Source organism: Paenibacillus sp. XY044 (genome assembly GCF_002257645.1).
Taxonomy (GTDB): Bacteria; Bacillota; Bacilli; order Paenibacillales; family Paenibacillaceae; genus Paenibacillus_AQ.
This window is the reverse complement of record NZ_NQMO01000007.1, coordinates 1-115,343: the sequence shown is the minus strand read 5'-3', so window position 1 is coordinate 115,343 and position 115,343 is coordinate 1. Positions and strand designations below refer to the sequence as shown.

Genomic DNA, 115,343 nt, shown 5'->3' with positions numbered 1-115,343 from the left:
TGGTGGGCTTGCGTGCTTGCTGTTTTTATTGTATTTTTCTTTACCTATTTTTTAATCCGGTTAATATACCGTCCATTGATCAAGCTGGTGCGTTCTTTCCGCCGCATGCAGCAAAACGAGCTGGAACCGATCTTGATCGACCGCAGGAAGGATGAGTTCGGCTATTTATACCAGGCTTTTAACGATACGGTGAAATCTTTGAAAACACTGATTGAGGAAAATTATGAGCAGCAAATTCGTAATCAGCGTTCGGAACTGAAAAGATTGCAATCGCAAATTAATCCTCATTTTTTATATAATTGCTTTTTCGTGCTTTGCCGCTTGATTAAATCCGATAGCCAGAAGGAAAAAGCCTACCAGTTTTGTTTATACATCGGGCAATATTTTCAGTTCATTACTCGTCATAATGATGACGACATCCCGCTGGAGATGGAGCTTGAGCATTCCCGCACTTATGTGGAGATGCAGACGATCTGTTACGGGGATCGAATACAAGTGCTGTTTGACGTCGAAGCCCAGCCGATTGAAGTTCCCCGATTGATTCTGCAGCCTATTATTGAGAATGCTTATAAGTACGCCCTCGGCAATATGCTGGGCACGGGCGAGCTATGGGTGCACAGCAAGCTGCGAAATGATGATTTTTACATTTATGTAGAAGATAATGGCGAGTTCATTACGGACGAGGAGATCGAAGCGCTTAGCAAGAGGCTGCGTTATTCAACGAACCAGATTGAGGAGACAACCGGCCTGCTTAATGTTCATCGTAGAATTCAGCTTCGTTATGGAGAAGAGTTTGGGATTACCGTATCACGCTCTGAGCTTGGCGGGCTTCAAGCTATTATTAAACTGAGCATGAGCTAAGGAGGAGTCGCCATGTACAGGCTTTTAATCGTAGATGATCTGCCGATTATTGTTGACGGTCTTCTGGAGTTGTTCGAGAAGACGGAGCATTTGGAGCTTGAAATCATGAAGGCCTATTCCGGCGATGAGGCATTGGAGGTGCTGTCTCATCACCGGATGGATATTGTGATTTCGGATATTAAGATGTCTGGCATAGAGGGCATTGAGCTTCTACAGGAAATAAAATCGCAGTGGCCGAAGTGCAAAGTTATTTTATTGACAGGGTACAATGATTTTCACTATGCGAAGAGTGCTCTTACGTTTGGGGCTTTTGATTATTTGCTGAAAGTAGAGAGCGACGAGAAGATCATTCATACCGTTGAACGGGCGATAGAGGAAATTGAAGAGGAACAGGATCAGGCGCAAATGATCTTGCGGGCCCAGTCCAAAATGAGAAAAGCGCTGCCCTCCTTGCAGAAGGAATATATTTGGGGCTTATTTCAAGGCAAGATGATGACGGAGCAGCAGCTTCGGGACGCTTTTGGAGAAATTGACATTCCGCTCGACGCATCGCTGCCGGTCTATTTACTGATTGGCCGTATCGATGCCTGGAAGGAAATGTTTACGGCGCCGGATAAGGCTTTGCTCGCTTACGCTCTTCAAAATATCGCCGATGAGTATTTATCCGCCCATTTGCGCTGCTTCTCAGTCGTATTTGATATGAACAAAATAGTATGGATCTTTCAGCCCAAAGCCAGTTCGGAGCTAGCGGCGGATGCCGGTACGGTGGAATGGACTCGGGCATACCGCTATGTGAGCGGCAATTTGGAGATGATACAGGCTACCAGCAAAAGGTTGCTGAACCTCTCCTTATCTTTTTTAATTGGCAGCGAGGCTGTCCCATGGAATCGGCTGTCGGATCGTTTTCATGCGATGAAATACGGTCTTATGCAAGGCCATGGCTTGTTCCATGAAATCATCATGACAGATCAAGATATTCAGAAGTCCGAAGAAAAAGAGAAGGCAAAAAGCTATCATGACGGCATTTTCCACGCTCGCGTACAGCTGCTGATGAGCTGTCTTGAAAATAATCACCGGGAGCAGTTCAATAAACTGTTTGTTGAATTGACAGACAGTTGGAAAAATCAGGATACCCCGGATGGGCGCAAGGTTGAGCTGTACCATTCCCTATCTGCGGTATTCCTGGCGCATTTGCACAAAAATAAAGAGATGCGAGATTACATAAATACCCAGATTAATTTGGATTTGCTGTTCCGCCAGGAGAAAACCGCTTCATGGACGGAGCTCATTCCATACTATTGGCAAATTACAGACTGCTTTTTTGAATGGAATGCGATTAGAGGAACAGAGCTGCCTGCGGAGGTCGTCCATAAAGTGCATCGCTATATAGAGGAGCATATTGCGGATGATATATCCCTAACCGCGCTTGGTGATTATGTCAGCTTGAATCCATCCTATTTATCAAGGCTTTACAAGCAGATCACGGGCATTGGACTGTCTAAATACGTAAATGATTACCGCAATGTCATTGCAAAGGACATGCTGCTCAATACATCTATGAAGGTCAATGAAATTGCCGTCAAGCTCGGCTACAATTCAGCGCTTGCCTTTATCCGCTTCTTTAAGAAGCAAAATGATATGACACCTCAGGATTTTCGTACGGCCCGCGCCGAAACGATGCAGCAAGGTCAATAAATGTATATGCAATGTAATCAATGATCTCTTTTGGTGCGCGGAGTCACCCCTTACAATGAAATCATGATCGATTCCATTGTATATTCAAGGGGGAAGAACATTGAAAGCATTAACGGCTGTACTATTAGGCGCAGGCAGTAGAGGAAGATACATCTATGGACCGTATGCGGAAAAATTTCCGAATGAGCTGAAGTTTGTTGCAGTTGCCGAGCCGGATGATGAACGCAGACAACATTTTGCAGAGATTCACCAAATCGCTGAAGAGCATGTTTATCATTCATGGGAAAAAGCATTCGAGCAGGGAAAAATAGCCGACGTGATGATCATCTGCACGCTTGATCGGATGCATTATATACCGGCATTGAAAGCGCTGGAGCTCGGTTATCATGTCATTCTGGAGAAACCGATGTCACCGAATGTGCGGGAATGCATAGAACTGGAGCAAGCTTCCCTTAAGCATAAGCGTTTGCTGGCGGTCACGCATGTGCTTCGTTATTCCCCGTTCTGGTCGGGCATCAAGAAATGCATCGAGGATGGGGAGCTGGGGGCAATCGGCACCATTCAGATGACAGAGAACGTAGGCTATCGCCATATGGTTCATAGCTACGTACGCGGCAATTGGCGCAATTCCGAGGAAACAAGCCCAATGATTTTGGCCAAATCCTGCCATGACCTGGACCTCATTTCCTGGCTGATGGATGAGCCGTGCACAGCGGTCAGCTCCTTTGGCTCATTGCTTCATTTTAAAGCCGAGAACGCGCCGGAGGGTGCAGCCGACCGCTGCATTGATGGTTGCGAAGCAGAGAGGGAATGTGCCTTTTCAGCGATTAAAATGTATTTGGAGCAGCCTGCCGATCATTGGGCGCGCTATATGACGCACGATTTATCACAGGAAGGCATTATCCGGGCGCTCAAGGAAGGACCGTTCGGCCGCTGCGTCTATCGCTGCGATAACAATGTTGTCGACCATCAGGTCGTCAATATGGAATTTGACAGCGGTGCCAACGCTAGCTTTATTATGTCGGGATTAACCAAGAGCGCGACTCGCCGTGTGCAGATTATGGGCACGCAGGGAGAGATCATTGGCGACATGGATAAGGGCTCATTTACGCTGTACCGCTATACGACGGGAGAAGAGATTGAAATTAAATGCAGCGTGCAGGGAGACGGTCACGGCGGAGGTGATGAGCGCATGCTGAGCTCCTTCCTCCAAAATGTACATAATTTCGACCGCAGCTTGTCTCAAGGCCTTACATCGGCTACAGCTTCCTTGCAAAGCCATTTGATGGCCTTCGCTTCCGAACAATCTCGATTGCAGCAGGGCAGAAGCATAAAGCTGACAGAGATGTATCAGAAGGAAGAAGCGGGCGTTTGATTGTTGAAATCTGGGAGACGATGTGGGAAAGCCCAATATTGAACAGAATCACTCGCTGCGAAGTAAAAATGGCGGATATCCGCGGCGTCCGGGCTTGGGAAGTGCGTGTCCCGGATGCCGCACAAGTTCGCGAGTAAAGAAGGAAATGGGGAATGAGAATTTTAATTTTTTTGAAAGCGATTTCAATGTGGGGCTTGTGCCGGATTTCGTGAAAGGGGGGATTCATTCGTTTGACGAGATGATATATGGCTTTTCCATCAAACCAAACCATGCATGGAGGGACAAATGAAGAAAACAAAAATGAAAGCCCTTTCAGTACTGCTAGCCGCTGCCGTCATGCTGACGCCTGCCGTTCAACCGACAGCCGCGCTCGCGAAGCCCGAAGCACAAGACATAATGAATGTTTCCGCTGTCGAGCCAAATGACCTGCCGCCCCAAGTGGGAGGAGAACATGGCGAAAAGCCTTCAAACGTCACCGATGCCGTCGTATACGGCCAGGATTCCGGCACGCCCCCAAACGGGCCCCAGGAGGATGAAGCCGCCAACCTGATGGCGGCTTCATCCACGTTCAGCGGAACCAATTTGGCTCTGAACAAACCGGTTTTCGCTTCCGGCAACGAAGTCGACTATTTGAATCCTGAGCTTGCTGTGGACGGGAAAGGAAACACCAGATGGTCTTCCGCAATAGAAGATGACCAGTGGTTTTACGTTGATCTTGGCGAGCCGCAGGATATCGACCGCGTCGTGATTCGCTGGCAAACCCCTGCCGACACTTACAAAATCCTCGTGTCGGTCGACGGTGAGAATTGGGAGAACGTCAGGGATAACGATGGCATTATAAAATGCAAAGGCGGTGTCGAAACGATCGACTTCTCTGTGCGCGAGGCAAGGTACGTAAAATTCCAGGGTGTCAAACGGGCGCCTGTCGAAGGCACGCTGTACGGATATTCTTTTTATGAGTTCGAAGTCTACCAATTGCATGATTTGCAAACGATTATCGACAATGTCTCTGCGGCATTGAAGGTCCAGCCTGGACAAACGAAACTCGACTGGTCGGCGGTGGACGTGCCCGAGGGTTATCAAGTCAGCCTATATGGAAGCGACCGCCAGCCTGTCATCGACCAGGAAGGCCAAATCCGTACGCCGCTGGTGGATGCCAAAGTCAATCTCATCGTACAAGTGGAAGATAAGAACGACCCGAACCGGAAGCTGATTTCAGGGAACATTCCCGTTGTGGTGCCGGGACAGCATAAGCAAACTCCGGACCGGAACGCCGAACCGGACGTCATCCCGTCCCTGCAGGAATGGTACGGGGATACCGGCAAGTTTACGCTGAAAAACTCATCGCGCATCGTCGTGAATCCGCAAGACGAATCCGCTTTGCGGAATGCGGCCGAGCTGACCCGCCAGGACTTGCTGGATTTGACCGGATCTGATCTCAAGATTGTGACCGGCAAACCGAAGGCTGGCGATTTGTACTTGTCCATTGATCAATCCCTGACACGGCTCGGCGAAGAAGGCAACCGGTTCAAAGTCGGCGATTACGTTTCGATCGCTTCCGTGTCCGCCAAGGGAGCGTTTTACGGCACGAGAACCGCTCTGCAAATAATCAAGCAGCATCCGGACCGGACCATTCCGAAAGGCGAAGCCATGGATTATCCGAAATACGCGGAGCGCGGATTGATGATCGATGTCGCGCGCAAGTTTTATACGATCGATTTTCTCCGAAATTACGTGAAATTGTTGTCCTGGTACAAAATGAACACGTTCCAAATCCATTTGAACGATGACGTCGGCACACCGTTTGCGGACGGCACGACGGCCGCTTTCCGTCTCGAAAGCACCACCTATCCAGGGCTGGCGAGTCCGAACGGCCATTATACGAAGCAGGAATTTAAGGATCTGCAGCTGCTGGGCATGGAATACGGCATAAACATCATTCCGGAGATCGATACGCCGGGGCATTCCCGAGCATTCACTTCCTACAATCCGGCGCTTGGAAATGACCGGGGGCTCGATATAACCAAACCGGAAACTGTTCAGTTCGTTAAATCTTTATGGGATGAATATGTGGACGGGAATGATCCGACGTTCATCGGTCCGGACGTCAACATCGGCACAGACGAATACGGCGGAAATACCGAAGTGTTCCGCGGATATATGGATTCCCTGATCAAGCATATCAACAGCAAAGGCAAACATCCGCATTTGTGGGGCGAACTTACTCAACATAACGGCACGACACCGATCAGTACCGACGCTACCATGAACATATGGCATGAACCTTATGGTTCTCCGCAGCAGGCAGTGGATCTCGGCTATGACGTCATCAACACCCAAAACGTATTCCTGTATATTGTCCCTACTCTATACGGCGACTATTTGAATTCCCAATTCATCTACAATGAGTGGGAGCCGGTTAAGTGGGAAACGACGACACTTCCTTACGGCCATCCGCGCGTCAAAGGCGGCATGTTCTGCTTATGGAATGACGTGTCCGAAGCCAACGGCCTGTCGATGGACGATTCGCATGAACGTTTGCTTCCGGGAATTCAAGCGGTCTCGGAAAAAATGTGGACCGGAACGAGGGATGACCGATCCTATGAGAAATTCGAGCAGCGGGCGAAGGCAATCGCCGATGCGCCAAACGCCGACATGTCCCATAAAATCACCGTAAGCAACAATGAAAACAAAGTCATTTCGTATCTTTTTGAAGACAAATTCAAGGACGAATCCGGCAACCGCTTTGACGGCAAGGGCGTGAACGTCAATATGACAGAAGGAAAATACGGCAATGGTGTTCGACTGAATGGCGGGAAAAGCTATATCCAAACGCCAATCGATGCCTTGGGTTTCGGCTGGACGGTTTCGATGTGGATCAAACCCGACAAAAACAACCCCGATAACGCTATATTAATGGAATCTCCGGCTGGAACGCTAAAATTGAAGCAAGGCAGCAGCGGCAAGCTTGGTTTCACGAAGGAGCATTACGACAGTATGTTTAACTACTCGGTTCCGGAAGGCAAGTGGACGCATATCACGCTGAAGGGCGACAAAAAAGGCGTGACACTGTTCGTTAATTTGGACGAATACGTGGAAAGGCTGGAGGAACAATATCCGAAATTAAATACCCTTGTGCTGCCGACCCTCCGGATCGGAAGCGAAACGAATGCGTTTAAGGGCGTGTTGGATAGCGTCATGATCTACAACAAACCGATCGAACTGCTCAGTGGCGAGAATTTGGCGCTCCATCAGGTTACGGAGTCATCTGAACTCGAATTCCCGTATTACTCTTCCGAAAAGGCGGTTGACGGGGATATGTCTCCACTCTCCAGATGGTCGAGCGCTTACGTAGATGACGCTTGGTTTATCGTCGATCTGGGCGCGCCAAAAGACGTCGGCAAAGTCATCATCAAGTGGCAAGGAGCCTACGCCGAAAAATACCAGCTGCTCGTATCCACGGACAAAACGAATTGGACTAATGTGTCCGGCAGTGACGGAGTAATCACCTCTAAGGGCAATCTTCTGGATATCATTACGTTCGATCCGGAGCAGGCACGATATATCAAATTCCAGGGCGTGAAACGCGCCACCGTATTCGGAAACTCCTTCTTTGAATTCGAAGTGTACGGACCCGATCATATTCAGGAGTACAAGCAGCTGATTGCGCAGATGGACGATCTTCTGAAGCGAACGGACAACGGAACGATGCGTAAACTGCTGCTGCAGGTGCTGAATCGTTATCCATACGATGCGACGGCCGACCTGGGGCCTTTGCGAGATTTGGTGAACGGCATTTGAATGTGAATTTGTGAGCAATCGAACAAAAAAGCTTGGTCATTTGACCAAGCTTTTTATTTTCTGGTATTTGAAGACGTCCCGGTTTGGCCGAGGTAGTGGCTGGTTTTCAAAACCTGCGTTGAAGAACGTGACACCGGAGGCTCATCCGGAATTTCCGGATTTAACAAAACATCTCTTGTCTACGCCCGGAATCGGATCGCCCAGAATGGCGTCTGTGCAGGCAACTCCGTTTTCCTGAACGGAATAATTAAATGATCCGTCCGCGCCGTAAGCGACAACGGCTTTACCTGAATGAATAATGAGTTGCGCTGTGGCTTATCAGATCATCTTCTTAGAGAAGGTCTGATTTTCTGGCTTCTTTTTATTTTAGAGTAACTTTTTTTATGGTTGGGGGACTGGAACTATTTACTGTTTCCAAGAAGTATGCCGCTTTGGAATGGGGGTTATAACCAACAAACGTCGGATTCTCCTCAAGTCCTGTCTGCTCTGAAGCTATAGACTCCGATTTCCCAGTAGGATACAAACTCCACAGCCCAGTGCTCAGGTCTTGAACAAATACAGTATCTCCTACGATCTGCGTATTCCAGCCGCTGGCCTCCTGACCAGAAGCCTGCTTGAAGAGAAGCTGGTGTTCTGTTAGTGCTTTTCCTGTACTCATACTATATAAAACATGGAACTTTTGCTTCTGCGTAGGATCTGGATGTGCAACGTTGGCAGGTGTAATCTCTTCGTAAGTGTAGGAGTTCCATATATTCAGTAGTCCTTGCTTATCGATACGAAGCTGCTTATCAATATTTAATCCTGGTACCTTAATAGAGGTTTTACTATAAAGATTTACGATACGGATAAAATAATCCTCAGCCATCGTTCGCTGTCCAGCGTACTTTATTGCAATGTATGGGTAAGCTGAAAAATCCCAATCGACTATGTTCACATGTTCATAGGTACTATCCTTTAGTTGAGCATTGTATTTTACGACAGGATTACCGGAAGATGTACAGAGTGTAAATAGATCCCCATTTTGAACCATAATGCGCTCATTTACACCTTTAGCCGGTGCTACCCACTCTACCTTACCCTGCTCTGGAACCGTTATTTTATATTCAGATTTGCTGATCTCGTCTCCATCCTCATTGTAAACATGTTTTTCAATTCGTTTGTGGGAACCTGCTGTCAAAATAACGACTTTCGTTGGGTTATTCATTACGTGCATATCCAGGATTTTTTGGTTTGGGCTCAGCACCTTCGATAGTTTCCCCTGGCGGATATCCAGTAACTGGGCCATAGTGGTACCCTCAACTACACTTTTGTTTGTGTTAATTTGTAGAACTGATGTGCTGTGTTCGGTAAACTCAGTGGTCAAATTGTTTGATGTAGCCAGGGATACGTTGGGTATTACTATAGAACTTGCCGCAAAAACCAAAGCAGCGGTAATTTTAATGATATTTAATTTCATAGATATGCCTCCTCGTTTTATATAACGTAAAAAAGATAGTATAGTTACATACACGGCTCTTAGACACAGGAATGGAAAGGAGCCGTTGTCTCTCGACAACGGCTCCTTTTTCATGAAACTCAATGTATATCAGATCTTAAAAAGATTCCGTAGTTAAGTATTAACTGCTTTGTTTTATCACCAATTTGATATTTTTCTCGAGCTATCTCCGTCTCATCAAAAAATGTTTGTTTTTCTACTCGTACAAAAACGCCGTGTTTTGTATAAATTTCTCCTAATCCGTTGAGATTAGATTCCGATTCTATGCTATTTGAATCTGTATTGTTAACTGATGACTCTTCTGTGACACTTAAGTTTTTGGTATCAGTACTATTAGCTAATGACTCTTCTGGAACACTTATTTTTGAACTTGAGGGAATATCACTACTAGGCACGGCTAATAAATTTGCAGTTAGCGCTGCTCCTGATATTAGTGCTACTGATAAGGTTGTAAAAACTAATTTCCTAAACATGTTTATCTCCACCTTTCAATAATAATTATTTCCAAATGCCATCTTAAAATACTTAAGAGATCCGTGCGGCTCCTTCAGTTCGTTCGTCGTCTTCTCTATACAGAAGATGACGAGTTAGGATATTCAGCGTTATCAAGCTAACGGGCAGATTACGTTAAAGATGTGGTTGTTGTTAATGGGCAAGTTATTTACAATTTATAGTAATATTGAGGTGGGTAAAAAGCGATAGCTCCAGGTGCAAATCTTATAATAATCTAATCAACGAGGATCGCTCAGCACTTTGATATACTCACTAGTAGTTTTGCACACTTTAGGAGGAATACACTTATGAGAGTGTGGAAAATGCCAAAGGAGAACGAAACAATGAAAAAGTACATACTCTTCGATCATGATGGTGTTCTAGTTGATACTGAATTCTGGTATTACAAAGCGGGAGAACGCGCTCTGGCTGACATTGGATTTACCTTGGATAAAGATCAGTACCTCCGTGACATGACCCAGTCATTGGGCACTTGGTCCCAAGCTAGGGCGGCAGGTATTGATGAACAGACCATCAGCAAGCAGCGTGAGGTCCGCAACGTCTATTATCAGGAATATCTAAGAACAGAGGCCATAGAGATTGAAGGTGTAGTTAAAACTCTAGCCGAACTGTCAAAGTACGTCCGCATGGCCATCGTGACGACTGCAAAACGTGCGGATTTTCAACTTATTCATGAAAAGCGCCAAATTATACAATTCATGGAATTCGTCCTTGTTCGCGAAGACTACGAGCACACCAAGCCGCACCCGGAACCATACATGACCGGCCTAAAGCGCTTCGGAGCTACCAAAGAAGAGACCCTGGTTGTAGAGGATTCAAACAGAGGGTTGAACTCAGCCGTGGCGGCTGGTATCGACTGTGCTATTGTCCATAACGACTTCACCAAAACACATGACTTCTCACAGGCCAGCTATCGAATCAAGACTCTGATTGAACTAAAGGACATTATCCTGAATGTAACTTGATTTGGTCGTCAGATCGCAGAAAAGAGACGATGTGAAAGCCTGTCGTGTCAATACCCGACGACAAGAACATATTTCGTTGGCTGAAAAAGACAAGAATATATATGGTTGGCCGTAATTGTTATCAATTAAGAGGTTGGCGCTTAAAACGTTACTACTTTTTCGGGTTAATTAAGCTAACGGGCAGGATAGATGAGCGTTTATCTTGAATTTATTAAAAATCAGGAATCGGAAAACACTATTTAGTGAGGTGAAAATATGAATAGCGAAGTGATATTGCGAGACGTGAATAAAGATGACTTGCCGATATTTTTTGAGCATCAATTGGACAAAACTTCTAACTATATGGCAGCCTTTACTGCCAAAGATCCAACGGACAAGATTGCCTTTATGTCTCACTGGCAAAAGATATTAGACGACGATCGGATTATAAAAAAGACCGTACTCTTTAACGATCAAGTGGCGGGGCATGTTTCGAGTTTTGAACAGTTCGGTGAACCAGAAGTCAGCTACTGGATCGGACGAGAGTATTGGGGAAGAGGTATTGCAACTAGATCACTTTCTCAACTTCTTGACTATGTAAACGTTCGTCCCTTATTTGCTCGTGCAGTGAAAGATAATACAGCTTCTATTCGGGTATTGGAAAAATGCGGGTTTAAGATTTGTGGTGAAGACAAGGGTTTTTCCAATGCACGTGCTGAGGAAGTCGAAGAATATGTTTTAAAGCTGCTTTCTTAGGTAGAATAGCAGTCTCAATATTTCTCAGCTAACGGGAAACCTTTTCCCATGACTTCTTCTAGGCCGTCCTGACTGGACGGTCTTTTTTTGTTTTAACGAGTCATTCGAATATTTTGGGCCAAAATATTAATCTCTTTACTTAAACGATGACCGAGGCGTATAATCCGTTAAGACATCGGAGTGGAAAGAGGGAAATTGATTATGAACAACGGGTTGGTCAATGCTATTATCGCGTATATCATGTGGGGGGTTCTCCCGCTTTATTGGAAGTTGTTTAACGATGTGCCGGCAGGCGAGATTCTGTCGCATCGGGTTGTCTGGTCGTTCGTCTTTATGGGTATTTTCGTCGCAGTCCAGCGTCGCTGGGGTGACATGAAGCGGATTGCGGCTAGCCGCTCGCTCCTGCTGTCGCTCACCGCTAGCGGACTGCTGATCGCTGCGAATTGGCTCATCTTCATCTGGGCAGTCAACAACGACCATGTCGTCGAGACAAGTCTCGGCTATTATTTGAACCCGTTGCTGAACGTGCTGCTTGCGGTTGTCTTCCTTCGTGAGAAGCCAAACCGTGGCCAATGGATCGCGATTGCCATCGCTGGCGCCGCGGTGCTCATCATCGCCATCGACTACGGACGGTTCCCATGGATCGCAATCTCACTGGCCGCGACGTTTGGCTTGTACGGCCTCGCGAAGAAGAAGATCGGACAAGACGCTTCTGTAGGCTTGCTGTCGGAGACGGCCGTAGTACTGCCCGTTGCGCTCGGCTACTGGATCTATTTGGCCGCCGTGGGAAAGACGACGGCATGGACGCTACCTGTGTCCACATTCGTCGAACTGCTTCTTTCCGGCGTGGTAACAGCGCTACCGCTGCTTTTCTTTGCACGAGCGGCGGCCCGGATGGCGCTAACCACGCTCGGCTTCGTACAATACATTGGGCCTACGATCATGCTGTTACTGAGCGTATTCGTGTTCAAAGAATCGGTCTCGCCGGTTCTTCTCATCGGTTTCGCGCTTATCTGGACAGCGCTTGTCGTATACGCTGCGGCATCGGTTCGCGGCACGAAACTTACGAAGGCGCGCTGACGGCAAACTCGTCCGCCGGGATAGTTAAATTAACACTTGAAACAGATGCTGGCGCTGATCGGCAGCTAATAGTCATATCCAGCCCATTGAGCGTATAATGGAACTGGAAGGTTATTCACAGTTAAGAACAGGGCGAGGATAATTATGACAAAGTGGACTATGAAGTCCTTATCAGTACTGGTAATTTTTACTTTGTTGAATCAGTTCATTTTCTCATGTATCTACCTATCCGACCAATTATATAAATTCTCGTATCCATGGGGCGATGTGTATTGGATTGGTACAGGATTAATTGGAATTATAATTGGCATAATTGGTGTTATTAGCCTCGGGAGTCGGATGCTTTTTTCTATCATTTCAATACTTGAAATCCTTTGGGGGGTTGGACTCTTAGCTTTACTTTTTTTAGCTTTAGGAATCACTTCAATGTAATTTGTAGGCTACGCTAATGGGAAACGATAGCTCAAAACAACACACACCAGCCGGTATGTAACCGGCTGGTGTATTTATTGAACTAAGGGGGCAGGATACTTAAAGATCGTACACGGTGAACCGTACCACAAGTAACGGCGGGAATGTTGGCTTACTCTATCACGAGCTTAAAATGTTGCTCGAGGAGGATGAAGGTGAGGTTCCTCCGATCTCTACTCAGGTTGGTTTTTTGTGACTTGCTTTAAAGAAATTATCTAGGAAAAGATGGGATGATTGGTCAAGTTGTAAGACGACAAGAACATTAAGGGGCTTTCCGTTCGATGATCCACTGGAAGCATAGAGACAAATAAACCGCAGAACATCCGTAATGGGATGGTCTGCGGTTCTTTTTTTCCAGCAGCGGAGGATGACGAAGCATTTCGAGAGAAGCAGTAGCGATCCCCTAAGAGCTGTACGCTCCCCGAATTTCTACCTTGCACAAATATTCTGGAAATTTGGGGCATCGGCGATCGTAGGAAACTTTCGTACTCGCAGCGCCTCCCATGGACAAGAGGGTATCTTTAGGGTCAATGGACCTGGGCAATCAGCGCTCAAGCCGGCATAATGCATGGGTCAGCTATGTGTATGCTGCCGAAAGACCTCCATCATAAAGGAGAACATTTACGTGGAAACGAAGATGTTAGGCGGCTCATGTAACGATGACAGCGAGCGGAATCCATTTATGTTTGCGCCGCCGGAAACTGCAATAGGGTTGCCGATCGATCCGCCGGATAAGAAGGAGGGGATGGGATAAATATGATGTCCGGGGTCAACGAATGGGTTCAAGAGCACGAGGATGAAAGCGAGGTGAATGCTTATTGGTTTGGTTGTACCGTCATTATACACGGAAAATTCAAATGCGCCTGACGATTTATTTCCTGCTGCTATTACTGCCGCTCGTCATTGTAAGTCTATATGTCAATTTCCGGTCTCAGGCTATTCTGCTCAAGGAGGCGGAGGAACGGACAAGAGGCGCGCTGACTTCATCGATGGATTATATCGATCTATCGCTGCAAAGTGTGGAGGAGCTCTCCACCTTAGTGTCCACAGACGACCGTATGCTAAAGCTGATCGATGACGTTGGACCGAAGCTTAATGCCCAGTCGTACGTCAATTTTGCCGATCTGTTGAAACAGCTGTCCGGGCTGACTTCAGTCAATCATCTGATATCTCATGTTTCTCTATTCCATGCCCCTTCGCATATGCTGCTGTCGACAACCCAGGGAGGAAAGCGAATCGAGAGTACGCAGCAGCGTCAGGAGCTTAACGAGATCGCAGAGACCAAAGGGACCGGAATCGTCTACATGACACCGGATTATCCCTTCCCCGAAGGACAGACGCTCGGTTCCGTAGCAGGAACAGACAGTGTATCGCTCGTGCGGACCATGGACCTGAACAATTCGGATCGCGCACCCAATCTGCTTTTGATCAGCTTGAACAAGGCTCGACTGCTCGATTTGATCCGATCGCTACTCCCTTCGTCCAGCGCCCGGATCGATCTGTACACCGATGAAGGCAAGCTAGTAACCACCACCGGGGACCAAGACAAGGAACTTATGAGTATATCCACTGCCCAGCCTGGGGAATTCATGGTTCGGGTCACTTCCCGTTACTCCCAATGGTCGCTTGTGCTCGTTCAGCCAAAGGCAGAGCTCTACAAGGAAACGAACGTGACGAGGCTCTTTACGTACATCATTATCGCTGTGAGCGTGGTGCTAGCGATTCTGATTTCGTGGGGAGTTTACAGCGGAATCGCCTCGCCGATTCAGCGGCTGATGAGAGGGATGAAATCGGTCGGAAGCGGCAATTTCAGCATACGGCTGGAGGAGGACCGAGTGGATGAACTCGGATATTTGACGCATTCCTTTAATCGGATGGTCGAGGAGCAGCAGGATTTGATCAAGAACTATTATGAGCAGAAGCTTAGGTTCGCTCATACAGAGCTGAAATTTCTGCAATCGCAGATTAATCCGCATTTTCTATATAACACGCTGGATTCCATCTATTGGACTGCCAAAAACTACGATGCCGACGAAATTACGGAGATGGTTCTCAACCTCTCCAGCTTTTTCAGACTCAGTCTCGGCAAAGGAAAGGAAACGTTCACCGTCGAGGAGACCATTACCCACCTTCATTACTATATCCGGGTTCAGCAGATTCGTTTTATGGATTCGTTCACGGTCCGCTATGAGCTGCAGGAGGAGACGCGCCACATTCCGTTATTGAAGCTGGTGCTGCAGCCGCTGGTGGAGAATGCGATTGTACATGGACTGGAAGCTTGCCATGAAGGGGAACTTATCGTTGCAAGCTTCCTCCAAGGTGATCATCTCGTCCTTGAGATCCGCGACAACGGCAAAGGAATCCCGGCGGAAAGGCTCTGTTATATCCGTAGCGAACTGGAGCGGCTATCTGCATCTGAATCCGGTCCTTTCTCTTATCTGGAGCATGGAGCGAAGGACCTGTATGGATTGCGGAATGTGCACTCACGTATCCGCATCTGGTATGGCTCCGGGGCAGAGATGACGATTGAGAGCAGGCAAGGCTCCGGGACTACAGCTGCTCTCTTGCTGCCGCTCGATCGGTGTCAGGATGAATACAAGCCGAACACGACGATAACAACTGCACAACAAGGAGTGGATACCCATTGAACTTATTGATCGCGGAAGACGAAGACCGGCTGCGGAGCAGCCTCGCTTACAATATTCCATGGGAAGAGCATGGAATAGAAGTGGTGGGTCTGGCTGAGAACGGGCTGCGCGCCCTTGAGCTGTTCGAACACCAGAAGCCGGACATTGTTCTCATGGACATTCAAATGCCCGAAATGGACGGCATTTCACTGATTCGGGAAATCCAACACAAGGATGCCATGGTTAAGCTTATTATTTTAAGCGGTCATGATAATTTCGAATATGCGCAGATCGCTCTGGAACATGGGGTTGTTAAATATTTGCTCAAGCCTGCAGGGGAGGACGAAATCGTAAATGCGGTTCTGGAAGCCGCAGACCAGCTACGGGTCGAACTAGAGCGGCTTAATCATCAGATAAAGCTGGAGGAGCGATGGCAGCAGCATTTGCCTTATCTGAGAGAGAGATTCATGCAGCATTGGATGAGCGGTAAATACGACCCGCAGCAAGTACTGGAGATCAGTCATGATCTGGGAATCGAATTGGGTAACGATTGGCAGTACACCCTTGTCGTTCTGGATCTCGACGACCCGGCGCCAACGGAAGCTGCACCCGGTGATAGGGATCGGAGAAAGCTGATGTTCTCCCTGAACCGGCTCGCAACTGAACTCCTATATCCCGTCCCTGCGTGGATTGTTATGGATACGAATGAACGCACAGTCATCCTCTTCCATGCACTTGCCGGAGAAGATAAGAACCGGGAACTGCTCACTGTCAACACAATTGTCGATCGCCTCCTCTCAAGGCTGAAGGAAGTGCTGAAAGTACCTGTTAACGGAGGAATCAGCGGGTCCACCGGCGGTCGGGAGGATGTCAGCAAGCTGTATTTGCAAGCGGTGAAGGCGCTTCAGAGCCGGATGCTGTACGGGGCGGGGATTGCGATACCCTACCGGGAAGAGCAGGGGGCGGCATGTCCTGAGCTGGAGGTGCACCCGCATCTGGAGAAGAAGCTTGAAATTGCACTGGAAACGGGTGATGAAAGAAAAGCCCGAGCAATCGTGGACGAAATGTGGGATACAAATCTCGGCCAAGCGGAGTCGCTGGAGGAGGCGCGCGAATATGTGCTCTATTGGAGCGGCTTGCTGATCCGTATGATGCAAAAAATGGGATGGAGCGTCAAGGAAGTCACAGGGGACGACTATGCTCTGTTTCAGAACTTGCGCTTGCTGTCGACGAAAGAGCAGGTCCGCGGCTGGATCTTCCGTACGGTCGAAGGAATCGTAGCCCAGGTGGAGCGGCAGCGGAAAGCCGTCAGTCACCAAACGGTCAAGCGGATTCTGAACATGGTCGAGGCCGAGATCGATCGGGAAATTACGCTGCATACGGTAGCGAGCCGGATGTATGTCAACTCTTCCTATTTAAGCAGGTTGTTCAAGCAGGAGACAGGGAAGGCGTTCTCTGCCTATGTCGTGGAACGGAGAATGGAACTGGCGAAAGCCACGCTGCAAAAAGGCGCCCGGGTGTACGATGCCGCGCGAACCGTAGGGTACCGTGATGTGAGCTACTTTACCAAGGTGTTTCGCAAGTATTGGGGAGTGACGCCTAGTGAGATCAAATAAACGGGAATGAACATGAGATTACCGAAAAAAGTAATCGCTTTCATCTACCGACCGATGAGTGATGCGCTTACACTAATATCAAATTCTCCCTTCGCGGGCGAAGAGGAATAAGAAGGAGGTGGGTCTCTATGGTCTTACGGGCATCCCCCGAACCGAAGGACAAGACCGGCAAATTCAAGAAGGCTGCCACCGACATCCGCAAAGATTGGGATCTCTATCTGGCCTTACTGCCGGGAATCGCATTTTTGCTACTGTTCAAGTACACGCCGATGTACGGCATCATCATTGCGTTCAAGGACTTCAATATTTTTGAAGGCATGGCAGCAAGCCAGTGGGTCGGATTACATCATTTCGAGAAGCTGTTCGTTTCCGAAAGCTTTCTGCAGGTGTTCCGCAATACCCTGATCATTTCGGTGTACAAAATCGTGTTTCTGTTCCCTCTGCCGATCATCATCGCCATCCTGCTGAACGAGATCAGAAATATGATTTTCAAGCGTTCCATTCAGACATTCATCTACCTTCCACATTTTTTGTCTTGGGTCATTGTGAGCGGATTGTTCATCGACCTGCTCTCCGTCAATGGCGGGATGGTCAACCAATGGATCACGGCGCTTGGCGGGCAGCCTATTAAATTTTTGCTGGACAGCAGCGTATTTCGCTCCGTAATTGTTGCATCAGCAGGCTGGAAGGAAACGGGATGGAGCACAATCGTCTATTTGGCAGCGCTGACAAGCATCGATCCCCAGCTGTATGAGGCGGCGAAGATGGATGGTGCCGGCAAATGGAAAATGACGCTGCATATTACGCTGCCCGGTCTGGTTCCGATCATTCTGCTTATGTTCATTTTGCGGCTCGGTTCCGTGCTAGAGGCCGGAACGGAGCAGGTGCTCGTCATGTATAACCCCAGCGTCTACAACGTCGCCGACATTATCGGCACCTATGTGTACCGGATCGGGCTGGGCGAGCAGGATTACAGCTTCTCTACGGCAGTCGGGCTGTTCGAATCGGTGATCGCTTTTATTCTTATCATAACCGGTAACTTCCTGAGTCGAAAATTTTTGCAGCGCGGCATTTGGTAGAAAGGGGCTGACCATCCTGTTATGAAATCCGTTTCCGTCAAGCCTGAGCCGCAACCCGTTCCAACCCGCCGGCGAGGCATTCGGTTATCGCTGTCCGAGCGCATCTTTCATGTGCTTAACATCACTTTTTTCGTACTTCTTGCGGTGACTACCGTTGTGCCGTTTTTGAACCTGATCGCCAAGTCACTTAGCAGTGAAGCCGCCGTTGTATCAGGGATGGTAGGGCTACTGCCGGTGGACATTCAGTTTGGCACATACCGTTATGTGCTGACGCAGAGCAGCTTTCTTGGCTCCCTGCGCGTTTCGGTTACCGTGACGGTGCTGGGTACGCTGCTGGCGCTGGCTATGACAACATTGGCTGCATATCCGCTATCCAAGAAGCGGCTTCGCGGAAGGAAATTTTTCATTCTGATGTATATTTTCACGATGTTGTTTTCAGGCGGACTAATCCCCACCTACCTGCTGATGCAGAACTTGCACCTAATCGACAAGCTGCCGGTACTGTTCCTGCCGGGCATGATCAGCGTATACAACATGCTTATTATTAAAAATTACTTTGAAGGTCTTCCGGACAGCCTGGAGGAATCTGCGAAGCTGGACGGAGCCAGCAATCTATCCATTCTGTGGAAAATTACGCTGCCGCTCTCACTGCCAGTGCTCGCGACCATTGCCCTGTTCTACGCCGTCGCCTTCTGGAACGATTATTTCGCTTCACTGATCTACATTAACTCACCTGAGAACAAACCGCTCCAGTTGTACTTGAAAGAGCTGTTCGTTACGTCCAGCGATACGTTTTTGCAATCGGGCAACATGGCTGACAAAGCTATGAACAGTTCGCCACAGGCGATTCAGGCAGCTTCGATCATACTCGCAACAGTACCGATTCTTCTCGTGTACCCTTTCCTGCAAAAGTATTTTGTAAAGGGTGTTCTTATTGGCTCCGTCAAAGAATAGCCACATGAATCAGGCAGGACGTAACTCCAATGAGGGGGTGATTAGGCTGCGCTGAAGGCTGTCTAAAGTGATGCATCAGCCGGATGGATGAAAGTGAGCGTATAAATTGAAATCAGCTATTGGAACATGTACAAGGAAAGTCTCTAAATATAGAGGAGGGGTTATCGTGAATCGTAAGAAATTATGGAAAATATCAGCCGTGACTCTCATTGCAGCGTCTATTATCGTCAGCGGTTGTTCAAAGTCCGGGCCGACCCAATCGAATAATGCGGGAGAAAAGCAAGGAAATGGGGATAAGCCTCAGCTGCGCGAGTTAATGCAGTACAGCCGCTTCGAACCCAATACCGACCCCGTCGCCAAATATTTGAAAGAAAAGACCGGCTACGATGTCAAGTACGATATGCTGCCGGTAGAGAATGCCGATGAGAAGCTGAACTTACTGATGGCCAACAAGGAGCCTTACGACTTCATGAAGCTAACCCCAAACCAGTTCGCCAAGCTGTCTTCCTCGGGTGCGCTGGAGCCGCTGGACGACCTTTTGGATAAGTATGGAAGCAACTTGAAAAAGGTGATCAGTCAAGCTTCCTGGGATGGAGCCAAAATCGACGGACATACCTATGCGATTCCGGAAGGAAGCTCTGGCGTTAACACAGGTACGGCTCTCGTGTACCGACAGGACTGGCTGGATGAGCTTGGATTGAAAGAGCCTACGACGCGTGACGAGCTGTATAACGTATTAAAGGCGGTCAAAGAGAAGAAGAACGTCATTCCGTTTGCGGGCGGGAAAGATCCCTTTCAAGCAGAAGTAGCCTCTACCTTCGGCTGGATGTATGGCCCGTCGACGTACTGGAAGGAATCGAACGGTGAAATCGTCCATTATGTGGATGATCCTACAACAAAGGAGTATTTGGCGTTCATGAACAAGCTGTACAATGAGGGCCTGATCGACCCCGAATGGGCTATCAACCAATCCAATACGGTGATCGAGAAATTTACCAGCGGCAAAGCATTCATGTACCGCGCCGGATGGTTTGACGCTGAGAATATCAATTTGGCTCTGGAGAAGAACAATCCGGATGGCAAGATCGCCATTCTCCCTTACATGAAGGGAGACGATGGTAAAGCCGCCCAAGTCGGCACAGGAGGCATTTCATATTTTGTAGCGATTCCGAAGTGGTCGACTAACAAGGATGAGGCGATGAAGTATCTGGATTTGAAGATGGACGAGGAAATCTTCAAGGGCAATGCGCTCGGCATCGAAGGAACTCATTATAAAGTGGAAGACGGCAAGTATTATCCTATTCTGCCTAAGTTTAACGAGGAATGGAATAATGGCAGCACCTTCCTGACCGGAGTGGATGAAACCAATTATCCAACCTATTGGGAAGCCCGCGTCAGAAAGAACAAATACGTTCAGACTTATTATGAAACCTATCAGAAGAACGCGAAGGACATCCTTTTCGGGGACGCCCTGATCACCGCGCCACCGATTCCGGAAGTATCGAAAAACGTTCAAAAGCTGCAAAAGCTGGCGGAGGATACGTTCATAAAGTACATTACCGGGGCCGAGCCGTTGTCGGGCTACGACAAGTTCGTGGAGCAGTGGAAAGCCGATGGGGGCAGCGAGATGATCAAAGCGGCCAACGAGTGGTATCAATCGAGCAAGAAATAGCTGGAGTTAGTAACTAGTAACCGTTCAGATACGCATAAAGAAGCTGCATCCGTTGCCATGGCGGATGCAGCTTTTACTTTAAAGATATCCGAAAGTATAAACGGTTTGGGCTAGCTACCGCAACTGGCATGCTGTTGGCTATGACTCAAGGGTATAGCCGAGCGTCGGAAAAATTTCAGTTGATTGGTTAGGATAGAAGCAAAGCAGTATGTCGCATAATTGAGCCACTTTGTTATATTGAGGATATATATTGACTATCTCTTGTAACAAATATTAATAGCATTTTATTTTATTGATTGTCACAAATGCAGGGCTTCGAGTGTTTAAATTTATCAAAGGCCTTGAGAAGTAAAGAAAGGAGGGCATATGGAAAACAGTATACGCAATAATGCTGCAAATATTGAAGAATGGATACTTTGGGTTAAAGCTGGGAACATGGATGCTTTTAGGCATGTAATTGAAATCTATCAGCTTCCTTTGTATCGCTATATCTACAATTTAATTCGGAACCGGGAGGAAGCAGAGGATGCTGTACAAGATGTTTTTTTGCAAGTGATCAAGAATATTGATAAATATACTCGGAAGGTCTCATTTACCTCATGGTTGTATAAGATTGCCTACAATCATTGCTTAAATTTAATCCGAAAGCGTAAAGGTTTGATGTCTAGGTTGCATCTGTTCCGTCTTGAAGCAGTTACAACTGACTACGATACCTCATTGAGGGTAGATGAACTGCTACGAGGATTGTCGATGGAAGAGAGACAGATTATGCTTTTACGCGTCGTAGAAGAGTTGACATTTGAAGAGATCTCCGTGATCCTCGAGTGCAAGGTAGCGACAGTGCGAAAACGTTACGAGCGAACGAGATATAAGATGCAACGCAATTACGTGCATGAGGAGGGAAAAAATTATGGGCAGGAATCGTGGACGTCTATATCACCGGAACGATAATGATTTGGAGGAGCTCTTGGCAGCTTATCGCAATATCCCTTCTCCAGTGCGTTCGAGTAGTGAAGTAACAACAAATGTGGTAAACCGATTACTTAACGAGAGAGAAGAGTCTCGCTATAGCAGACGTGTGCCGTACAACATATTACGGAAAAACATGGCTACTCGCGTGGCTATGATGCTCTTTGTATTTGTGCTGGTCGGAGGAACCTGTTATGCAGCTTATTCCGAATATGTACTATCTCTACATAATAAGTCAGGTGATACAGTGTTTCAGATAGCTCCAACAGATATACCATCGACGCCTATAGAGGAGATAAAGATATTAAATGATATACGTGAGAGATTGAAAGATGGGGAACAAGCGACCGTTTTTGTTGGGAAAGATGCGATTCAAGAACAGCAGGGTGAAGTTTTGCCACAGAAAGGATCTCATTATTCCATTATAGTTAAACCTCTTAAGTTTGATTCTCCTGAGCAAATGAATGATTATTTACTGGAACGTGGAATCGAAATCAATATTCCGTTATCTAAATGGATGGGCTGGAGTCTTAGTCGGACTGAACTACAAAATGATATCTTAAACACTAGTTCAAAGGAGAAAGTGTGGAACTTTGCTACGGATGAACAGACTGGAAATAAATACAAATATGCAATAGGACCAAGCGGAACGGAGCCTCAAATGTTAAGTTGGTTCTATAGCAAGCTGAATCAAGAAATGAAGCTCAATGTATCCCTAAGTATCCCAATAATGCCAATTTTTTATGATAGCCAGCCTTCCTCGGACTCAATACTCTCTATTAAAGGAGTCGATGCTTATTTTTATCGGGATCCCAATGGAAGTGAAAAGTCTATAAATTGGTCGGAGAAAGTGGCCGATGGTAATTATCGGAGTTACGCAGTAGTTACTAATACCGCTGATGATGATAATTTACGCAAATTTGCAGAAGCAGTTATCTCCAATATGAAATAACGTTTGTTCATCTATCCCATACCTGCGCAACTGAACGCTATAGCTATAGAGCCAAGAGGCGGCCAGCCAAAACGATTGGACTAAGTTGTCCAGTATCAAAAGAAACAAGTAAAAGACCAAAAATTTTATGGAGTATGGAACATAATTGTAAGACGACAAGAACATATCGCTTAATAGCCGCGTAGCTGCGGCTTTTTTTGTTTTAACGATATATGTTCTTTATAAAACCCGACAACAAGAACATATATCGTTTGCCGTCAATGATAAGAATGATCAACTTCGAGGACCCCTCATCGTAAAGCTTAACGGAGTTTCGATTCCGATGTTACAAATCAGAGCCATACATCGTTATATGTGCAAAATGAAAAAGGGAGTTGAAGAACAATGAATGATTTGACATGAATCCATTCGGAGGCGGCTTTGCAGGGCTTACCTTGTTTACTGAGATCATCTTGAATACACAAGAAAACATCTTCAAAAAAATAGGAGGGTTATCAGAAATGGCAAATGTTTTATTCGTTAAAGCTAACAATCGGGATCAATCCATCAGCTTAAAGCTGTACGACGCTTTCGTAAATGCGTACCGGTCGAAAAATCCGAATGACAGTATTACGGAATTAGACCTTTTCGAAGCGGAGCTGCCTTACTATAACGGCGAAATGTATTCGGGCATTATCAAGCTTGCCAACAGTGCTGAACTTACGGCCGAGGAACAAAAAGCAGTCAATATCGCTAATCGCTACACAGAACAATTTCTTGCAGCTGATAAAGTCGTAATTGCGTTCCCGCTTTGGAATTTTACGATTCCGGCTCAATTGCTGACCTACCTGTCTTATCTTAGCCAACCGCGAAAAACATTCAAATATACAGCACAAGGTCCGGTAGGATTGCAAAGCGCAAAGAAAGTGGTACTTCTTAACGCACGAGGCAGCGTTTACTCCGAAGGCCCGCTGGCTCAAAAGGAGATGTCTGTAAATTACGTGAAAAGCATGCTTGGTTTTTGGGGAATCACAACGATTGAAACGGTCATCGTAGAAGGCCACAATCAATTCCAAGACCGCGCACAGCAAATCATTGAAACTGGCTTAGCTCAAGCAGCAAAAGTAGCATCCGGATTCTAATAAGTATAGTAAAGGATGGGAAATAAATGATCTTAGTTACAGGTGCCACAGGCTCGGTAGGCCGTGAAGTAGTACGGTTGCTGCATAAGGACGGTTATAGGTTACGGGCCCTCAGCCGCTATCCGGAGAAGTCGAATTTTCCTGTAGGGGTTGAGGGGGTGGCCGGAGATCTCATGAAGCCGGAGTCACTTTCAGCGGCTTTAGATGGCGTGGAGAAAGTATTCTGGATGTTACCGCTAGCCGCCGACTTTAACTTCCCTCGGATCGCCAGGCAGTGCGGGGTTCGGCATATCGTATTGCTCTCAGCGGCAACTGTCGAAATTGGAGTAGAAAACGCCATTGCGCGACTCCACTTCAATGCCGAGCAGGCAGTCCGGGAGTCGGGCACGTCCTGGACATTCCTGCGGCCCAACGGCTTCATGACCGATGCGTTCCGATGGAAAGATTCAATCAGGTCCGAAGGGGTTGTCCGGGTGCCGTTTGGAGACCTCAGCATACCAATCATCGATTCACGGGACACTGCCGCCGTCGCCGCGAAAGCTCTAAGCTCAGACGGACATGAAGGGAAGATTCATACGTTAACCGGACCCGAATCGCTAACTCGTAGACAACAAGTGCGTATACTTGGCGAAGTATTGGGGCGAGATATCGAGTTTCAATCGATCCCTGACGATATCGCACGCGAACACTTACTTCGACATATGCCTGCGGAAATGGTTGAAGCTCTCTTTGATCTGTCTAAACAGGGTCAAAAATTCTCTAAAGTGCTTCCTAAAGTGGAAGAAGTAACCGGCCGGGCACCTCGTACCTTCAAACAGTGGGTGACCGATCATTCCGACGCTTTCCTGTAAGGCTTTGCGAGCAATTATTTCCGATTCAATTATGGAAGGGTTTGCTGGTTGATGAAATGCTATCGCGTCAAGGGGTGCCGGGCGTTTACAGTATTGGTGACTGTGCGAGAATCGTCGATCTGACCACCGGCAAGACGGATCAGATGACCTGCAAAGAAGGCGTCATACAGGCGGATCAACTGAGTAGCCGATCCCGAGGGCCACCTCGCACCGGTTCACAAATAGCTGAAGAAGGAATTTTTCTACATCGGCCTGTGCGAAAGTCGCGGATTGGTGTGGGGACGCAAATGGGGACTTAATATATTTGTAAATGGAAAGCCTGTGTGGAGATTCAAGAATCTTGCATGGGATGCGGGCAGTAAGCTACGATAAAACAAAGAGAACAAAATTGCATAAATACTGACATTCCGGAAAAGGTGAGAAATCGTATGGAGGAAATGTACGATCAATATAGAGCGCTTCTGTTCAAACTGGCGTATCAAATGACAGGTTCTATAGCAGATGCTGAGGATGCGGTGCAGGACGTATTTTTTAAGGCGTGCGACATACATCCCGAGAAATTGAAGGAGCCGAAAGCGTATTTGTGCAAAATGGTAACTAATCGCTGTCTCGATCTGCAGAAGTCGGCGAGGAGGAAGAGGGAAGTATACGTCGGTCCTTGGCTTCCCGAACCGATTCGGACACCGGAGGAGGATTTGCAGGAGAAGTTCGTCCGCCGCGATTTGCTGTCGTACGCCATGCTCGTACTACTCGAACGGTTGACCCCGACAGAGCGGGCGGTTTTCGTCTTGCGTGAAGCCCTGGGATTCGATTATCCCGAAATAGCCGAACTGCTCGGCAAGCGAGAAACGAATTGCCGCATGCTGATGAGCCGGGCAAGAAGCAAGTTGGGAATATCCGAGGAAGAACCGATTGCCGCCGAAGCAGTCGAATTGGATTGGGTTAGCCGGTTCCTCACATCCCTTGAGCAAGGTAACGTCGATCATGTCCTGTCCCTGCTGAGTGAAGATGTCATCCTCTTTACCGACGGAGGTGGAAAGGTAGTCGCGGCTACGTCTCCGATACAAACGCGCGATCAAGTGGCTCTTATCCTAGCCGGCGCGCTCCATGGTCTAAAGTCTCAGGGTAGCCTTCACTCCGAGTTTGCCCCTTTGAACGGTGAGACCGGTATCGTACTACGTTCGGGGGACAAAACCGTAGCCGTTATATTTTTACAACACCGACGCGGAAAGTTTGACAGAATCTACGTCGTAAGAAACCCGGATAAGCTTACTCGCGTTTAGCCGGGAAAGAAAGGTGAGGCCAAGACGGTTTGGGAACGTGGACTATGGAACCAAGAGGAAGGCGGGCATCTTTCCTTTTAAAAGGGTTTCTCAACAATAAAGAGCCTCAGGAATGGGGCTCTTTTCTATGCTAAAATTGTTCATTCATGTAAGACGTTCTGAAGAAAAACTTGCAGAAGTCTGTATTTACAAAATGCGGACCCTAACATATGGATTTGGTTTGAATGACAGACTCATTCTTTAAAAAAGGGCGTAATCCCTCTTGAATATAGGTTCTCCACTAACTTGAAAAATTCTTCTGACGATAAATCCTTTTGACGCTGGAGCCAAAGACGAAATAAAGAAAGGGAAGTTGTCAGGTGAAACTCAATGAAGTATGGCGTTAAGGGATGGTTTTGCGGAACGTTTAATTCTAATTGACCCAAAGTGATTTCTTTTTTTAAGCGTTTTAAAAAACGGGTACTTCCATAATCACCCAATAGGGCATTAAGAACCAGGAGATGTTCTCTTTTGTCCAGACAATAGAGCGTATCTTGAAACGTATGCATTGACAGCTCTTTATTCGCCAATTCATTTCTGATGTCATTCAATAAGTCATTTTCAACAGAGTCTAACAATTCGTAAATGTCAGTAAAGTATTGATAAAAGGTGCTGCGGTTATATCCTGACTTATTCGCAATTTCCTGAACCGAAATTCTCTCAATCGGCTTTTGGCTATATAACTCACAAAAAACTTCTATAAACTTCTGTCTTGTTTTCTCCGTTATTTGGGGTTGCTTTTTCATGTTTCCCTCCTACTATCGATAAGAATATCATCCGACAAATCATAAAAAACTGATGGTTGATCAAGGAATAATAAAGATTTATGATCACATCATACAACATGTTGTCTGATAATCAATAGGAAATGTTAATAAGTAGGGGTGATTTTAATGTCAGCAAATCCAGATAGAATTTTAATTTTTGGTGCAGGTGTCATCGGGAGTATGTACGCAATTAAGCTTATTGAAGCAGGGTTTGACGTTACTCTGTTTGCACATTCTAATAGATTTAAATCATTAAGAGAAAATGGCCTGCAATATAAAGAAAAAGGTACAGTTAGATCGATACAAGTGAATGTCATTGATACGCTCGAAAATGACGATGTATACGATTATATTTTCGTTACCGTTCGTTATGATCGGTCCGAATCAGCGTTATTAGCGCTAAAAGATAATCAAAGCAAAAATATAGTTACGATGACTAGTAATTCAATTGGATTTTCTTCGTGGTTGGATATCGTAGGGGATAGACTTTTACCAGCTTTTCCCGGCTTCGGCGGACAGATTAAAGATGGAGTATTGCATGCTCGATTTCTACCAAAGATTATAGCGGCAACTGCATTTGGAGAAATTAATGGGGTAGCGACAGAACGCATAGAAAACCTCGCAAAATTATTTAAAACAGCAAAGCTTCCCTACGTTATTAAAAAGGATATGAAAGCGTATCTAATCACACATTCCGTATCAGACATTGCCATGTTGAGCGTTTTGCATTCTGAGAATAAGATAATTGACAAAAAAACAGCCAGAACCAGTAAGACGGCACGCAAAATAACAGTCACTTTAAAAGCGTATCTCAGGGCAATACAAAAAGCTGGCGTTTCCATTGATCCACCCATGCTTAAAATGGTGCTTAAATTTCCAAACTTATTTTTGGATCTATTCTTTATGACATGGCTACGAACTAAAATGGTTAGGGATATGATGTTGCCGGATTATGCGAATAATGCTAACAATGAGATTGTGCAGCTGAGCAATGATTTAATGAAATTTTTAAGTCAAAATGATATCAAATCGGAAATACATGCTCAGTAATTTTTTTTGTTAAAATATTGATGTAGTTTTTAGCATTTTATATTACGTTGCTTAGCCATGTTGAAAGAAGAACCGAGTGCATAAGCTGATTGCCCGCATAAACGGAGTTACAAATCTAAACTGGCTGGTTCAAGCATTAAGCTAGTTTTGACAGGAAATGAAGAATTTGACCAATAGAAATAAACATTAAAAGGGAGTTTTTTTATGAATAAATTCATTGAAATCATTAAAGGGGTTTATCCTGACCTATACATTGAAGACTATTATCTAAATGACATTGGACAAAACAATGATGTGTTAATTGTTAATAAATCTTTGGTATTTAGATTTCCGAAATATAAAAACGGAATAATTCAATTAAGAAGAGAGACGGAAATTTTGAAATCCAATTTATCAGTCTTTTGAAGAGTTAGAACCAGGTAAGGTATTCACTGGCTATAAACTAATAGATGGTGTTCCTTTGTGGAAGGAAAGTTTAGCAGGTGTTAAGAGTGTTGAATTGGTTAAAGGGTTGGCAAAACAACTTGTTTTTTTTCTTGTAGGACTCCATTCTATTTCAGGAGAAAAAGTAAGTCGAGATTTGAATCTAAATGTTCGTAATCCTCGTGAAGAGATGTATAACCTGTATGATAAGATTCAATATAAATTATTTCCTTCTATCAGAAAAGACGCTCAAAAGGAAATATCACAATCTTTTGAAACGTTTCTAAAAGGGGAAGCACTCTCAAATTTAGGTATTACACTTTTACACGGAGATTTCGGAGCATCTAACATCTTATGGAATCCAGAAACAAGCATGATTTCAGGGATAATAGATTTTGGTGGTTCTGGTTTAGGAGACCCAGCGTATGACTTTGCTGGAATATTTTCCAGCTACGGTGAAGATTTTTTCAATATGTGCATTAACCTATATCCCAACGGAACTGAAATTTTTGAGCGTGTGAAATTTTATAAAAGTACATTTGCATTGCAAGAAGCACTACATGGTTTTGAGAATAACGATAGGCAAGCCTTTGAAAATGGAATTAAAGATTATAGATAGATGTCTTGTTCCACTAACGGGGAACTATAGCTCAAAATGCATGACGGCAGCCGGCCAAGAAGCGCGGCTGCCGTTATTCATTCAACTAAAGGGCAGGATAGCACAACAGAGGATAGTATCTGATGTCAGCTACGATGCAACTTAAAAAGCTTTATTCGATCCCTTGTTCAATACCAACCACACGTTCTTTTCGACCGTTTAAAAACACTTTGATTTGGGTCGGATCTAATTCGTCATCACGAAAACTGATCAGAACATTTTCCCTTTTTGAAGAAGAACTCTCAGTATACTTCACTTCGATATTGTTAGCTTTATACTCAATGGTAATCGCTGAAGGAAGCCTCCAATTTCGAATTTGAAGGGTATGTACCCTTCCATTCATATGTGTGTCGATAGAAGAAATTGCCGTACCTTTTGTAAACGCAATTCCACCGAAAGTCCCCTCGCCAATTCGTATCGTGTAGGGAACTTCCTTGTCGCCTAATGAGGTACTTTTGAACTCTGTAACAATACGAAGGCTGTTCATGGCATTTGTAAAATTATCTCCCAGTTTAGCAGGCTTATTCATGTCTCCTGTGGCCCAATATAGGATCAAAACATTGCGCTTTTCGTAAATTCGTGGGTAAAGCATATTATATTTTTCAATTTGTTTGTGGAAGTCCGCTATTCCTTTTTTGCGTTGCTGCTCGGATTCAAAAATATAAACTGAAGCGTCTTCCTGAGGGGCGGTTTGCTCCCGTGTACTGCCAACAGCATATTCATGTGGCTCCTCGCCAGCCAAGACCCAATCGTGCTGAGATGGTTGGGTTAAAAATTTGATTCCTTTGACTTTCATGACATCCTCTACACTTGTTACATCGTAATTCAGTTTGACTCTTGTATGTAAGTCGTTTGCAGGATCGGGAACGTTATTCGAATTCATTGCACATGCAACTGTGAAAGAAAGTATTGTTATAGCAAGAATCTTTTTTGCGATCTTCATACTAGGGCTCCTTAATGTAAATTGGATACAATCTAAACGCATTAAACAAATCAATGGTTGCATGTGCTTCTTCATTCCCTGTATATCTTTCGCTACGCTAACGGGAAACGATAGCTCAATGAAGACAAGTAAAGGCAGCCGACCAAAAAGCCGGCTGCCTTTACCTCAATAAATGGGGTAGTATAGTGGAATAAACTAATATGATTAGTCATGGAGCTAATGTACATTACTCGCGTTGCGACTGAAACATTCGTATTCGCCGTAACGTTCTTAAGTTTGAGGTGATCATTTATGATCAAACGGGTGTTAATTTTAGCAGCTGCATTGGTTTTGCTATCGGGTTGCAGTGAGAAGTCGGGCGGATCTAGCGACAATACGACCAATCCTTCTGCTGCATCTTCATCGGGGGAGATGGTTTCACCGCCAGCAAACCCAAAAGCGTTCCCCGCTGTGTCTGACCCTTATGGTGCTGATCAAGCAGCCGCGAATGGAGACATCGTGAACGTTCACGGGAAGATATACAATCTCGACAAGTGGAAGCTGTTTCTGGAGAATCTCGACATGGGTGTGCCAAATCAGGTACGTATTACGCAATACACGGATGAAGGTGACCCGATCTTTTATGAGCTGGTCTATGATGGGGCTGAGGCGATTGCTTATACGTATGACAACTCGAGGGACGGGTTTGGTAGCGATGCAGGTCGTCCGAGCACGTTGTGCCGGGGTATTGAGGTCGAAAAGAACAAAGAGTTCGGCTCCCACTACAAGCTAACCGGATGCGATAATGAAACCAGTAATACGTTCTGGTTCACGAACATAGAGGTGGGGGCCGAGCTGGGCAGCCAATAAGCACATAACTACGCCGGGACGCAACTACATGATTAAGAACCTTAGGAGGAAGAAAATTTGAGAATACTCGTCATCTTGCTTGCTCTAGTTAGTTTTAATTTAATGGGCTACGCCCAGGCTCATGCAGCGTCGGATTATAATAAAAGGCCTGTGGAGCTAATCGTTAATGGGAATTACATTTCAATGGAAGTACACCCGACTATGGATAATAATCGCTTGTTTATTCCGATCCGCTCATTAGCGTCTTTAGGGATACATTACAGCTGGAATCCTTCTTCAAAGAAGTGACTTTACAGAATAAAAACGGAGAATATTTAAAGATCACTGTAGGCAGTAAGGTCGCATATAAGGGCGGTCAAAAGATACAAATGGATCAGGCCGCAAAGAATCAGGATGGACGCGTACTTGTCCCTATTCGATTTGTGAGTGAGGCCTTAGGCTATCATGTAGACTATGAAACCCTTCGCAAAATGGTTTTTGTGAACTCCGGCAGTTATATATTTGATATGAAGCAGATTACTCAAGAAGATTTGCAAGCTGCACGTAAAGCCGCAATTTCTGTGCCTATAAAGTTTGATTTTCAACCGCTTGATTTATCTGGGGTCTACCATGAATATTCATTCCCTGTAGGAAGAGCAGATGTATACATATTACTTGACGGTCGGAACGAGACTCTTGTTGAAATTAAAGATGGGAAAGCAACGGCTATTGGTCAATTTGCGGATGATGATCGATCCAAAACATCCGGGGATATTCCCCCTAATTTTATTTTTGATACCGATCCCCTCTTTGAGTCCTATCGCAATAGTAACGTCCTGTTTATGGAAAATAGAGACGGAGGATCAGCAAAAGCTATTTACGACGATGAGAACGGCAAAAGGGTGGAGTTAAATACAAAAGTCAAAATTTATTCCGATATCATTCAGAAGCTTCCTTAATAATATAAAGAAGGGAAATCCCTCTAGGATCTCCCTTCTCTGAATCGCATCGATAAAAACTGGATATCTCCATAGAGCAGCGTGAAGATCTGATTGCCAAAGCGAAAAAAACGTCTTTTACCTTGTCTTCTGCATCCAGGAATAATCTAAAAGAGAAGAACATTCAACGCACCTGTTTTGCCCAATGATTCCTCAGCATTACAATTATAATGAGCTTGGTACATAAATCTGGAGAGGCGTTAATAACGCGTACAAATAATTCGTCCTGGAGACTTTTCTGCAGCTCAGAGTTAAATTTATTTCATAACTACTTAGGTAGTCTCAGACTGAATTGTCCCCAGCTGGCATCTCTAGGAGATGCCAGCTGGGGGATTTTTTTGTTTCAGCCATTTCGACATAAAGCCCTGAGTCTGACTTCGGGAAGGTTAAGGAGGATTAGTTTTTAAGCCCCCTGGCATACGTGGCTGAACAGGAGCGAAAGAAGAACCGGAAACGACAGGCGGAAGGTATTGAGGTTGCATGTTCGGAAAGAGTTACGTTTGGCAGACCCCGGATAGAAATTGATGATCGTTTTCTTCAGGTGTACCAGGAATGGATAGACGGATTTATAACTGGAGTTTTGTCAGTTTTCGTGTACGGCAGGCAGGAAGCTGGCCTCTGCGCCCTCCGGATATCACGATCAAAGCAGGATCCAAAACATGGGGAAGGGGGTACATGACCAAAACCATGGCTGGGTCAGTCGGTGCGGCGGGAGCGGGCTAGAGTTATCCAACCGAGAATCATGCTAGTCAGCCCGAACACTATGGCAAAGATGGCCCCAACTCGCCCGTCACCAGTGCCGGGACCACCAGGAAATATGGTCACATGCAGCCCTGCGTAGGCTATGACGATCAGTCCCGACACCATAGCCATGATGGCCCCACGTCGGCCGCTGCCGTTGCCGAAACGACCGGCGGAGCGGGCCAGAGACAGCCCAGCGAGGATCGCGCTGATCAGCCCCAACACGGCGTCCAGCGAGGACCAGAATCGCCCTGTGGTTAATCCATATCCAACGTTACCGCTACTCGCTTCAGCAGAGGCAATAGTTGGCACAAGTAGAAATGCACAAAATATTACGAATGAAACTAGCTTGATTTTCATTTGTTAACTACTCCTTTTTTCATTAAAATACGCCGAGTTCAAACAGAGCTCTCTTAATCGAGATCATACACAACTCGCAGTTCCTTCAGCTTTCAAAAATTACGTTTCTCTGAATCCCATCCCCCCAGTATTTGTTCTTCTTGTTCTTGGTGCCAGTTTACACTACAAATGTCGAGAACTTATGCAGATCTTCTTTTTTTTTCGTGGAGTTATTCAAGAAGGTGTTAATTCACGGTATTATTTTCGGTAAGCGGTGTAGTATCGCGTTGGAAGCAGACTAAATTGGAAAGATGTGATTGGAATGGAACCAAAATTGTTGCTCGTGGAAGACGAACCGGCCATGCTTGAGGAAATGAACACATATTTGCAACGTGAAGGGTTTCGGGTATTGACTGCCTGTACCGGTACTGAAGCGCTCACGACTACACGGTCTGAACTGCCTGATCTCATCGTGCTTGATTGGATGCTCCCCGAGAAGAACGGCATCGACGTATGCCGCGAAATAAGGCAATTCTCGAACTGCGGTATTATTATGGTCACGGCCCGATCGGATGAATTGGATAAAATCGTTGGTCTGGAAATCGGCGCGGATGATTATTTGACGAAGCCGTTCAGCTTACGCGAGCTCGCTTCACGCATCCGAGCTTTACTTCGCCGCTTGCGCGGACCTGAAGAAAGGTCGGTGTTCTTGGAACGAGATAACCTGATCATTTCCGAAGATAGATGTCAGGTATTCAAAAACGGTCAGGAAATCCAATTGACACCGACCGAATTCAAAATATTGTTCACGCTTGCGACTCGTCCCGGCATTGTCTTCAGCCGTTTGCAATTGTTAAAAGCGGCTTTAGAGGATGGGTACATGGGATACGAAAGAACGATGGATTCCCATATACGGAATCTTCGCCGTAAGCTGGGAGACGATCCGGCCAATCCTCGTTATATTCAAACGGTATACGGTTTCGGTTACCGATTCGGTGAACAATCATGACGTTGACGGTACGCATGAAAATATTTGCCTGTATGGTATTGCTGATGTTCATTGTAAGTATCACTTTCTCCCTTACAACGCAAGTTTACACAGGCAGCTTGTTCGATCAATTTCAAAAGGACCAAATCGACGCCAACTATTTGAGAGCCACGCCTGAGGAGCAACTCGAAATCTTAAAATCTTATTTCCTTGACAAGATGAACCTAAACGCTCTACTTAATGTCACGCACGGCGTGCGCTTGCTTTTTTTTGTTACGATCGGGTTGTTCTTCAGTTTTTGGATATCGGGGGTGCTTACCCTCCCGCTCAAAAAGCTTATAGCAGCTATAGAGCGCGTGTCGCATGGTGACCTGAACGTCAAAGTACCTGTAGACACCAAAGACGAGTATGGGAAGGTCTCCAAAACGTTCAATGAAATGACGTTTCGCCTGCGTGAAGCCGAAGAAGTCCGCAGCCGATTGGTAGCCGATGTTGCTCACGAGCTTCGGACTCCGCTGTCCGTTATGCAGCTTAAACTTGAAAATTATCAGCAGGCCGGTCATCCTGTCCCGCAGGAAACGCTGCTTCGGCTTCACGATGAGGTAATCCGGCTCAGTCAGCTTGTGGACGATCTTCATGTATTGTCGCTCGCCGAAGCAGGCCGATTGTCTCTCGATCGCAAACCGCTCGATATGACGGTACACCTAGAACGAATCGTGGACGATGTGAAATACGAAGCGGAAGAAAACGGATTGGACATGTGTCTTATTACGATTTCGAGGCCAATTACCGTGATGGCCGATGCGAGACGGATCACGCAGGTTTTCATTAATTTGCTGACCAATGCAATTCATTACACGCCACCTGGAGGGAAGATTACGGTTGAAATCGAAGACCGGGTCGTTGATCGGAATGCGTACTTTGCATGTGTCTCGGTGATCGATACCGGCATTGGAATCCCGACAGAAAAGCTATCTCATCTATTCGATCGATTTTACCGAGTAGACGAAGCGCGCTCTCGGAATACAGGCGGTACGGGGCTCGGACTATCCATCGCCCATCATTTTGTAAAAGCCCATGGTGGTTTCATCCGCGTTACGAGTAAACCTAATGAAGGGACTATATTTACCGTTTTTCTACCTATAGCTAAAGATAGTTATTAAGTTGCATTTCAAAATCTTCTACAAATTCGTTAGCAGGGACGTATGACAAAAGTCCATAGGCAGCATGACATTTTCGGCGACCGTAAGCGTAGGAAGCAATTAAAAAAACTGAAATATGACACCGACGTTACGCCCTCGCCAAACGGCTATGCTTGGAGTCCTTTGCTTACGTCGATCAGTTCTAGGAAATAGGAGGAGTCCATATTGAGAGGTAGTCATCATGACAATCCAAAAGTACGGAAGTGACAGAGAGCGTTTTCTAAATGAATTAATGAATTTGATGGTGCCAGTAAAGGGAGGAACCATTGAATTACGTGATTATGTTAATACGAATAAATGGCTTAGTTCTGATTACACGTTATCGAACCCTGGAAATAATAAAAAGGCTATTACATGGACTGAAACGATCGAACCTTTCAATGTAATGAAGTATCCGGTAACACAGCAGTTGTATCACTTTGTCATGTGTGAAGAAGAAATAGAGCCCATTGTGAATAACCTGCCAATGACGGAAGTTTCGTGGATGGATTCGCTTGTCTTTTGTAATGAATTGTCCAGAATGCTTGGCAGGACTGAATGCTACACAATCACAAATGAAAGTGAGAACACGGTATATAACAAGACAGCGAATGGCTTTCGATTACTATCAGACGCTGAATGGCAATATGCGTGCAAAGCGGGAACCACGGGATATCGGTATGCAAAAATTGATCAAATTGCATGGTATCAAGAAAACTCCAATGGATCAGTTCATCAAGTAGGACAACTGCTTCCTAATCCATGGGGGCTTTTTGATATGATTGGAAACGTCTGGGAGTGGTGCTGGGATCTATATGATACTGAACGATATGGGAATTATAGAGTCTTCCGGGGAGGCAGTTGGGCTGAAGTTGAGAACAATTGTGGTTCTACGAGTAGAAGGAAAAGCATGCCCGATTTCAAGATAGATGATCTTGGATTTAGAATAGCACTTACAAAACCTTGAGAACACGACATCGAGTATGCCGAAAATGCCAAGAAGAGCGCTTTAGTTCAACAAAAAAAGGAGCAGTCTCGCCGTCGGCGACTGCTCCTTTTTTATTACGCTAATAAGCTTTTGATGATCCTGTAGTGCTCATCTTCGTCGGACGCTGCCTACCACATTGGCCAAAAGACCCAGTCCAGAGAACAACTTACCATCGATTGCCGTCGTTTGCCCTCCAAAGCCCTATCGTCGAGCAGATGGTTCCTCATAGCTTTGCAAGCCGGCGTCGCGCAAAGTTCTTCCGACATAGCCCAACTCTCGACGTGCAGCGGCATCGTTGACGGTGAACTCACGCCCAATCATGCGTATCATCGAGCGTGAGATCGGCGGATCGCCGGCTTTCCGCTTGACGGCCCAGATCGTGTCGAACAGCCGGCCCATGGCAGAGACAAGCCAGTAGGACATCGAACGCAGCTTATCGATGGACAGGCCCTGCAAGTTCGCAAGCGAGGCGACGAACTCACGGAAAGTCTGCCCTTCCTGGTCTTTGATGAAGAAGGCATGGCCGCCTTCTCCGCGTTCAAGAGCGCATTGTATGGCTTCAACCACATTGTCCACATGGCAGGTTGCAAAAGGGTAATCGCCGCGGTCGATGAATGCGAACTGTCCAGATCTGACTGCTTCGGGAAGCGCTCGGCTAAACGGATCACCAGGCCCCCAGATAGCTGGTGGGCGAAGGGCGATCGTGCGAAAGCCGGGTTTGTTGGCTGCCAGAACCATTGAATCGGCCCGTGCCTTGCTCGCCAGGTAGCCGGAGAAGTGGTTCGGGAAAGTCGGCGCGCTTTCATCGGCGTCGCGGATGAGCGTACCGCCGTTATCCATGTGGATCCCCGCCGCGCTGATGTAGACGAATGTCTTCGCACAGGCGGACTCGGCTGCCTTCAACAAGGCTGCGGTGCCATCGACGTTGGTACGGAAGAAGGGTTCGCGAGGCCCTGAAAAGCGGAAAAGGGCGGCCGCATGCACAACCGCATCGATCACCGGTAACACGAATGGCTTGTTGCTTTCGAGATCGGCATCGACCGGCGTCGCACCCATAGCCTTGAGTTTGGCGTGAGATGATACGGAGCGTGTGAGGGCGAAAATCTGGTGACCATCCTCCACGAGCTTCGGGATCAGGCGGCCGCCGAGCAGGCCGGTGCCTCCCGTGACGAGAATTTTCATTGTGTTCATCCTTTCGGTTCGGAATTCAGGATAGACCGCATGGCGCCGCTGCGGATTTGCTCAAGAACCGCCGAAGCGCGAAGGCTTCCGCAATGGCGGCGCTCAAAAGCCCGTCGGCGCTTCCGAAGTGATGGTACAGCGTCAACCGACGCGCCTCCCGTCAAAAACAGACTAATGCCGAACAATCGATCATCGTATTGTGGAGCGCATCCTTCATAGAATTTTCCTTCTTTTTATCTTTTGGTTATTTATTTAGCGATCTTAGCGAAGTGCTCCAGCGTACGAACCAATTGGGCTGTATAAGACATTTCGTTATCGTACCAAGCTACGGTTTTCACCAATTGCTGGTCACCGACTGTCAGAACTTTCGTCTGCGTGGCGTCGAAGAGCGAACCGAATGTGATGCCTTTGATATCGGAAGATACAATTTCGTCTTCCGTGTAGCCGAAAGTTTCTGGATCGGAAGCTTCTTTCATAGCAACGTTAACTTGCTCAACCGTTACCTTGGTATTCAAAACGGCAACGAGTTCGGTCACGGAACCTGTTGGAACAGGTACACGTTGAGATGCCCCATCCAGTTTGCCCTTCAGTTCCGGAAGAACCAGGCCAATGGCTTTTGCGGCACCGGTGGAGTAGGGAACGATGTTTTCCGCTGAGGCGCGCGCAGCTCGGAAATCGCCTTTTGGATCCGGAGCGTCAAGCGTGTTTTGGTTACCCGTGTAAGCGTGAACGGTCGTCATCAGCCCGGATTGGATACCAAACTTGTCGTGTAGAGCTTTAGCCATCGGGGCCAGGCAGTTGGTTGTGCAGGAAGCGCCGGAAATGACGGTTTCCGTTCCGTCCAGTGTGTCATGGTTCACGTTGTATACGATCGTTTTCATGTCGCCTGTAGCAGGGGCGGAAATGACGACTTTCTTCGCTCCGCCTTTCAGGTGAAGCTCGGCCTTTTCTTTCGTGGTGAAGAAGCCTGTACATTCGAGAACAATATCAACGCCAAGCTCTCCCCAAGGAAGCTCTTCAGGATTCCGCTTAGCCAATACCTTAACCTCTTTGCCGTTTACTTTGAAGGTTCCGTCATGGACTTCAATGTCACCGTGAAAAGTGCCTTGCGTCGTATCATATTTGAGCAGATGAGCTAACATTTTAGCGTTCGTAAGGTCGTTAATCGCTACAACCTCGACGCCTTCCACATCTTGAATTCGGCGAAAAGCGAGTCGTCCGATTCGTCCAAAACCGTTTATACCTACTTTTACAGTCATTGAATAATCCCCCTAAAAGTTTTATTTATTCCAACAAGCGAATGCCTGTGCTGAAATAAAAATGGGCCAGCGCTATTTCATTCTAGAATGGCTTGTTGTATAATGCGAAAAGAGACCGATCGGTATTTTTTATATTAGCATGATATTAGTGAATTGCAAGGACGAATTGAATAATTCGTTTAAAACAAATGAAATAAAATACGGTTCATACGGAGGAGCTCATGAAAAAAGGGGACAGAACACGGGAACATATCATTATGAAATCGGCTGAAATTTTTAACCAGAGAGGATATGCCGGTACTTCGCTAAACGATATTATTGCCGACACAGGAATTAAGAAGGGGGGCATCTATCGACATTTTGCCAGTAAAGACGAGATAGCGCTTGAAGCCTACAATTATGCTGCCAGTATGGTCGCCAGTAAATTTTCTGAAGCGGTCGATCAAGAGCAGTCTGCATCAGGAAAGTTGGTTGCTTTTTTTCGTGTCTATGAGAATGTCGTCAACGATCCCCCATTTATTGGCGGATGTCCCATGCAGAATACAGCTGTAGAAAGTGACGATACTCATTTGGAGCTTTGTGGTCAGGCAAGGCAAGGGATGCATACCTTCTTGGATATGATGAAAAGTATTATTCGTGACGGCATTCAAGCTGGGGAGTTTAGGGAGGATCTGGATGTGGATGCACTAGCATCATTTGCATTTTCCTTGTTGGAGGGAGGGATTTTACTCAGCAAGTTGGATGGGGATAACAAGCACATGCTAATGAATAAAAAAATCTTCTCGTCCTATTTGCAGCAATGCTGCTTAAAGACCCGTTAATCTGGTGTACTGGCACATCGAAATGGAGCTGGGCATCATCGATGAGAACTCAAGATCAGAATTTTGACATTCGATGGATCGTTTCTTTTAAGGTTAAGCTGTCTTATGCAATAGCCCGAACGGGTGGTTTTTATATTTTTCACGGAGTTGTAAGAAAGAATTGATCTTTACTTGAACGTTTAGAGGAGAAGGTGTGACCACGATTGCAAGGCTAAACGTCGAATATATAATTAATTTTAAATATCAGGTTTTGTAATATTTCAACTGCATTTCTCACAAATTTGGGGAAATGCCAACTTACTATGTGAAAAAGTTCTCTTTTTATAAGGAGCAAAGCATACTGTTAGCCCCCCAAGGTCGTAAAGTTTAACGTCTAAACCTGATGTTTTAATTCTTCATTTTGTAGACAGGAACAGTGTTGGAGGGAGGAAGTAAATATGGGAATCGATACGGTGCTATGGAGTAAACTGGTGACTGGAATGACGCTAGGATTCCACGCTATTTTCGCGACACTTGGCGTGGGTATACCATTAATGATTTCACTCGCCGAGTTTATCGGTATTCGTAAGAAAGATCTTCACTATATTCTAATGGCTAAGAGGTGGTCACGAGGGTTCATTATCTCTGTTGCAGTAGGCGTAGTTACAGGAACAGCAATTTCCTTACAACTCTCCTTGGTATGGCCCAATTTCATGAAACTTGCGGGAAATGTCATTGCGCTTCCATTGTTTATGGAAGTGTTCGCCTTCTTTTTTGAAGCCATTTTCCTAGGCATTTACCTGTACACGTGGGAACGGTTTAAAAACCCGATGATGCATTGGTTACTAACGATTCCTGTTGTCGTCGGTGCAGGGATGTCAGCTGTTTTTATCACGACGGTAAACGGATTTATGAATCAACCCGGGGGATTTACGCTTGAAGGAGGACAATTCACAGCCGTTGACCCCGTTCAAGCAATGCTGAATACGGCAACTTTCTCCAAGGTGTTTCATGTATTAAGTTCGGCTTATTTAACAGGAGCTGCTCTGCTGGCAGGTGTTGCAGCATTTGCAATACTTCGAAAAGGGGTTTCAGCCTACCACAAAAAAGCCTTAAAGCTCATGATGGCTGTCGTTTTGGTGTTCAGTTTAGTAAACACATTAGCCGGAGACGTATCCGCTAAGTTTTTGGCCGAACATCAACCTGAAAAACTCGCAGCAGCCGAATGGCATTTTGAAACTGAAAGCGGCGCAGATTTGATATTTTTGGGGTGGCTTAATGTTGAGCATGAAATTATAGGAGCACTCCACCTTCCCAAATTTCTGAGTTTCTTGGCTTTTGGAGATTTCAATGCAGAAGTAACGGGTCTTAATGAGTTTCCTATCGACGAACAACCGTCACTCGTGGTTCATTACTTTTTCGATTTAATGGCAATGATTGGATTTGCATTATTAGGCATTTCCTTTCTGTATTTCCTATTTGTACTTTGGAAAAAGCGTAACGAGCTCAACAAGTGGATGCTGCGAATGATTGCATTAGGAGCACCGCTTGCTTTTTTAGGCGTTGAACTGGGGTGGTTTTACGCAGAACTCGGCAGGCAACCTTGGATTATCCGAGGATATATGCGTGTAGAGGAAGCGGCTACGACATCCCCAAGCGTCAGGATCCTTTTTTTCTTTTTCCTTCTACTATACATAGTATTGGGAACCGTTAGTGTTCTTGTGCTTCGTCGCATGTTCAATAATAATCCGGCGGAAGTTGAGATGGAGACGTGGACGCAGCATGCAAGCGACAAATCAACATTGAAGGGTGAGCACACATGATGAATTACGAATTGATTGGAATTTCAGTGCTCTGGTTGTTTTTGTACGGATATATCATCATCGCTTCCATTGATTTTGGCGCAGGTTTCTTTGCCTATTATGCTCGTTTAACCAAACAGGACCCTGTAATTAATAAACTGATTTCTCGTTACTTATCGCCAGTTTGGGAAATCACGAATGTATTTTTCGTTTTTTTCTATATCGGCATGATCGGCTTTTTCCCGGAAACCTCCTATTATTATGGATCAGCCATGCTTGTCCCAGGAAGTCTAGCGGTCATTTTGCTCGCTATACGCGGTTCTTTCTATGCATTTGAAAATTATGGCTCCAAAAATAATATGGTTTATCTGTTTCTGTATGGAGCAACCGGAGTCCTTATTCCTGCTTCATTGTCAGTGGCGCTGACATTATCCGAAGGCGGATTTATCTTGAAACAAGGTGAGACGGCCTCGTTGGATTACTGGGCACTCTTGAGCAGTCCACTGTCTTGGAGCATCGTTGGACTGGCCATCGTATCTGTTTTATTCATTAGCGCTGCTTTTCTGGCTTTTTACGCTTCGCGTGCTGAAGATCATGCTGCATTGAAATTGATGCGAACCTATGCGCTTTTTTGGAGCACGCCTACAATCGTTATCGCACTGACAGCATTCATTTTTTTGGGTCAACACAATGAGCGGCATTTCCAAAATATGATGGATTTATGGTGGCTACTCGCGCTCTCCGTTGCCTTTTTCATGATTGCCATGTGGTTATTATACCGAGGAGGACGTTACGGGATGGCGTTTATATGCATTATGCTGCAATTCTTCAGTGCTTTTTTTGCTTACGGCATCGGACAATATCCTTACATTCTTGATCCATACATCACCATTCAAAGTAGTGTCACCTCTTCGTCTATGGGATTCGCACTGGTTGTGGCGTTTATCGGTGGCATGTGTCTCTTAGTTCCTTCCTTGATCTTGGTCTTCAGGCTTTTTCTGTTTGATGCGGATTATGTGAAAGGAAACAAATAGAATAATACATTGTTTCTTACAGTAATATTTCCCTCAAAGCCACTTTCCGGAAGGAGGAGAGTTTTTACGTGAAGAGAAGTAAGAACCTCATTGCTCAACACATGTCTGCACAACGAAAATATCTTGTTCTTCTTGGCATCATATCCTTTGCACTTGGTACAGCCATTGTTGGTCAGGCTGCATTGCTTGCAGAAGCCATTCAGCGTATCTTCGTGGAAAAAGCCTCTTTCTCATCCGTGGCTATGATCCTTGGCATGCTTTTGGCGATGATGGCTTTACGTACATTGTTATCATTTGTTAATGGGAGAATTGGTCTCCATATGGCTGCCACTGCAAAGACCAACATGCGAGAATCTGTTTTGCAAAACTTGACCCGTGTTTCCATGGGTTTAAGTCTTCAGGGACAGACGGGAGAGAGGGTCAGCGTAGCATTGGATGCAGTAGATGAGGCGGATAGTTATTTCAGTCAGTACATCCCGAAAATGGCGGAAGCGATGATCATTCCCATTTTGGTACTGATCGTTACATTTACTCAACATGCCAATTCAGGTTGGATCATGATATTTACGGCTCCGTTTATTCCGATATTCATGATCTTGGTGGGGCTAAAGACGAAAAATAAATCGGAAGAAAAATATGCACAACTGGCCAACTTTTCCGGTACGTTTTTGGATTCCCTTCAAGGGTTGGTTACATTGAAAATATTCGGACGAACTCAGCGTCAGCAACAGGAGATAGAGCGCAATAGTCTCAACTATCGTGACACAACCATGGATATTTTGAAAATCGCATTCATGAATACGTTCATGTTGGAGTCCATCGTGATGCTTAGTATCGGTGTTGTAGCCCTTGAGTTGGCCATTCAGTTGGTTGTTTTCAAATCAATGGCGTTTCATACTGCTTTACTCGTTCTGTTACTCGTTCCAGAATTTTATAATCTCTTAAAAAATACAGGCACCGCTTTTCATAGCGGGCGAACAAGCATGGGAGCGATCCGTAAGGTTGAGAGTCTGCTTGAGAAGAATAGGGTAGAAGCGCATGTAAGCGATGGTAACGATCGGATGCCAAATTTTCAAATGTCCCATGCAAAGCCACTTCCAGTGCCCCCTTCGATAGAACTGAAAAATGTACGATTTCAGTATGCTTCTGATTCATTTGAATTCCACTCGGGAAGTGTGTTTCTTAAACCGGGGGACAACATTGCCATTGTTGGTAAGAGTGGAGCCGGTAAAACGACTCTGCTTCATCTTATTGCCGGTTTGCTGAAACCGGATTCGGGGATCATTCTGGTTAATGGAAACCCACTCTCTCATGATAATGAAGAAGCATGGTTTAAACATGTTAGCTACATCACGCAGCACCCTTACATTTTTGCAGGTACATTCGCAGAAAATATTGCGATCGGTGCAGGTAGGGACGTTTCTAGGGCAGAAATCGAGAAAGCGGCAGAGGAAGCCGGACTTACAGCGGTTGCAGCCCAATTGGATAAGGGGTTTGATACATTCGTTGGCGAGGGTGGACGTGGACTATCTGGTGGTGAAAAGCAACGTCTGGCCTTGGCACGCGCATTTTTGAAGCGACCTGCCATCATATTGTTCGATGAGCCTACAGTAGGGCTCGATTTGCACACCGAAAGCATACTACAACGTTCCATTTCCACATTGTCGAAAACGTCTACCATGATTACAGTGGCACATCGTTTATATACGATTCAACATGCCACCAACATTTTGTTTGTAGACCAAGGATCGATCGTGGATTCAGGGCGTCACGAGGAACTTCTGAAACGCTTGCCCCAATATTCTGAAATGGTCGCTGTTCAACAAAGAGGAGGATTAGCATGAGTGAGCTGGCTATGTTTTCGAAAGCGATGTTTCAAGAGCGGAAGGATATTATCTTTTCGATAATAGGAGGATTTATTGCTGGAATAGCCGGTGTAGCTCTCTTTTCCGCAAGTGGATATCTGATTTCTCAAACGGTATTTGCGCCACCGCTCTATACATTGATTATCCTTACATCTCTTGTGAAATTTCTTGGTTTTCTCCGGTCGGTGAGCCGTTACGGAGAACGATTGTATACCCACCGGGCGACGTTCTCCATCCTCAGCCGTTTGCGAACTTCCTTTTTTGCTAAGCTCATCCCTTTGACACCTGGAATACTGAATAAAAATCGAAGTGGGGACTTACTTGCACGGATCGTTGGAGATGTAGAAAGTTTACAAAACTACTTTCTGCGCGTTGCATATCCGCCGCTTATTGTAATTATGGTGTTTTTGGCAACGGTGCTTTTTACAGCTTCCTATTCCTTATGGATTGCTGGTTTGCTGGTATTGGGAATGTTGATGACTTCACTGGTCGTGCCTGGAATCGTTCTGTTGGGCCAACGAAAAATACACGAGCGTGTCCGCGAACAGCGATCGAAACTGTCCACGGAAATCACAGAAACACTGTATGGATTTAGGGATTTAAAGATTTATGGGCAGTTGGCACAGCGTGAGAAGCAACTTCAGCGTTATTCAGCTTCATTGGCAGCTGAACAGCAACGAGCTGCTGTCCAATTGTTACTGGGACAATCCATGCATGTTTTTGTTACATTTTTTATGGCTTGGGGTGTGCTGACGCTCAGTGCCTATTTGATTATGGACGGAAGACTTGCTGGCGTATTTCTTGCCATGCTGGTTATGGCCACGCAAACCGTTTTCGAAGAATCAGCTGCTTTGGCCGTATTACCTGCATATAAGCAAGATAGCGAACATGCTGCCAATCGGCTGACGGAAGCAATACCATCACAAGCTACAACCTTGCGATTAAGTAAGTCTGAGTCTTTGCCAACCGATTTACCCGTATCCATTGAAATAAGCAACGCTACTTTTCAATATGAGGGGGAGTGGAGGCCAGCACTAATGAATTTCTCACTACATCTTGCTGCAGGTTCTAGAACAGCGATTGTTGGGCCGAGCGGGTCAGGAAAATCTACGTTAATCGAGTTGTTGCTCAAACTGCGAACAACAACATTGGGGAATATACGCTTAAACAAAGTCTTGATTAACGAATTGGAGGAGGCAAACATCTGGGAATTGACAAATGTAGTATTGCAACAAAGTCATTTTTTCAAAGGGACGCTTCGTGAAAATCTGTTGGAAGATGCAGATGGACATTCTGACGAGGAGCTAATGGAGGTACTTGCTAAAGCCCAATTACCAAATGTTTCGCTAAACCAGGTGGTCTATGAGAAAGGTGAAAACTTATCCGATGGAGAAAAACAGCGTCTTGCCTTAGCACGAGCCATGCTACGCAAAGGACGACTTTGGTTGCTGGACGAACCAACGTCTTCTCTGGACTATGTAACCGAGCAGCGCGCTCTAAAGCAATTGTACGAGCAAGCTAGCGGAGATACACTTCTTCTCATTTGTCATCGCCTTATCGGTCTAGAGAGCATGGATCAGATTGTCGTCATGGACCAGGGCGAAATGGTGGAGATCGGTTCATTTACGGAATTGATGGAACAGAAGGGATACTTTTATAAGTTAAAACAGATTGAACTACAGATGATTGGTGAATCTGGAGTTTAAAACGCTTGGGCTCCTGTAAGCTAATCGGTTGGTTCGATTCACTCAGGCCGTAGGAGGGCGATTGAAAATGATGACAAACCATAGAAGAGTTTTACTAGTTGATGACGAGACACGCATTCGCAACATTCTGCGAATGTATTTGGAGTTAGAAGGATTCATAGTCGAAGAAGCTCCGAATGGTACACAAGCCATCCAAAGATATGGTGAGAACCACGCAAATTATGATTTGATCGTGCTGGATTGGTTACTGCCTGACATGAATGGGATTGAGGTTTGCAAGCGTATGAAACAGACACAACCTGATATTCCGATTCTGTTGTTATCTGGGCGATCGGAAGAAAAGGACCGCATTGAAGGTTTTGAAGCGGGAGCAGACGATTACGTCATCAAGCCATTTAGCCCAAGGGAAATTGTGCTGCGTATCCAAAACATGATAACCCGTGTATATTCTCCGAGTTCTTATGTTTCTGAAACCGATGATTTGCTAAATAACGCTTTCATGATTGGTGAAATTGTGCTTTATCCTTCAGCACGCCGTGTTATGGTGAAACAAAATGAGGTCCATCTGACTCCGAAAGAATATGATCTGCTCTATTTCCTGATCACACATCAAGAAAAAGTATATTCTCGTGAAGTATTGCATACTGAAGTTTGGAAGCCATCGCACAGAGGGATTTACGACCGGCGTACAGTAGATACCCACATTAAACGCCTGCGTGATAAGCTATTCTCCTATTACCCGGAAGGAAATGGATGGATTCGGACATTATGGGGACATGGGTATATGTTCAAAAAAATTTAATTTTTGCGATATCAAAAATGCATTAAAAATGGACGGAAGAGGCATCATTTGAACTTGTTTTTAACGGATTCTTATTGAAGAAATACACGCGTGGAGTGCATCGGGAATTACAAGTTCATTGCCTTCAATGGTAATATCGAACACATGACTTGAATCATCCGCGCGTGTATTTTTTAAGCCCGAAGGCAGCTCTATTGTCCATTTCTCATACTGCAGCTTCAAACGCGATTTACTGCCAAAAGAATAAGCAACCTTACGGGAATGGCGGGTATCCGAACTCAATACCAAGTTATTTTTCAAAATTTACGCTTCCGAATCCATGAAACCGATGAATTCCCGGATCGGCTGTCGTCTATATAAACGAAGGCATAAATGAACACAAACTAATTTGACGAAGAGGTGTTTTAAAAATGGCATTAACGTCCGCATTCACGAGCTTCAACCTGCCTGTAAAAAACGTAGAACAATCGAAAGGGTTCTTCACCGGACTCGGATTCGAGCTCAACCCGCAATTCCCCGAGAACGAGAATTCGGTAGCCATCGTGATCGGCGACAACCTGCAGGTCATGCTGATCAATCAAACATTCTTTAATACGCTCACGGAGAAGGAATCCGTCGATACGAGCAAGTATGCGCAGATGACGATCGCATTGGCCTTCGAGAGCCGGGAAAAGGTCGATGAAATCGTGAATACCGCGGTCTCGATGGGCGGGAAATTGCACGCTGAACCTGAAAATCATGGATTCATGTATCATTGGGGATTCGTGGACTTGGACGGCCATCTGTGGGCCATTAACTACATGAACATGGATGCGGCACAAGGTTAAGGCTAACGGAGAGCACGCTCGTACTAGGGTTCAAAAAGAAAGACGCCGGGCATCTTCCCCGGCGTCTTCTTCGCGATGATTAGTTTTGTTCGGTATAGGCTTTGAAATTGTCCTTGATCGCTTGCCAGCCTGCTTGCTGGAACTCGACCGGATTGGAGCTTTCCGCGTCGAACGTTTCAATGACCTTCGTCGTTTGGTTATTCTCAATTATATAGACGTAAGCCAATGACGAAATTCATTGGTCAATTCGCTCAGGCAGCCCAAATAGCGAAAATAATGGCGTATGAATGAAGTTTTGAACGTGCAGGATTTGATTTTCTTTGGTTTCGATGACGTGGATGCCCCAGGGTACCAGGCCAGAGCCCTCTTTGCCCGGCATATACTGGGCCAACGCCGGATAACCGCCATTCACCGTAATGGGCACAAATCGCGAACCTTCGCAATGCCAGCGAGTAAGCGAATAGAAGGCGGACAAATCTTCCTTGCCGCGGATCCACATCTCGAAGGGCGGCATCGACATGCAGCCTTCCTCGTGGAACAACGCTACGAGCGCAGCAATATCGAATTGCTCGAAGGCCTCCACATACCGGGACAGCAGCTGCTGCTCCGGTTGAACGTCCATGTTGCTGAGCTCATCCGAGCGAAGCTGCGCCCGTTCCATCGTCTCTCGGGCTCTTTGCAAAGCGCTGTTCACCGCTGCCGGCGACATCGCCAACGTTTCCGCGATCTGCTTGGAGGACCATTCAAATACATCCTTCAAAATGAGTACCGCGCGCTGCCGCGGAGGCAAGGTCTGCAGGAGAGCGATGAAGCACAGTCGAAGGGTATCTCTGCGGACGAGACGATCCTCCGGATTGCCCCCAAAGTCGGGAGACGGCCAGATCCAGGCAGAGTCCGGCAGCGTGTCGTGCGGCTCGACGATGGCGACGGCCGGGTCGAACAGGTCAACGGGAAGCGCGCGGCGTTTGGATTGTCTCAGCTTGTCCAAGCACAGGTTGGATGCAATCCGATAGACCCAAGTTTTGAACGAGGAATCCTGTCTGAACGTGCTCCAGCTCTGCCAGACCCGGATACTCGTCTCCTGAACGGCATCGTCCGCATCGTCCATGGAGCCTAGCATTCGGTAACAGAACGAGGTTAAGCCCGGCTTCAAGCTTGCAAATAATGGTTCATCAAATGCGGTCTCGTTCATCGCGGCCTCCCTTAATGATCTCCCCGAAGGGTGGTACCTTCATTATATGCAATGAAGCGGACAGTCTAAATCCGAATAAATAGGCAGGATTTATTTACCCTTGCCTATACTTTAGAAATAAATCGCAATACCTCACGCCATTGGAGCTATCCTGCCTGTTAGTTGAGAAAACGGCATCCGAGTAGTATCCGGTATGCCGTCTTCTTGTTGTAAAGTTTACACAATTTCTTCAGAAAACTGGGCTGCTTTAGATTCTAATTCATCAACGTTATTGGGTATTCTTATGTCCAAGCATTTTTCATCCCAAGGGACACCCAGAAGTTTGGCATGTAAGACTGGATCATACATTTGATTATAAAACTGGTTCATTTATATTAAACCATAAACAATTAGAAAATTAAATTTCCATTCTTCAATCTAAGCTCCTACGATAGAAGCATGTAGTTTTTAGTTTGAGTTATGAAGCACTAAGAAAACTTTATTTTCTTTTGACAGTGGAGACGAAAATATATTCGAGTGCGACAAGCTGATGCCCGCATAAACGGAGTTACAAAGCTAAACTGGCTTCAAGCATTGAACTAACGGGCAGATTACTTTAGCATGAATTCGGAAAGTTTCAAGGGTTTGGGATAATTATAATTAATCTTTCCCTTTATTGTGGGTGAACTTTATGTTATGATCCTGTTGCTGTAAAAATAAATCGTAACGAGGTGAGGACAATGAATACAAAAACAATATATACGTCCTATCCTCATATTACTTTTTAGTTACTTTTTACGAATTCATTAGGCTCTGAGGGTAGTATCCCCCTCAGGGCTTTTATATTTAGGCAGAAGGAACGTTTAAGCTTTCTTGCCGGTCTATGACAGCCACTCAGGGAGTGGCTGTTATTTTTTTAGGCCATAAGATTGGTCAAGGCAACAATAGTGGTTTTATTTTGAAATGGGTCGGGATTTAATCGTTTGGGGGAATATGTATTGAACTTGAATTACCTAGGATGGAATTCATTTTTCGCGGAAAATTTCAAACCGTGCCGGTTTAGGTTTGAGCAGGCTCATACCTGGAGATTGGTGGGCGATCCGTTTTGTCGTTGCCTTGTTCCAAAGGATAAGGGGCCCCCTTCTTGAGATATCGTTTCAACTTCGGCACTTTTTTCCGTTATTCACCGCTCTTTTCAAATATGAAAGGATGATGCTTTATTAAAAGACTCGCTCAATATTTTCGCTCATTACAATCCGGACAGTCATCTTACAGTATGATTTATGAAGGTTCATACTATGATCAAGGGGTTACGATAAGTGACCCAACCTATTGGAATAATGATGTTGCCTATTACATTGAACGGACACATAAACTCACACTAGATATACCATGTATCACCATAAAAATACCTTTTGACCGTCTCGGCTTAGATGAAAATATGGATCAGGTTGTTCTCTCAGATTTTGCATTAAGAGGATGGGTTAATCATATTGAGGCATTAAATGAATTGATTTATAACCGGTCACGTTCTGATAAAGAAAATGGTGCTTTTTATTGTTTTCGTCCAACCAATGTGGTGTTGCAACGTAATGCATCCTTTGTCGAAGTCATCTTGGAAAAAAGATATCTATGCTTAATGATTACAGTTCAACTTCCATTCAAGAATAATGATAAAGCTATGCGCATGCTCTGCAAAATGCTTCCAAAAGAAGTGGAAGAGTTAATAGCCAACTTTGATCTTACCAAATTATATGCTGCCTATGAATTGGTAAAAAAACAAAATATGATTCGCGAATGGCTGAAATCCAGTGATTATATAGCGTTTATTGCGAATGGCAGCATTTTGCCAAGAAATAAAGACAACAGCGGGCCATTGGAGGGAGCCTTGCCTTTTATATCCCCGGAAGATGTTGAAGTTGAAATCTGTGGTTTGCGAGGAATGGGAATAAAACAGGGTGTAACGGTCATCACCGGCGGTGGTTACTCGGGTAAAAGCACATTTCTGGATGCGCTGAATTCGGGGATTTACAATCACAGCATAGGTGATGGACGAGAATTTGTGATTACAGATCAAAGTGCAATGGAAATATCCGCAGAGGAAGGCCGTTCCATAAACAATATCAATATCACGCCTTTCATAAAATGGATACCCAATCGTTCGGCTGAACAGTTTTCGACTGACTACGCCTCAGGTTCCACATCTCAAGCCGCAAATATCATGGAGGCAATTAACTACGGGTGTAAGCTCCTTCTTATTGATGAAGACAGAAGTGCGACGAATTTTATGATTCAAGACACTAAAATGCGTTCATTAATCAAGCGTGAACCCATTACACCTTTTACTGAACGTGTAAGGGAGCTATATGAAGCTGTTGGCGTATCTTCCGTTCTTGTTATTGGAGGTAGCAGTGAATTTTTATCCGTTGCTGACCAAATCATCCTGATGGACAATTTTGTGCCCAAAAACGTAACCCAGCAAGCAAAAAAATTATGCGAAGATGACATACCACGAGAACGTATCCCCTTTACAAAATGGGAGATAGGTAGAATAATAACCTCCGATCACTTTACGAGCTATCCACAAGGCAGTGGTAGAGAAAAGTTGGTGGTTTCGGCTATGGGATACATGGTAATAGGCGATGAACAAATTGATATCAGAGGGCTTTACAATATCACATCACACGCCCAGCTTGCAGCTATAGCCTTTTTAATCCGTAAAATCGCTATAAGTAATCAGGATCGCCTCATCATTCTACATGATAAGATTAAAAAAGCTCTTGAAGATATGGAAAGAGAAGGAGTGGATATTGTATTTTCTTCTTCTTTTTCTGGCTTCGAAAGATGGCTTGAATTACCAAGAATTCATGAAGTATTATCTGTCATAAACCGAATGAAACATTTGAATTTTATTCAGCTTGAGCCCTCTGAACACCTCTAATTACGACATATTAATGGTTTGCATGTTACTACGCAACGGGCAGGTTAACAGAATGAACCATCACTTCACCGATGCAGACGCACCGCTTAGATTGATATCATTACGTTAAGGGGCAGATCTACTCAACATACTTGCCCGAAGGATCGGTTGATTAAACCAGCCCATGCAATGATTTCCCATTCGTTCGTTTCCGATGTCACAAATCAGAGGCGACGATCGCCGTTGCGGGAGCGGGCATCAGCGGCGTTGAAACATCCGCTGAACTGGCGCTTGAGATGCGGAAGGAAGCATCGTCGCTAGGACTGAACCCTACCGATATCTCTGTCTATTTGCTCAGCGGACAGAAACGGTTGTTCCAGGAAGGGCCCGAAATAGTCGGAAAAAAATTGGATCGGTTTCTCGCCGAATACGGCGTAAAAGTACTTTACAACCGTAAGGTGATGCAGGCGGAAGCAGGAGCGGTGAAGCTCAGTAATGGCGATCGTTTGCCGGTTGGCCTATGTGTATGGACCATTGGTCTGATCCCGAATCCGGCCCTTCGGAGTATGGGATTGCCGCTTCTCCCGATGGTCAAGTGCTGGTGGATGAATGCTATCGCCTCAAAGGGGCGCTGGGCGTATACAGCATTGGCGACTGTGCGAGAATCGTCGATCCGAGAAACGGTAAGGCGGATCTGATGAGGGCCGGAGAAGGTACGCTGCAGGCAGATAGACTGGGGAAAGTCGTAATGGCCGATCTGGAGGGCCGCCCCGCGCCGGTTCACAAATCCTCCAGCTCGATACTGGATTTCTTTTGCATCGGCTTGGGGGAGAATCGCGGATTTGTATGGGGACGCAAATGGGGTCTTAACATGATCATAACGGGAAAGCTGGGGTGGAAAATCAGGAGACTGGCATTGGATAAAGGCAGTATGCTGCGCTAGCAACGAGATACCAATACCAACAGCAGGAAAAGGTGAGACGGCGAATGGAGGAACTGTACGGTCAATATAGGGCGCTGCTGTTTATGCTGGCATATCAGTTGACAGGCTCCGCTGCAGACGCGGAAGATGCGGTGCAGGATGTGTTGTTAAGGCATGTGGCGTACATCCCGAACGAATGTAGGAACCTAGGGCTAAAATGGTAACCAATCGCTGCCTCGATCTGCAGAAGTCGGGCGGAAGAGCAGAGAAGTGTGCGTAGCCCCCCCCCGTACTGATTCGGACGCCGGGGCGGATACACTCGAGATGTCGATCGTCCGCCGCGCTACCGCAGATCCCGTGCTGATGCTCCGAATAAAAAGTGGCTCACAGATGTAACGGAATTCAAGTACGGCAATGGCCGAGGATCAAGGAACTGGCGAAAAATTGCCGAACGGTCGACGATGTACACGAGATTCTGAGAGCCTGTTTAAGGATACGATTCAGCAACTGTTTGAAGCGGAGATTTTTGTAAGACGACAAGAATATACACGCTTAATAGCCGCGAAGCCGCGGCTTTTTTTGTTTTAACGATATATGTTCTTGTCAAAACCCGACGACAAGAACATACGAAGTTCGGGCTGATATTGCTTGCCTTCTAATGAGTTGTTCAGTAGCCAGAAATTTAGGGGAACAATTTTCAGCCTCATTATGTCATGGCTTCGCCGCCGGATTTATGCAGAGGGAGCTGTGATCCGCCATGGGCTCCGGGCGATGTACGACCGCGGTGTTGACAAGCTTATTGCCGTTACCGTGAGCTTGAGTATTGGTTAATATCATGCGTCATGGGTGATTTTTCCTGGACTTAAAATAATGAAAAAGGGCATTTTCTAACTTTTCTCCCTGTGATCCATAGTTACTAGCAGATACCGTATTATCTTTTTTTCCTTTAAGCATGCTGTTGTTGTCACCATGCCCAAGTACCCAGGTGACCAAAGGGAATTTGACGATTTTATAGGGTCTGCGCAAAGCTCTCAAGTTCCGGATTACTTTTGGATGGGCTTTGAGAACGAGGTGAAACGGCTCTTTTATCGCACTGTTCGTTTTTGGAGCCAGCGGAAAATCTTTATTAGCAAAATAAAAGACTTCACTGCTGCCGCATCCTATATAAAAACGTTTCTTCCTCAACCATGCCTCTTTTTTTACTAAATTCACCATCATTCCCGTGTCTATCACAAAATCCTTCCTCAAAGGCTGCGATCGAACATATTGTACGAGCCTATGATGTGCCCAGTCATCCGAATCGAAAGGCATAAAATAGCCGGAAAATCCTATTTTTCTTAAATACGCTCCAATCACTTTGCGTTTACGCATTTTGTCTTTGCTGAATCCTTTTGGATTCGATGGGGGTGGAAAGTTTACAGACAACCATGTTACACGTTTATGCCGTATTTCCTTAATGTTAGGCTTTTCATGACCTGCAACAATCACACGAAAATGGGGGTCCGTATTGTTTAGAATCGATCGCAATGTTTTTGCCAAGTTGGACTGAACGTTATTCCAATTTCGAGAAACGGTTTTACTTTTCAAAGATATTGCAAATGCCACTTCTGCCTTGTTCTTGTTGACGTGTTTGTTTAAAAAGTATGCTTCCACCCGCTTTAATTGTTCTTTGATCGAATCTACCGAGCTTATATGGCGACTCAATGAGTATCCTCCTTTATCGACCCATTTGTCTTTGCTGTACGTTCTCTTCACATTCCGTTGCTCCTTTAGCTTATGCCGAAATTGGTACAATGGACTGGGTTTCAATCGGGTACAGCCGCCGTTACTTTGTAAAAATGATTACATATATTAATTTCAAAAAATATAATTGATTCAATTTCATCCATGCGGAGAAAGGGCTGGTAATCGTTGGTTTCCATTATCGCTTGTACGGAGCGGCCTTCATTTATGAACAATCTATTCGCAAATTATGAACGGCAAAGTTATAAAGATAAAGAAATGATCATTGTTTTAAACCGGGATGACATGGACATTAACAAGTGGAGAAGAAAAGCGAGTCAATATAAGAACGTGTCTGTTTATCGAGTCCCTCAGAGATATCAGTTAGGCAAATGTTTGAATTTTGGCATTCAGAGGGCAAAACATAGCATTATAGCAAAATTCGATGATGATGATTATTACGGCCGCTACTATTTGGAAGAGTCCGTCAATAAAATGCGTAGACAAAACGTTCCCGTCATTGGGAAAGGTGCCTGTTTTATATATTTTGAACCCAAAAATGCACTTATGTTATTTAGAGGAAGCAGACAAAACCAATATCAGGGCTTCGTTAAGGGCGGTACGTTGATGTTTAAGAAATCTGTGTGGAGTAAAGTAAAGTTTAATGAAAAAAAGCTGCATGGAAGCGATGTTGCCTTTTTGCGCGGATGCAAAAAAAGAGGATATAAAATTTATTCCGTGTCGAAATATAATTATGTTTGTATAAGGAGAAAAGATATAAATTCCCATACGCAAAAAACATCCACGAAAGAGTACATGGGTAGATGTAAATTAGTCAAGAATACAACACGCTTTATTCCATATGTAACTAAAAAAGTTTTGTAGTGGCATGTGCCGCGGCCCAGTTAATCTGGGCCATATTTTTTTTGTCAGATTGTCCATGCGAATATAGCAGCTATTTCATAAATTAGTAGCAGAACAATATTTAAGTGAATAGGAGGAAGACACGATGAAAGGTCTTATACTATGCGCTGGCAAAGGAACAAGACTATATCCTTTTACCCTCGCGTATCCCAAAACACTAATACCTGTGGCCAATAGACCTTTACTAGAGCTATGTATTGAGAAATTAAAGAAGCAGGGCATTACGGAGATCGGGATCGTCATTCATCCTTCGCATGAGGCTGCAATCAAGGAACAGGCGGGTACAGGAGAGCGATGGGGGGCGAATATAACTTATATTTATCAAACAGATCCCAAAGGTATTTCACATGCGATCAGGCAGGCTGAACATTTTATCGGCAACGATTGTTTTCTACTTCTGTTAGGGGATAATTTGATTTTGGACGAGTTGACCGAATTGACAAAACTAGTAAAGACGAATGGTTGCCACGCGGCGCTAATGTTGTCTGAAGTGAAAAATCCTCAAGACTACGGAATCGTGGAAGTAATCAATAACCGCATTGTCCGACTGGAGGAAAAGCCTATCGTCCCAAAGTCCAATCTGGCTATTATCGGCGCATTCGCGTTTACTAACACCATATTCAGCGCCTCCGCAGCGATTGGGCCTTCTCCCAGAGGAGAATACGAAATAACCGAGGCCATTCAATGGATGTTGGACCAAGGGTGTTCGGTATCCTACTATCTTTCAACAAAGCCTAATATGGATGTAGGTACGTTGGAAAGATGGCTGGAAGCTAATCGCATGATGCTGGATAACGGCAAGGAACCCGGAGAAATTGACGGGACAGCGGTTTTGGATAATTGCAAGATCATCGCTCCCGTACGGATCGGTCAAAATTGTGTACTCAAGGATTGTGAAATCGGCCCCTATGTTTCTATTAGCGCCGGCAGTAACATTGAGGGATGCCGGATCGAGAACAGCATTATTTTGAATGACGTACACTTGAAACAAGCGGTAAATCCGATAAAAAACAGCGTGATCGGTTTTCAATCCATGATGGTTGGCCTTCATTCGCCAAGAAAGGTAGGAGACGGGTGAATATTTTAGTGATAGGTACGGGATATGTCGGCACTACTACTGCTCTCGTATTTGCAGAAATCGGCTGGAATGTGACGGGTTTGGATGTAAATCCGCAAAAAATCAAGCTCCTCCGACAAGGGAAGCTCCATTTTTATGAACCTGGATTGGAGGACCTGTTGAAAAAACATCTTGGGACGAAACGAATTCGATTTACAACAGACAAGAAGAAGGCCATAAAAGACAACGATATTATTTTCATTTGTGTCGGGACGCCTTCCCTTCCTGACGGCAGCGCCGATTTGCGATATGTGAAACAGGTGGCGGAAGATATAGGCAAACATATGAACAGTGATAAATTGATTATCAATAAAAGCACGGTTCCTGTTGGCACGCAAGAATTAATCACTGCATGGACAAGAGATGCACAGACGGCTCTTATTCCATTTGAAGTCGTATCCAACCCTGAATTTTTACGGGAAGGTAAAGCGTTAATGGATGCGCTGCAGCCGGACCGGATTATTATCGGAACGAATAGTGAAAACGCAGCAAAACGAATCGGAAAGCTGTACGAGTCGATGCAATGCCCCATCATAGTCACTACGCCAAGAACTGCCGAGTTCACAAAATATGCGGCGAACGCTTTTTTGGCAACAAAAATTTCGTTCATCAATGAGTTGGCCAAACTATCGGACCGGCTGGGCGTAAATGTAAAAGAAGTGGCGTACGGTATCGGACTAGATAACCGAATTGGGATAAGCTTTCTCCAAGCGGGCATCGGATATGGCGGCTCCTGCTTCCCAAAAGATGTAGCTGCACTGCTGAACATGGCCAAACACAATGACGTAGAACTTAAGCTGTTGAAGAGAGTCGTTCATGTCAATCAGACACAACACTTGTATATGCTTCAAAAAGTTCGTGAGCGGATCGGAAACTTGGCGGGTAAGAAAGTCGCCCTATTAGGTCTTGCTTTTAAGCCGGATACCGACGATATTCGGGAAGCGCCTGCCATTCGTATGATCCAAAAATTGCGTAACGAAATGGCATACGTCCAAGTATACGATCCGATAGCCACACTGCCTCCCGAGCTTATGGATGAGAGTATTAAATTCGGCAGTAGTCCGGAAGAAACGATGGAGGGAGCAGATGCGGCCATAATCTGTACGGAGTGGCCAATGTTTCTTGAAATAGACTGGGTTCAAGTCAAAGACAGTATGAATGCGCCTAACTTGTTTGACGGAAGAAACTTGTTGGATGCCGATCAAATGAAGTGCATCGGCTTCTATTACCAAGGAATTGGCTATGATTAGCCTTAAAACCGTTTTTCTTTTTGATCGCCCACGACAAACGTGGCGTATTCGCAACCTACATCACCCGCGAGCTCGAATATGATGCACCATTAGATTTCATTCAAGGCATGTTAGGGAATGAAAAAGCATCAACCACTCAAATTTAATGCCCAGTTGCGCGGGGAATGCCGGCGAGAACTTACCGACTGTACTTTTATCATACTTTACGAAAGTGGAGCAGTATGCCGCGGCAACTGCACCACTTTTTTTGGCTAAGGGGTTAGGTAATTACCTGGATTTTGACGAAATGTACTTAAGCTATCGGGTACACTAGTTCAATACATCATGGAGATTAAATCCTCTCCCTAGAAGCAAACTAGACTTATAGCTTCTAAAGGAAGGCTTAGTTATTGAATTTGAGTGAGTTATGGAGGGGAATCCCAATTTCAAACATACCTTTTTTGAATTTGTCGAATATACGCCCGGAAAACAAGCGATCCTGTAGTATAATGAAATCACTTGTAGTTATAGGGGGAAACACATTCTATGTTTGGCGCTGAGATCAGTATAATAGAGTATTTTACGGAGCAAAACATCGAACTCTTTTTGGAGCGTTTCCGCTCGCTGGGGCCACTGCCCGGCATGCTGCTAACTTTTCTAAAATCCTTCGTTCCGCCACTGCCTACTATCGTGATCGTCGGCGCCAATGCCGCCATCTATGGATTGTGGCTGGGTTTTTTATATTCGTGGATCGGCCTTGTAACGGGCAGTATTCTTACGTTTTGGCTTTTTCGCAAAGCGTCGGATACACCATTTATTCAACGCTGGGCGGTCAGGCCCAAAGTACGGATGGCCATGGTATGGGCGCAGAGGAACGGGTTTAGCTTCGTTTTTCTCTTAAGCATGCTTCCGATAGGACCGTTCGTAGTCATTAACATGGCCGCGGGATTAACGCGAATGCCGACGGTTTCCTTTGCGGCAGCCGTAACTCTAGGCAAAGGTGTCATGGTATTCTGCGTTTCCTATATCGGAATGCATCTGTCCGATTTTATTGCCCAGCCCGTCAAGTTAATCGGAGTGGCGTTATTTATTGCGGCTTCCATATGGTTGAACCGTAGGCTGCAGGCCTATTTTACGTCCTCGGCAGCTGTGGCATCCGAGCCCTCGAACACTATGGAATAAAGCGGGGAGAGAACTTGGAGTTAGATTATAAATATTAGAACAATGAAGATCCTAGCTGGGAATATTTCTGTGAGATAAAGGAATCCTGTTTTCCATAATGCGCATTTAAAATAAAAAAAACATCTGATGATCATTCGCTTAAAGTATGAAGAGCTTTCTACCACTTATTGCAATGAAAGTGATGGATAATCCAAGTACTGAAAATAAAATGCTTATGGAAATGATGATGGGTAAGTTGCCAGATTAGATAACTGGTAAAATTTCAGTGATTTAGGATCGGCAGCAGATGTAAGACGACAAAAACATACTCGTTTAATAGCCGCGTAGCTGCGGCTATTTGTGCTTTTATCGATATATATTCTTGTCAAAACCCGACGACAAGAACATATATCGTTTGCCGAAAAAGACAAGAACATATATGGTTAACCGTGGTTGATAAGGATTATCAATTAATTATTCATATGGTAAAATCAAGTAAATCTTATAAGACTGAAGAATCAAACGATTATTAGCAAATCGTCGTAGCCGATATCGCGTCATGACGGTACTGCCACGAAATCTACTCCAGCCTTATTAATTCGCGTTTTTGCTCCCACTAGTCCTTACCCCTGAGTTGATGCGACATCATATACATTCCTTTACAAATGCCCAAATAGGCTATCCAAGATCGTAGATCGCAGGATCCACGAGCGGGGAATATTCTTCGCAAACGCTAGCCCGGTCCTCCTTAGAACACAATGCCCTTCAGCAGCAATTCGATGTTCTGTTCAAAGACGTATATAGGGTAATAACACACGATATACACCCAAGTCACGTATACGTCGCGCTATCAGCTGGTTTATATTATCCCTATGAATCACGATTGAAACTGACTTGCAAGTCTAAAAAAGCGTATCACTAAGAATAAAAATAGTCAACTGATGTTACTTCCGTACTGATACTGTGTTTTGATATTGTAACCAGAATAGCGAGGAAGCGAATCGAGATCGGCTATTCGGTTTCTGCACAATGCGATACAAAACTGTAAGAAGAAAATAATAAAAAACTTGTTTATTCGAATTAATCTGGGTATGAACGACTGTATTCAGGGTGTTTAATATCATTGTCAAGTAGTCAATTACAGAACCACTGCGGGTACTTTTACCTTTTGTTGATCCCACAATGACATTTTTAAGCAACAGTTACAGGGTGATATTAATATCACAACACAATATCAAGATAGAAGAACATCGACATCGCTTGACTAATTTCTTTCAGAATGCTAACCTCTTTTTAGACTTGCAAGTCAGTTTTTTTTGTGATCCACAAAATTTACAGTGAAAGGTAGATCAAATTTGAGTAAAGATAGAATTATTAAAGCTGCCATTGAGGTGTTTTCCGAGAATGAATATCACCGTGCAAGCATGGATGAAATTGCCCTACGTGCGCAGGTAGCCAAAGGCACTCTATATTACAATTTCCCAGGAAAATCACAGTTGTTTAAAACGGTTGTCAAGAGTACATTTGAGGACTTTATTCGGCGGATGGAGGCTGACCTACAATCTTCAATTCCGCTCAAGGATAAAATTCAGCAAACGATTCGTCACCATCTTGATTTGTTTCTGGAATCCCGCCATTTGTCACATATTGTATTCAATGATATTTCCAATGGGTTTGAGGAAGACGTCCTGGATGAATTAAAACTGCTCAGACAGGAGCATCTCAATTTCTTGGCAAATATTCTGGAAGAAGGAAAGTGCGATGAAAATTATCTCCGTGATCTAGACTCGCATATAGCTGCGGTCAGCATTATCGGTACACTTGAGAGCACCTCGAAGTACTTTCTTAGCCATCAGAATGAATATTCCCGCGATGACTTGGAACGTCAAGTCTCTACGATGATTACCATGAGCTTGTTTAATTCGATCGTATAGCACAATTTTCTTTTTAGGTTTATAAAACAGGTATATTAGTTCAAAAAATGACAATGAAAAACGAACCGTTCCTACAATCAACCATTATCACAAATAGGAGTTATTGAAATTATGGTCATAAATAATAAATCCTCAAATCATCCTTGGATCTTTTTCTTGCTGGTTTTCATCCTCGCAATTCCTTTCTGGTTGTTTGGAATGGTAGCTGAACAATTTCTGCAGAAAGAAATCCCCATAAATATTCCCATAAGTGCGCTCATGTTTGTTTGTCCGATGATCGCGGCTTTGATTCTTGTCTATAGGAATAATGGGCCAGACGGCATAAAACAACTATTAAATAAAACTTTTAATAGAAGGATCATGAGAAGGATCTGGTATGTACCCATCTTTCTCATTGAGCCTATTATTATGTTTTTGGGATTTGGATTAATGAAATTATTGGATGGATCTATCCCTGTCTTGCAATTAACCATATTGAAGATACTATCCTTGTTCCTAGTGTTTTTAATCGCAGGAATATGTGAGGAGATAGGCTGGCAAGGATATGCCTATGACACGCTAGAGAATCGGTGGAATGCTTTAGGGGCAAGTATCATGTTAGGGGTTGTGTGGCAAATATGGCATATCATACCCCATGTTCAACTCCACCCACCAGAATGGATATTGTGGCAATGTATGGGTTCAGTGTTGCTGCGAGTTCTGATCGTTTGGGTTTACAAAAACACAGGAAATAATGTACTTGCAGCAGCCATATTCCATACTATGAATAATGTTTGTTCGTTTTTGCTTCCCAATTACGATTCAAGTATCGCCCCATTCTCTATCTTTATCATCACAGCATTTGTAGTTTTAATCGTTACATTTCTTTGGGGTTCTAAAACATTAGCTCAATATAGATTCACGCATAATATCTAACATGATGTGTCGATATTATGATGATGATTTTCGATCAGTATCAACATACTCTAATATGGCATTACACCACTTGGAAACGGGATTTTAGTTTCATCAACAAAGTTGAGTTTCAAAGATGACATGAGCCAGATTGACGAGTCAATGCATTTTAACAGCTAAAGAAATGAATTAATAAAGGGGGAGTAATAACTGAGAATTACACAGGCATTGTTGTATGCTAGTTTGGTTTGTACGGGGATTATGAGCGGCTTCATTGTCGCCTTTGCCATCGCAATAATGCCAGGGTTAAACCAGACGGGCTCATTGTCAGCAGTTCACTCGATGAATGCGATCAACCACGCTATTGGCGGTAGTCCACTTTTTTTTATTCTCTTTTGGGGCACGGGGCTGCTGCACATAGTATGGCTGGTGATAGTTTTGAAAAACCTCAAAATCCCTTTCGCGTGGCTTGTTATTTGCGCTGCTGGGATCTATCTTTGCGGGGTATTGTTCGTAACGCTGCGTTTGAATGTTCCTTTGAATAAAGAAATGGCTGTATTGGATTTAACGATTTCAAGAAATGATCTTCTCGCAGGAGATATTCTAGAAAGGTGGATATTTTGGAATCAAATGCGTGCAGTCTCGAGTCTCATGTCTGTACTCTTGTTAGCGATTTATTTACGTGCAATTTATTTCTTGAATCATGGAATCAAGTGATAGATTGGGTATCTAACTATCACTATCTTGGAACTATTACAATGATTTTGGCATATGGATTAATTCAAGCTTAAAATGGGGGATTTGAACCCTTGCAATTGGAATTTTGGAATATACTGGATTTATTCTTGTTGTGGTTTGGTTTTATTGTTAGTTCTGAGTTATGATTTTCGAATCATGATTTATGTCGCTTTAATTCAACGAAGGAGAAATGCTGAGATGAAAAGTAGGTTAGCAGCTGGTGTATTTGGAATCGTACTTGGAAGTTTTGGGGTTCACAAGTTTTATTTAGGACAAATAGGGTGGGGCATTCTATACCTGTTGTTCTGCTGGACATCTATTCCAGGCATCATAGGTATTATAGAAGGTATTCTATACTTAACGAAAAGCGATGAGGAATTTAACGAACAATTTAATCGATAAGTTGGAGACATCCGCAAGAGCCAATCTTATTGCAATTTTTGTTCGGTGAAGAAATTATTAATAATTGGTATTATTATAAATTATTAAAGTATGGCAAGTGAGGAGATGAATGAGATGGGCATACTACTTGAACGATGATCGAGGCGTATAATCCCATAAGACATCGGAGTGAGAAGAGGGAAATTGATTATGAATAGCGGACAGCTGATCGCTGCTAATTGGCTCATTTTCATCTGGACGGTCAACAACGACCATGTCGTCGAGACAAGTCTCGGGGATCAGGACTTATTGTAGTTAATATTGGAGGTGGATGGTGGGTTACTTTATGGATTGGCTTACAATCGTTGTAATAGGTCTATTAGCGGTTATGACTCCAGGCCCCAATCTCGCTATTACAATCCGCAATAGTTTGTTTTTTTCAAGAAAAGCGGGAATTTATACAGCAGTTGGGTTGGCCACAGGTAACTTAATTCATGCGACTTATTGCTTAATCGGCATAGGTGTTCTTATTACACAATCTATTTTGTTGTTTAATACCTTAAAATGGCTCGGAGCTATTTTTTTGTTGTACATAGGGTATAAATCTTTGAGGGCAAAACCATATTCGGAGCAACAGGTTCTGGAAAACAGTAGACACGTCATGACTCCATTGACAGCATTCCGCAATGGCTTTTTAACCAACTTATTGAATCCCAAGGTGGCTTTATTTTTTTTAGCCTTGTTCACTCAAATTATTCAACCTAATACACCTCAGTTAATCCAAGCTTTATATGGACTTACAATGGTGAGCTTAGAGTTTACATGGTTTACTTTAGTTTCATTGCTCATATCCCAAGATTTTATTAGAAAACCATTCATGTCCATATCTCATTGGGTAGAACGAATAACAGGTGCCGTTCTTATCGGGTTAGGACTACGATTATTATTTTTGAAAAGAAATTAATTAACAAGATGATTAGCGGTAATGTTTTCAATGAGTTGATTTTGCATATTTTGTGCCTTAAACTTCATAGTAGAGCGACCTTTTAGATGGGCTTTTTGAGGCTATGACCTCTTGCGTAACCCCATCGTATCGAGGCGCTCTTTTTTTGTACAAAGTCCAAATTATTCATTCTACAAGAATTCTAACGGGATAAGATAGCTCAATAAAGACAAGAAGCCAGCTGGCCAAAGTTATAGCAAAACGTTCAATAGAAAAAACCATACCTGAAGTCCTAGCGCCAGTTGGAGTTAATGTCAAATTTCACCCTATGGAATCCAAAAAGAAAAGAATCATATATATCGAATTAGAAAATCAATTTTATCAAGGTGTTGTATATAGAAGTGTACATATGTTGGAATGGATGAGGGGTGGTCCAGAGTTACATACCATTTCTGCATTTGTGGTGAAGAACTTGTTGGCAGCGTTATGTGTTGGCAAACTGGCGCATTTGAAAGATTATTCGTAATTCCTCGATGGCGTAATAAAGGACTGGGCAAGTTTCTCATAACAAAGGGTTTTGAGTATCATATTAAGAATGGTCGAAACGAAATTTATACGATGGTTAATGGACAGGATAAGGAAGCTATGTTGTTGTTAGAGTCTATGGGGTATACCTTTTCTGTAAGAATGGAACTCAAGGCATTGTATCTACTGCAGGAAGTTGGCATTCTTACTTAAGACAAAGCACATATCGATTTGATAAGAGCTCTATTTTCTGATCTTGTGTCTGCAAAGGATAAATAGAGTTCAAAAATATCTTTACAAGTGAGATGCCTTCGTTTTTTATAACGAAGGCTTTTTATTTTAACGAAGAAAAAGAGGGAGAATGTGAAGTGTGCATCTCGTAAATTTGGCAAGTATGCAAATGTGGAACAATCTATGTAATAAGCTCATACGAACGGCAGCCGGCCCAGCGATCGGTTTCCGTTTTCTCTATGACGAAGAGAGAACGAAAGAGCGAACTTATAATTTTGATTTCTGAAAAACAAACATATAATCTATGACATTTATGCCATAACGTCGAAGCCTTTCGGAATTGTATGAATAAAGAATTGAGCAATCGATAAGAAGCACTTAGTATTCATGTTTGATAAAATATGGATGTGTAAGTAAACAATAGCGAGAGGAGATAATTACGTGAATCGAAATTACAACACTTCTGCGCTGCCTACTATGGTCGACCGGGCCACCTGGCAGGCCGAACTGGATGAGTTGCGGGTCCGGGAGAAGGCGCACACTCACGAAGGTGACGCAATCGCGGCCGCGCGACGGCGGCTGCCAATGGTTGAGGTGGACGCCACCATTCCGCTGATCGGCCCGGACGGGCCGATCACGCTGCTGGAGACGTTCGAAGGCCGCCACCAGCTGGTCGCTTACTTTCACATGTGGCACACCGGCCAGCCCGCCGCGGCCCAGTGCGAGGGCTGCACGTTATTCAACAGCCAGGTCCGCGAGTTGGCCTACCTGCACGCTCGTGACGTCACGTACGCCACATTCTGTCAGGGCCCGTATGAGAAGAGCGTCCGTTACCGTGACTTCATGGGGTGGGACGTCCCGTGGTACTCAGCGCAAGACTCTCTCGACGCCCTGCGCGGTGGGTCCTCCTTCCTACTGGTGTGCTACCTACGGCACGGTGACCGTGTGTTCGAGACCTACGGGACCACCGGCCGCGGCGTCGAGGTGATGTCCCCCAGCCACGGGTTGCTGGACTTGACCGTATACGGCCGACAGGAGACCTGGGAGGACTCGCCTATTGGCTGGCCGAAATGCGACGGGTACCGCACCAGCGAGCATGCCTGGCGCACCGACGGACGGCCCACCGCCCAGTGGTCCCGCCTGGCAGCCGGACGCTCCGACGATCTCGGTACCTAGGCCACCGCCCTACACTGTTGCCAAAATAAGCCGTAACCCAGGGGTTCCTCCGGGATAACTGTAAAAATAGGACATAGTGTGATGAAAGCCTCTAGATGGTTGTTTTGAATTGTGACCCACAAGAAGGACACTTTGAAAAAAAGTGACCCTTTTGTGGGTCTTCTGTGTTTTAATCAAGTAATGTGAATACTCCGGAGTAAATTGAGCCATCGTTCCGGTGAGTGAGAGCCGTGTCTCCGGCGTTTTTGAGCCACCCTTCCGGAAGGGTGGAGCCTCCTGTTAGAATGATCTTTATGCATTGTTGAAAGATAGCGCAAATCATTCTTAAGGAGGTCACTTTGACCAATTATCGTGAAATTCTGCGGCTTCATAGCCAAGGAATTAGCCAACGAAACATTGCCCTCAGCTTCTCCTGCTCGCGCAACACCGTCTCCAAAATCATTAAGCGTGCAGGTGAGCTTCGGATCCCTTGGCCGTTAGAAAAAGAGCTAACGGATGGCGAGCTTCGCCAGCGGCCCTTTTCCAATAAATAAACGACCAGAAAGAAGCTGCCGGTGCTGATCGGCAGCTTCTTCACGTTAACGGGCAGTTTAGTAACCAGCAAGAGGGAGTTGAGCCTTGTGTTCATGAGTGCTAAGACCATGGAAAGCGTGAACCCCTTTGAAGTGCAGCTCCGATGTAATGGGATTGGGAGCGGCCAAGTTTGATGAAGGGAAATTTGGAAAGTAAAGAAGAGGGGCGTGACGGGGATCCTCCGGTTCTCCGTCACGGAGATCAGGTGATTCCGTTCAGCTGCCGGATCGGCATGTGGCATGTTGTAAGACGACAAGAACATATATCGTTAGCCGAAAAAGACATGAACATATATGGTTAACCGTGATTGATAAGGATTATCAACCACAGATATGCTTGCCTGGATAATGAAACGTTGTTCGGTTACCAGAAAAATAAGGCAATGGGTTTTTTCGTGAAGGAAATGGAGGATAGTTCTAAGCAAAGCTGATGTCCACGTAGACGAAGTTACACAACTATCTTGGCTGCAGGCGTTAAACTAACGGGTAGTATAGTTTAGTTATAAACGTACTTTCCAAAAAAGTGTGTGATAAACTGTTTGAAGCACAAGCCTAACTATACTGCGGATGACTTTTTAAACGATGAAAAGCTCTTTTCTTTACTTCACATGAGTCCAGCAGAATTGAAACAAGAATTGGCGAAGGGAATTGAAGCCGAGAGCCGTTAGTGAATGTAAAGTGCCCCCCTGTCAAGTGTGTGAATGTTATAAAGCAGCGAACAAAATTTGTATTAGGAGGAGTATCTGCCATGCGCATAGAAACTCAAAATGTTGTTATAAGAACCTTGGAAAAAAAAGATGCTAATAGATTTTATTCAATTGCCAGGGAATCGGCTGTATACCGTTATATGCCAGATTGGGCTGACGGACGCACACATCCGAAGGATTATTATGGATTGATTGATCAGTATCAAAGGCAATCGGATAATACGGATATTTCCATTGGCCGTTCCTACGCGATTGCCTTGCCAAACACCGATGAGATGATTGGGAGCATAGGGGTGGGGCTTAAAGAGAAGCTAAATGAAATCGAACTGGGATATTTCATGTCGGAAAAACATCAAAGGAACGGATATACCAGAGAAGCGATAAGTGCCTTGGCAGAATGGTGCTTTGAGGTATCTGATGTTAAGTATTTAATCCTGACAATTAATTGTGCCAATGTTCCCTCGAACAAATTGGCTGAAAAATGTGGATTTAAATTGCTTGAAAGACGAACGCCTGTAGGGGATAACCAATTTTATATGGAAAATGATAGTTACTTATATTACAGAAGCTACAGAAAATAAGCATTTGTTTCCGATGGCTCCCAATCAGCCGTAAGCGATTTGACGTGGTGGAAAGCTGAGTGGGGTTGGTGTAGAGGCGTTCAATGACAGAATGTTGGTTTGCTTGAAATGCCTGGGATCAGACTGATTCGAATATATATACCGTCACTTGAAAGTAAGGTGACGTGTCCGCCAAGCGAATTTTCCTATTTTCATTGGAACAGGTGTTGGAGCCGGTAAATTGTCTGAAATCTGGCGATAAGTAAATTGCAAGTCAGGATATAATTTCTTTGTGGAAGCGCACGTCCTGACACTCCAACTCATGATGCAGTTCATCCTTGTCTATCTGTCTGATCCCCAAATCATGCTCCACTGCGAGGGAGGCAGCAATGCCGGCTGCTTGTCCCAAAGCGTAACAAGTCGCCTGAACTCTCATCGATAACATCGCCACATGAGTTGCTGAAATGGCCCGACCGGCAACGAGCAGGCCTTCAAGTCCTCTAGGCGTCATATACCGATAAGGGATATCGTAACCAGAGATTTTCCGTTCATCGGTACCACTTTTTCCATCCGGATTGTGAATGTCGATTTCATAGTTGGTCTGCGCAATGACATCATGAAACCGGCGGCCGGAAAGGATATCCTCTTCAGTTAAAATATGATCTCCACTATTTGAAGCTTACTAAAATGGACTGGTAATTAGATTGAATTAATGAGTTATATGTAGAGGTATAAAAGGAGCCAGAGTGCTTATAAAGTGACACTGGCTCCTTTTATTTCGTAGCTGTTAGTTAAGACGGTGATATATTACAATGGCGCTACCTAGTAGCGGAAGCTTTTAGTTTGTGGAAACGACAACTTTGGACTCTTATAGCTGTTTATGAGATATCGCTTGTTTTGTGATATTCAGAAATTGCATCCAGTGCATTATGAAACCTGCTCGAATTGGCTGTTATATAACTCAGCATAAAAGCCGTTCTTGGACAGTAGTTCACTGTGGCTACCGCTCTCAAGGATGTCGCCATCTTTCAGTACAAGAATGATGTCGGCATTCCTGATGGTCGAGAGCCTATGGGCGATGACGAACGAGGTTCGGCCCTCCATCAGTCGGTCCATCGCTTGCTGAATTAGCAGTTCCGTCCGGGTATCAACCGAGCTGGTCGCTTCGTCGAGAATGAGCATCGGCGCATTCTTGAGCATCGCGCGGGCAATGGTCAACTGCTGCTTTTGGCCGGCGGACAGATTAACCTTGTCGTTCAGTACAGTATCGTAGCCGGCGCTCAAAGTCTGGATGAAGTGGTGCAGACCCACTGATTTGCAGGCCTCCTGAATCTCTTGATCAGTGATGCCAGTTTGGTTATACACCAGGTTCTCTCGGATCGTTCCTTCAAACAGCCAGGTATCCTGCAGCACCATACAGAACTGATCATGAATGTTCTCCCGGGTCAGACCGCTGATCGGAATGTCATCGATGTAAATTTCTCCGTCTGTCAGTTCATTGAAGCGGATGAGCAGATTGACCAGTGTGGTTTTGCCAGCACCTGTAGGACCAACGATGGCGATTTTTTTCCCGGGCTGAACCTCGGTGGAGAAGTCCTTGATGACCGGACGGTCCGTACCTTCATAAGCAAATTGCACGTGATCGAACTTAACTTTGCCTGTTGCGGCTTTCAGCTGTACCGTCTTTCCACTCTCATCGTCCATTTCCTCGGCTTCGAGAAATTCAAAGACGCGCTTGCCGGCCGCCGAGGCCGATTGCAGGCTTTGCGCAGCTTGGGCAATTTGTGAGAGAGGCTGGGTAAAGAAACGAACGTACATCATAAAGGCCACGATGACGCCAAAGGAAATGTCTCCATTTGTTGCAAGTACTGCGCCTACTACACAGACGGCCACGAAGCCCAAATTCCCGATAAACATCATAATCGGCATCATCAGGCCGGAAAGGAACTGGGCCTTGAACACACTGTTTTTCAGATTACGATTCAAGTCTTCAAATGCGCCGCGCATCTGCGCTTCGGCATTGTAGGCTTTTACAACCGTATGTCCGGTATAGACTTCCTCTACATGGCCGTTGATTTTACCCAAATACTCTTGTTGACTCTGAAAATACTTCTGGGACTTCTTCATAATGATCGACATCAGCCCAAAGCCGATGATCGTAGTGACAATCGCAGTAACGGTCATGATCCAATTCGTTTTAAACATCATGATAATGGACCCGATGAACATCGCGAGGGCAGTTACCAGCGTGCCGACGCTTTGGTTCAGGGCTTGACCGATTGTATCCACATCATTGGTCACCCGGGAGAGAATGTCCCCGGTCGTCGAGTTATTGTAGTAAGAGAGCGGCAGTCTGTTCATTTTGTGGGATAGATCGCCTCTTAAACGTTTGGAGACCTTTTGCGTTACTGACGACATGATGAGGCCTTGTAGCAGAGACAGTACTGCGCTGATGCCGTAGATGATGATTAGAAAAAATCCGATTGATGTCACGGCATCCATATCGATACTGCTAGCGAAGCCCTGGGTAATTAAGTCCGTCATCTCCGATAGCTTATCCGGACCGAGTAAAGTCAGTACGGTCCCGATAGCGGCGCCGAGCACGGCAATGAGTACAGCGGGTATATATTTATGGCAATAGCGGAGAAGCTTGCTCCAGGTACCGGGTTGTTTGTTGTTTGCAGTCATTAGGCCAACTCCTCCTTGGACAACTGTGAATAAGCAATTTCCTGATAAACGCTGCAGCTATCCATCAATTCCTCATGTGTGCCTATGCCGGCGATACGCCCGTCTTCCAGCGCAATAATTTTGTCTGCCTCCTTAATGGTACCGATCCTCTGGGCGACAATCAGCATTGTGGTTCCACCGGCATCCTTTTTCAGCTCGCTGCGCAGTTTACGGTCTGTCTTGTAATCGAGCGCTGAGAAGGAATCGTCAAAGATCAGAATTTCTGGACGGCGGGCGATGGCCCGGGCAATGGATAGCCGCTGCTTCTGACCACCGGAGAGATTCGATCCGCCTTGGGCAATGTGCGCATCATAGTTGCCTTCCATTTTTTCAACGAAATCTGAAGCCTGGGAGGTATATACCGCATCCACCACATCAGTGGAAACATCGGTGCCGTTATCACCAAAGGCGATATTGGAAGTCACCGTCCCGCCGAACAGTACCGCCTTCTGGGAAACATAACCCATCTTGTTGCGGAGCGAGCTATGTTCGTATTGATTGACATTGATACCGTCTACGAGCACCTCGCCTTCGGTAACATCATAGAAGCGAGGAATGAGGTTGACAACGGTACTCTTACCGCAGCCAGTCGATCCGATGAAGGCAACTGTTTCCCCTTTTTTGGCCTTAAAACTAATGTCTTTGAGGACATATTCATCCGCATCGGGGTATTTAAAGCTAACATTTCTGAATTCAACCTCGCCAACTAGTTTGGATGAGGAGGCGGTCAGCGATCCGTTTATCAGGCTTTGCTTAGTATCCAGTACTTCATTGATCCGTTTGGCTGAGACTTGGGCGCGCGGCATCAGAATAAAGATCATAATCAGCATCATAAAAGCCATAACCACCTGAATGGCATAAGAGGAGAAGACAATCATATCCGAGAACAGCCCCATCTTGGCGCTAGCATCGGCAGATTGGATCAGTACCGCGCCTACCCAATAAATGGCGAGACTCAGACCGCTCATAATCATGGTGATGCTCGGCATAAGCACGGCTAGTACGTTGTTCGCAAACAGGTTTGTCCGGGTAAGCGTATCATTGGCTTCGCTGAACTTGTCTTCCTGATAACCTTCCGCATTATATGCACGGATGACACGTAGTCCAGTCAGGTTCTCCCTAGATACCCGGTTAAGGTTATCCGTCAGCTGCTGCAGCTTCTGAAACTTCGGCAGCACAAGCACGACACAAATGCCTACGATCAATATGAGCACACCAACGGCAATACCGGTCGCCAACGACCACTGCCAGCTCCTTCCGGTAATCTTGAGTAGTGCCCATACCGCAAGGATTGGAGCCTTCACGAGCAGCTGCAATCCGATGACAATCAGCATTTGCACTTGGGTAATGTCATTGGTTGAGCGGGTAATCAGGCTGGCTGTTGAAAAGTTGTTGATTTCCTCCATGGAAAAGGATTGCACCTTATCAAACAGCCTGGAGCGTAACCGGGAAGAGAAGTTGGCAGCGATCCGGGCAGCGATACCGGCTACAACGATCGAGGTCGCCACACTACCGAGTGCACAGAGCAGCATCCAGCCACCAGTGGCCATGGTTTCGCTCATTTCACTTCCTGGTGTCTGTACCAGTCGAGTAATCTCACTCATGTAATTAGGTAATTCCAGATCCAGCCACACCTGGGCAATGATAAAGAAGAGGCTGGTGCCGAAGAGAGCCCATTCCTTCGGATTCAAATATTTGAGTAATTTGACCATATGTTTGACTCCTTTATGTGATGATGTTTGTATAGTAACGGAAGAACATAAACTGAACATAAACTTTTCTGAAAAAAGAAAAAGCTTTTAAAAAAACCTCGCGGTTCTTTCAAAGCTTTGTTTATGCTTCGGACGGCAATGTGATGATAAACTCAGTTCCTTGGATAGGATCACTCTCGCAGACAATTCTCCCGCCATGAAGGTTCACGATTTGCTGCACAATGGTTAGGCCGAGACCGTTGCCCGCCGTCGAGTGTGACCTATCCGCTTGATAGAATTTATCGAAGATTCTGGGGACGGTCTCCGGATCGATCCCGCTTCCGGTGTTGCGGAATACCAATTCCAGTGATCCTGCGATACGCTTCATCTCGATAGTAACCATTCCATGCTCAGGTGTGAACTTGATCGCATTATCTAGCAGATTAAGCCAGATCTGATTGAGCAGTTCCTTGTTGCCGGACAAGGCATAATCATGAAGGTTAAGATCAAGGGATAGATGTTTTTTCTCCATCTTGGTGGTTAGCAGCAATACGCACTGACGGATTTGCTCTCCGACGTTAACCTTTTGTTTGTCCGTCAGAATGGTCTGTGTCTCAATCTTCGACAGCTCTAGTACATTGGAGGCCAGTGCGGCGAGTCTGGCGGATTCCTCGATGACGATATCGAGGTATTCGTCACGTTCTTCTTTGGTGAGATCATCGTACTTGAGGATTTCGGCAAAACCTTTGATAGAGACAATGGGGGTCTTGAATTCATGTGAGAAATTGTTCACGAAGTCGGCGCGCAAAATCTCGATGCCGCCGAGCTCCTCAGCCATACGGTTAAAGTTATCGGACAGAATTCGGTATTCTGGAGGACTCTTCATATGCAGACGCGTGGAAAAGTCGCCGGCAGCCAGTCGCTGGATAGCTTCGATGAATTCGCGGACGGACTTGACCATTCTGCGGCTGGCAAAACTGGATATCGTGGTTCCAATAATAATACAGGATATTAAAATAATGATGGGCAGTACAATTCCGCCCTGGGTGAATTCATCATTTAACAGTCCCAAAAAATGCGCCAGAACAAACAGTATGCCGGTAATCACAACGGTAATGAGGAAAATAATGAAAACCATTAGTGAGAATAAGAACGACAGAGTGATTTTTTCTTTGATCCATATTCCCAATCTGCTCATTGAATCCGTACCGCCTTATATCCGAGGCCTCGAACGGATACCAGTTCAAACTCAGAATATCCTTCAAACCGTTTCCGCAGGCGGTTGATATGTACGTTGACTGTAGTATCCGTGCTTTCGTTTTGCATCCCCCAAATTTCGTCCATCAGCTGAATGCGAGTGAAGATGCGGTCCGGATAAGCCAGTAGCTTGTACAGCAGGTAAAATTCTTTTTGCGGAAGAGTCTGCTTCTCTTCGCCACGCGTGACTGTCAAGGCATCGTAATCCAGTATCACCTTGCCTACAACCAGCTTGCGGGCGCTTGCAATCTGGGAACGGCGGAGCAGTGCCCCAATCCGGAGCAGCATCTCTTCAGTATCGATTGGCTTGGTCATATAATCGTCGGTCCCGAGGCGGAAGCCCTTCTTCTTATCTTCCGGGAGATGCTTGGCTGTAGCCATCAGAATCGGAATTAGGCTGCCGGCATCCCGGAGTTCCTTGGCAAATTCGTATCCGTCCATGTTTGGCATCATAATATCAAGGATGATGAGGTCGATATGCTGCTGTTCGAGTATACCCATGGCCTTAACACCGTCTTCAGCAGTAGCAACCAGGTAACCTTCGCGTTTCAGTACGGTTTCAAGCAGCCTTCTGGCATGCCGGTCATCTTCGACAACTAGTATGTGGATCATCGAATTCACTCCATTGGTTTGGTCTTTTCAGGGAATAACTCCTGACATATTAAAAAAATCCAGCACTATTGTCGGGACTGGCAGATACATCTGTAATATAGGGATAAGTCTCAATAGCGTTATCCTATTATACTCAGTTAGATCAAGATGGAGAATTTATGAAAAAAGTGTTTATGTATCATCCCACATGAATCTTGTTGCAGTAACCGGTAAAGTAAGCGAATTGTACATGTCATACAATCACCTTATCATAACTATCTCATAAGGATTAGGCAAGAAATGAACAAAGTTAGTGAAAATATATATGTATGACGACAAGAACATATATCGTTTGCCGAAAAAGACAAGAGCATATATGGTAAACCGTGGTTGATAAGGATTATCAACTTTAGAAGCGGGGAGCCGTTCGGAAAAACTGGAGGAAGCGCTCGGGAATATTGAGACGACCTACATATTCGCTCATATCAACGCTTATAATTCGCCCGACAATGTAGAACATTTGCTAGAGAAGCATCTCAATCTGTACGCAGACTTTTTTTCGGTTTTACAGCGTCCTACGCCGAACTAACAGCAAATCCCTAAAACAGCTCAATAAGGCGGCGAATCTTCTATATATAGCAAATATTGAACTGAACGCCGGTAGAGCCGAGGGCCTCCTAGAACGTAATTGCGGCGGCGCTTTGAATTGGTCGGCCGGGTGCTGACGAGCGGCTATGCGATTGGGTACCTCATGTGATGTTTTAGTTGGGAGACGCGGTCGGATCGAGCAGCAATATGACGATGACTATCGAATATGTGACAATCCAGAAATACCAAATGGAAGGACGTCAGAGATTAATGTCTGTTTTATATCCCGCATCAAAGCAAAATATGTATGATTTGCGTGTGAAATGGCGGTAATATACAACATATTTCGCCCTATGCAACGACAATTCGGGCACCATAGACCGAATGCTGAAAGCCTTGTCATGCCTAGCATGACGGGCTTATTGACATGACAATTCATATTCGACATATTTACTATTTTCCACCGGATATCTTAGAATGTGATGCATGAACGGGGCAAGAAGGAAATGAATGCGCTTGCACAACGGACACTTATGGGCCGCATTTTATCTTCCTCGCTGTTATGGCGAGCCCATCCTCGGGGATTCTGATTCACATTATCAAGTGGATCGGGTCTGCAGCCAGCGAATTTCATGAGGGATTGTACCAACATGCGGCTGTTCATCCGTAGATTCCTCGTTAGTGAAATAGGCTGTCATCATTGTCTCCACGCTGCCATCATCTCCGTTTATCCGTTCCTGCAACGATATTTCGTGGAGGGGGTGATGATCGGATCGGAGGAGGGCTAGCGATTCCGTGCACAAATAACCGAAGATCGGGCTCTTTCTCAAACCGGATGAACATTTATTACAACTGGGTCGGGCATTCGATTTTTGGGGAACCCCCCATCTCCGTTTAAAATAAATCAACAGCATCAAAAGGAGGAGCTCGTATGAAAACAAGAAAAAGAGGGTTGAATCTGCTACTTGCGGTCGCTTTGGTGGCCAGTGTGTTATCCGGTTGCGGCTCGACAGAGAAAGAGACGGAAGGCAACAAGCCGAGCGCCGCTGCGGACAACGTGAGCAAGGAAGGATTCCCTGTGGTCAAAGAGCCACTGTCGCTCATGATGATGGGACCCGATGTCGGTATACAACAATGGGACAAAATGCTTGTGTTCCAGGAAATGGAGAAATTAACGGGAATACACATGGAATTTCAAAATGCGCCAAAGAACTCATTTGAAACGAAGAAGAATCTCGTATTCGCAAGCGGCACTTTTCCGGATATTTTCTATGCGGCCAATTTGACGCCTGCGGAGCAAATGAATTACGGCGAACAGGGTATTCTCCTCCCGCTCGAGAACCTGATCGATGGCGGCTACGCGCCCAACGTCAAAAAGATTCTCAATCAGAACCCTGATATCCGTAAATCGATAACCGCGCCGGACGGCCACATCTATGCGCTGCCGGTCATAGAATTCAACCAGCCTTGGTACCGTAACCCGCTGTGGTACAACGGCGATTACCTGAAAGCGCTCGGGATCACCAAGCTGCCGGAAACGACCGAGGAGCTGTATACGTACCTGAAGCGGGTCAAGAATGAAGATCCGAACAAGAATGGCAAGCCCGACGAAATTCCGCTGTCCTCCGCTTCTCCCGGCAATAGCCTGCGAGATATCCGCACTTGGCTGCTCGGCGCCTTCGGCATCTATGATGAAGAGATTTATGTAGACGACAAAGATAAGGTTCACTATACCCCGATCGAAGCGGGCTATAAGGAATACCTGACTTACCTGAACCGTCTGTGGAACGAAAATTTGCTGGATCACGAGAGCTTCTCGCAAACGGCAGAGCAGCGCGAGGCCAAAGCGCGGAACAATCAGCTCGGCTTGTTCTCGGCCTGGACCGCTTTCCAAATGATGGGCGAAGAACCTAACACCAACGACCCCATGTTCAACCCGGTGAAAAGCGACTTCGTGGATAAACCGGCCATCTCCAAAAACAAGGGTGTCAACCCCGGCGCATTCGCCATCTCCAAGACGAATCCGTCGCCTGAAGCTTCCATGCGCTGGGTAGACTATGCCTACTCCATTGATGGCGCAACCTTGTTCAACAAAGGACCGGAAGGCGTCCTGTGGAAATACACGGACAAGACCAACTATGTGAAAGAATATCTGCCAGTACCGGACGGCGGCGATCGCGAGGAATACCGCTCCAAAATTACGCCGAACTACGGCATACCCGCCCCGACGATCAACCTGCCGGAAATCGATAAGGGCCTGCTGGGTTCCGTGGATGCCTGGGTCGCCAACGAGACCAAGACCAAACTTCTCGACCGCGGAGCCCGCATACCGTACCCAGTGCTGTTCCTGACGCCAGAAGAACAAGCTGAGGTAACGACCATGACATCCGACCTCAACACGTACTTGAGTCAGATGGAAGCCAAGTTCGTCACCGGTGCCGAACCGCTTTCGGGATGGGACAAATATGTCGATACCATCAAAAAGATGGGCGGCGAACGCATGGCTGAAATTTACCAAGCTGCCTACGACCGCTGGAAGGCTAGCTAAAGACCTTATCATCGCCCGAAAACTTTCAGAGAGTTCCCGCTGTCGGAGAGTTATCTTTCAAATCTAGAAATACGTATGAGTTTCCCTGAGGGATGAAAGTTCAGGAGGGACCGTATTGAAACGTTTTACCCGCTTTATCCAATTTCTTGACTACGGACAGTGAACGAACAAGAAATTGATTGATCGAGGAATGAGCCGTCCGGGAGATCCGTTACATCGCTTAAGGCGTCTATGTAAAACACCAGTAGGAGAAGGAACGCCCGATCGAACGGCTTACGGGAGGCGCAGGCACCACCAACTTCCTCCGCTAGTCGGTAGCACTTCCAGCGGACTGGCCGCACGAGGATACGGAATTGTATACTACGGCACCGGAGAAATGCTCCTTTGATATCGACGTATCGCCATACCACGGACTTGACCGCAACTACTGGTTCATCCCACTGCTCGATGCACGGGAGGAAAGGCTGCAGTTGGACATCGAGTTTGCGCTGGCATTGATTAACCGGCCGATCTATAGCTTGCTGAATACAATGAGATTGGATCATGAGTCAGCGGCGCTGCTTACTAAGACATGCAGAAGCTCTTGGCTGAAGTTGAGAACCCATTGCCTGGGAATCCCGCAAGTTCGGCGGGCTCGAAACCGCCCATCAAGACCTCAAGACCGATAAAGGCTGGCTCGCGCTCTACCATGGCATCAACGACCAAGTAAGTCGTCACCGAGGTCGGAGCAATGCTATTCGATTCTGGACAACCCGGAGAAAATCATAGCCCGGACGCATTATTTCATCATAGAGACGGAGACGTATTACGAGAAGTTCAGCTACCAGATCCCGATCGTCAACTTCCCGACCGGTATGTCGTGAAGGATTGCCAGCTGTACATCTATTACGGTGGCGACCGTTCCGCTGAATGAGCTGCTGGCGTACATATTGTACGAGCCGAAATTGTAAGTTTACCGCAAGGCTAGAAGAAAAAATAGGAGCTGTCCTTAACGTCGATAAACGGGGGACAGCTTCTTTCATGTCGGGAGAATTACTCCTCCCCTAGGAACGGGCCACCCGTGCTGTGCAGCTTGCGGTATTGGCCAGGGGTGAAGCCGGTTTCCTTCTTGAATTTGCGGATGAAGTTCGGCGCATCCAGATAGCCGACACGCTCGATGATATCCTTGAGCAGAGCGCTGGTGTGGATAAGCTGGCGTACGACTTCCTTGAGCCGGCGCTGCCAGATGTACTCGGTAAAGTTGTAGCCGATCTTCTCTTTGAATCTGCGGCTCAGATATGAAGTGGAGGTATCGTACTTGAGGGCGATATGCTCCAGACTGAGCGTATAGTCTGCATAGTTCTGTTCGACGTAGGTGACGATCTCGTCCATGAGCGCAGGCTGTACCGTCTCGATCTGGTTCGTGGCTGCATGGCATATTCGCATCGCAAGCGAGCTGAGCTTGTTCTCCAGTCCCTCAAGCGTATCGAAGGCGTGCAGCGACGAGATATCGCCGCGCAACTCGTCCAAGCCTAGCTCGGCGGCGGTCCGCAGCAGGGAGTTGAGCACGTCGAAGCACTGACAGCGGAGCAAACCGAAGGGCAACGTCTCTCGCTTGATCTTCTGCATCATGTTTGCAATCAATTGGAGTGCCGTGGCTTCGTTGCCTTGCTTGAGGCTCTGTTCCAGCTTGAGCAGCCACTTTTTGGGAATCCAGTAGCTCTCGCCGGAGATGGCGGATGCCGACAACTCCGTCAGCTCCTCGAAGTAAGCGATTCGACCGCTGACCGTCCGCATCCGCTGCTCGAGGGCCGAGGCAGCTTCGAGAAAGGAGTGGTTTAGCCCAGCCAAGTCTTCGTAAATGGTGCCGACGCCTAGATTGGGCCGCTTGGGCAGCCGTTCCGCCAACCGCTCATCGAGCTCGTCGACAACCAAGCGTACGCGGTTCGCCTCGTCGTCCTCCTCCGACGGGAGCAGCGTCACCATAAGGGCCATTTGATGGGTGACGGAGAGCTCGACGCTGTTGATTCGAGCTTGAAGTTCGGGCAGATCCAACTGATGGAGCCAGGCACGCAGCGCCTGCTGATCTTCCCAAGACTGCTCGTCGCGGCTCTGTTCGTCCAAGCTTAGGATGATCGTGAAGCAGCGGGCTTGCTCAGGCAGTTTCAGTCCGGACTGGACTATCATCCGCTCGATCTCGGGATCGTCCGGTTTGCCATGCTTGAACAGCAGCATGAGACATTGGTTGCGCACGAACGGCTCCTGCATGTCGATACGGGCGTGGTAATCATGAATGGTTTGCTTGATCCAGTCCCATTCGTTCCGGTTCTCCGGTGTTTCCTTAACACCGTTTTGCAGCGAAGCGAACTCCAGCAAGTCGCGGATCGGGTGGTATTGCCGAGTGGCGAGCAGTATCGCCACGACAATGCCTGTCAGTGCAGTGAAGACGAAGACGAGCAGGATGATCGTTCGGATCTGGCCGACCTGCTCGAAGAACTGGTAGCTGGAAATGGCCGTGGCGTACGTCCAGCCGTTGACTTGGGACTTGACCGTGACGACTGAATAGTACTCTCCTCCCATCTTCATGCTGTGGATACCAGGATCGAGCGCGGCCAGTGACGTCAAGTCGTGGCCGCGCACGGCGTCGCCTCGGTAGTTGGCCGTCAACACTTTGCCAGTACTCGAGAAGATGTAGCTGCTCCCGGAGAAGTCGTTTAGGATCGAATCCATGACGCCGGTCATCTGGGCTTCTTTGATGAGATAGAGTACGGTGCCATACGGGTATGGATCGTTGGTCTTGATCGGCACTAGCATCGCCAGCATGGATTCTCCGCGAGAGTTCACGGTGACAATTTCGGCCGGACGAACGGTGCCGAACGCCGTTTCGTTTAGCGCCTGCTTAATCTCCTCCGGCTGCCAGTGCTCGAAGTGGAAGATGTGGTCGAAGACGTGGTCGAGGTCGGTCATCCCTAGATCGGAGTAGATATGATCGTCGCCGTGATAGTAGAGAAACAGCTCCGCCAGTATCGTGTTGTTGGTCTTGTAACGTGCCAGTGAGGCAATGGCGTCACGGCTGTAGTACGGATGGGAGACCATGAACTTGGTGAGATGTTCGTCGAACGAGATGTTGCTGGCGGTCTCCAGCAGATTGGTTATCTGATTGTCGATGGATAGCCTCACCTGGTTCAACTGGTTGACGTTGGACTGCTCGATCTCGGAACGCAGATTGGCCGTCGCGTTGCTATAGATGATGAAAGTGACGCTTGAAAGCGGAACCAAAAAAATGAGTATGTAAGATAATGTGTAGGTCATGAGCAATTTTGATTTAAAGCGGTTCCAATTGAGGCGGACGCCTGATTTCATGCTGGATGGTTTGACGAAGAATTTCATGATGACCTCCCAGGAGATAGTGCTTCTTGGCGTATTCGATCATTACACCATTTTGGTTGGATGCGGCTTTTCAAATTTGTTACCGTATAAACATTATAACGTTATATCCACTTCAATTCTAGGATGTATTAAGTTACTGAAGAAATATTGGACAACGTACTGACTTTTCACAGAAGGAAGAATCCCTCGCAGGTTAAAACTCCTGGGTATGGTTACCATGTAACCGATGGATTTAAGTTTCTTGACCAAAATAATTGGAGACTACATATTTGGACATTAAGCCAACGGGCAGGTTAGTTTAAAACAGTTACAGTGGGGGTGGGTGCAGGAAACAGTCATATATTATCGAAGGTTATACAGATGGTGAGGTTTAAGATTATGAGTAAGCGTCCGGTCTGCTCATTTGTGACAGTAGGGGGATTTACAATGAACACTGCTTTTGCAAATGATTTAGATTACGAATACATCAAAGGCAGAGATCATCATATTTCAGAAAACCTCATATCCGCAAAAATAAAGAAAAAAGAAATCTAATAATTCGGAACCCAGATGGAAGTAACGAGAAACGCACCGAAGGGAACAAAGCATTTGGACTGATATTAATGAAAATATTCGGAACTCCTCCTAATCAATCATCTTGGCCATCAATTATTGCTGCGACGGATTCGACAATCACCGGAGATATTTACGTAGGGCTAGGAATGAATCCTCTAAAGGCTAAGAAACCGAAGTTTGTAGATTTCCCCAAAAAGGCATTGGATGTGCAGCTTGCGGAAAAACTTTGGTTACTATCCGAGAAGTTAACCGGAGTATATTATGACTTGTAAAAAACTATCGAAGATGGCTCCTTTTTTCGCCTATAGACCGTAAAATGAACCGTATCACATATGCCAGGTCATTACGCTAACGGGAAACTATAGCTCAATAAAGACAAGAAGCCAGCCGATCACTTTGACCGGCTGGCTTCATTCAACTAACGGGCAGTTTAACGACAGAATTTCGTCACTTTACAATTCGTATAGATCCCTAGCATAATGTGGTGGGAGTCAAAGAGTGGCAGGATTATAATTACGTCAGAATTTAGATAAAGTGGAGGATACATATTGAGTAAAAGTGACCAAGGGAACACAGGCTTAGGATTTATATTGAAAGATACACTGCAATGGTCAAATGAAGCGCCGATCAATTACCCGCAAGTTATCGCAGGGTTTATCGGGATGGCAGGCTGCATTTCTTTAGGATTCTATTTAAATAATTTAATGTTCGGATTATTATCTATTTTTGGTGTAATGATTACAAATGATTCTTCGTCTGATGGAACAATCAAGAAACATACAACTGAACTGTTTCGTACAATGGCAACAGGGACAGTCGCAATAGTTATAGGCATAATTATAGCAGGGCACGGCTGGATGACTGGTGGTTTAATTGTAATGATTTCGACATTGGCCGCGCTGCTGGGAGGAATAAGCAGATCTGTTGCAATAGCCAGCGTCCAATTTGTGATACTTTCCATTATTGGTTCTAGCATGGGCGATGGAGGGTTGCATCAGGACATTTTCAGAATACCTGTTTATTTTGCAACAGGTTCTTTATTGGGAATAATCGTATCTGTCATTGTGGGATTCCTAATGCAGAAATCGCGGGACCACAAAGTTTCAGTTCAAACCGCTAAGATTTCTTATAAGCAACGATTTACACAGTGGCGGAGTAAATTAACTCATTTTACTGGCTGGAAATACACAGTTCGAGTCGCATTATGTATGATAGCAGCACAATCGATAGGGGTTGTTTTCCATCTTGAACGTTCCTACTGGATCTGCTTAACAGTGGCTATCGTCCTTAAACGTGATTTAGCCTATTCACAAAGACGTATTTTTCAAAGAGGCATAGGTACAGCGGTAGGTGTACTTCTCGGAAGCTGTTTGTTGCTGTGGTCTCTGCCGCAATGGAATAGTGTAGTCGTTATCGGATTACTTGGTGCGCTTCGCCCCATTTTTAAAAATCGAAGTTATGCGATCTATGCCATGCTTATGACACCGTTAATGTTAATGATGTTCAGCATCGGCAGTCCAGTGACAGCACATTTGTTAGAATATCGATTAATCGATACAATGATTGGCTGCGTACTTGCTTATGTTCTTGGTTTTTATATATGGAAAAACGCCCCTCGAGGAAACGCTGTTGGGAAAACTTAATCATTCATTTCAAAACGATTATCTGGTAGTCACAAATTAGTTTTGTCGAAGAACAACGCTTGCAGAATTTACACTTACACAAGTCGTTCATCAGCTAACGGGAAACTATAGCTCAATAAAGACAAGAAGCCAGCCGATCACTTTGACCGGCTGGCTTTACTCAACTAACGGGCAGTTTACTTGAGGACACATAGTTACATATGAAGGTCCCAAATATCCATTTATCCCCAATGGTGTTTTTGTTACACTTCGCTATAAAGGGGGATGAGCTTGAGTGAGGGGACAAAACAAAGACATACGAGTTGTTGTTGGTGCTGGCGGATATAGCAATAATCCCGAGTGGACGCAAACCGAAGAGACAGAGCTTAATTTATTACGAAGAGAACAGTGGTCTGACCGTTTTCAACCCAATACCATTACTGCAGTTTTAGCCGAACATGTATGGGAGCATCTAGACTTCGAAGAAGGTGTAAAAGCTGCAAAGGTTTGTTTTGAGTTCTTAAAACCTGGCGGGTATGTTCGATGTGCTGTTCCGGATGGTTATTTCCCTGATGAAGAGTACCAAAAAGGAGTACGAATCGGCGGACCAGGTCCTGCTGACCATCCTGCTGCAAGCCATAAAATAGTACACACCTATAAAACCCTTTCGGCGATGTTTGAAGAAGCTGGTTTTAAAGTGAATCTTCTAGAGTATTGCGATGAAAGTGGAGAATTCCATTATACCGATTGGGATGAGAAAGAGGGTTTCATTTACCGATCGAAACGCTTTGATCACCGCAATAATGAAAACTCTTTGGGATTTGTTTCTCTAATTGTGGATGCTGTTAAGCTGCCGAGAATGAAATACAAACGTATTTTAAGCTAACGGGAAACGATAGCCGAAACCCAATGATAAATAGTAAAGCGATAGAGGAGGTGCCGATATGAGGGAAAGACGATGGGGTATCGTAAAATGGTCATTGTGTTCTCCCCGATAATTGCTTTTTCAACTACTCAATCAATAATGAGAATCAATATCAATTGGAATAAAATGAGATTATCATTATTCATTAGATGTTGTCAATAACAGGAAGGATAACTTCTCCTTTGTTCAAACTAACTGGAACAACAGCAGAGTAGGAATTTTTAGGTATTTTTAGAGAATTAGTAACTCAACTTCCGGTGCGACCAAACCTAGGTTGTGAAGCTTAGCAGGTGGAAATCTCTAAAACCAAGCCAGCAATAGCAAGTCTTGGACGGCTGGAAGTAATTTCAGACGTAAAGCGTAGACAGCCAGATAGTCTGCCTGAGAGTGACTAAGACTCGAAAAGAGTAACCCGGAGAGGTCGACGTTTTCGAAAGTATGGAAGAGGTTGTCAGAAATCCTGGTGTATTCAAGGCTACCTGGACAACTCTGAATATGACGTTCTCAAGTTCACGTTCTGTATTATTCCAATAAAATACAACGGGTTGATTAATCATAACTTCATGAAAAGGTTGACAAAAGAAAATTCCTGTGCTTTTTAACAGGGAATTTTAATTTTGGGTGGTACCATATTATGTATTGGGAGAAGATGAACTTTGCGTTTACGATCCGGTGTAAGACGACAAGAACATACACGCTTAAAAGCCGCATAGCTGCGGCTATTTTTGTTTTAACGATATATGGTTAACCGTGGTTGATAAGGATTATCACCTCAGATGTGCTTGCCTGGATAATGCCAGCGTGTAAGAAAAACAACTTAGTATTTCAAGCGAGGAAAAAAACTCATAAACAAACCTATATTATGTGGCACATCAACTGGTCCAAAGGGAACGATGCAAATCGGTGTCACCTTTCGGATAGAAAGAAGAACGAAATTTCAATAAACGTGAATTTCAAGTTGTTGAAATTAATAAGGGGATCGGCTGGACCGATGAATGTCCAGATAATCGTGTATACAATTAGATGTTAATTCTAAGACGTAATTCCTCCATCATAGCCTCAGCTTGCTGTGGATCTTCGTTCAGCAGCTTCCTGTACGTCAGCATCCAATTCAGCGTTACAAGCATATGATCATATTCGTCCTTCTTACGCTCGATCTCATTAATCTTCTGAAGAATCCAATCTATTACTTCTTCGTTCGTGCGTGCGTTCGTATCGTGATCCTGCAAAATCGTCTTCAGTTCAGCTAAGGAGCAGCCGATGCCTTGAAATTTCTTAATCAGCTTTAACCGCCCAATTGCTTCGTCTGAGTAGTTGCGATAATTATTCTTCTCTCGCTGAATATGCCTGCTGTCAAGCAAGCCTTCCTTCTCATAAAAACGAATGGTGTGGGGTGTTAGAACCATCAAGTCTGCTAGTTCTTGAATTTTCATATGAATTCTTACCTCCAAATGCTTGCCTTAGAGTTTACTTTATAGTTTAGACTAGAGTCATATCTTCGTCAAATGCTTAAGGAGGCGTAAAACGATTATACGAATATTCGTTACAGGTGCAGCAGGTTAAATTGTTACAGCTGTTGTTCGCGAACTCATCGGTGCGGGCCATCAGGTAGTTGGTCTGACCCGTTTATAGAAAGGTTTTCAAGTATTAGACTTGGGAGCTGAGGTGGCTCGCGGTGTTATAGAGGATCTAGATTTACTGCGCAACTATGCAGTCACTTCAGACGGTGTGCGCCCGCAGGCTCGCGACTGGATGGCATGGACGACGAAGGCATTCCGTGAGTGCGTTGACACAGGAACGATTGGGATGGAGGTCGGAGGGGCCTTTACAGATCTAGGACATCGAGCGGTCGCAATAATTTCAAACCTTCCATCAGCCAGAGCGGATACGCCTAAGTTAAATGATTCTTTTGCCTATTGGCGCATGATTTATAGAGATTGTCAATAAAGATAAGGGGAGTGAAAGAGTATGAATACGTTTGTAATTACAGGGGGTAATAGCGGTGTTGGCCTGCAGTCTGCTCAAAAACTTATTGATGCAGGCAATCGCGTGATTATTTTGGGGCGCGATAAACAAAAAGGTGAGAGCGCATTGGCATCTTTTGGAACAGCGCGTAATCGAGCAATATTTCTCTCTGTGGATCTCGCGACTCACGATGGAGTCAAAAATGCGGCACAACAGATCAATGAAATAACCGACAAAGTCGACGGACTGTTACACTCGGCGGGCATTTTTGATCCAAGGGACATCAGAACAAGGGACGGTCTCCCGCTCTTTTTCGCGTTGGCTTACTTAAGCCGTTACCACTTAACTCAACTCCTGCTGCCAAAACTTCTTAAGGCAGACCATCCTCGGGTAATTATGATGGTGGGCACAGCTAAAAAAGTTCCCAAATTCGACATCAAGAAGTTCCAATCCTTCGAAAAATTTAATTTCTGGACGATGACGCTACCGATCGTTGGAGCGTGTATGCATTATGCAGACTATCTTACCAAGACGCATCCTAAGATTTTCACGGGATGTACAACCCCGGGGGTTGCTCGAACGGATATCTTTAAAAATGCGCCATGGTATTTCAGAGCCTGTGTCGCAGTGGCACGACCTTTTCTCAACTCAGCCGAATTGGCGGCTCGTAACCCAGTTCAGGCACTCCTGAAGGGCGAAGGAACATCGGCATATATGTGGAACAAGGCCGGTAATTTCCAACGTAAATTTGCAATCGAAGTAAATAAAGAGGATCAAAAGGCTCTTATTGATTTGTCGCATAAACTCACGGGTGCATGAATTCTCTTGACTGATTTCTGATGTCATGGGCTTTATACGAATGAAAAGTAAATTGACGGTTCACTTATCCCGCTTAAAGTCTACTGTGCATACCTAAAGTTTCATTAAGATATTATGATAAACTCGGCTTGGTGAGTCCAAAACGAGGAGAAATCTCTTTTTGGAGGGATCATTATCAATGAAATATTCAAAATCAACATTCTTAGTTTTTGGTGCAACCGGTAGAACTGGCCAACACTTTGTTTCCATAGCGCTTAAAGAGGGTCATAAAGTAAAAGCCTTAGTTAGAAATCCAGAAAAAATTAAAATACAAAATATAAATTTAGAGCTAATCAAAGGTTCCATCACAAATCATGAAAATATTGACGAATTATTAGATGAAGTCGACTTTGTAATTTGTATGCTTGGAGATGCTCAGGAACAAAATAAGGCGCCAATCAATACTATCTTTATTAAGAAGCTTATCCCAGCTATGCGAAGACAAGGTGTAGAACGTTTCCTATATCAGGCTGGAGGACTCACGCGTCGATATAAAGTAAGACTCCCTTTTGTGACTTGGATTCTTAGAAATACTTTAGCTAGATATAACGGTCTTCTCGGTCAGCATAAAGATAATGAAACTGTAATTGAATATTTAGTTGAAGAAGCACAAGATGTGGATTGGACTGTGCATAGGGCCGGCATAATCTCAGACGGTCCTTCGAAAAGAATATTGAATAGAAGTCGAACAAAGTATAGTCTTGCAACTCATGTAGATATTGCTACATATAACTTTCAGGTCATTAATGAGGATTCTGCAATTCCTGTAAGACGACAAGAACATATACGCTTCATAGCCGCGTAGCTGTGGCTTTTTTTGTTTTAACGATATATGTTCTTGTCAAAACCCCACGACAAGAACACATATCGTTTGCCGAAAAAGACAAGAACATATATGGTTAATCGTGTGTTCCCATTCTCTTTTCCTAAGGTCCATTTCCTTCATCTTCTTCCGCAAAAATTCAATGGCCCGGGAGAGCTCAAGTTTGTTCCCGTCTTCTTCCTTCAAAATAAATTTGGTTTCCCTTATCGTAAAACCCGCAGCCTGAACTCTTTTGATCAGTAAAAGGTGTTCGAACGCTTCCTCGGTATAGTCACGATAATTATTGTCCCTGCGCTCACGTGGCGTCTATCCAGCAATCCTTCCTTCTCGTAATAACGAATGGTCGGCCGATTTCCCGGTCTTCTGTGCCAGCACATGAATTTTCATGCTTAACTATTATCAAATAAGGGTTTTCACATATTAGTCATGCCTAATTTGTGAAAACCCTTATTGTTAAACTATCTTGTCCCGTTAGCGGAACTCGCGACCACTTAGAATATAATCACGTATTAGTGGATTAAATAGGCATAAATATAAAAGTATAATTTCGTTTAACGTATAAATTTGAACGAGGAATCCCTTGAGGATTGGATTGCCCGGCCCAGCTAAGCTTTAGCGGGTCTGTAATCTCCCTCATCTATACCTCATCGGTAAACTGATAGTCCCTTGCGATCCTGCCGTCTTCGCTTAACAAAATAAATACCGTGCCTGCCCCTAGTGTCTTGCCGCCCCCAGACGGCACCATGACCCAACCGAGCCTGATGACGCCGTGATGATGGCTGACGTTGTTCAAAGGCTCGAATGTATAAGAGCCTTTGTCGACGAATTTGTCGAACGCCTCAACGATTCTGGCTTCGATGGCATCATGTCCCTTTTCTTCACGCGTGTCTGTGCAATGAATCGCTGCTTCCGTCCACAGATCCTCGATGGCCTTCCTCCGCAAGCCTGCATCCGGTTCGTTCCAGACGGCGTTGTATGCCGCCGCTAGCGCAGCTATTTTCTCGCTCACTACATGTATCATACCCGTTCACCTGTCCTCTTTTTTAATGATTATCTCTTACTCAATGTATCACTTAAACAAGACAACTCCCGTCTTGTTTAGAAAGAAGATATTCGTAGATGCCACTCCTGCAATGGGAGAGGAGGAACAGTCCCGAGTCTAACCCAAAAGAACGAACATCTCCCACGTGAATTGCACCGGTCGGGTAGGTGTCGAGGGACAAGAACATAGTCCCATTGAGAGTCGCTATTATAGCGGCTTTTTTGTTTTATCGGAACAAGTTATTGTCCCGAGTCGAGGACAAGAACTTGTTGGGTGCGGATTTAACGATAAAGAATAATCAAGGAGATACCTTTTATTCTTAGGTTAAGCCAATGTTAGAAACACAGAACACCCTAAATGAGATAGAGAAGCGGCTAGCAGGAATTCAAAGTGATGAAATTAAAGTATTGGATACACTTGAAAGTCATCCAGACTCTAGCGCCTATAGAACAATTTACGGGAGACATTATAGGGTGCCCGAATAGTGGGATGGGGCAATGGTTGTAAGTATCGATGGAGTTGTTCATGCTATTAACGGTATTGCGATTGGATATTATAAAAACCTCCCTGCTATACTGGAGAACACTTTGATGAGTATGTGTCGGCTTGTAGAAAAGGGTTAGAGGAGACCAAACTGGATCCAGTAATTGAACCTTGAACAGGAATTAATTTGAAGACATATCACGTTTTGATTGCTCTCAGTTGAATGTAAGGATGCCTTTGAAAAGTAATGTAGGACGACAAGAACATACACGCTTAATAGCCGCGTAGCAGCGGCTTTTTGTGTTTTAACGATATATGTTCTTGTCAAAACTAGACGACAAGAACATATATCGTTTGCCGAAAATGACAAGAACTTATATGGTTAACCGTGGTTGATAAGATTTATCAACCATAGATGTGCTTGCCTGGATAATGAAATGTTGTTCGGTTCCCGGAAATATGCATCGCGATGGAGGGAGCTTGAACGGTATTCGCGGTGAGGTTTACTACTATTTTAAAGCAGTTTTGAGTCACTTGAAATTAATCAAACAGCTCTTTCACTTGAATTATCACTAGTTGAATCTGGTGGCAGGGTATAGGCAAGAATAGGCAGGATTGTAATGAAATCACAAAAAACCGTTGGAATAACGGTGAAGTTAGAGGGAGTCAAGGCAATTATTTCAATCAGTCTGGTAAATGATGATTTCTGCTTGGTGCCAGACATTACAATTAATAAAATTGACATAGACGAAAATGGTGCAATTCCTTATCCAGTTGATCAAATATTCGACGCAGTAATTGATGAATTCGCAAGCGGACCTGCAAAGCAGGAAATTGAAAAAGAGCTGGAGTAATAACAACTAATTCCTCTGTTTCTTGGAAAATCAACCAACGGAATATGGTTCACCCTCGTCAAACCGGATTATTATGAAAAAGTATCGTTTGTGATTACGGTGGATGCACGTATTGATGCCTTGTTACCGTCACTAGCTATATTCAATTGAAAGTACGTTGGGAAATGGACCGAGGGGATTTTCAAGTCCACAGATGGCGGGCGCACATGGCAATCCATTCGCGGCAGCCTTCCGTTCGGACGGCTTGCGGCATCGGTACTTGTCGCTTTGACGCTTGATGAGCATCGACCGGGCGTGTTGTATGCCTGTTTTACCCGTGATGGTTTATGTCGATCCGAGGACGACGGGCAAACATGGCAAAAGTTGTTCCCGGCAGGGGATGGCACAAGAGAGACGATACAGGCAGTAAGCTGCGGGAACGGGATTGTCTAATGACACAAAAGTGGCAACTGGAAAGCATATCAAGAAATACCGTAAATAAGCCTTGTTATAAACCAATGTCGCTATCCTGAGCTGAAAAATATTAGTCATTTTTAGGGTGAAACTGTAATGGCAACGCTCATTCATAGCAGCATCATCGATATCGTGGATGCAGTGATGGCGTTGAAATTGATTCATACGGAAGTCCAAGTCGACGAAAGGAAATAACTCTCGGCAGACGCGGATAAGAACGAAGAAGTTTCGACCAATGATGAAAATGATTACGAAAAATCAAGTCTACCAATAACGAAATGATTGACTGGTAATCTTTCAGAGGGAAAATATTAATATTTAGGAATAACACCTTTCTCTTCTCACTGTTTTTTTATAAATTTAGAGAAAATAGGGAGATGCTTCTATGTTGTAGTTTAATACCTAGTAACCATAAGGATTCTGGAATATACTTGAACAGCAAGAAGACTACAGTAAAATGGATACAGAATAGTTGATACTATTCTGTATCCTTCCTCCAAATCATATGCTTATTTGCTTGTTCTCCAAGCCAGTATGCCTGCGTTCATGCTTGTACATGCTTCCAAAGCAGCTTCTGGTGTATTTAGTTCCTCACCCCATGCAACATAGTAACGGAATTCATAGAATCCTCCCAACGTTGCCTTAAAGTTTGTCTCCCAATAATTATTCATGGGCCATGAGTAGAGGTGAGCTGGATCATTAGCTAGCCCCGGATGTCCGCTCAGAAGACGATCCTCATAGTCTAATGAACCGATTTGAACAAGCGGTGTATCCGGCATTGCAATCGCAATACCTAGTCCTTCACTGACATACGCCGTACCCTCATCAACACAGTAGAAATCAGCAAGGGAACCTGGGAGTTGATCGATTCGCGGACGCAAAGCCGCACCTGTTTTTTCAACCCAAAGTTCTTGCTGCTCTGAAACAGGCGCACTTCCGAAAGGAAGAGAAATGTATAGATTTTCTGGGTCCCATACACTTTCCTTATGCATGCGTACAGCAACATCGACACGAGCATGATCGCTGTAAACGGTAACGAGTAAGGAATAATGACTACAGCCATTTACGCTGTACGTCAAACGAACTTTACCGTACAGTGCTCCTTTTTCAACAATATCTACATTAACAAGTGTCCCCACAGAAGTAATCGCGTCAGGACCTCGGCGATTGCGTCCCATCTTGCGGCGTACATCATACATACCAAATTCGTTAGGAGCCCGTGTCACATTGTAGACAGGAGAAAATGCATGGTGATTACGGTCAGCACGGAGCAGGTCCTGATTCGAGGCTTTGTCGATCCATTTTTTAATGCCAGCACCCATCTCCCATTCGATGCGAACGAAAGGCGATTCAATAAATTTCGGCGTAATGTGAAGCTTCGGCGCGACTGGTGGAATAATATCCATCATACGATCCGATCCAACATAATCTGTCCGATACGCAGTTACAGGCTTGTGATCTGTAAGGGCTTTGATCGTCAAATGTACCTGCTGTTTAGGCTGGAGCGTTACCGGTATGGTAATGACGACCCCGCGGTGTCCTGTAACCATCTGAGCCTCGTATTCGGTGCCCGTCGCTTCATCCATGACTTCGAAGCCGTTCTTTAATTCCGCCAAATGCCAGCCTTCCATAATGAGCTCAGCATAATCGGTTTGCACAAAGTCATTTGGATTATATAACTCAAATTTCATTGGACGATCAGGACCTAGCAGTGCATCGCCACGTTCCTCAAGGATGTCGTATAAAGCGGTATGAGCAAGCGAACTTGCATTGGCCGCATAGGCTTCTTTCCTGCAGCCAAGCTCCTGAACGAACGGGTTCCAAGGCTCTGTGACAGAGGAATGATAACCCCATGTATGCTCGGCGAATAGAGCAAGCTCATATTCAATTGCCTCTAAACGTTCTTTGGAGACAATCTCGCAGGCGGGATCTAATTGCTTCACCTTCGTATACACACGCTGTGCTTCACGGAAGATCTGTACATGCATCGGTGTGGTCGCCGAGCCATCCGTCCACCAATCTGGCCAGTCCCCAAGGAAGGTTTCAATTTCTGCCGGATGCTCCTCAGCATAAGCTCTTACATCTGCAAAAAAATCGTCCAATGTCGCCGGTTGAATAAAGATACGGTCTCCATGCTTCTCATTCCAAGGATTCACAAAATCCATCAACGCTGCATTGGGTGAACCGTTGTCAGTAGGAAGTCCAGACACCATAACAGGTACAAACGGGAAAGTGTAACCATCAGCAACCAATTGCTCTAAATAACGATTAAATCGTGATTCAGCCACTTCAAAGGATACGCCGTTTCGGACATCATGATCATCGCGAATTGTATAAGATCCGCCAATGCCAGGGATCAATCCAAGATCATTGCCAAACATGTAATGCTCGCCGCTCCATGTGAGAATACGATCTCCTTTAGGCGTTTCCCACCAGAATGGAATCTGCTTCTTCCAAAGTGGGAACATGGAGTGATGTGTATGAATACAAGTAATTAAATTCTCAATGCCCGAATCCGCTAGTACTTGACTGTATCCCCAGCCAAAACCTGTAATATCTGCCGTCATCGCAGAGCGCACCGGGAACTGAATCGATTGTCCATAATCGCTAATCCGCCTAATCATCACGGAGAGCATCTCTTGATTTAACTGTTCACCGAAATTGAGATAGGTTCCGGAGAGACCGATATAGCCTTTCTTCACCGCTTGAGCGAAATCTTCTTTTTCTTCGGTTGTAGCTTTTAACAGGAATGATTCAACTGGCCAATACGTTTCACATACCCACTTATAGCCTTTCCAGTCAGGTCTAGCGCCGCTCTCAATATCACGAACAATCTGCAAAGCCTGCCGAATATAATTGACATGATACTGGCGAATTTTTTCTTGACGTTCCGTATAACCAACATCCGTATGTGAATGTTGAATGATATATATTTTCCAAGGTTTGCTCTGACTCATCGTAAATCTCCTTTCAGGATTACAATAATTTTGGAATGAAATGATTGGACTAGAATCGATAGATGCAAAATGGGAAAGCATTACAGATTGGATTGAAAATGCAGCTTGAAGCGGAAAGAAGCATCCTCTTCGTACCACGCTTGGAAGTTTGTGCCCCACACATTGTTATGCAAATTCACATGCATACCTCCAGTGAGCGGAGCAAATGTATGATCAAACTGGAGCAAGCGAGGTTCCCCGGGACATACAAGTGCTGCGTCCAAGGTATCAATATGAACTTTTCCATCTGTGGCCGCATAATACATCCCTTGCTGTACCGCATGCATATTGCGATTCCCGCCTTGAACAACGTCTAAAGGAGATATGAGCTGTCCGATTTTGTCCAGCTTCCATTGATTCGGATTGTAAACGATCGGAATAAAGCTCATCCATGCAGCCTCAGGAAGGCGATATGCATCCTTGTCAAACCACTGTAGCTTACATTCTACCGTTTGAGTATTTTTCTTAAACACATATTCAAGTGTTAATTCTCTTGGAGCTCCCATGCGCTCGCATGCAGCTCTTGACATACGCAGGCTCGCGAGCACAACATCCTGATCTTCCCCAAAAATGGCTTGCAAGGATTGAAGCTTCGGTATCATAACTTCTTGTGCAATCCACTCTTTGGTTAAGTCCATTCCTGGCTTCCCGAAATCTCCGGTTGCCCACACATGCGTATATCTCCATCTGACGTGGTATTCACGATACCAACGATCATAGTCGGCTTGCGAATAAGTTTCGTAAGAGAATAAACCGATCGGATTGTTAGGGCCGGCCCACTCTCGACCTCGATCATCTTTCAATCCGATAATCGCGCCCGTATCCTCAAACACAACCTCAAAGTCTCCTAATGTATAAGGCTGGTCACTAGATAGGACGATTGCATCCGTTAGAGCGCAGCGAGACGGCTTTAGTGCGAGTAGGGCAGCGCGTGCTTCAGCTTGTAGTTCAGGACGAAGTGCTTGTATCGCTTGATCCAGGTATTCCCGCTGCTCCTGCCAAGAGAGTTCCATGAGACTAAAGGAACGTGCATTCAATTTTTCTTCGGCTTCATCACCGAACATTTCAATCATTTCTGTACGTGAATTCATTTCGTAGAAACGATATTCCTGCGGATTCAAGTTAATATCGACCTTGTCACGCTTACGTGCCTGATGGAAATCATCTTTATCATAGTGGATATAATCCGCAAGATATCGTTTGATATCTAGTCCCCAGGTATGTTCAGGGATCATTAATAACGCATCGCAGAAATTGTGATACTCTTCATCGCTGTCTGTAAGCGCCCCTTCTTGCAGCCACTTACTCTTTAGGCGGAGCAATTCACGGTAGCATGCTAATTTATACGGGTCTGTGGATGTGCCATGAATCCAGCTGTCTCCAATTTCTTCTTCCACGACAGGCAAGGTATCACGGATTGCCCATACTTTTTCTGCATACTGGTCTAATGTGGAAGCTCTAATTTCTGCATGTGGGTAAGCTTCTCGCAGCTGGGCAAACTCTGCTTCAATCTGCAGGGCCGTGGAAGGTCCATGGTTATCATGCGTATGTGCGAAGTAAAGAACATCGTTCAATCCTTCAAATTCAGAGGTTGTGCCGTAATCTCTACTGTATTGAACAACAATTTCAGATCCGTCCGTATTTCGCCATAAGAACAATTCAGGGACGTGAGGAACATGGCTAGAAGGATTTACGCCTAAATGCAAATACTTCAATCCAGCCTTCGCCATATGCGTGATTAATGAGCGTGTATGACCAGGGACGTCTGTCATTTTGGCTGCGATCGTACGCTTGCCAAATCGCTCATCAAGGCGCATGGCCATATGAATGCCATAATCAAGCAATTCGCTATCACATAACTCGGTATAAGTGGTGAAAGGAAGGCCATGCCATCTTAAATAGTCTTTTGCAATGGCTTCTTCGACTTGTTGTCTTTCCTCGTCCGTACCGTGCATTAAAAGATGGTGGATTAACCACGAGCCCGTTGTCCAGATAAAGGAGCCTCTCTCCGGGTGTTCGGCAAAATATTTCGCTGTTTGAATGGCATTGGGGATGAACAGCTTCATATATCGGTCCGTCACATTTTTCGCGAGATCTGTGTAGCCAATATCCAAGTGTGTTTTGAAGATGACGTGGATATGTGTTGCGTTTTGGTTCAAGCTTATCGCTCCTTCCTAGTGATTACGCTCTCAGTGTATAGCAATTTATCTCATTTGACTTTTCGAATTATATCTAATAGGATCTGAAACATAATGCGAAGAGAGGCGTGTATTCATTGTGGTGGATCGTACCAAAAATGAACGTTGGGTTTATATTGTAGATGAGGAGCATGGCCCTGCGGCTCGTGTCAAAGATTTAGTGCTTTTGGGATACGACCATTTCAGTAGAGCAGAGCTCTTAACCGATCATGTGCACGAAGATGCATATGAATTCGTCTATGTTGATCAGGGGGCTGTCGATTGGGAGGTAGGAGGAGAATTTCACCTTACGAGTGCGCAGCATATCATTCATACCAGACCGGGCGAGCGACACCGTGCCAGCTTTGATTATATTGGACCATCAACGATTTGGTGGATCATTGTTCGCGATCCAGCTCAGCATAAGGAATGGTTCGGCCTCCATGAAGAGGAGCGTCATACATTTGTCAAATGGATGCAAAGCTGCCCTCGCATTCAATGGGTCAGTAATGATGTTGTCGTCTACTTCGAACGATTGAAGCAACTTATAATGCAGCAGAATACGGAGCTTCTGGAATTCCAGCTTCGCCATTATGTCATGGAAATTTTGCTGCACATGCTGCATCATCCACAACTAGTTGTTCAATCACAAAACATGCATGCCTACACGCAACAGCTGAAGGAAAGAATCCAGCAGAATCCATCTGCACGATACGCTATTGGGCAGCTTGCGGAGGAGATTGGGTTAAGTGAGTCGCATTTCTATCGCGTGTTCCGTGAGACGAATGGACAATCACCTACGGCGTATATGGAGCGAGTTCGAATGGACTACGCATGTCAGGTACTGAAGGAATCGAAGATGACCATAACGGATATCGCCATGGAGCTTGGTTTTAAGACGAGCCAGCATTTTGCAACAGTATTCAAAAAATTGATGGGTATGACACCAAGGGCATGGAGAAATCAGAATGGTTAGTGTTCAATAGGGAGTTGTAATTAGAATACATCCGTCATATAATCAATCTAAATCTGATATTTCAGATTTCAATTTTAGATATTTAATGGAATTTATATGGAATTAAACGGAGGTCTTATGGATTTAAAGATTGAACGACAGGACTTGAATGAACAAGTCTATCATATTCTAAAAAACCAAATATTAACGCGGGAGTATAAAGGCGGTGCACGTCTTGATCTCAATGACTTAAGTGACAAGATGGGAGTTAGTAAAACGCCTGTTAAGCTGGCTATTCATCGATTGGCGAATGATGGGCTTGTCGAAGTGGTCTCACGATCAGGTACCTATGTGACCCAATTGACGGGTAAGCGCATTGCAGAAGTGATGGATGCAAGGATTATGATTGAGAAATGGAGTATCGAGCACTTATCGAAGGATGATTGCGAGCAGCTGGTCGTTCAATTAACAGAGCATGTTCATCGGGCCAAGGTAAATTTGGAAAGTGATCATTTTGATTACCAGCAATTTCTTGAAGCTGATGTTCTGTTCCATAAGGCAATTGTGACGATGAGCCACAATCAATTGATCTCGAATCAATATGAACTCTTGAATAGCTTCCTGTATATTTCACGCATCTTTCATTTTCAGAACTTTGATCGCTCCAAAGAAGGTATCCAAGAGCATGCGCAGCTTATCGAAGTAATGAAGCAGAATCGTCTCCAGCATGCTTCGGATTTATTGGTGGCGCACCTGGAGAAGAGTAAGCAATATATGATTTATTTAATAGAAGAGAACGGTGGCGCCATATAACAAGCTGGTAGCTGCGACATACTTATGCTTGTGTTTTCACAGGTAATGTAGGTATGTTTTTTCTCGGATCATCTGATATTTCAGATTTCAGAATTTGATCTATAATCAATTCATACAAAAAGGAGCAGTTGATATGAAGCTGGGCATTGGCTTATATCGTCATATGTTAAAGAAAGAATACTATCAATTCGCAAAGCAGGCTGGTTGTGAGGCTGTTGTCGTGCATTTGGTGAATTATTACGGAGAGATTGATGATCAGGGGCTGCCATCCACGGATGGGGAACATAATTATGGTATCGCCCGAGTCAATGACCCGATCTGGGAGTACGAGAATCTTGTGAAGTTGAAAGAAGAATTAAATCGGGAGGGGCTTGAATTCGCAGCGATTGAGAACTTTAATCCATCGGATTGGTATGATGTTCTGCTCGCAGGACCAAAACGAGATCAACAAATTGAACACCTCAAGCAAATCATTCGGAATGTGGGCCGGGCAGGCATACCTGTAATTGGATATAACTTTAGTATTGCGGGTGTCTGGGGACATTTTCAGAAGCCATCCGCACGTGGCGGGGGGTTGACATCGACATTCCACCCAACGATGGAGGAGTTAAACAAACCGCTACCGCTTGGTCAGGTGTGGAATATGACCTATGATGCGAGTCTGTTGGATCAAGGGTATCTGCCGCCTACCTCGCATGAAGAAATTTGGGAACGTTTAGCCTATTTTCTAGAGCGTGTCTTGCCGGTTGCCGAGGAAGCGGGCGTGAAGTTATCACTGCATCCAGACGATCCACCGATGCCGGAAATTCGTCAGCATGCACGTTTAGTCAATGAACCTGACAAATATCAGAGAATGATTGATCTCGTGCCCAGCAGCAGTAACGCAATAGAGTTTTGTATGGGTTCGATTCAAGAAATGGTCACTGGCGATGTCTATGAAGCCATTGAACAATATGCTTCACAGGATAAAATATCTTATGTTCATTTTCGTAACGTAAAGGGAAAGGTTCCTAATTATACAGAGGTCTTCGTTGATGAAGGCGATATCGATATGATTAAAGCGCTGCGTTTATTCAAGAAACATCAATTTAAAGGTGTGCTTATACCGGATCATACGCCATTAATGACGTGTGATGCACCTTGGCATGCAGGTATGGCTTATGCATTAGGCTATATGCGTGCAACCATGCAACAAATCGATATAGAGAAATAAAAAACTAAAATAGAAGAGGGATGAAAAATATGAAAAATCAAGATTACTTGGATCAATTGCAAGAAAAGCTATATTCGGCGGTCATATCCGACATTTTGGATAGCCTTGGGTTGCGAAATCAGGCGCTTCCGCCGCATATTCGTCCATTGGATCCCGACATGGTTGTGTGTGGTTATGCCAAAACGGTCCAAGTCGCAGATGTCTCCCGAGAACCCGTCCAAGCCTACAAGAAACAAATTGAAGTATTAGACAGTATCCAGCCTAGAGAAGTATTCGTCGGCGATGTAGGGGGCTCCGAGCGTTCGGCATTTTTCGGTGAATTAATGTCGGCGGCTACGAAAGTAGCTGGAGGCAGAGGCGCTGTCATTGATGGATTATGCCGAGATGTAAAGAAAATTAAAGAGCTAGGCTTCCCAGTCTTTGTGAAAGGGACGCGTCCAACCGACTCTTATGCTCGTAATGAAGTCATTGATTATAATGTAACCATTAAAATTGGCGATGTGTTGATTCATCCTGGCGATCTGATTTTTGGCGATATGGATGGGATTGTCGTCGTTCCGAAAGAAGTCGAAGATGAGGTCATAGCCAAAGCATTCGAAAAGGTAAACGGTGAAAATATGGTTAGAGACCACATTCTCAAAGGAATGAAGGTATCCGAGGCATTCGAGAAATTCGGCATTCTGTAGGAAGGTAAAGGCTATGGATATTAAAAAAATTATAAATCCAGGTCAGATGGAGGTTGTGCAAGTCAAAGGAAACGGATTGTTGGTGGAGTTTCTACCTGAAAAAGGCGGAGATATCTATAAAATCTGTATTCATAACAATAACATCTTGTGGGAAAGTCCTTGGGGAATCGGGAAGCTTGGCAGTCGAGCCGACTATTGTCATACATCAAAGGAACTTTGGCTGCAGAGCTACCCTGGGGGTTGGCAAATTCTATTTCCCAATGCTGGTGAAGACAGTTTCTGTCATGGCGTGATGCACAATTTCCACGGCGAGGCTTGCCAATTGCCATGGCAATATAAGGTTGGAGAAGTATCTGATTCGTCGGCTACAATTACATTCTCAACACGACTATATAAAACGCCATATGCTATTGAACGTATTGTCATGATCGATGAAGCAGATCAATCGATAGCTATACAAGAACGAATAACGAACCATGGGCAACAAGACTTATGGGTTGAATGGGGACAGCACATCGCTTTTGGTGCCCCGCTGATCGGATCGGGCGTAACCCTTGAAGTGCCTGCGCGTACGATTGAATCTGCTGAGCGTGATCCGGTACGATCTCGTCTGAAGAAAGGGACGTATTCATGGCCTATAAAGGATGCGACCCGTGATTTAAGTATCGTACCTGTAGAAAAGGCAACGGATTTTGCGATATTAAAGGATCTATCTGCTGGATGGTATGCCATAAATAATGAAAGACTGGATTTGCGCGTTATTGTGGAATGGGATACTGAAATCATGCCGAATCTCTGGTTATGGCAAGAGTTCAATGGTCTTCAAGACTATCCATTCTATGGTGCATGCTATGTCATGGGGGTTGAGCCGAATTCTGCGTCGCATGAAGAGGGCTTACATGAATCCATGCAACGTGGCGAAGCGATTGAAATAAAGGCTCAGCAGACAAGGTCATTTGAATTGAAGTTATCATGGAAAAGATTACAGAATAGCAGATAAACCACGTAGCAAAAGGAGGTTATCTCATGTTCAATGATTTGCAGGGAAAAGTGTTTATCGTGACCGGCGCAGCACAAGGAATTGGAAGAGGGATTGCGCTTCGTCTAGGGAAAGAAAAATGTAAAGTAGTGATAAATTTTGCAAGTGATCGTAGTAAACGCTTAGCAGAAGAAGCAATTGCACTTATTAAAGCAGCGGGTGGGCAAGCTGTTGCTTGTCAAGGAGACGTTGGGAAGGTAGACACCGCGAAGAAGCTGGTGGATACGGCTATTGCTCACTTTGGAACCTTGCACGGCATCGTGAATAATGCTGGTGTTCAATCTGAATATCCTTCCGAGAGCTTGCCGGTAGATGAGTGGAATCGCATCATGGATATTAATTTACGTGGGACCTTTCTAGGATGTCAAGAAACAATCAATTACTTGCTAAAACACGATATCAAAGGCAGCATTGTGAATGTCTCAAGTGTTCATCAACAAATTCCTAAACCCCATTATGTACATTATGCCTCATCCAAAGGTGGGTTGAAGCTGTTGACAGAAACATTAGCACGAGAATATGCGGATAAAGGAATTCGAATCAATACGGTTGCTCCTGGTGCAATTGATACGCCAATGAATGAAAAGTTATTCAGCGATCCGGCGACCACACAAGCAATTATCAACAAAATTCCTTCCAGGCAAGTAGGGACACCTGAACAAGTTGCTGCACCGGTAGCATGGTTATTATCCGATGAAGCCAGCTATGTGACAGGGACTACATTATTTGCAGATGGTGGTATGGTCTTGTATTAATTGACGCTAAAATGTCCGTTATCGTATTCCTGGCTGGTCATAACCCCGTTAAGTAGACAAGAATAAAAAGAGCAGGATGGTCAGTCGGAACAGAATAATGCCTGGGAATCCCTGTACAGAGAGATGGGGATCAATCTGAAATATGATTGGACTGTGAAGGCGATCAATATGCTTCACAAGCCGTGAAGGACATCTTCGAACAAGATCCTATGGCACTTCAATCGGCTACTTTCGATGGAAATCTATTTGCGCTGCCCAAAACAGAACCGATGATCGGCGCACAAACGCCGGTCTTGTGGGTGCGAACGGATTGGCTTAAAAAACTTAACCTTCCTGCCCCTTCTACTTGGGATGATGTTTTGAAGATATCGAAGGCGTTTACAACCAAAGATCCGGACGGAAACGGAAAGCAGGATACGATTGGTGTCGCATTGAGCAAAGAAATTATTAATGGATATCCTTCAGCGAACGGCTTTTTTAACGCCTACGGAGCTTTTCCGAGAATATGGATAAAAGATCCTATTCCATCTATTCATGGCGGTGAAGCACCCATGTCGATCGCAAAGGAATAACGGCCGCTAAATATGCTCTTATTGTATTGCGGCTCAGGACAAAGATTTGAAGCGGGCGCAAAAATGTTGTTATGGCGGTGCACCAACAAATACGATAGGGGAGAAGAGGGCAGCCCTGGACAAAGTGGAAACGGAAATATTCACGAAAGTGATATATGGGGCAATTCCCATCGATCCATTCGACAAATTCGTTGAAGACTGGGACAAGCTTGGCGGAGAACAAATCACCTAAGAAGTGAATAAGTGGAACGCTTCGCAAAAGAAATAACGTCTAACTAAAGCTAGTTTACCTTCGATAAAAACGTATGTCGTTTTTATAAATATATTGAAAATTGAGGAGCGTGTGATAATGAAACCAAATCAAAAAAAGCACCTGGCGGTCTTCTTGGCATCCGTATTGGCTGCTGGTACGATACTGCCTAATGCTGCAATCGTACATGCCGGCGGCGATACCTTGCCACCCCGTCAGGGTGAACAAGGTTACAAGGGTGAAAATCAACCGGTTTATCATGGATACCGAAAACAGAATATCCTGGATTGGACTCCCGAAACAGATGAGTACTATGAATTTATGAGAGCGGAAGTGCCGCTTCAGAAACGTAATGAGCCATTTAAACCAACTCAGGCGAATCCAAAGCTGGAACAAGAGGTCAAAAGTTTAATGTTAACTGGGGACTATGGCAATGAATTTTTCAACCCGACGAACTATAATGATCAGTTCGCACAATATTTATTTAACTTTTGGCAATATGTAGATTACACGGCATCTTGGCATGGCGTAGTGACAAATCCAACGCCGGACTCCTTATTTGATCCTGAAGCAGACTGGTGGCAGCGTGAATATGAGTTTGGTGTGCTCAATATTCCAAACCCGGCATATACCAACGCCGCTCACAAAAACGGTGTTCAATCTTTAGGCTGTATCTTCTTCCCAAGATCGGAACATACGGATGACTACATTTATAAAGACGAGAATGGCAGATTCCCTATGGCCGATAAACTCGTTGAAATCGCGAAATATTACGGCTTTGACGGGTACTTCGTGAATGCGGAAGAAGAACTGCCTGCCGACTTTATGCCGGTTTATGAAGAGTTTATCCGTGCGATGACTTCACAAGGCCTTTATGTGCAGGTTTATGCGTCCAACCTCTATGGACAAGATAATCAAAGCAAATGGGGTGAAATTGACTACTATAACAAAAATGCGAAAGAGTTCAGCAACTGGATCAAAAAGCCAACTGATCAGACGATTGCTGGGAATTCATTGTACATAAATCCAGACCCAAGTAAATCCCAGGCAGATGGATCTGTAGCAACCATGAACTCACTAGGCTTAGATCCAAGAAATACGGTATTTAATACGCTTGAAGCAGGCCAAACCGGATTTAGTGGAATCCGCGGGTCTTTATTCAACACTTACGATGAAAATCTCGTACCTAGAACAGGTATAGCATCTCTGGGCAGCTCTATGGTCTTTGAAGCGCTGGACGAACAGTTGTTTGGCCATTCTGGACCTAACAAGTACACGGAGAACAGACGTGGAAACCCTGAATATTACAAATATGTTGCAGCAAGAGAAAGAGCATGGTGGTCAGGTACTGCAGATTCCCCTACGTATAATGAAGGAAAAGGTACGCTGAATTCAGCCGGCTTGACACATGATCAATTGCTGGAAGCTGTTTTAAATGCGAATCCGGACCCTGTAATAACAGCTAATGATCCGAATCGTGGAGAAGCAAACGAAGGTCAGAAATATAAGACATGGCCAGGTATGGCGGCATATATCTCGGAAAGATCCGTCATTGACGGTTCCAACTTCCACACCAACTTCAATACCGGTCATGGCATGCAGTATTTTGTGGACGGTAAAGTTTCGAATGATCACGAATGGGCAAATATCAATAATCAGGATATCCTCCCAACATGGCAATGGCGAATCGATACAGAAGGCACCCGTTTGAATGTAGATTATGACTATGGAAAGAAATATAGCGCAGGATCTAATTATACTCAGGTTGGCGGGTATAATGGAGGCAGCTCTTTGGCATTCTTTGGTGATTTGGATGCCGCTAATTTTGTACAACTGTACAAAACTAAGCTGGACATTAAAAACACTTCGATGTTAAGTATTACCTACAATAAACCATCTGCAACCGATGCAAGCAGCGTTAAAGCTGGTTTGATTTTTGAGGATGATCCATCCAAAGTGGAGTACATCGAAATTCCAAGCGGAGCAAACAAAACAACAAAAGGATGGGAACGAAAAAATCTGGATCTATCCAAATATGCGGGTAGAACATTAGCAGCTTTTGGTCTATCTTTTACCCCAGGGCAAGGAACGATTAAAGATTACCAGTTTAATGTTGGTGAAATAAAAATTACTGACAATAAAGTCGCTAAACCAGCTGCTCCAACAGGACTCAAAATTGATAAGTCTTTTGATTCTTCTGAAATGTATATTTCATGGGACTTGGCAGATTACAGCAAAGTACAACAGTACAATGTATATGCGGAATATGAAAATGGCAAAGAAGTATTCTTGGGCGGAACATATGATGACAAATTTTACATTAAGTCTTTGTATGATCCAACAGGTACAGTGAAAATCAAAGTTACAGCTGTTGGCGCGGATGGAAGCGAAAGCAAAGCAGCAGTTGTCCCAAAAGATTTTTCGAATACGGTTAAAAATATCAAGACAACAGAAAATGTTGCATCCATTGATGTAGCCTGGGATACTCCAGCAGTTAATTACGCTAAAGTAAAAGTAGACGTAGCATTGAACTACTCCTCCCATAAAGACAAGTATTCGACTACGTTCGCAAAAGGAACAAATAAAGCGACTATTGAAGTTCCTTATACAGACGGAAGAGCATATACCGTTAGAATTTCATTGCTGGACGCTAAGGGAAGCGTAATTAGTTATGCAGATCATACAGGGGTATTGAAAGATAATCATGCAGATGTTTATGAAGGCATTGCGACCATGAAGGGATCTAAGGTTAAACTATCCGGGCCGACATCTAATGATTGGTGGCATTTATATGCATGGCAGGATGGCAAACGGATTACATTCAAAGATGGAAGAACGTATGCCACTCGCGGTGTTGACGATTTAACTTCGCTTGCGGTTCAGGGAAATTCCGGCGTTATCGAGGTCGTATTGGAAGACTTTAATGGCAATATGTCCGAGCCTGTAAAAGTTCCATTTGGAACAACAAACACAAGCGTCGAAAAATAGGAATCGTTAGCCTGCCTTGTAAGCTGCTATGGAAATGACTTCATGATGTGAGGAAAAATGAAACACCTTCAAAGAAATTGGGCCATATCGAAGGATATGGAGAATACCTTGAAGGTGTTTTTTTCGCTGCAGCAAGGTGAGTAAGCCGCCTTTGATGTACATACCCAAAGTGATCTCTCCGCTGCTGCCTTTGTAACCGTACAGCTTTGCACCGCGAGCCCGTCACCTTTGCGGGCAAAGAGTTCTGCGAATAGATGGCGTGCATTAAACCGCAACAGTCGCCGCGAGGCGTGTCAATGCGCAGATGAATGATATTGTAAGTGCTGGTTATCATATATGCTTTTCACCATCATGAGCCGCTCATCGATGTAGAGCTTCAATGGATTGACAAAGCGGCGTGCCGATTGTCGGAAGCAAGCTGGTTCTTTTTTTTCGCTTGTAGATAACCCGAATATGTGGCAGATGGATAATTTGGGAATTCTTACCACAGCAGCAATCCTAAGCTTTTCCCATTATGAAAGTAGGAGTCAGGTCAAGAGCCCTTACTGTCCGCTTCAAACCGACATTTATTTTTTGGTCTTCTACTTGTTCCTGGTTGTTGGCTTTGCCAGAAGATTTATCAGCAGTAGTGTCATTTGGGATGCAATAAACCCGCAAGTCCAATCATTTAGGACATGCGGGTTTACTTAATTTTTCACTATACAATTAAGCCAATGTAAGCTTTGTTACACGTCCATCGATAATCCATTCAGCAACATAAACAGAACCCTTGGAATCGACACAAACTCCATGAGGTGAGCTGAATTTATTATCTCTGTAGTAGGACTTAGCTAAATTCGGCCAGCCAGTTTGTTTGTAAGCCTGTTGATCTTCACCTAAATGACAGATCAATCGATCATTTTTATCGAAAATCGTAACCCTACTGTTTAAGTCTGGGAAGAAGAGATCATCTCCATAGTAATAAAAGCTGCAGGGCTGATCTATATCATCAACGATGACTCTTTTGAAATGGCCCTGTAAGGTAAAGACTTGAATTCGATGATTACCGCGATCGGCTACATAAACCTCTTCTATACCACTACGTATATCGATGGAAATGCCATGTGGACAGTTTAATTGTCCCATTTCTGTACCTTTTCCACCCCAGGAACGGATATATTCCCCTGCTGCCGTATAGTGATGAATCCAGCTTTGTCCATAGCCATCGGCTACATAAATATCGCCATTTGCCGAAACGGCTACATCTGTAGGGACATATTTAAACTCTTCGTTGTATATATCAGGACGATCCGGTGTTCCCAATGTCAACAAGTGCTTCCCGTTTAAATCCATTTTCACCACATTACCGCGAGCGGTGTCTGTAACAAACAGGTATTCATTATTTCGTTCCGTATGAAGATAAAATCCGTGTGCGCCACCCTCGAACTCCTCGCCCCAAGCCGCTTTAAATTCCCCAGACTCATCAAATTTGAAAATTGAGGGCTTGCCTGTATGAAAAATATAGACGTTATCCTGTTGATCTACGACAATTCCATGTGTATAGCCAAACTCTAAGTGAGCAGGGAGCTTTGCCCAGCCTGGAACAAGATCATAGCTGCGTGCCGTATTTCCTAATTGCTGAGACCTCTTTATTGTCATATTTAATCCCTCTGTTCCTTAGCTAAGTCTCTCACTGCTTATTCGAATACAGTAACGGAAAGAACTCATTATCGAACTTCTGTCCGAATTGTGGACGTGGGCCGAGCAATCGAACATTATCATGCCGAGCTTTACCCTCTTTGTAGGATGTATCTCCAGGCATTAAATGAGCGACAACAGATAAGCGAGGCTGATCTGTGAAATTCGTTGACGAGCCATGGAATGTAAGGGCATGGTGGAAGCTCGCTTGGCCAGCTTTTAGAATACAAGGCTCCTCTACCCAATCTCGCGTTGCAAAACGCTGCTTCAGCTTTTCCATATCCTGTTCGAAGAAAGTGTCACTTCCCTCGATAGCACCCCACTTATGTGATCCAAGGATTGTCATCATACCGCCGTTATTCAGGTCCGTGTCCTGCAATGCAATCCAAACCGTTATCATATTAGTTGTACTGCTTGCACGCCAAAAGCCGTAATCCTGATGCCAGCCTACATTTCCTAGATTTGTTTTTTGTCCTGAAGTACCCGGCTTGTAGATTACTTGATCATGCCAAAGACGAATTTCGTCCTCATTCAGCAGATTCGCAGCCATTTGGCCTAAATTCGGATCGGTGACGACACTGCGAACTTCATCGTTAACCCACCAACCATTATCGAATTTACGAAGAGCATATGGATTTTCAGAAAGATTGAAGTCATGAAGAGGCAGGCCAGCCCCATCGTAATCTTTCTTCCAAATGCGCTCATGCGCGCCTCGGAGACGCTCGATCGTCTTGTCATCCAGCAATTTTGGACTGATCCAATAACCGTCTTGATTAAACTTTTCTTTATCAGCTGTTGTAATGTTATAAGGTATAACTCCCATTATCGACACCTCACCTTTACTGGTTAAATTGGCTTACTGGGTTTATTCTAGACCACAAGATGAGCATTTACTTTCCCAAACCTATCAAATAGGATTGGAAACGTAACGGGGATTTAGTAGCGATAAAGACCGTGATTATGACAAAAATAAAGACTGAACGATAAGCCTGCTCAAATCACATTGAAACATATGCAAAGAAGCTTTCACGATGTGGCGCTCCTACGAAACATATTCAGTACAATGGTATAGATCATGCTTTTATAGATGAAATAGGACTATACCCGCAAGCGGAAGATTTAATGAATGAAATTGCAAAAGAGAAGCGATTGTTTGCATAATCAATTGGAGTTTGTTCAATTGCGTTCCAGAGTTGAACAAGAAGTAATTGTAGAATTTTACAAAAAAGAAATTTTCACAGATGCGAATACTGGCATAACAACAGATAGAGTCTCAGCTCCAGATGGTTCTGTTAATAAAAGAACAGGAAAAGCTAGTACATAGGTATTTTGTGCACACAGCTCAAGATCGAGAAGAGCAAAATATACCGCAACCTGGACACATTGGATGAACGCGAGCAGGAAGTGATCAAAGGGCGCTTCGGTCTGGAGTTCGGCGGGGAAGAGCGGACGCAGCGGGAGATCGCGAAAGAACTCGGCATCTAGCGGAGTTACGTATCACGGATCGAGAAGCGGGCGCTCATGAAGCTGCATCATGAGTTTTATAAAGTGAAACGGTGAAGGGAAGTTATTCATCGATTTTGTGAATATTAGCATGGTGGCACTCTTTTATGTTTGAAGGGGTGCTATTTGTTTTGAGTATTTCATCGATTAGAATTCTGAGTCGAGAAAAGCGTTATACACGATCTGGCGTAATTTCGAAAGACTATCCATTGCTCGAATGATACAAATTACATAGGCGGGATCTTGTATAAATCGTTACTTCGCGTTGTTCTAAAACTCGCCGGCGGAGGGAGCTCAAGCCGTTTAAAAACTTGATACATATAGTAGTGGCTAGAAAAACCACAAGCATCAGCTACCGCTTGCGTGCTTAGGGTAGAATGATTCAATAAGTGTTTAGCTTTGGAGACTTTGTAAAGTAAAAGTTGTTCGTTAAAGGTATGGCCCACATGTTTTTTCATAATCCGATTAATCTGTTTCGGGCTAAGGAAAATCAGCTTAGACAGATCATCAATCGTAGGAGAAATGTGATAGTTGTTTTCGATAAAATTCATAATACGGGACATTCGGACATCACTTTGCGGATCAGGAATCTGGGTATGATCAAGTGTTGTTATCACAGAGCGAAATAAGCTTACAACTAAAAGGAATAATAATGGTTGAATTTGCAAAGAAAATCCTGGGAGTTTATGGGATGTTTCTTGGATAATGGAATCAAATAACCCCATGGCGCCATAGTTGTCTCGGAAGGTGCGAGGGTAGGTAGTCGAAAGGACATTGATGAAAAATTCTGTATCCTCTGATGAATGAAAGTAGGCGGAATCTGGTAGATCAGATCGGCTAATTTCACATTGCAAACAGTATTCAACCATAGGATTTATAGGATTAGATACTTGTTGGTGTGTCACATAAGGTGCCGTGATATAGAAGTCTCCTTCTTGAAAAGAGAGTGCCTGGCCCTCGATCGACACAATACCTTTCCCGGATTTAATCATATGAAATTCAAAGTAAGTATGAAAGTGATCTTCTTTTTCCCAATGCGATCCAGCATCTAATACGGCAGCATCTAGTACTTTGATCTGAAGTCCACTAAGGCTAATGGTGAAATTTTTAGCAGTCAGATAACTAATGATGTTAGCCATAATAGACCCTCCCATGTCGTTATTTCTCAATCTAATGTCCAGCAGACTTAAAGATTCTTATACATAGATATTGTACACTAAATTCTACGATACCCCCAAAATTTGATGAGATTTCTCATAACATAAGGAGGAACCAGCGATGCTTGAGAAATTAACCAATAGATTACGTAATAAAAAACGAACCTATCAAGAAGACCGTGCAATGACACAAATGCAGTATGCAACCCTTTTGTCAGCAAGAAAAGAAGGGGCATTTGATGATCTTATTCAAGAAGTGGAGAAGGATTTAGTCGAGGGATATGACGCGCATGGGGCTTTCACCAATGATCTGGTAAGTAAGATGGAGAATAAACTCATGCCACTTCAAGAAGAAGCCAAGCAGTTTGAAATGTTATGTGTGGCCCATGCGCATATTGATATGAATTGGCAATGGGGCTTTGATGAAACCGTAGGTATCACTTTAGATACATTTCGAACGATGTTACAAATCATGAGAGAGGTTGAGGATTTTACTTTTTCACAATCTCAAGCATCACTGTATAAAATTGTAGAAACCTATGATCAGGAAATGTTAGAAGAGATTAAGCAGAGAGTGGCGGAAGGCAGATGGGAGATTACAGCATCGACATGGGTTGAGGCAGATAAAAATATGCCAAATGGAGAGAGCCAAGCGAGACAATTGTTATATACGAAAAAATACTTGTCTCAACTGTTTGATCTGCCATTAGATTCCTTCAACATTGATTTTGAACCCGATACATTTGGACATAGTATCAACACACCGGAGATTCTCACCAAAGCCGGCGTGAAGTATTACTATCACTGCAGAGGGCGCAAAGAAGGACCAACACTTTATCGGTGGAAAAGTCCTTCGGACGCTGAAATCATCGTCAATTGGGAACCGCAATTTTATAATGCGTTTATTCAATCAGACATGTGTCTTTGTGTGCCAGATATAGCGGATCGAACAAATATTCCTTCTGTATTAAAAGTCTACGGGGTAGGTGATCATGGCGGTGGACCCACAAGAAGAGACATTGAACGAATCAAGGATGTGGCCACGTGGCCAATCTATCCTAAAGTGAAATTTTCGACGTATAGAGAGTATTTTGAAATCGTTGAAAAGTATAAAGAGCAGCTGCCTATTGAATACCAAGAACAGAATTTCATTTGTGATGGATGCTACAGCTCTCAGAGCCGGATTAAAAAGGGCAACAAAGCTTCTGAAAATGGGTTGTACGAAGCAGAGCTCTTTAGTACATTGGCCACTGTAACCCAAGGAGCCCGTTACCCACAGCAAAGTTTTGAAAATGTCTGGAGATCGGTATTGTTTAATCAGTTCCATGATATTTTGACAGGTTCAGGGGTTGATGCCACAAGAGATTATGCTCTAGGCCTTTATCAAGAGGTTGCAGCAACAACCAACACCAACAAGAAACTAGCTCTTCAAAAAATCGCTCAGCAAATTCACACGGCTGATTTTATCGTAAGTGAGGGCAAGGATGAACCAGGCTTGGCTTATGGTGCCGGTGCAGGATCTTCACAGTATGAGAATGGTACAGGCAAAAACCGAATGTATCATGTATTTAATCCAACGATGCAGGCCCGCCAAGAAGTGGTTGAATTGATGATTTGGGAATGGCCATATGACCACGAGCGTATGTTGTTTACCAATGAAAAAGGTGAAGTCGTATCACACCAGGTTTTGGAAAAAGACTTTAATCACTATTGGGGACACAATTATCTAAATGTGGCAATAGAAGTGGATGTTCCCGCATGCGGTTATGCAACATACATGTTAACGGAACAGGCTATTGAACAGGTTAAAGTAAGTTATTGGCATGAAAAACGTACCCAAAATGAACCATGCTATACATTAGAAAATGAGAAGATTAAAGTTGTGTTTAATAGCTTAGACGGATCGATTGATTCGATGATTGATAAAGCAACTGGGAAAGAAATGATCGACGCTGCGAGAAAATCAGGGATATTTAGGTTAGTCGATGAGGCAGACCATAAGGAGATTACAGATGAGGGTACAGGAATGTCCTCTTGGTTTGTTGGACGCTACAAACATATCGAATGGATTCATCAAAATCTAGAAATCACAAGTGCAGCAGGTACATTAAGAAGCCAAATAGCTTATGAGTTAAGTTTTAGGAATTCAAAGCTTAAAGTTATCGTTTCCTTAGATAAAGGCAGCAGTCATCTAGATTTTAAAGTGGAATGTGATTGGCAAGAGGTGGGGTGTCTTGGAAAAGGCGTACCGCAACTGCAATTCTATATGCCGCTTCACGATTCATGTGCCATGTATCATTATGATGTTCCTTTCGGCAGCGTTACAAGGCAAGCACTAGACATAGATCTTCCAGGGAATAACTATATCTATGGAGAAGATCAGGACGGATCAGCGAGTGTGATGCTCATGTCCAAAGTAGGTTATGGATTTAGAGGCGTAAATCATAGCCTTACCCTTACCTTACTCAGAGGCTCTTACGATCCAGATCCATGTCCAGAATATGGAATCAATCATCTCGAATTTGGATTAGGTGCTATGCAATCCAGCAATCCCAAAGTGCTACATGACTATGTCCAACAATATAACCACGAGTTGACTGTAGTAACAGGGTTAAGACAACAAGGGAAGCTTAATCCAAGACATTCCTTTGTAGCATTTGAGTCTCAGACCTCTGTAGTTTCTTGTATCAAAGGAGCAGAGGAAGGGGATAGAAGTTTCATCGTGCGTTTTTATGAGATGGAAGGGAAAATAGACACCATCACATTGATTTGTCCAGAACGAATCAAGCATGCCTATTGGACAGATATTAATGAACAAAAGGTAGCATATAAGGAAGAGCTAAGGGTAGAGGATAAAACACTCAAGATGGTCATCCAGCCTTATCAAATAGGTACAGTAAAAATAGTGCTTGAGTAGACAAAGATGATTGGTGTTAAGTTTCGGATATGGCGGGAGGTTGCCATTTGAAATAAGAAAAGTAAGGTTAGGTCATCACTTTTGAGTTAAATCCTATCAACTTTGTTTATTCGATAGACAAAGTGGTTCTCATGAAAGTATAATGTTTCCGAAATCATGATTCACGTTCAAACGCTGTTCATAGGAAAGGCGCACAGTCATGCGTATCGGCAATCCCGGTCTAACACATGAAGTGTCAAACACTTAGAGAGCAAAAAGGAGAAAACAATGAGCACAAGAAAAGACTTGCAACATTACCCTTATATGAATGCAAGCTTGCCGATTGAAGAAAGAGTTGCGGACCTTATATCGAGAATGTCGCTGGAAGAAAAGGTAAGACAGCTTGATATTTATTCGGGCAATGAAATTTCCGACTCAGTAGAAGGCTTAAATGCAGATGCGCTGAACTATGAAAAAATGGAGAAGATATCTGCCGGAATTGGAATCGGATGCATCCAAAACCGAAATTCCAAAGCAGAGACAGCCAATAAAATTCAAGAGTATATCATCCAAAATTCAAGATTGGGAATTCCGGTACTCTTCAGTGAAGAGGGACTTCACGGTTTTGGATGGAGAGGCTGTACAGTGCTCCCTCAGCAGGTTGCACTTGCATCAACATTTGAGCCTGAACTCGGATATAAACAAGCAAGAATAATCGCTTCCGAGGCGCGCAGCTTTGGTATACATGAGGTGTGGGCACCTGTTCTCGACCTCGCCAGGGAAATCCGATGGGGACGAGTGGAAGAAGGATACGGAGAGGATCCTTATCTGGGGTCTCTGTTTGCAGAGAGCATGGTAAAAGGGCTTCAAACGGATGACCTCACTAGACCCGATGCCGTGGTGTCGGAACCTAAACACTTTACAGGATACGGTGCACCAAGAGGAGGACACAATTGTGCTCCGGCTATGATGGGGCATCATGACAATGCATTTTTCTGTCTGCCTGTATTTGAGGCTGCTTTCCAAGCGGGAGCCATGAATACCATGTGTTCGTATAACTCCATTGACGGCACGCCAGTCGCTTCTGACCATTCGCTGCTTACCGGCGTTCTCCGCGACCAGTGGGGCATGAAGGGCTTCGTCAGAGCGGACATGACGGCGGTCTCCATGCTGCATACTTGTCACTATGTGGCCGAAAGCAAACGGGAAGCGATTAAGATGGGCCTCGAAGCCGGCGTTGATATGCAGCTTTACGATTTTCCACATGATATATACCAGGACAACATTATTGACCTTGTAAAATCAGGCGAGGTAGACGAGAAGGTTGTAGACACAGCCGCAAGTCGTGTCCTTACCGTTAAATTTGCAGTCGGGCTCTTTGAAAATCCATATACGAATATCGAGCTTTCTTCGAAAGTTGTCCACTGTGAGGAGCACGTGCAGACAGCTCTTGAAGTTGCAAGAAAGTCGATCACTCTGTTAAAAAACAGCAAAAACACGCTTCCTCTCCAAAAAGATATCGGCAAGATTGCAGTGATCGGACCAAGCGCCGATGTTCCACGTTACGGAGATTACAGCAGTCCTGTTGTGCCTGAGTATGCTGTTACGCTTTTGCAGGGTATCAAAAACACCGTTTCGGATAAGACCGAAGTGATCTATGCCAAAGGATGCGAGATTCTGGAGTCCGACCTTATGCCTTTACCGGACAAATGGCTCAAGGACCATGCCGGCAACGACGGGCTTTTGGGTGAGTACTACAATTCTCTTTCTTTTGAGGGAGAACCTGCTTGCGTGCGAAATGACAGGCAAATTAACTTCAACTGGATTTATACCAAACCTGCTGACGGCGTAAACGCAGATAACTTCACCGTTCGCTGGACAGGCAAAATTAAACCGGACGCTACCGTGGATGGTTACATTGGACTAAGCAGTATGGACAGCATGCGTCTGTGGGTCGACGGCAAGATGTTTGTTGACGGTTGGGGTGACCATGACGCCAATCAGATGGTTGCGTTCCAATTTGTGCAAGGCGAGGAGTACGACGTTAAGGTTGAATATCTCAACGATTCCCGTGGCGTAAGGGTTATCCTTGGTTATAGTCTTGGTAATAACGATATGGATGCAGCGGTGAAGGCGGCACAAGATGCGGATGTTGCCATTGTTGCGGTGGGTGACAACGAGCAGACCAGTGGAGAAAACCTTGACCGAGCGGACCTGAATCTTCCGGGCAGACAACTTGAACTCGTCAAGAAAATTTATGAGACCGGAACGCCCGTTGTTCTTGTGCTCCAAAACGGTCGTCCGATGTCGATCACATGGGAGGCAGAGCATCTGCATGCGATCGTAGAGGCATGGTTTGTTGGCGAGCAGGGCGGGAATGCCATGGCAGAGGTGATTTTCGGAGATGTCAACCCTGCAGGCCGCATTCCTATGTCTTTCCCGAGATCGGTAGGTCAGCTGCCTGTATTCTATAATCGCCGACCGTTCTATGGACATAAATATGTTGAAATGGACTGGCTTCCGTTGTACCCATTCGGGTTTGGTCTGAGTTACACAACATTTGCTTATTCGGATCTTGATATTTCAGCTAAGGAGATATCTCCGGATGGGGAAGTAAACGTATCGTTTAACGTAACCAATACGGGAAATGTCGCAGGTGAGGAAGTTGCTCAGCTTTATATCAGGGATGAATTCAGCAGCACGGTCAGACCATGCAAGGAGCTTGCGGGATTTAAGCGAATTCATCTTGAAAAAGGCGAAACAAAGCGCATCATGTTGACACTGGGATACAGACAACTCCGAACACTTACTAGAAACTATGAATGGGTTGTGGAACCGGGTAAATTTGAGGTGATGGTCGGACCTAACTCGGACGACGCCCCACTGACAGGAGAGTTTTTCGTTCGGAAATAAATATAAGCATAACTACCACCGGTTTGTTCTGAAATTAGGGAGACGGTTCATTTGCAGCGTATGCTTTTCATGCGTTGGCAGGGGAGCGATCTCCCTTTTTTTGAAATCAGAAAGTATAAACCTGTCGAGGGACAAGAACATTGTCTGATTGCCGATTAGATGGATATCTAAATAAAAAAGCGATGTAGATAAAATCTATAAGCAGTATTTTCCGGTTGCTGGTAACAAGAATGATTACGGTACTGGTTACGCCAATGTAGGCTACGATCGTGACATTGGTGTGGGATAGCCGTGAACAGCAGTTCTCCGTACAGATTGTCAGATCAGCTGCCCCCTTGTTGTTGAGATCTGCTTGCATGAAGTTTTCCCGTCCACCGTCACATACCCATTGGAATACCCGATACGGCTGTTATCAATGCCCTGGTTATTCAAACCCTGGCGGATCCCGTAGTCGTAGGTTGCCATATCACACCTCCAATTTTGAGCATAAAAAAGAGCCCTTTGACGGGGCTCTTTTTGAATCAATCATTATTGCCGTACTTCAAACTGTATTCTAGTTCTGTAAGCTTACCTATTTGGTTCACGAGCTCTTGCTTCATTGTAGTTAATTCGATCATTTGAACATCGGCACTGATTCCCTGTGCTTTTCTCTCATCCACCTTTTTCTGGATGTTTTCAATTTTTTGCTTGATCGATTCAATATCTGCTTTTTTACTTGCGATTTTATTCTGCAGATCAGTAATTTGTGCAGAATTATCATCAACAACTTTTTCATTTGTCAGATCAGAGCTCAAAGCGATCCCTCCACTGCTTGCACTATCAACTTTCCCACCAAAGCCATTCGTCAGCTCACGTACTGGAGCAAAGCTTTTACCCTTAATGATGATTGCGTCGCCAACAACTTTGCCGTTTATTGTTATAGGGGCTTCTCCCTCTACTTTTTTACCGATAAAAGATAATCCGTCACCGAAGGCTTGAGCAGAAACCATAAACAATGCACCAGCAATAAAGCCTATTACTATCTTTTTCATACACTCACCTCAGATGCTATTTACTTTCAGTATAGCAACCAAAATAAGGAAGTGTAAATACTCATTATTTCATAACAAAGTCGTCTTCCAATGAATGGCCTGTCCCGTTATGCTTTAGGAAACTCCACCCCTGAACATAAACACCCTGCCCTGAAAATAGTTCAATCCTGCCCTGAGTTGATAAATTTATGTGCGCTACGTTGCTAGTT

At 44.9% G+C, this 115,343-nt stretch carries 91 protein-coding genes and 8 pseudogenes (1 of these 99 running past the window's edge); 71 read left to right on the top strand and 28 right to left on the bottom strand.

Translation table 11 applies throughout. From position 1 onward, the window contains the following. From CJP46_RS24970 to CJP46_RS24955, 4 genes are all read left to right on the top strand, one after another. Window positions 1-861, top strand: the final stretch of a protein-coding gene (locus CJP46_RS24970) for a sensor histidine kinase (protein WP_094598356.1). The gene continues 870 nt to the left of window position 1, outside the view; only the last 861 of its 1,731 coding nucleotides appear in the window; its start codon lies off the left edge, out of view; it ends in the stop codon at window positions 859-861. 12 nt (window positions 862-873) lie between these two features. Continuing rightward, complete coding sequence (locus CJP46_RS24965) at window positions 874-2,556, top strand: response regulator (RefSeq protein ID WP_094598355.1); 1,683 nt, start codon at window positions 874-876, stop codon at window positions 2,554-2,556. A 100-nt stretch (window positions 2,557-2,656) separates the two neighbouring features. Then, a complete protein-coding gene (locus tag CJP46_RS24960) occupies window positions 2,657-3,931 on the top strand; it encodes a Gfo/Idh/MocA family protein (RefSeq protein ID WP_094598354.1) in 1,275 nt (424 codons plus the stop codon). A gap of 285 nt (window positions 3,932-4,216) precedes the next feature. After that, complete coding sequence (locus CJP46_RS24955; protein WP_094598353.1) at window positions 4,217-7,732, top strand: discoidin domain-containing protein; 3,516 nt, start codon at window positions 4,217-4,219, stop codon at window positions 7,730-7,732. A gap of 361 nt (window positions 7,733-8,093) precedes the next feature. On the opposite strand, the gene CJP46_RS24950 is transcribed toward CJP46_RS24955, so the two are convergent. Beyond that, window positions 8,094-9,188 carry a hypothetical protein gene (locus CJP46_RS24950; RefSeq protein WP_094598352.1) on the bottom strand — a complete coding sequence of 365 codons (1,095 nt, stop codon included), beginning with the start codon at window positions 9,186-9,188 and terminating at the stop codon, window positions 8,094-8,096. A 119-nt stretch (window positions 9,189-9,307) separates the two neighbouring features. Further along, window positions 9,308-9,700: a hypothetical protein gene (locus CJP46_RS36275; RefSeq protein ID WP_143813027.1), complete on the bottom strand. Its 393-nt coding sequence runs from the start codon at window positions 9,698-9,700 to the stop codon at window positions 9,308-9,310. Window positions 9,701-10,027: 327 nt separating this feature from the next. Here CJP46_RS36275 and CJP46_RS24945 point away from each other — a divergent pair, with 327 nt between their 5' ends. From CJP46_RS24945 to sigJ, 14 genes are all read left to right on the top strand, one after another. Next, window positions 10,028-10,705, top strand: coding sequence for an HAD family hydrolase (locus CJP46_RS24945; protein WP_256992516.1), 678 nt, complete (start codon window positions 10,028-10,030; stop codon window positions 10,703-10,705). A gap of 255 nt (window positions 10,706-10,960) precedes the next feature. Beyond that, a complete protein-coding gene (locus CJP46_RS24940) occupies window positions 10,961-11,440 on the top strand; it encodes a GNAT family N-acetyltransferase (RefSeq protein ID WP_094598351.1) in 480 nt (159 codons plus the stop codon). Between the two features lie 201 nt (window positions 11,441-11,641). Further along, window positions 11,642-12,520 carry an EamA family transporter RarD gene (rarD, locus tag CJP46_RS24935; RefSeq protein ID WP_094598350.1) on the top strand — a complete coding sequence of 293 codons (879 nt, stop codon included), beginning with the start codon at window positions 11,642-11,644 and terminating at the stop codon, window positions 12,518-12,520. Between the two features lie 1,096 nt (window positions 12,521-13,616). Further along, complete coding sequence (locus CJP46_RS37220) at window positions 13,617-13,745, top strand: hypothetical protein (protein WP_256992515.1); 129 nt, start codon at window positions 13,617-13,619, stop codon at window positions 13,743-13,745. 64 nt (window positions 13,746-13,809) lie between these two features. Then, window positions 13,810-15,639, top strand: a complete 1,830-nt coding sequence (locus tag CJP46_RS24925) for a sensor histidine kinase (RefSeq protein WP_256992514.1) — start codon at window positions 13,810-13,812, stop codon at window positions 15,637-15,639. Beyond that, on the top strand, window positions 15,636-17,234 hold the full coding sequence (locus tag CJP46_RS24920; RefSeq protein ID WP_094598347.1) for a response regulator: 1,599 nt from the start codon (window positions 15,636-15,638) through the stop codon (window positions 17,232-17,234). Before CJP46_RS24925 ends, CJP46_RS24920 begins: the two co-directional genes overlap by 4 nt. Before the next feature lie 128 nt (window positions 17,235-17,362). Further along, complete coding sequence (locus CJP46_RS24915) at window positions 17,363-18,313, top strand: ABC transporter permease (protein ID WP_094598346.1); 951 nt, start codon at window positions 17,363-17,365, stop codon at window positions 18,311-18,313. A gap of 21 nt (window positions 18,314-18,334) precedes the next feature. Beyond that, the gene (locus CJP46_RS24910; protein ID WP_094598345.1) at window positions 18,335-19,267 is read left to right on the top strand and encodes a carbohydrate ABC transporter permease; all 933 of its coding nucleotides are present in this window, start codon (window positions 18,335-18,337) and stop codon (window positions 19,265-19,267) included. Between the two features lie 166 nt (window positions 19,268-19,433). Then, complete coding sequence (locus CJP46_RS24905; RefSeq protein ID WP_094598344.1) at window positions 19,434-20,939, top strand: extracellular solute-binding protein; 1,506 nt, start codon at window positions 19,434-19,436, stop codon at window positions 20,937-20,939. A gap of 366 nt (window positions 20,940-21,305) precedes the next feature. Beyond that, window positions 21,306-21,890, top strand: a complete 585-nt coding sequence (locus CJP46_RS24900) for an RNA polymerase sigma factor (RefSeq protein ID WP_094598343.1) — start codon at window positions 21,306-21,308, stop codon at window positions 21,888-21,890. Continuing rightward, window positions 21,850-22,860 carry a hypothetical protein gene (locus CJP46_RS24895; protein ID WP_094598342.1) on the top strand — a complete coding sequence of 337 codons (1,011 nt, stop codon included), beginning with the start codon at window positions 21,850-21,852 and terminating at the stop codon, window positions 22,858-22,860. Before CJP46_RS24900 ends, CJP46_RS24895 begins: the two co-directional genes overlap by 41 nt. A gap of 398 nt (window positions 22,861-23,258) precedes the next feature. Beyond that, window positions 23,259-23,981 (top strand): FMN-dependent NADH-azoreductase, encoded by a 723-nt coding sequence (locus CJP46_RS24890; protein WP_373558035.1) that lies wholly within the window; start codon window positions 23,259-23,261, stop codon window positions 23,979-23,981. 26 nt (window positions 23,982-24,007) lie between these two features. Next, a complete protein-coding gene (locus tag CJP46_RS24885; RefSeq protein ID WP_094598340.1) occupies window positions 24,008-24,832 on the top strand; it encodes an NmrA family NAD(P)-binding protein in 825 nt (274 codons plus the stop codon). A gap of 428 nt (window positions 24,833-25,260) precedes the next feature. Beyond that, the gene (gene sigJ / locus CJP46_RS24880; RefSeq protein WP_094598339.1) at window positions 25,261-26,115 is read left to right on the top strand and encodes an RNA polymerase sigma factor SigJ; all 855 of its coding nucleotides are present in this window, start codon (window positions 25,261-25,263) and stop codon (window positions 26,113-26,115) included. Window positions 26,116-26,348: 233 nt separating this feature from the next. Here the strand turns inward: sigJ and CJP46_RS24875 are convergent, their stop codons facing one another. Continuing rightward, entirely contained in the window at window positions 26,349-26,900 is a 552-nt protein-coding gene (locus tag CJP46_RS24875) for a TetR/AcrR family transcriptional regulator (protein ID WP_094598338.1), read from the bottom strand. A gap of 147 nt (window positions 26,901-27,047) precedes the next feature. On the opposite strand from CJP46_RS24875, the gene CJP46_RS24870 reads away from it, so the two are divergent. From CJP46_RS24870 to CJP46_RS24865, 3 genes are all read left to right on the top strand, one after another. Then, entirely contained in the window at window positions 27,048-27,971 is a 924-nt protein-coding gene (locus CJP46_RS24870; RefSeq protein ID WP_094598337.1) for a ketopantoate reductase family protein, read from the top strand. A gap of 204 nt (window positions 27,972-28,175) precedes the next feature. Further along, window positions 28,176-28,376 (top strand): hypothetical protein, encoded by a 201-nt coding sequence (locus tag CJP46_RS37215; RefSeq protein WP_256992513.1) that lies wholly within the window; start codon window positions 28,176-28,178, stop codon window positions 28,374-28,376. A gap of 55 nt (window positions 28,377-28,431) precedes the next feature. After that, a complete protein-coding gene (locus CJP46_RS24865; RefSeq protein WP_256992512.1) occupies window positions 28,432-29,013 on the top strand; it encodes an aminoglycoside phosphotransferase family protein in 582 nt (193 codons plus the stop codon). A gap of 151 nt (window positions 29,014-29,164) precedes the next feature. Here the strand turns inward: CJP46_RS24865 and CJP46_RS24860 are convergent, their stop codons facing one another. Then, complete coding sequence (locus tag CJP46_RS24860; RefSeq protein WP_094598336.1) at window positions 29,165-29,995, bottom strand: hypothetical protein; 831 nt, start codon at window positions 29,993-29,995, stop codon at window positions 29,165-29,167. A 291-nt stretch (window positions 29,996-30,286) separates the two neighbouring features. Between CJP46_RS24860 and CJP46_RS24855 the strand changes: the two genes are divergently transcribed. Then, window positions 30,287-30,844 carry a DUF4362 domain-containing protein gene (locus CJP46_RS24855; RefSeq protein WP_094598335.1) on the top strand — a complete coding sequence of 186 codons (558 nt, stop codon included), beginning with the start codon at window positions 30,287-30,289 and terminating at the stop codon, window positions 30,842-30,844. 102 nt (window positions 30,845-30,946) lie between these two features. Beyond that, window positions 30,947-31,782: pseudogene (locus CJP46_RS24845) on the top strand (copper amine oxidase N-terminal domain-containing protein). Between the two features lie 735 nt (window positions 31,783-32,517). Here the strand turns inward: CJP46_RS24845 and CJP46_RS24835 are convergent. Beyond that, a complete protein-coding gene (locus CJP46_RS24835) occupies window positions 32,518-32,922 on the bottom strand; it encodes a DUF6223 family protein (protein ID WP_094598331.1) in 405 nt (134 codons plus the stop codon). Between the two features lie 301 nt (window positions 32,923-33,223). Between CJP46_RS24835 and CJP46_RS24830 the strand changes: the two genes are divergently transcribed. The 3 genes from CJP46_RS24830 to CJP46_RS24815 all read left to right on the top strand — a co-directional run bounded on the left by CJP46_RS24830 (window position 33,224) and on the right by CJP46_RS24815 (window position 36,037). Next, entirely contained in the window at window positions 33,224-33,910 is a 687-nt protein-coding gene (locus tag CJP46_RS24830) for a response regulator transcription factor (protein ID WP_094598330.1), read from the top strand. Then, a complete protein-coding gene (locus tag CJP46_RS24825) occupies window positions 33,907-35,052 on the top strand; it encodes a sensor histidine kinase (protein WP_094598329.1) in 1,146 nt (381 codons plus the stop codon). Before CJP46_RS24830 ends, CJP46_RS24825 begins: the two co-directional genes overlap by 4 nt. 220 nt (window positions 35,053-35,272) lie before the next feature. Beyond that, a complete protein-coding gene (locus tag CJP46_RS24815; protein ID WP_094598328.1) occupies window positions 35,273-36,037 on the top strand; it encodes a formylglycine-generating enzyme family protein in 765 nt (254 codons plus the stop codon). Between the two features lie 222 nt (window positions 36,038-36,259). Here CJP46_RS24815 and CJP46_RS24810 read toward each other — a convergent pair whose 3' ends face one another. Then, window positions 36,260-37,240, bottom strand: coding sequence for an NAD-dependent epimerase/dehydratase family protein (locus CJP46_RS24810; protein WP_094598327.1), 981 nt, complete (start codon window positions 37,238-37,240; stop codon window positions 36,260-36,262). Between the two features lie 248 nt (window positions 37,241-37,488). Then, window positions 37,489-38,499: a type I glyceraldehyde-3-phosphate dehydrogenase gene (gene gap, locus CJP46_RS24805; protein WP_094598326.1), complete on the bottom strand. Its 1,011-nt coding sequence runs from the start codon at window positions 38,497-38,499 to the stop codon at window positions 37,489-37,491. A 221-nt stretch (window positions 38,500-38,720) separates the two neighbouring features. On the opposite strand from gap, the gene CJP46_RS24800 reads away from it, so the two are divergent. From CJP46_RS24800 to CJP46_RS24775, 6 genes are all read left to right on the top strand, one after another. Continuing rightward, entirely contained in the window at window positions 38,721-39,320 is a 600-nt protein-coding gene (locus CJP46_RS24800; protein ID WP_094598325.1) for a TetR/AcrR family transcriptional regulator, read from the top strand. A 437-nt stretch (window positions 39,321-39,757) separates the two neighbouring features. Then, entirely contained in the window at window positions 39,758-41,122 is a 1,365-nt protein-coding gene (locus CJP46_RS24795; RefSeq protein WP_094598324.1) for a cytochrome ubiquinol oxidase subunit I, read from the top strand. Further along, window positions 41,119-42,135 carry a cytochrome d ubiquinol oxidase subunit II gene (locus CJP46_RS24790; protein ID WP_094598323.1) on the top strand — a complete coding sequence of 339 codons (1,017 nt, stop codon included), beginning with the start codon at window positions 41,119-41,121 and terminating at the stop codon, window positions 42,133-42,135. Before CJP46_RS24795 ends, CJP46_RS24790 begins: the two co-directional genes overlap by 4 nt. 101 nt (window positions 42,136-42,236) lie before the next feature. Next, window positions 42,237-43,979 (top strand): thiol reductant ABC exporter subunit CydD, encoded by a 1,743-nt coding sequence (cydD, locus tag CJP46_RS24785; RefSeq protein ID WP_373558038.1) that lies wholly within the window; start codon window positions 42,237-42,239, stop codon window positions 43,977-43,979. Next, window positions 43,976-45,706: a thiol reductant ABC exporter subunit CydC gene (gene cydC / locus CJP46_RS24780; RefSeq protein WP_094598321.1), complete on the top strand. Its 1,731-nt coding sequence runs from the start codon at window positions 43,976-43,978 to the stop codon at window positions 45,704-45,706. The genes cydD and cydC overlap by 4 nt, the downstream gene beginning before the upstream one ends. Before the next feature lie 67 nt (window positions 45,707-45,773). Next, window positions 45,774-46,508 (top strand): response regulator transcription factor, encoded by a 735-nt coding sequence (locus CJP46_RS24775; RefSeq protein ID WP_094598320.1) that lies wholly within the window; start codon window positions 45,774-45,776, stop codon window positions 46,506-46,508. A gap of 60 nt (window positions 46,509-46,568) precedes the next feature. Here CJP46_RS24775 and CJP46_RS36875 read toward each other — a convergent pair whose 3' ends face one another. Next, window positions 46,569-46,808, bottom strand: a complete 240-nt coding sequence (locus CJP46_RS36875) for a hypothetical protein (protein ID WP_218831053.1) — start codon at window positions 46,806-46,808, stop codon at window positions 46,569-46,571. A gap of 110 nt (window positions 46,809-46,918) precedes the next feature. On the opposite strand from CJP46_RS36875, the gene CJP46_RS24770 reads away from it, so the two are divergent. Beyond that, window positions 46,919-47,335 (top strand): VOC family protein, encoded by a 417-nt coding sequence (locus CJP46_RS24770; RefSeq protein WP_094598319.1) that lies wholly within the window; start codon window positions 46,919-46,921, stop codon window positions 47,333-47,335. Window positions 47,336-47,414: 79 nt separating this feature from the next. Here the strand turns inward: CJP46_RS24770 and CJP46_RS36680 are convergent, their stop codons facing one another. Further along, window positions 47,415-47,561, bottom strand: coding sequence for an SRPBCC family protein (locus tag CJP46_RS36680; RefSeq protein WP_179281314.1), 147 nt, complete (start codon window positions 47,559-47,561; stop codon window positions 47,415-47,417). A 9-nt stretch (window positions 47,562-47,570) separates the two neighbouring features. Next, complete coding sequence (locus CJP46_RS24765) at window positions 47,571-48,527, bottom strand: sigma-70 family RNA polymerase sigma factor (protein WP_094598318.1); 957 nt, start codon at window positions 48,525-48,527, stop codon at window positions 47,571-47,573. Window positions 48,528-49,782: 1,255 nt separating this feature from the next. Between CJP46_RS24765 and CJP46_RS24760 the strand changes: the two genes are divergently transcribed. The 5 genes and pseudogenes from CJP46_RS24760 to CJP46_RS36870 all read left to right on the top strand — a co-directional run. Then, the gene (locus CJP46_RS24760; RefSeq protein ID WP_094598317.1) at window positions 49,783-51,447 is read left to right on the top strand and encodes a P-loop domain-containing protein; all 1,665 of its coding nucleotides are present in this window, start codon (window positions 49,783-49,785) and stop codon (window positions 51,445-51,447) included. Window positions 51,448-51,662: 215 nt separating this feature from the next. Next, window positions 51,663-51,947, top strand: a pseudogene (locus tag CJP46_RS37205) (NAD(P)/FAD-dependent oxidoreductase); the annotation flags it as partial. A gap of 5 nt (window positions 51,948-51,952) precedes the next feature. Further along, window positions 51,953-52,369 (top strand): NAD(P)/FAD-dependent oxidoreductase, encoded by a 417-nt coding sequence (locus CJP46_RS37200; protein WP_256992510.1) that lies wholly within the window; start codon window positions 51,953-51,955, stop codon window positions 52,367-52,369. A 44-nt stretch (window positions 52,370-52,413) separates the two neighbouring features. Continuing rightward, window positions 52,414-52,572: a sigma factor gene (locus CJP46_RS36675; protein WP_373558034.1), complete on the top strand. Its 159-nt coding sequence runs from the start codon at window positions 52,414-52,416 to the stop codon at window positions 52,570-52,572. A gap of 176 nt (window positions 52,573-52,748) precedes the next feature. Continuing rightward, a pseudogene (locus CJP46_RS36870) lies at window positions 52,749-52,873 on the top strand (IS256 family transposase); the annotation flags it as partial. Window positions 52,874-53,188: 315 nt separating this feature from the next. On the opposite strand, the gene CJP46_RS24745 reads toward CJP46_RS36870, so the two are convergent. Continuing rightward, complete coding sequence (locus tag CJP46_RS24745) at window positions 53,189-54,103, bottom strand: glycosyltransferase family A protein (RefSeq protein WP_143813026.1); 915 nt, start codon at window positions 54,101-54,103, stop codon at window positions 53,189-53,191. 156 nt (window positions 54,104-54,259) lie between these two features. On the opposite strand from CJP46_RS24745, the gene CJP46_RS24740 reads away from it, so the two are divergent. From CJP46_RS24740 to CJP46_RS24725, 4 genes are all read left to right on the top strand, one after another. Further along, window positions 54,260-54,955: a glycosyltransferase gene (locus CJP46_RS24740; RefSeq protein WP_143813025.1), complete on the top strand. Its 696-nt coding sequence runs from the start codon at window positions 54,260-54,262 to the stop codon at window positions 54,953-54,955. Between the two features lie 124 nt (window positions 54,956-55,079). Further along, window positions 55,080-56,072, top strand: a complete 993-nt coding sequence (locus CJP46_RS24735) for a sugar phosphate nucleotidyltransferase (RefSeq protein ID WP_094598314.1) — start codon at window positions 55,080-55,082, stop codon at window positions 56,070-56,072. After that, the gene (locus CJP46_RS24730) at window positions 56,069-57,361 is read left to right on the top strand and encodes a UDP-glucose dehydrogenase family protein (protein ID WP_094598313.1); all 1,293 of its coding nucleotides are present in this window, start codon (window positions 56,069-56,071) and stop codon (window positions 57,359-57,361) included. Before CJP46_RS24735 ends, CJP46_RS24730 begins: the two co-directional genes overlap by 4 nt. 525 nt (window positions 57,362-57,886) lie before the next feature. Then, complete coding sequence (locus CJP46_RS24725) at window positions 57,887-58,522, top strand: TVP38/TMEM64 family protein (RefSeq protein ID WP_094598312.1); 636 nt, start codon at window positions 57,887-57,889, stop codon at window positions 58,520-58,522. A 601-nt stretch (window positions 58,523-59,123) separates the two neighbouring features. Here the strand turns inward: CJP46_RS24725 and CJP46_RS37195 are convergent. Then, a pseudogene (locus CJP46_RS37195) lies at window positions 59,124-59,382 on the bottom strand (glutamine amidotransferase-related protein); the annotation flags it as partial. 474 nt (window positions 59,383-59,856) lie between these two features. Between CJP46_RS37195 and CJP46_RS24720 the strand changes: the two are divergent. From CJP46_RS24720 to CJP46_RS24680, 9 genes are all read left to right on the top strand, one after another. After that, the gene (locus CJP46_RS24720; RefSeq protein WP_094598311.1) at window positions 59,857-60,435 is read left to right on the top strand and encodes a TetR/AcrR family transcriptional regulator; all 579 of its coding nucleotides are present in this window, start codon (window positions 59,857-59,859) and stop codon (window positions 60,433-60,435) included. A 111-nt stretch (window positions 60,436-60,546) separates the two neighbouring features. Further along, window positions 60,547-61,350 (top strand): CPBP family intramembrane glutamic endopeptidase, encoded by an 804-nt coding sequence (locus tag CJP46_RS24715; protein ID WP_094598310.1) that lies wholly within the window; start codon window positions 60,547-60,549, stop codon window positions 61,348-61,350. 240 nt (window positions 61,351-61,590) lie between these two features. Continuing rightward, a complete protein-coding gene (locus CJP46_RS24710) occupies window positions 61,591-62,046 on the top strand; it encodes an anthrone oxygenase family protein (RefSeq protein WP_143813024.1) in 456 nt (151 codons plus the stop codon). Window positions 62,047-62,265: 219 nt separating this feature from the next. Beyond that, the gene (locus CJP46_RS24705) at window positions 62,266-62,469 is read left to right on the top strand and encodes a TM2 domain-containing protein (protein ID WP_094598308.1); all 204 of its coding nucleotides are present in this window, start codon (window positions 62,266-62,268) and stop codon (window positions 62,467-62,469) included. Window positions 62,470-62,794: 325 nt separating this feature from the next. Continuing rightward, on the top strand, window positions 62,795-63,412 hold the full coding sequence (locus tag CJP46_RS24700; protein WP_179281321.1) for a LysE family transporter: 618 nt from the start codon (window positions 62,795-62,797) through the stop codon (window positions 63,410-63,412). 396 nt (window positions 63,413-63,808) lie between these two features. Further along, window positions 63,809-64,129 (top strand): GNAT family N-acetyltransferase, encoded by a 321-nt coding sequence (locus CJP46_RS37635; protein ID WP_094598307.1) that lies wholly within the window; start codon window positions 63,809-63,811, stop codon window positions 64,127-64,129. A gap of 459 nt (window positions 64,130-64,588) precedes the next feature. Next, entirely contained in the window at window positions 64,589-65,323 is a 735-nt protein-coding gene (locus CJP46_RS24690; RefSeq protein WP_094598306.1) for a DUF899 family protein, read from the top strand. Window positions 65,324-65,661: 338 nt separating this feature from the next. Then, window positions 65,662-65,856, top strand: coding sequence for a helix-turn-helix domain-containing protein (locus tag CJP46_RS24685; RefSeq protein WP_256992509.1), 195 nt, complete (start codon window positions 65,662-65,664; stop codon window positions 65,854-65,856). Window positions 65,857-66,643: 787 nt separating this feature from the next. After that, window positions 66,644-67,183, top strand: coding sequence for a GNAT family N-acetyltransferase (locus CJP46_RS24680; RefSeq protein WP_094598305.1), 540 nt, complete (start codon window positions 66,644-66,646; stop codon window positions 67,181-67,183). Window positions 67,184-67,436: 253 nt separating this feature from the next. Here CJP46_RS24680 and CJP46_RS24675 read toward each other — a convergent pair whose 3' ends face one another. From CJP46_RS24675 to CJP46_RS24655, 5 genes are all read right to left on the bottom strand, one after another. After that, entirely contained in the window at window positions 67,437-67,820 is a 384-nt protein-coding gene (locus CJP46_RS24675) for an FAD-dependent oxidoreductase (protein WP_094598304.1), read from the bottom strand. A gap of 269 nt (window positions 67,821-68,089) precedes the next feature. Continuing rightward, on the bottom strand, window positions 68,090-69,850 hold the full coding sequence (locus CJP46_RS24670; RefSeq protein ID WP_094598303.1) for an ABC transporter ATP-binding protein: 1,761 nt from the start codon (window positions 69,848-69,850) through the stop codon (window positions 68,090-68,092). Continuing rightward, window positions 69,850-71,601: an ABC transporter ATP-binding protein gene (locus CJP46_RS24665; RefSeq protein WP_094598302.1), complete on the bottom strand. Its 1,752-nt coding sequence runs from the start codon at window positions 71,599-71,601 to the stop codon at window positions 69,850-69,852. The genes CJP46_RS24670 and CJP46_RS24665 overlap by 1 nt, the downstream gene beginning before the upstream one ends. 121 nt (window positions 71,602-71,722) lie before the next feature. After that, complete coding sequence (locus CJP46_RS24660; protein ID WP_094598301.1) at window positions 71,723-72,778, bottom strand: HAMP domain-containing sensor histidine kinase; 1,056 nt, start codon at window positions 72,776-72,778, stop codon at window positions 71,723-71,725. Next, window positions 72,775-73,449: a response regulator transcription factor gene (locus tag CJP46_RS24655; protein WP_094598300.1), complete on the bottom strand. Its 675-nt coding sequence runs from the start codon at window positions 73,447-73,449 to the stop codon at window positions 72,775-72,777. Before CJP46_RS24655 ends, CJP46_RS24660 begins: the two co-directional genes overlap by 4 nt. A gap of 1,257 nt (window positions 73,450-74,706) precedes the next feature. Between CJP46_RS24655 and CJP46_RS37190 the strand changes: the two are divergent. Together CJP46_RS37190 and CJP46_RS24650 are read left to right on the top strand one after the other, a co-directional pair. Further along, window positions 74,707-74,804 (top strand): annotated as a pseudogene (locus tag CJP46_RS37190) (carbohydrate ABC transporter permease); the annotation flags it as partial. A 143-nt stretch (window positions 74,805-74,947) separates the two neighbouring features. Beyond that, the gene (locus CJP46_RS24650) at window positions 74,948-76,564 is read left to right on the top strand and encodes a type 2 periplasmic-binding domain-containing protein (RefSeq protein WP_094598299.1); all 1,617 of its coding nucleotides are present in this window, start codon (window positions 74,948-74,950) and stop codon (window positions 76,562-76,564) included. A 1,032-nt stretch (window positions 76,565-77,596) separates the two neighbouring features. On the opposite strand, the gene CJP46_RS24640 is transcribed toward CJP46_RS24650, so the two are convergent. Beyond that, a complete protein-coding gene (locus CJP46_RS24640; protein WP_256992508.1) occupies window positions 77,597-79,366 on the bottom strand; it encodes a helix-turn-helix domain-containing protein in 1,770 nt (589 codons plus the stop codon). Window positions 79,367-80,311: 945 nt separating this feature from the next. On the opposite strand from CJP46_RS24640, the gene CJP46_RS36670 reads away from it, so the two are divergent. From CJP46_RS36670 to CJP46_RS24630, 3 genes are all read left to right on the top strand, one after another. Further along, complete coding sequence (locus CJP46_RS36670; RefSeq protein WP_179281320.1) at window positions 80,312-80,467, top strand: hypothetical protein; 156 nt, start codon at window positions 80,312-80,314, stop codon at window positions 80,465-80,467. A gap of 569 nt (window positions 80,468-81,036) precedes the next feature. Beyond that, window positions 81,037-82,131 (top strand): FUSC family protein, encoded by a 1,095-nt coding sequence (locus CJP46_RS24635; protein ID WP_094598297.1) that lies wholly within the window; start codon window positions 81,037-81,039, stop codon window positions 82,129-82,131. Between the two features lie 274 nt (window positions 82,132-82,405). After that, complete coding sequence (locus CJP46_RS24630) at window positions 82,406-82,996, top strand: class I SAM-dependent methyltransferase (protein ID WP_094598296.1); 591 nt, start codon at window positions 82,406-82,408, stop codon at window positions 82,994-82,996. Window positions 82,997-84,054: 1,058 nt separating this feature from the next. Here CJP46_RS24630 and CJP46_RS24625 read toward each other — a convergent pair. Next, window positions 84,055-84,468 (bottom strand): MerR family transcriptional regulator, encoded by a 414-nt coding sequence (locus CJP46_RS24625; RefSeq protein WP_094598295.1) that lies wholly within the window; start codon window positions 84,466-84,468, stop codon window positions 84,055-84,057. 535 nt (window positions 84,469-85,003) lie between these two features. On the opposite strand from CJP46_RS24625, the gene CJP46_RS24615 reads away from it, so the two are divergent. Then, the gene (locus CJP46_RS24615; protein ID WP_094598294.1) at window positions 85,004-85,819 is read left to right on the top strand and encodes an SDR family NAD(P)-dependent oxidoreductase; all 816 of its coding nucleotides are present in this window, start codon (window positions 85,004-85,006) and stop codon (window positions 85,817-85,819) included. A 178-nt stretch (window positions 85,820-85,997) separates the two neighbouring features. Next, window positions 85,998-86,663, top strand: coding sequence for an NAD(P)-dependent oxidoreductase (locus CJP46_RS24610; RefSeq protein WP_094598293.1), 666 nt, complete (start codon window positions 85,998-86,000; stop codon window positions 86,661-86,663). Window positions 86,664-86,699: 36 nt separating this feature from the next. On the opposite strand, the pseudogene CJP46_RS37630 reads toward CJP46_RS24610, so the two are convergent. After that, a pseudogene (locus CJP46_RS37630) lies at window positions 86,700-86,969 on the bottom strand (MerR family transcriptional regulator); the annotation flags it as partial. Between the two features lie 349 nt (window positions 86,970-87,318). Next, window positions 87,319-87,702, bottom strand: a complete 384-nt coding sequence (locus tag CJP46_RS24600; protein ID WP_094598291.1) for a hypothetical protein — start codon at window positions 87,700-87,702, stop codon at window positions 87,319-87,321. 1,124 nt (window positions 87,703-88,826) lie between these two features. Here CJP46_RS24600 and CJP46_RS24595 point away from each other — a divergent pair. Beyond that, on the top strand, window positions 88,827-89,060 hold the full coding sequence (locus tag CJP46_RS24595; RefSeq protein ID WP_094598290.1) for a hypothetical protein: 234 nt from the start codon (window positions 88,827-88,829) through the stop codon (window positions 89,058-89,060). Window positions 89,061-90,022: 962 nt separating this feature from the next. Here CJP46_RS24595 and CJP46_RS24590 read toward each other — a convergent pair. Together CJP46_RS24590 and CJP46_RS24585 are read right to left on the bottom strand one after the other, a co-directional pair. Continuing rightward, on the bottom strand, window positions 90,023-92,470 hold the full coding sequence (locus tag CJP46_RS24590) for a glycoside hydrolase family 38 N-terminal domain-containing protein (protein WP_179281319.1): 2,448 nt from the start codon (window positions 92,468-92,470) through the stop codon (window positions 90,023-90,025). An 80-nt stretch (window positions 92,471-92,550) separates the two neighbouring features. Further along, window positions 92,551-94,668, bottom strand: a complete 2,118-nt coding sequence (locus tag CJP46_RS24585) for a DUF5054 domain-containing protein (protein ID WP_256992507.1) — start codon at window positions 94,666-94,668, stop codon at window positions 92,551-92,553. Between the two features lie 118 nt (window positions 94,669-94,786). Between CJP46_RS24585 and CJP46_RS24580 the strand changes: the two genes are divergently transcribed. The 8 genes from CJP46_RS24580 to CJP46_RS24545 all read left to right on the top strand — a co-directional run bounded on the left by CJP46_RS24580 (window position 94,787) and on the right by CJP46_RS24545 (window position 103,957). Continuing rightward, on the top strand, window positions 94,787-95,662 hold the full coding sequence (locus CJP46_RS24580) for an AraC family transcriptional regulator (protein ID WP_094598288.1): 876 nt from the start codon (window positions 94,787-94,789) through the stop codon (window positions 95,660-95,662). Window positions 95,663-95,779: 117 nt separating this feature from the next. Further along, window positions 95,780-96,454: a GntR family transcriptional regulator gene (locus tag CJP46_RS24575; protein WP_179281318.1), complete on the top strand. Its 675-nt coding sequence runs from the start codon at window positions 95,780-95,782 to the stop codon at window positions 96,452-96,454. 133 nt (window positions 96,455-96,587) lie between these two features. After that, the gene (locus CJP46_RS24570) at window positions 96,588-97,667 is read left to right on the top strand and encodes a mannonate dehydratase (RefSeq protein ID WP_094598286.1); all 1,080 of its coding nucleotides are present in this window, start codon (window positions 96,588-96,590) and stop codon (window positions 97,665-97,667) included. Window positions 97,668-97,696: 29 nt separating this feature from the next. Beyond that, the gene (locus tag CJP46_RS24565) at window positions 97,697-98,353 is read left to right on the top strand and encodes an RraA family protein (protein WP_179281317.1); all 657 of its coding nucleotides are present in this window, start codon (window positions 97,697-97,699) and stop codon (window positions 98,351-98,353) included. Window positions 98,354-98,366: 13 nt separating this feature from the next. Continuing rightward, window positions 98,367-99,353, top strand: coding sequence for a DUF4432 family protein (locus tag CJP46_RS24560; RefSeq protein ID WP_094598284.1), 987 nt, complete (start codon window positions 98,367-98,369; stop codon window positions 99,351-99,353). Window positions 99,354-99,379: 26 nt separating this feature from the next. Continuing rightward, window positions 99,380-100,147, top strand: coding sequence for a glucose 1-dehydrogenase (locus tag CJP46_RS24555; RefSeq protein ID WP_094598283.1), 768 nt, complete (start codon window positions 99,380-99,382; stop codon window positions 100,145-100,147). A 146-nt stretch (window positions 100,148-100,293) separates the two neighbouring features. Next, complete coding sequence (locus tag CJP46_RS24550) at window positions 100,294-100,719, top strand: extracellular solute-binding protein (protein WP_094598282.1); 426 nt, start codon at window positions 100,294-100,296, stop codon at window positions 100,717-100,719. A gap of 349 nt (window positions 100,720-101,068) precedes the next feature. Beyond that, window positions 101,069-103,957 carry an endo-beta-N-acetylglucosaminidase gene (locus tag CJP46_RS24545; protein WP_094598281.1) on the top strand — a complete coding sequence of 963 codons (2,889 nt, stop codon included), beginning with the start codon at window positions 101,069-101,071 and terminating at the stop codon, window positions 103,955-103,957. 705 nt (window positions 103,958-104,662) lie between these two features. On the opposite strand, the gene CJP46_RS24540 is transcribed toward CJP46_RS24545, so the two are convergent. Both CJP46_RS24540 and CJP46_RS24535 read right to left on the bottom strand, forming a co-directional pair. Then, complete coding sequence (locus tag CJP46_RS24540) at window positions 104,663-105,595, bottom strand: NHL repeat-containing protein (protein ID WP_094598280.1); 933 nt, start codon at window positions 105,593-105,595, stop codon at window positions 104,663-104,665. A gap of 31 nt (window positions 105,596-105,626) precedes the next feature. Further along, the gene (locus CJP46_RS24535) at window positions 105,627-106,457 is read right to left on the bottom strand and encodes a phytanoyl-CoA dioxygenase family protein (protein ID WP_094598279.1); all 831 of its coding nucleotides are present in this window, start codon (window positions 106,455-106,457) and stop codon (window positions 105,627-105,629) included. Between the two features lie 357 nt (window positions 106,458-106,814). On the opposite strand from CJP46_RS24535, the pseudogene CJP46_RS24525 reads away from it, so the two are divergent. Further along, window positions 106,815-106,955 (top strand): annotated as a pseudogene (locus CJP46_RS24525) (DUF3238 domain-containing protein); the annotation flags it as partial. A 17-nt stretch (window positions 106,956-106,972) separates the two neighbouring features. Next, window positions 106,973-107,194 (top strand): annotated as a pseudogene (locus tag CJP46_RS24520) (sigma-70 family RNA polymerase sigma factor); the annotation flags it as partial. Between the two features lie 170 nt (window positions 107,195-107,364). Here CJP46_RS24520 and CJP46_RS24515 read toward each other — a convergent pair. Continuing rightward, a complete protein-coding gene (locus CJP46_RS24515; protein WP_179281316.1) occupies window positions 107,365-108,276 on the bottom strand; it encodes a helix-turn-helix transcriptional regulator in 912 nt (303 codons plus the stop codon). Window positions 108,277-108,415: 139 nt separating this feature from the next. On the opposite strand from CJP46_RS24515, the gene CJP46_RS24510 reads away from it, so the two are divergent. Together CJP46_RS24510 and CJP46_RS24505 are read left to right on the top strand one after the other, a co-directional pair. After that, window positions 108,416-111,211, top strand: a complete 2,796-nt coding sequence (locus CJP46_RS24510; protein ID WP_094598277.1) for a glycoside hydrolase family 38 N-terminal domain-containing protein — start codon at window positions 108,416-108,418, stop codon at window positions 111,209-111,211. Window positions 111,212-111,478: 267 nt separating this feature from the next. Beyond that, a complete protein-coding gene (locus tag CJP46_RS24505; protein WP_094598276.1) occupies window positions 111,479-114,103 on the top strand; it encodes a glycoside hydrolase family 3 protein in 2,625 nt (874 codons plus the stop codon). A gap of 318 nt (window positions 114,104-114,421) precedes the next feature. Here the strand turns inward: CJP46_RS24505 and CJP46_RS36665 are convergent, their stop codons facing one another. Next, complete coding sequence (locus CJP46_RS36665; protein WP_179281315.1) at window positions 114,422-114,568, bottom strand: hypothetical protein; 147 nt, start codon at window positions 114,566-114,568, stop codon at window positions 114,422-114,424. A gap of 56 nt (window positions 114,569-114,624) precedes the next feature. Next, complete coding sequence (locus tag CJP46_RS24500) at window positions 114,625-115,134, bottom strand: hypothetical protein (RefSeq protein ID WP_094598275.1); 510 nt, start codon at window positions 115,132-115,134, stop codon at window positions 114,625-114,627. Window positions 115,135-115,343 lie beyond the last annotated feature (209 nt).

Bases quoted from the DNA above. Each gene is read 5' to 3' on its own strand.
- CJP46_RS24965 (WP_094598355.1), top strand. From the start codon at position 874: ATGTACAGGCTTTTAATCGTAGATGATCTGCCGATTATTGTTGACGGT.
- CJP46_RS24955 (WP_094598353.1), top strand. From the start codon at position 4,217: ATGAAGAAAACAAAAATGAAAGCCCTTTCAGTACTGCTAGCCGCTGCC.
- CJP46_RS24950 (WP_094598352.1), bottom strand. From the start codon at position 9,188: ATGAAATTAAATATCATTAAAATTACCGCTGCTTTGGTTTTTGCGGCA.
- CJP46_RS36275 (WP_143813027.1), bottom strand. From the start codon at position 9,700: ATGTTTAGGAAATTAGTTTTTACAACCTTATCAGTAGCACTAATATCA.
- CJP46_RS24945 (WP_256992516.1), top strand. From the start codon at position 10,028: ATGAGAGTGTGGAAAATGCCAAAGGAGAACGAAACAATGAAAAAGTAC.
- CJP46_RS24940 (WP_094598351.1), top strand. From the start codon at position 10,961: ATGAATAGCGAAGTGATATTGCGAGACGTGAATAAAGATGACTTGCCG.
- rarD (WP_094598350.1), top strand. From the start codon at position 11,642: ATGAACAACGGGTTGGTCAATGCTATTATCGCGTATATCATGTGGGGG.
- CJP46_RS24915 (WP_094598346.1), top strand. From the start codon at position 17,363: ATGGTCTTACGGGCATCCCCCGAACCGAAGGACAAGACCGGCAAATTC.
- CJP46_RS24910 (WP_094598345.1), top strand. From the start codon at position 18,335: ATGAAATCCGTTTCCGTCAAGCCTGAGCCGCAACCCGTTCCAACCCGC.
- CJP46_RS24900 (WP_094598343.1), top strand. From the start codon at position 21,306: ATGGAAAACAGTATACGCAATAATGCTGCAAATATTGAAGAATGGATA.
- CJP46_RS24895 (WP_094598342.1), top strand. From the start codon at position 21,850: ATGGGCAGGAATCGTGGACGTCTATATCACCGGAACGATAATGATTTG.
- CJP46_RS24890 (WP_373558035.1), top strand. From the start codon at position 23,259: ATGAATCCATTCGGAGGCGGCTTTGCAGGGCTTACCTTGTTTACTGAG.
- CJP46_RS24885 (WP_094598340.1), top strand. From the start codon at position 24,008: ATGATCTTAGTTACAGGTGCCACAGGCTCGGTAGGCCGTGAAGTAGTA.
- sigJ (WP_094598339.1), top strand. From the start codon at position 25,261: ATGGAGGAAATGTACGATCAATATAGAGCGCTTCTGTTCAAACTGGCG.
- CJP46_RS24875 (WP_094598338.1), bottom strand. From the start codon at position 26,900: ATGAAAAAGCAACCCCAAATAACGGAGAAAACAAGACAGAAGTTTATA.
- CJP46_RS24870 (WP_094598337.1), top strand. From the start codon at position 27,048: ATGTCAGCAAATCCAGATAGAATTTTAATTTTTGGTGCAGGTGTCATC.
- CJP46_RS37215 (WP_256992513.1), top strand. From the start codon at position 28,176: ATGAATAAATTCATTGAAATCATTAAAGGGGTTTATCCTGACCTATAC.
- CJP46_RS24860 (WP_094598336.1), bottom strand. From the start codon at position 29,995: ATGAAGATCGCAAAAAAGATTCTTGCTATAACAATACTTTCTTTCACA.
- CJP46_RS24855 (WP_094598335.1), top strand. From the start codon at position 30,287: ATGATCAAACGGGTGTTAATTTTAGCAGCTGCATTGGTTTTGCTATCG.
- CJP46_RS24835 (WP_094598331.1), bottom strand. From the start codon at position 32,922: ATGAAAATCAAGCTAGTTTCATTCGTAATATTTTGTGCATTTCTACTT.
- CJP46_RS24830 (WP_094598330.1), top strand. From the start codon at position 33,224: ATGGAACCAAAATTGTTGCTCGTGGAAGACGAACCGGCCATGCTTGAG.
- CJP46_RS24825 (WP_094598329.1), top strand. From the start codon at position 33,907: ATGACGTTGACGGTACGCATGAAAATATTTGCCTGTATGGTATTGCTG.
- CJP46_RS24815 (WP_094598328.1), top strand. From the start codon at position 35,273: ATGACAATCCAAAAGTACGGAAGTGACAGAGAGCGTTTTCTAAATGAA.
- CJP46_RS24810 (WP_094598327.1), bottom strand. From the start codon at position 37,240: ATGAAAATTCTCGTCACGGGAGGCACCGGCCTGCTCGGCGGCCGCCTG.
- gap (WP_094598326.1), bottom strand. From the start codon at position 38,499: ATGACTGTAAAAGTAGGTATAAACGGTTTTGGACGAATCGGACGACTC.
- CJP46_RS24800 (WP_094598325.1), top strand. From the start codon at position 38,721: ATGAAAAAAGGGGACAGAACACGGGAACATATCATTATGAAATCGGCT.
- CJP46_RS24795 (WP_094598324.1), top strand. From the start codon at position 39,758: ATGGGAATCGATACGGTGCTATGGAGTAAACTGGTGACTGGAATGACG.
- CJP46_RS24790 (WP_094598323.1), top strand. From the start codon at position 41,119: ATGATGAATTACGAATTGATTGGAATTTCAGTGCTCTGGTTGTTTTTG.
- cydD (WP_373558038.1), top strand. From the start codon at position 42,237: ATGTCTGCACAACGAAAATATCTTGTTCTTCTTGGCATCATATCCTTT.
- cydC (WP_094598321.1), top strand. From the start codon at position 43,976: ATGAGTGAGCTGGCTATGTTTTCGAAAGCGATGTTTCAAGAGCGGAAG.
- CJP46_RS24775 (WP_094598320.1), top strand. From the start codon at position 45,774: ATGATGACAAACCATAGAAGAGTTTTACTAGTTGATGACGAGACACGC.
- CJP46_RS24770 (WP_094598319.1), top strand. From the start codon at position 46,919: ATGGCATTAACGTCCGCATTCACGAGCTTCAACCTGCCTGTAAAAAAC.
- CJP46_RS24765 (WP_094598318.1), bottom strand. From the start codon at position 48,527: ATGAACGAGACCGCATTTGATGAACCATTATTTGCAAGCTTGAAGCCG.
- CJP46_RS24760 (WP_094598317.1), top strand. From the start codon at position 49,783: ATGATTTATGAAGGTTCATACTATGATCAAGGGGTTACGATAAGTGAC.
- CJP46_RS37200 (WP_256992510.1), top strand. From the start codon at position 51,953: ATGGACCATTGGTCTGATCCCGAATCCGGCCCTTCGGAGTATGGGATT.
- CJP46_RS36675 (WP_373558034.1), top strand. From the start codon at position 52,414: ATGGAGGAACTGTACGGTCAATATAGGGCGCTGCTGTTTATGCTGGCA.
- CJP46_RS24735 (WP_094598314.1), top strand. From the start codon at position 55,080: ATGAAAGGTCTTATACTATGCGCTGGCAAAGGAACAAGACTATATCCT.
- CJP46_RS24725 (WP_094598312.1), top strand. From the start codon at position 57,887: ATGTTTGGCGCTGAGATCAGTATAATAGAGTATTTTACGGAGCAAAAC.
- CJP46_RS24715 (WP_094598310.1), top strand. From the start codon at position 60,547: ATGGTCATAAATAATAAATCCTCAAATCATCCTTGGATCTTTTTCTTG.
- CJP46_RS24710 (WP_143813024.1), top strand. From the start codon at position 61,591: ATGAGCGGCTTCATTGTCGCCTTTGCCATCGCAATAATGCCAGGGTTA.
- CJP46_RS24705 (WP_094598308.1), top strand. From the start codon at position 62,266: ATGAAAAGTAGGTTAGCAGCTGGTGTATTTGGAATCGTACTTGGAAGT.
- CJP46_RS24700 (WP_179281321.1), top strand. From the start codon at position 62,795: ATGGATTGGCTTACAATCGTTGTAATAGGTCTATTAGCGGTTATGACT.
- CJP46_RS37635 (WP_094598307.1), top strand. From the start codon at position 63,809: ATGGATGAGGGGTGGTCCAGAGTTACATACCATTTCTGCATTTGTGGT.
- CJP46_RS24680 (WP_094598305.1), top strand. From the start codon at position 66,644: ATGCGCATAGAAACTCAAAATGTTGTTATAAGAACCTTGGAAAAAAAA.
- CJP46_RS24670 (WP_094598303.1), bottom strand. From the start codon at position 69,850: ATGACTGCAAACAACAAACAACCCGGTACCTGGAGCAAGCTTCTCCGC.
- CJP46_RS24665 (WP_094598302.1), bottom strand. From the start codon at position 71,601: ATGGTCAAATTACTCAAATATTTGAATCCGAAGGAATGGGCTCTCTTC.
- CJP46_RS24660 (WP_094598301.1), bottom strand. From the start codon at position 72,778: ATGAGCAGATTGGGAATATGGATCAAAGAAAAAATCACTCTGTCGTTC.
- CJP46_RS24655 (WP_094598300.1), bottom strand. From the start codon at position 73,449: ATGATCCACATACTAGTTGTCGAAGATGACCGGCATGCCAGAAGGCTG.
- CJP46_RS24650 (WP_094598299.1), top strand. From the start codon at position 74,948: ATGAAAACAAGAAAAAGAGGGTTGAATCTGCTACTTGCGGTCGCTTTG.
- CJP46_RS24640 (WP_256992508.1), bottom strand. From the start codon at position 79,366: ATGCTGGCGATGCTAGTGCCGATCAAGACCAACGATCCATACCCGTAT.
- CJP46_RS36670 (WP_179281320.1), top strand. From the start codon at position 80,312: ATGAGTAAGCGTCCGGTCTGCTCATTTGTGACAGTAGGGGGATTTACA.
- CJP46_RS24625 (WP_094598295.1), bottom strand. From the start codon at position 84,468: ATGAAAATTCAAGAACTAGCAGACTTGATGGTTCTAACACCCCACACC.
- CJP46_RS24615 (WP_094598294.1), top strand. From the start codon at position 85,004: ATGAATACGTTTGTAATTACAGGGGGTAATAGCGGTGTTGGCCTGCAG.
- CJP46_RS24610 (WP_094598293.1), top strand. From the start codon at position 85,998: ATGAAATATTCAAAATCAACATTCTTAGTTTTTGGTGCAACCGGTAGA.
- CJP46_RS24600 (WP_094598291.1), bottom strand. From the start codon at position 87,702: ATGATACATGTAGTGAGCGAGAAAATAGCTGCGCTAGCGGCGGCATAC.
- CJP46_RS24595 (WP_094598290.1), top strand. From the start codon at position 88,827: ATGAAATCACAAAAAACCGTTGGAATAACGGTGAAGTTAGAGGGAGTC.
- CJP46_RS24590 (WP_179281319.1), bottom strand. From the start codon at position 92,470: ATGAGTCAGAGCAAACCTTGGAAAATATATATCATTCAACATTCACAT.
- CJP46_RS24575 (WP_179281318.1), top strand. From the start codon at position 95,780: ATGGATTTAAAGATTGAACGACAGGACTTGAATGAACAAGTCTATCAT.
- CJP46_RS24570 (WP_094598286.1), top strand. From the start codon at position 96,588: ATGAAGCTGGGCATTGGCTTATATCGTCATATGTTAAAGAAAGAATAC.
- CJP46_RS24565 (WP_179281317.1), top strand. From the start codon at position 97,697: ATGAAAAATCAAGATTACTTGGATCAATTGCAAGAAAAGCTATATTCG.
- CJP46_RS24560 (WP_094598284.1), top strand. From the start codon at position 98,367: ATGGATATTAAAAAAATTATAAATCCAGGTCAGATGGAGGTTGTGCAA.
- CJP46_RS24555 (WP_094598283.1), top strand. From the start codon at position 99,380: ATGTTCAATGATTTGCAGGGAAAAGTGTTTATCGTGACCGGCGCAGCA.
- CJP46_RS24545 (WP_094598281.1), top strand. From the start codon at position 101,069: ATGAAACCAAATCAAAAAAAGCACCTGGCGGTCTTCTTGGCATCCGTA.
- CJP46_RS24540 (WP_094598280.1), bottom strand. From the start codon at position 105,595: ATGACAATAAAGAGGTCTCAGCAATTAGGAAATACGGCACGCAGCTAT.
- CJP46_RS24535 (WP_094598279.1), bottom strand. From the start codon at position 106,457: ATGGGAGTTATACCTTATAACATTACAACAGCTGATAAAGAAAAGTTT.
- CJP46_RS24515 (WP_179281316.1), bottom strand. From the start codon at position 108,276: ATGGCTAACATCATTAGTTATCTGACTGCTAAAAATTTCACCATTAGC.
- CJP46_RS24510 (WP_094598277.1), top strand. From the start codon at position 108,416: ATGCTTGAGAAATTAACCAATAGATTACGTAATAAAAAACGAACCTAT.
- CJP46_RS24505 (WP_094598276.1), top strand. From the start codon at position 111,479: ATGAGCACAAGAAAAGACTTGCAACATTACCCTTATATGAATGCAAGC.
- CJP46_RS36665 (WP_179281315.1), bottom strand. From the start codon at position 114,568: ATGGCAACCTACGACTACGGGATCCGCCAGGGTTTGAATAACCAGGGC.
- CJP46_RS24500 (WP_094598275.1), bottom strand. From the start codon at position 115,134: ATGAAAAAGATAGTAATAGGCTTTATTGCTGGTGCATTGTTTATGGTT.